The following is a 115,343-nucleotide window of genomic DNA, read 5'->3' as shown; positions in this document are numbered from 1 at the left end:
ATAGGTCACCACATTAGTATAGGATATTCCATCAAGAGACTGACTTATATCCGCTGTAGCATTAATACCTGCTGCACCATCATTTAGCGATAAGGTAATTGTCTCTCCTGAAGGAATAATTATCCCCATATCAAAATCAATATTTGCGCCACTAGCAACCTCAGCAAAAGTCCCAGGTGTATTCCCTATAGCATTATCTGGATTAGTGCCCCCAGTGTTAGTTTGGGATATGGCGTTACCCGCCCTTGGCCCATCACAATCCGGGTCTTGACTATCATTTAGTCCATTATTATTCGCGTCAGTATATCCATCTATTTGTCCATCTTCATCAACATCTGCTAACCCAAATTCCAAAACGTCCGATATTCCATCATTATCACTATCTCGATCCATCATATCGGGAATACCATCCAAATCATAATCAAACTCATCAATGACTCCATCTGAGTTAACATCCGTTAAATCAAAGGTATCGGTAGTGGCATCTCCATCCGCATCGGAATCGCTGACGTTAGGTATACCATCGCCGTCCATGTCTGTATCTTGAAAATTCAAAATACCGTCATTGTCTATATCTCCTCCAGGGTCAACACCAATTCCACCATCTTCACTGACATTGGCCAATCCGTCATTGTCCATATCCCCATCTGCACTATCAGCTACACCATCCCCATCTGAATCAGGATTGCTGTATAAATAATCAGGAATAGGACTTCCTCCATCAGCAAAGTCATCAGTTGGATCACCATTTACAACATCATCATCTTCATCAATCGTATTTTCGCCATCATTGTCATCGTCAGTGTCTTGAAAATCCCAGGTATCGTCCAAATCGATATCCGTCACTGCGGCGTTAGACCCAGTAATCTGCGTGATTCCGGTACCCACATAGTTGTCGAAAATATCTAGAATACCATCTTCGTCGATATCAGAGTCAAAACCGGTATCATCGAAGGCTGCATTGGCATTCGCATCCCAATCAGCGTACTGTCCACGTCCGGCATTGTTTCCTTCCACTCTATCACTTACTGTATCATCGTCAGAATCACCATCCAGATAATCAGCAGCTCCAGTACCATCAGTATTTGGAGGGGTTAATAATGTTCCACCATTATTTGGGTCATAAGCATCATCCAATCCATCATTATCGGTATCATTTCCTGTAGGCGAAATATAGGTGGCTTTAGTTTGACCTTCAATGTTATCAACGATTCCATCATCGTCAGCATCCAAATCTAAAAAGTCTGGAAGAGCATCAGGATATAATCCTCCGTCAGTATCTACAATAGTAAACGCCATACCTTCCTGGGCATCATTCCACCCATTAGTATTAGCATCCGTAAAACCATTTATTTGACCAGTTCCGGCATCGGCAATAAGTCCATTTTCAATCACGTCCAATAAGCCATCATTGTCAGAATCCATATCCGCAAAATTTCTTTGACCATCTCCGTCATTATCTTGTATAGAATAAGGATTGCTTTCGGTACTATCATTTAGGCCATCACCATCTGCATCTACCATAGCGTCTATGCGTCCATCAAAATCGGCATCAGTACCTCCTCCTTCAAGGATATCCGGGTACCCATCGTTGTCACTGTCTAGATCTTTGTTGTTTGGAATTCCGTCTCCATCTGTATCTGTATCATTTATTGGAGTTCCTCCATTATCTGGATCTACAGAATCGGGTAATCCGTCACCGTCGGTATCCGTATCAAATCCGTCCACCTTACCGTTGCCATCTGTGTCGGCCCCACCATTCTCCACTGCATCCGTAATACCATCATTATCAGAATCAACATCTAAATAGTCATCAATTCCATCTCCATCTGTATCAGGTATTACCAATGGACTTCCGCCATTGTCAGGATCAATAATATCTGCTAGCCCATCGCCATCTGTATCAACAAAATCATCAATTTTCCCATCTCCATCTGCATCAATACCGCCAGCTTCCAATAGATTGGTAATACCATCACCATCTGAATCCAAATCTGCAGCATCTCTAAATCCATCACCGTCTGTGTCTACCACAACGAGCGGAGTACCCCCATCGTCGGGGTCGATTAAATCTGCGACACCATCCCCGTCGGTATCCGTTGCATCATCTAACAATCCGTCGTTGTCTACGTCCGTACCACCTACTTCAAACAAGTCAGGAAACCCATCATTGTCAGAGTCTAAATCTCTAAAATCAGGAATACCATCCCCATCCGTATCAAACACATCATAAACACCATCACCATTGACGTCTGCCGTATCACTCAGACCAGCCGTAACGGTGCCATCGTCTACATCTCTAAAATTTGGTATCCCATCACCATCTTCATCGCCGCTAGGATCTATGGCTTCTCCATTATCTTCATCTACATCTGCTATTCCATCATTGTCTGAGTCACCATCCAGACTATCAGGCACACCATCTCCATCGAAATCCCCATAATATAGATAATCAGGAATATTAGCTCCTCCCTGACCGTCAGTTCGATCATCTGTAAAATCATCATTACCATTGCTATCTTCATCCTCTGTGAGGTCACCATCATTGTCGTCGTCGGTATCTCTAAAATCTAGATTATCAACACCATCTGTATTCTGTCGATCTGCATTAGAGCCTAGTCCATTGACTCCTGATCCAAGTACGATACTATCAAAGGCATCTACAAGTCCATCTCCATCCGTGTCAGCTCCGAATCCGGCATCATCGGTAATGCCATTAGTGTTAGCATCCCATTCTCCGAATCCATCATTATTCAAATCATCACCTTCAACAATGTCTAATACTCCATCCTGATCAGAATCATCATCCAAATAATCTGGGTTGTCCTGGAAATCTGTATTAACAGGAATAACTAAGTTACCTCCTGCATTTGGATCAAATCCATCATCAATTCCATCACCATCCGTATCCACATTAGTATAAGTAACTAATGAGCTTCCCGAAATACTTTCGTAGAAATCAGTCAAGCCATCCGCATCACTATCTACATCAAGCACATCGTTGATACCATCTGCATCTGAATCTGCATTATCTAGCGTTGAACTACCGCCCACTGCAGCTGGACTATTATCCACATAGTTCATCAAACCATCGTTATCTGGATCATTTAGATTGAATTGACCTGTTGATACGTTGAAGCCATTTGGTACCGCACCATTATTTGCTTCTATAGCATCCAAAATTCCATCGTTATCAGAATCACCATCTAAGAAATCAGGAATTCCATCTAAATCAGCATCATATGTATCATAAACTCCATCTGTATTTGAATCAATAGCATTAGCCAATGATCCGGAAATATCTGGATCACGATAGTTGGGTACACCGTCGTTGTCTGCATCTTGACTTGGATCTACAGCTTCTCCACCATCTTCATCCGTATCGAGCAAACCATCGTTATCGGAATCCACATCGTTAGCATCCGCCAATCCATCGCCATCATAGTCCCCTCGGAATAAATAATCAGGAACTGTAGTTCCTACTATTGCTGTACCTTGGCCTTGAGTAAAATCATCAGTCCAATCACCATTTCCATTCTCATCTTCTCCAGAGGTAAGGCTGCCATCATTGTCATCATCAGTATCTTGAAAATCGGCAAAGTCAGCACCATCTGTATTTTGCACAGGAGCAGCAGTTCCACTATTGTCTGTATCAAATACGTCCCAAAGTCCATCCCCATCAGTATCGCTGTTGAAGGTTGCTCCAAAAGGGTCAGTTGCTTCCAAAATATTATCATTATCTCCATCCCAGTCTCCAAAACCATTGAAGTTGGCATCATGACCTTCAATCATATCGATGACACCATCGCCATCGGCATCAGTATCTCTGTAATCCTCAGAACCATTACCATCTGTATCAACTGGGGTAATCAAAGTACCACCGTTATTTGGATCATAGACGTCATAAAGCCCGTTTCCATTCGTGTCAGCCACAACAGAAGCTATATACGCATTGCTGGCTTGACCTTCCACGTTATCAGGAATACCATCATTGTCGCTATCGATATCCAGATAATCGGGCAAAGTACCATCACCATCGCTATCAGGATAGCTTAAAGCCCCAACATCCTGCGTATCATTACGACCATTTCCATCCGCATCCACAAAACCAGCAATTTGACCGTTCGATCCAGCAGTTCCTCCCGCCTCAAAAACATCTACAATACCGTCGTTGTCGCTATCAATGTCTGCATAATCATCGACACCATCTCCATCACTATCGGGAATAGTCAAAGCGGCACCTCCAGGATTACTTAAAGGGTAAGAGACTGACATGTTTGTGATACAAGAAGATCCCCCTCCACAAACTCCAGAATCGACACCTCCACCCGGAGTTGTCCATGTAATGGCCACGATCCCATCATCATTGAAATTATTCCAATTGGCTTGAGAAATGGTAATGCTAAATGTGAGTAAATCACAATCTGCTGCCGTAGGATTATCAGAATCAGTCCTGTCATAGGTTCCAAGATCTACTGCTCCTTCTCCCGTTAGAGTAAAACTTTCTCCTGCTTGTGGCCCATAGTCCCCTTGAAGGCTAAAGCTTAGAGTGGCATCACCATTGGCATCCGTAGTTGTAACAGTAAAAAATATGTTGTGTGTTGGGTCATCAACTGTTTGACATTCATCAGCAAAACTGTCTGTTCTGAACATTGGATCAGAGTCATATGCATCATTCAACCCATTGTTATTGATATCTACAAAGCCATCGATAAAGCCATCATTATCAATATCGGCCAGGCCAGCTTCTATGATATCCGATATACCATCATTATCACTATCCAAATCAAGTGCGTTCGGAATACCATCTTGGTCAAAATCAAAGTTATCATTTACACCATCCCCATTTGCATCTACAAACCCAGCAAAATCAGTATCCAAATAATCAGGAATACCATCTGCATCTGCATCCGCCTTAATATCACCCTCTTCAACATCTGGAATACCATCATTATCACCATCATTATCCAGGTGATTGGCGACGCCATCACCATCGGTATCACAGTTATACTCAAAATCTAAAACCTGAGTGTTAATCTGATAATAGCCAAACGACCACGTGTTTAAGAGGTCATTATCTCCACTATTCCAGGTGTGTGTATTAACATTGGTCCCGCTCAGTTGTATTTCTGGGTCTGCACCAGTGAATACCTGCGAATCGTCCCAATAAATTAAATCAAAACTTGTCGCAGGTCGAACATCTGACATACCAAGACCAGTAGGGCTATCTTCCACATCCCACATCGGAATATGCAGTGGTCCAGAAGTAAATCTACCAGAAATAGTGATTTGGGTGCCAGACGCAACCGCGCTACCTGTTCCATCTAAGCCATTCCAAAGTATCGAATAGGCTCCTTCAACGGCAACCTCCTGTTCAACAATTACGTCTGTTGTGCCATCTTGGTAACCTGCTTCTCCATTCAGATCAATAAGAATGGCGACCTGACCTACCTGATTAGTTTCGAAATATATTGTTGCTTGACCTCCCCCTGTGTCACTACAACTAAAACGTGCATCAGCGATAACCACCGTTGGCAGCGTACTTGTAGGATACAGATCCAAGTCAGGATTGTTAAGGAATATATCATATTCCAATAGTGCAGTTTCGGTTGTCTGAGATTGTCTTAATTCTGTAAAATCTGTGGTCCCTAAAACAGCAGGGTCAGATCCAACTGAATTAGCATACAACGCAAAGGTGAATGGCTGTAATCCACTAAGGTCAATTTCTTTTATATAATTACCAGCGCTTACTCCACCAACCGTCGAGGGTACCCTGGCATACATCTGAAAATCAGTAGATAACAAATTAGCTCCTGCCGAACTGGTAAACCCCCACTTTTGACAAAACATTCTCCCTGATTTTTCTTCAGTACCATCATATACCGAAAAGTCCCAGAGATCATACCAACTCTCTTCATTGATGTCAGTGGCAGGATTGGTACTTCCCCCATCGTCTTGAATAAAGCCAATATAAAAATCTTGGTCTGAACCTGTATTATTGGTATAACTTTGAGCATCATAACCTGATGCTCCTACCACAGCTTCCGGGCCAGCTGCTGCCTCGGCATAAGTCTCTATTACACCTGTCTGCGGAGTATTTAGGGTAGCCTGATTTGGGCTTCCATCATCATTAGTTAAAGTCCAAGAGGCTGCAATAGTTCCATCATTCTCATAAAGCACCACCGTGAGGTCTTCTTGATTAGTACCAAAACTTGATATCCTTCTAAGACCCCAGTATAATGTTTCGCCATTATTAATTCGGATATACGTTCTTTCCGCAACAGGAGCATCTGCCTGAAGGAAATTTCCAACAAGGCCCGAACTATGTACTAAATACCCAATAAAAGTATTCGCACCTGTGGCGGTACCTGTATTGGATGGAGTGAGGTTCTTAGAACCTTCGGCAAGGGTATTCCATGACCAAACGGTCAGAAATAGAGCTACAATTACTTTTCTCATTATGCTAGGTTAAATAGCTAATTGGCATTTAAACTCAATAAGCAAATCAAAAAAGACGCACTCAAGCTCAAAAAACCAATAAAATACATTAAAAGCGCTGGATGAAAAGAGAAACTTTGAACTAGTTTCTCATGAAAATATTACAATAATAGGCAAAAAACCTAAGTATTTTCACCTAGAATAATGAGAATTCTTAAAAACAGAATATTAACGCTATTTTAAAATCTGCTCGGTATGGATCTTAGTTTTCACTTTACTAATCACCTCCTCAATTACACCCTTTTCATCAATCACAAATGTGGTACGAACTGTACCCATGTATTCTCTTCCGTATAGTTTCTTGAGTGCCCATGTACCATACAGGTTGTGAACTGCGTGATCCGGATCTGAAATCAAGTCGAATGGGAGTTCGAACTTGTCTTTAAATTTTACATGCGATTTTTCACTATCCTGACTTACTCCAAGCACCACATAGCCTTGTTTCTGCAACAATTCATAGTTGTCCCGAAGGTTACATGATTGAGCGGTGCATCCTGGCGTGTTATCTTTCGGATAGAAATAGAGTACTACCTTCCTACCTAAATAATCTGATAACTTTATACTAGATCCATTTTGAATTTTGGCTTCAAACTCAGGGGCTTTATCTCCTACTTGTACACTCATAATAATTTATTTTTGCATGTGAAAATCAGGCACAATTTACACACTTATTTGATTGAGGTACTAGCATGAATCTACCTACAGGAATTGGCTGTTTACAACGTACACAAATACCAAAGTCATTATCATCTATTTTGGATAATGCTACCTTCAGTTTGTCTAGCTTTTCTTCAGCTTTTCGCAACGAAGCTTCATTAATACTCTTGTTATTTATTGCATCCATTCGACTCACACGGCCAATGGCATTTTCAGGAGCTATGGGCTTAGTCAAGTCTTTGAGTACTAAAATGTTATCTTGAACTTTCTTGATCTCGCCTTGTATCAAACTTTGGACTTCTTTTTTATCAAATTTCATGGTCCGGTTTTGATCAATACCCCCTGGATATTATTGTACTTAATTCATCAATATCTATCAGGGTAATTTGATTCGATTTAATCTCGATCAGTCCCTCCTTCTTGAAATCTGATAAGGTTCTAATCACAGATTCAGGTGAGGTGCCTACAATATTGGAAAGATCCTCTCTGGAAAACTGAAACTTTTTGTTTTCAGAACCATAATTTTTCTGAACTGTTAACAAAGCTTCTGCTACGCGCTGTCTCACAGAGTTGTAGGCTATATGGAGCATCTTTTCTTCCTGATCCTTTAGGTTTCCAGATAAAATCTTTATAAATCTGGATGCGACTGATCGATCTTTATAGATCAACTGCAAAAAATCTTCTTTAGGAATGTAGTAAGACTCACTATCTTCCATAGCCATGGCGGAATCACTGTGATCTGATTGAGTAATGAGGTCATTGAAACCTATAAAGTCCCCTGCACCATATAGACCCGTGATCAACTCTTTACCATCTTTGTTGGTCTTATAAGTCTTGATTTTTCCTTTGTTAATGAATATAAGGTAGTTGGGGTAATCACCTTCATAGTAAAGGTTCGTTTTTTTCTTGTGATGTCTGATGCGTTTTTCTTTCGAAAGTTGTTTTAGACTTTCAATTTCTTTAGCATCACTAAAGAAACTATCCAGACCCGAAATATTAGCATCATATTCATTCTGAATCTGTTTACTTCTTTTTAAACGAGCTTCCACAGCTCCCAACAATTCAATATCATCAAAGGGTTTTGTGAGATAATCATCAGCCCCAAGATTCATCCCCTTTCTAAGGTCTGACTTTTCAACCTTTGCAGTAAGAAATATAAAAGGAATATGAGCTGTTGACGGGTTTTTTGAAATAATGTGCAGTACACCATATCCGTCTAGCACGGGCATCATAATGTCACAAATGATTAAATCTGGTTTAAATTCCTTCAATCTCTCCAAACCATCTTTTCCATCACAGGCAGTAGTCACCTCATAGCCAGACAGTTCTAAAATTTCGGCTGTATTCTCTCTAACCTCGACATTGTCCTCAATCAACAATATTTTATTCATTTTTAATGGCATTTAATTTTAATACAAATGTAGACCCCTGCCCTTCTGTACTTTCAAAGGCTATCGTTCCATCTATCAATTCGAGGTACTTTTTTACAATATTCAATCCCAAGCCAGTACCTTGAATATGTGAAGCATTATTGGCTCGAAAGAACTTATCAAAGAGATGTTTTTGATCTTCCGTAGGAATACCTATTCCTTGATCAACTACTTTGATCGTAAGCTCTTTTTTGTCTATCTCAACATCCAAAGTAACTTGTTTTCCTTCTGGGGAGTACTTAATGGCATTGGATAATAAATTAACTAATACTTGTTTTAATATTTGAGAATCCGTGCGAAAAATACCATCTGGTGTCTTACACTTCAGATCCAAGATCTGATCCTTTTTCATCAGTTCACGCATTTCATCTGCTATCTCATGAATAAAATCACAAATCAATAGCTCCCTAGCTGAAACTGTCAACTTTCCAGCATCCAATCGATCCATAGAAAGAAAATCATTCAAAATTCCTGTCAGCTCACCCACACTAGATTTGACACGATTGATGTGTTTAAGCTTTTTATCCCTGTTCTCATCGGTTATGTATTTTCCTATCAGAGATACGGAAGAAAGAATAGCACTAAGAGGTGTTCTAAACTCATGAGAAGCCATAGATACAAATCTTGTCTTTAATTCATTGAGCTCTTTCTCCTTTTCTAATGCTATCCGAGCTTCGTTTTCCGCCTTAACTCTTTCTTTAATCTGCATTTCCAGATCCATGTTAGACTTTTGTAATTCTTCGATTGCTGCATTTAGTTTTTTAGTTCTATCCAGCACTCTTTGCTCCAGTTCTGCGGCATAGATCAACAGCTGCTCTTCACTTCTCTTGAGCTCTATTTCTGCTTCTCTTCTTTTTGTAATGTCGATGACATGTGCAATGGTGACTTCTTCATTATCAACCTCCGCCACATTCAAACTTATTTCAACAGGAAATGTACTCCCATCCTTTTTTAGTGCCACCAGATCTCTTCCAGTTCCCATTTGTCTAGGTTCTGGTTTTTCGGCGTAGGTGGTACGGTGTTTCACATGATTCTTACGAATTTCTTTGGGCATTAATTCTTCGATACTCATACCTACAAGCTCATTTTCATCGTATCCAAACAACTCATGACTCTGTGGATTGGCTAAGGTTATTTTACCCTTATTCACCAGTAAAATTCCCTCCACACAGGAGTAAAAAATATTTCTAAAAGTATTGGTATGCTTATCTATCATCAATCGTCTTCCTTTCGTCTTCAAAAGTAAACTTTCGTCCCTTCCAAAAAACTGATTTAAATCATAAAATGTCTTGATCGTTGCCGCTTCATAAGGCTGATGCACAGACTAATTTTGAATTTAAAATGAAACTAACTCTATGATTTCAGTCCGTAATGTACTTGTGCCAATTGATTTTTCAAAAGCCTCGTGGGGAGTTGTAAAATATGCATTAGAGGCTGAAGAATATAAAAATGACCATCTGGTACTTCTTCATGCTTACAGGCTCATTGCGGATGACTTTCCTGACCAAAGAGATTCTCCAGTCGAATGGAAAAAGTCAATTGAAAATAAACTGCTTAAAACTTATAGTACATTTAGTGCTGATCTAGACTTTTCTAAAAACAAGAATCAGGTAGAATTTAAAATGGAAGTTGGCTTTACAGTCAACTGTATCCGGAGTCTGTGCCGACAAAACAAAATTGACCTCGTTTTATACGCCATAAACGGAAGTAAAAAAAACGAACAACTGGCTGACCTTATCAAGTTGGACTGCTCACCAATCAAATTGGTGTCTGAAAAATTAGATACGAACCAAAAATCCCTACTGTTTAATGAAGATATTTCCAAAGAAGATTTTTTTGACCGTTGGAATGATTGTCTTCTAAGGATTCGAGAAAATCCAAAACTATCTTTTACTGTTGCACCAGACTAAGGATTTCACTACCTTAATCTCCATCTATCTTACTAGAAACGCTTGAGCCAGAACATTACACAAAATAAGACCATCTGCTATCATTGTGGTGAAGACTGTCAGTCAGAACCTCTTTGGCACAATGACCATGCCTTTTGCTGCTTCGGCTGTCAAACCGTATTCGAACTTTTATCAGAAAATGACCTTTGTGAATACTACAGTTTTGAAAAAAATCCTGGCAATCAATTAAGCCATTTCATCAAGGATAAATATCTATTTCTAGACAACGAAGAAGTAGTGGATCATTTACTTGACTTCAAATCCGATCAACTGGCCAAAATCACTTTTAGCATCCCTTCTATTCATTGCAGTAGCTGTATTTGGTTATTAGAAAACATCAGTAGGTTTGATCATGGAATTATCGTTTCTAAAATTAATTTCTCTAAAAAGAAACTGACTATAGATTACAATCCTTCTAAGACTAACTTAAGAAGCATTGCCGACCTGCTCTATCAATTGAGTTATGAGCCTGAAATTTCCTTGGATGCTAAAAATTCAACCTCAACTCAAAAGAACACCACCCGAGACTTAAAAATTGGAATTGCAGGCTTCTGTTTCGGAAACATCATGTTGCTGGCCTTTCCAGACTATCTGGGGATTGAAATAGACTCGGAGTTTATTCAATACTTCACTTACATAAGCTTGGGGTTGTCCATTCCAGTACTTTTTTATTGCTCTAGCGAGTTTTTCATTTCGGCATTAGGTGGCTTACGCAAACGGTTACTTAATATTGATTTACCCATAGCCATTGGAATTATGGCACTTTATGGACGGAGTCTCTATGAAATTATTAGCGCCACTGGGTCCGGATACTTAGACTCCATGTCTGCTTTGGTATTCTTTCTTTTAATCGGCCGATGGGTACAAGGCAAAACTTATGAAGGGCTCACTTTTGACCGGAGTTTTAAGTCTTACTTTCCTCTTGCTATTCAGAAGGTTGATGGAGAAAACAAAACAAGCACGTTGGTCTCTCTACTAGAAGTGAATGATTTAATAGAGGTTCGAAACGAAGAAATTGTTCCTTGTGATGCCATCTTGATGAGTAAGGAAGCATTGGTAGATTACAGCTTTGTGTCTGGTGAATCAATCCCTAATACGATGCACGAAGGATCTAAAATTTATGCTGGAGGAAAAATCAAAGGTTCGGCTGTACAGATGACTGTAATCAAACCGGTATCACAGAGCTACCTGACGCAATTATGGAACCACTCTTCATTTGAAAACACTGATCCTGCTACACCTTCATTGATTGATCAAATCAGTAGATACTTCACTCCGATCGTTCTATTGATTGCACTTGTTTCCGGTATTTATTGGTCTGTGGTCGACAGCTCAAAAATCTTATTTGTAGTCTCTTCTGTATTGATAGTGGCATGTCCGTGCGCCTTGGCCTTGGCTACTCCCTTTACACTCAACGCTACTATGAATACTTTAGGCTTACACAAGATGTATTTGAAAGGCACACATGTCATAGAAAAGCTATGGCAAGTGAGAAAAATCGTTTTTGACAAAACTGGAACTATCACCACTGGCTCAAATCAAAAAGTGGAATGGATAGGTAGAGAATTAAACGAGGAAGAGAAAAGTAGTATAAGATCTCTGGCCTCACAATCCGTACATCCTTTGAGTTTACAATTGGCAAAGCACCTGAAAAATTATAATCGCGCAAACGATGTAACAGATTATAAGGAAGAAAAAGGAAAAGGAATATCAGCTCTCGTAAATGGGAAAGGAATAAAAATGGGATCGCCTTCATTTGTTGGTTTATCCGTAGACACTTCCGGAGGTGCAGTAATAGCAGTCAGTTTAGATCAAGAGGTCATTGGTCACTTCTTGATTCGAACTTCGTATCGCACGGGCTTATCTTCCATGATCGAACAGCTAAGTCAAACATTCGTCATGGCTGTACTATCAGGTGACAATGAAGCCGAACGAGATCGTTTATCCTCTTTATTTCCTCAAGGAACACAAATTAGCTTCAACCAAAGTCCAGAAAATAAGCTTCGTGCTATAGAATCCTTTGAAAGCGAACAAAAAACAATGATGATAGGCGATGGACTTAATGATGCCGGAGCTTTGAAACGTAGTTTTGTTGGCTTGTCTGTAGCAGAAAACGTAGCCAGTTTTACACCCGCCAGCGACATCATTGTACTAGGAGACCAGCTTACACAGTTGCCAAAATTCTTGTCTCTCGTTAATCAATCTCGAAAAATAATTTGGGGCGGATTTGTCCTCTCCTTTTTATATAATATTGTTGGTCTATCATTAGCCGTAGCCGGTTACATTACCCCTGTTATTGCAGCTATTCTAATGCCTATCAGTAGTATATCTGTAGTTGCTTTATCTACCTTGGGGGTTAAATTTGTAAGTCACAGATTAAAATTGAAGGCATGAAAATTCTGGTTATTCTTATCGTTGTCAGTTTAGTGATTGCCTTGGTTTTTCTAATCTTGTTTATCTGGTCGGTCAAATCAGATCAGTATGAAGATACCGACTCTCCCGCCATGAGAATTCTATACGATGACAAACCAAAATCATCGACTGCCTCCAAAAACAAATGACACAGATCATGTTTTGACGTGATGGAGTCCTTTAGAAGTTCGCAAGGACTCTAGTTGATTTGCCATCAAACAAAAATCAAACATGGCAACTTCACTGATCCGCAAATACAATATACCAGGCCCCAGATATACGAGTTATCCTACTGTACCATTCTGGAAAGAAGAACTCGACTTAGACGGCTGGAAAGCACAAATCAAAAATGCCTTTAACCTTACTAATAATGATAAAGGCATAAGTCTCTATATCCACTTACCCTTTTGTGAAAGTCTTTGCACCTATTGTGGTTGTACCACTAGAATCACCATCAATCATGCTGTTGAAAAACCCTATATTGATACTGTATTGAAAGAGTGGAAGTTATATCTGGACCTATTCGAGGATGTACCAGAAATTACAGAAATTCACTTGGGTGGCGGTACGCCAACATTCTTCAGCCCAGAAAATTTAGCTGGGTTAATTGATGGAATTCGGCAGACTTCGGTAATTCGTAAAGATGCAGAATTTGGGTTCGAAGCACATCCAAACAATACTACCGAAGAACATTTGAAAGTGTTGTATGACCAAGGCTTTCGACGAGTAAGCTTTGGCATTCAGGATTTCGACCCAAAAGTTCAGCGAATCATCAATCGAGTTCAAACCTTTGAACAAGTGAAAAAGGTCGTGGATCAAGCAAGAGCCATTGGTTATAAATCCATCAACTTCGATCTCATCTACGGTCTCCCGTTACAAACTCAAAACAGCATTCAGGACACCTTTGAGAAGGTTCAAAAACTGACACCCGATCGGATTGCATTTTATAGTTATGCGCACGTTCCTTGGGTGAAACCTGGCCAGAGGATGTTCACAGAAAAAGACTTGCCGAACAATGACGAAAAAAGAAAATTATACGAGTTGGGCAAACAGTTACTCCTAGACATTGGATATAAAGAACTAGGTATGGATCATTTTGCTTTGCCTGATGACTCCTTGAATTTAGCCGCTAACAATGGCACGATGCATCGAAATTTCATGGGCTATACGACCAACCACAGCTTGTTATCTATAGGACTTGGAGTATCTGCTATAGGTGACTCCTGGCTGGGGTATGGTCAAAATGAGAAAAAAGTTGAAGTATATAAAAAAGCTATCGAGAATAAAGAATTTCCAATCATAAAAACTCATATCCTAACCCAACAAGAAGCCTTTGTAAGAAGACATATCACCAATTTGATGTGTCAGTTTGAAACACACTGGGATCTCGCAGATGTGAACGCCGAACTCTTTGATGAAGTGAAGCCTAGGCTTAAAGAAATGATAGCAGATGACCTAGTAACTTTTGAACCAGGGTGCATTGAGATAACAAAAAAAGGAATGCCTTTCGTTAGAAATGCCTGTATGGCCTTGGACATTTATTTATGGAATGAATCTGAAAAATCGAAGAAGTTTAGCCTCACTATCTAAGTATGATCTAAATCATTTTTTGGGTTGAGTTTACTCAGATGAACCTCCTAAACAGTATCCTAACTTAGTACTGTCTTTAAATAACCAAACATTAGAGTCATGCAAACAATAGCAGTTCCATACGATTTCAGTCCATATGCAGAAGCAGCCCTGGACTTTGCTGTACAGCTTAGCCAAAAGACTAAGGCTAAGATTAAACTCATTCATGTGATTGAATATCCACTGGCCTCAACATTCAACGTAACCGGTGAAGTAGAGGCCGATGAGCAAATGGATAAAATCTTCACTCTTGAGTTAATTAAAAAAGCTAATGAAAAAATCAAGTCCGTGCTTCAATCTTATGAAGGTAAAGCCGAAGTTCATGAGATCATTTTAATGGGAAATGCATACAACGGAATCACTGCTCAGATTGAAGAACTGAATGCCGACCTGATTATTATGGGCACAAAAGGTGCCACCGGTTTGAAAGAGCTACTGGTAGGATCAAATACAGAGAAAATTGTAAGAAATGCTCATTGTCCAGTTCTCGCCATTCATAAAAAAGGTGACATCACAACGATACAAGATGTTGTATTCGCCACCGACCTGGATGAAACACACCACAAGGTGCTCAAAGCCTTCAATGATTTTAGAAATCTCTTAAATGCAAAACTTCATTTGGTATGGGTGGACACTCCATATAATTCTGTGAATGAAGATCTCGGAAAGGAAAGATTAGAGGCAATTGCTCAAAAGAATCAACTAAAAAACTATAAAGTACATATTGCCAAAGCCTTTAAACCAGAAGAGGGCATTCTTTCTTTCAGTTGGCAAATAAAGGCCAATTTGATTGGTATGAGTACGCATAGCCATAAAGGTCTAGTACACTTATTTGTCGGCAGTGTGGCAGAAGATGTTGTCAACCATGCCACTATCCCAGTTTGGACATGTAGCATTAAATAGTAAGCAATGAAGATTAATAAAATATTGGTCCCAATGGACTACTCCCCTTGTGCAGAAAATGCCTTTCGAACGGCCCTAGTTTTAGCAAAAAAAGCCGGGGCTTCCATTCAGGTGGTATCTGTAACTCATATGCCTCATTTGCATGCCGAAGCAGTGGGTGCAGCATCCATTATTCAACCACTCCTTCAGGAGTATCATGAACAACTTGATGGACAATTTGAAAAATTGACTTCGTCCAATGACATTCAGGACATCGAAGTGGTCAATTCCAAATACAACGCCCCACTTCATAATGCTATATATAGTTGTACCGTACAAAACGAATGTGATTTGATTGTGACTGGAACCAAGTCTCAACATGGCTGGCTGACTAAACTCATTGGAAGTAATAGCATGGACATGATTGATAGAGCCAAAATTCCTGTATTAGTTATTCCTGAATCCTGTGAGTCAGTAAATTTTAAAAAACTTGGAGTAGCAATAGATTATTCAGATTTTGACGACCCAGAAATTCTAGCGCCCTTAAGGGATTTTGCTACAGTTAATTTTTCTCAGCTCTGTTTTTTGAATGTGACATCCAAGCAACATAAGCTTTTTGTTTATGATGACATTAAATTGAGTATTTCTAATTATTTTAATGGTTTAAAACAATCGTATCACACTTTTACTGATAACAGAAAACTAGAAGAAATACTAATGGAAGCCATCAATGACTTACACTTAGATATGCTTTTTATGTTACCAAAAAATCACTCTGTGTTAGACCGAATGATTAATAAAAGTCATACCAAAGCCATGGCTTCTAAAACGGATAAACCAATGATGACCATACACGAAAAATGACACAACGATGAACACAACATTAATTGCAGTGATAGCAGCCGCATTCGCCATTTGGGCGCTTGTATCTGTGGCCAAAAGCAATCTCAAAAATGATCAAAAAGTTATTTGGTTCGCCATTGTCATTCTACTGCCTATTCTGGGACCAATAGTCTATTGGTTTAAGCATAAAAAGTGAATGAAAAAACAAGAAATAGAGCTCATCAATACGTTTTTTTGACAAATGAATTTATGAAAAAAATTATACATGATTTTAATCATGTTTTTGAATGATTTAAAAAATTCTCAGACCTAAAATAGTAACCTAATTTAGTCCTCAAATTATAAAATCAATTGCCTCATATGGAACTCGAAAAATTCAGTTACGACAATAAAATTGTCAAGTACTTTACCATTGCCTCCATTGTTTTTGGAGTGGTGGCTATGTTAGCAGGACTTACTGCTGCCATTCAGTTGTTTTATCCAGCTTTCAATTTTGACTTGCAATACACCACTTTCGGTAGAGTCAGGCCGTTGCATACCAATGCAGTGATCTTTGCCTTTGTTGGTAATGCCATGTTTGCAGGAGTCTACTATTCGATGCAGCGATTGCTGAAAACCCGAATGTTTAACGACATGCTCTCCTGGATTCATTTCTGGGGTTGGCAATTGATCATACTTGCCGCAGCTATTACTCTTCCTTTGGGATATACAACGAGTAAGGAGTATGCTGAACTTGAATGGCCTATTGATATTGCCATTACCCTGATCTGGGTGGTGTTCGGCATCAATATGATCGGTACTATTATCAAAAGACGTGAGCGCCATATGTATGTGGCTATTTGGTTTTATATCGCCACGTTTGTAACTGTTGCTGTGTTGCATATTGTCAATTCAATGGAAATCCCAGTGACTTTATTTAAGAGTTACTCTTGGTATGCTGGTGTACAGGATGCATTAGTACAGTGGTGGTATGGTCACAATGCCGTAGCATTTTTCCTTACTACGCCGTTTTTGGGGATCATGTATTACTACCTTCCTAAGGCAGCCAATAGACCGGTATACTCCTATCGACTTTCGATCATTCACTTTTGGTCTTTGATTTTTATTTATATCTGGGCAGGACCTCACCATTTACTATATACTTCATTACCTGATTGGGCGCAATCACTCGGCGTGGTTTTCTCTATCATGCTTATCGCACCATCCTGGGGCGGAATGTTAAATGGTCTTTTAACGCTTAGAGGTGCTTGGGATCGCGTTCGCGAAGATCCTGTTCTGAAATTTATGGTAGTGGCTGTAACTGCTTACGGAATGGCTACATTCGAAGGCCCAATGCTTTCTCTTAAAAATGTAAGTGCCATTGCTCACTACACCGATTGGATCGTGGCACACGTACATGTAGGTGGACTTGGGTGGAATGGTTTCATCATCTTCGGCATGTTCTATTGGTTGGTCCCAAAGATGTGGAAGACAGAACTTTACTCAAGAAATTTGGCTAACACCCATTTCTGGCTAGGCACATTGGGTATCATTTTTTATGCTCTACCGCTATACGTGGCTGGTATTACCCAAGCATCTATGTGGAAGCAGTTTGATGCTGAAGGATTTTTGGTCTACAAAAACTTCCTTGAAACTGTAGTTCAAATCTTACCCATGTATATGCTTCGTGCCGTTGGTGGCAGTTTGTACCTTATTGGTGTGCTTATCATGATTTACAACTTGATTAAAACCGCAGGTATCGGGTCATTTGTAAGTGATGAAGAAGCTGAGGCACCTGCTTTAGAAAAGAAAGAAATCACTGGGGGCCACTGGCACAGTGTATTGGAAAGAAAGCCAGTTATTTTCACCACACTTTCTTTAGTCGCCATCCTCATTGGTGGAATCATCGAACTGGTACCGACATTTTTGATTAAATCTAACGTCCCTACTATCGCTTCTGTAAAACCATACACACCACTTGAATTACACGGTCGTGACATTTATATCAGAGAAGGGTGCAACAACTGTCACTCTCAGATGATCCGACCTTTTAGATCCGAGACTGAACGTTATGGTGAATATTCAAAAGCTGGCGAATTTGTATATGATCACCCATTCTTATGGGGTTCAAAACGTACCGGTCCAGATTTGGCAAGAGAAGGAGTTGGAAAACTGAAGAAATCTGATTCATGGCATTTTTATCATATGCTGGATCCGGCACAAGTATCAGAAGGATCTATCATGCCTCCATATCCGTGGTTGTTCGAGCAAATGATCGACAAGGATTTGACAGCAGGGAAAATCACTGCACTGAGAACCGTAGGCGTTCCGTATCCAGAAGGCTATGAAGAAACTGCGAATAGCGATTTGGAAGCACAAGCTAAAACCATAACAGGTAATTTGGCGGCGGAAGATGTAGAGATTTCTGGTGATGCTGAAATCATTGCACTCATCGCTTATCTACAGCGATTGGGTAAGGATATAACTGTTAAAGAATAAAAGGAGGTCATTATGTTTAAATACTATTTCGAACAGGTAAATGGTGTGGCGATATGGCCAATTATTTCCTTATCTATCTTTTTCATCTTTTTTGTTGGATTGCTCTGGTGGGTATTCAAAGGAGTGAATAATTCATACATTGATGAAATGAAAAATCTTCCAATCAATAAAACCCCTAAATCTTAATCACATGAATCAATTTAAAACATACATAAAGGGAATGGGAGCTTTTTTGATGTTGCTCTTGACAGGCCCTGCTTCTTTTGCCCAAAGCGAAGTTGCATCTACTTTTGAGTCAATCGACGCTTCAAAAATCATGATTGTATTGGTTTTGGTAGTCATGCTTTTGGTATTACTAGTAGCTTTTTACTTGCTAGTCATTTTACAGGTAATGGTACGAGAAGATGCCATACGTAGAGCCAAAGAAAAAGGAGTAGAATACGTGGAAGAGCCTAGCGCATGGTCTAAGTTTTATGCCGGTTTAACTGATGCCGTTCCGATTGAAAAGGAAGCCACTATTGTGTTGGACCACGACTACGATGGCATTAAAGAATTGGATAATCATTTACCCCCTTGGTGGAAATACATGTTTTATGCTTCCATCGTATTTGCAGTCATTTATATGTTCATGTACCATATCAGTGGATCTTTGCCATTACAAACTCAAGAATATGAAATCGCGATGGCGGAAGCACAAGCTAATATGAGCGAAGCAGAAGCCGGAAGCACAATCGATGAATCAAACATTGCATTTTCTGATGACCCTGCGGTTTTGGCTAGTGGAAAAACAGTGTACGAGCGAAATTGTGTAGCTTGTCATAAAGCAGCTGGAGAAGGTGGCATTGGCCCGAACTTGACTGATGACTACTGGTTGCATGGTGGAAGTATACAAGACATTTACAATACCATAAAAAATGGGGTACCGGACAAAGGAATGATTGCATGGGGTGATGTGCTCTCTCCTAGCAAAATGAATGATGTTGCTTCTTATATTGAAACGTTAAAAGGTACAAACCCTCCTAATGCCAAGGCGCCTCAAGGTGAACTTTATAAAGCTGAAGTAATAGAAGAAAGCCCAGCAGAATAACAGAATGGAAAACCACTATGAGTTTGAAGAAGAATATCGGAACACGATATCCACGGTTGATGAATCGGGTAAGAGAGTATGGATCTATCCTAAAAAACCAAAGGGTAAATTCCATAACTACAGAATTCTAGTTACAGTAATTCTTTTGGGATTGTTGTTCGCCGGTCCTTTTATAGAAATCGGAGGACATCCCTTACTTCTTCTAAACATATTTGAACGAAAATTTGTAATCCTGGGGCAGGCATTCTGGCCCCAGGATTTCTTTTTACTGGCTTTACTTGCAGTCACATTTTTCGTTTTCATCATTTTATTTACTGTGGCATTCGGTCGCGTATGGTGTGGATGGGCTTGTCCGCAAACGCTCTTCATGGAAATGGTTTTCCGCAAGATTGAATACTGGATTGAGGGAGACGCCAATCAGCAAAGAAAGTTGAATGCTGCACCATGGAACGCTTCAAAAATTTGGAAGAAGTCCCTAAAACACTTTATCTACCTAGCGTTTTCCATTCTCATATCACACACGGTGATGGCTTATCTAATTGGGGTCGAACAAGTCAAAGAAATTGTATCTCAGCCTCCTACGGCTAACATGAGTGGTTTTATTGGACTGGCTGTATTCACTGGAATTTTCTACTGGGTATTTGCTTATTTCAGAGAACAAGCCTGTACGGTCGTTTGTCCCTACGGCAGGTTACAAAGTGTTTTGATCGTGAAAGAGACCATGGCAGTCATGTATGATTGGCTCAGAGGCGAACCCAGATCCAAGTTGAAAAAGGCTGAGTCAAAAACGGATGCTGGTGACTGCATTGACTGTAAGCTCTGTGTACACGTCTGCCCTACTGGTATAGACATTCGTAACGGCACTCAACTCGAATGTGTGAATTGTACCGCCTGCATGGATGTGTGTGATGAGGTCATGACTAAAATCAATAAACCTAAAGGGTTGATCAGATTGTCGTCTCATACTGCTATCGAAACTGGCCAGAAAAAACTATTCACGCCAAGAGTGGCAGGTTATTCTATTGTTTTGTTGGCCATGATGGTGTTTTTATCTTTCATGCTGGTTTCACGCTCTGATGTAGAAATCACAGTACTGAAAGTGCCAGGTACGCTCTATCAAAAAACAGATGATGGACAAATATCAAATCTCTACAATATTCAATTTGTAAATAAGACATTTGAAGAGATGGAATTGGAACTAAAAGTGTTGAATTTGAAAGGAGCACATATCGACCGAGTGGGTACGCAAAAAATTATAATTCCAGCCAATGACAAGTATGAAGGTGTATTTTTCATAAAAATGCCTACTACCAACATCACAAAGACAAAATCCAGTGTAGATATTGGCGTGTATAAAAATGGTGAAATGATTGACCAGATCGACACTAAGTTCTTAGGACCTGTAAAAATGAAACCATGAATTGGGGAAAGAGTATTGTATTGGCGTTTGTGCTATTTGCAGGAGTAATTATTACCATGGTCTACATCTCCATGCAACATGATGTGAATTTGGTGGCTGTTAATTATTACGAAGAGGAATTGGCCTATGAAGACCAAATGAATAGGATTAGAAATTTTGAAAGTCTCCCCTACAAACCAACGGTTACAAGGGATGGCAGTCAAATTGTATTAAGCTTTCCAAGCGAAGTAGCTGAACAAATGAAAAATGGTGAAATTCATTTTTTCAGACCCTCAGACCACAAGTTCGATAAGAAAATAGAAATCAAATTAGATACTGAATATCGCCAAACTTTTCCAGTTTCTCTATTTGGCACCGGCTTATGGAAAACCAAACTGAACTGGAAAACTAGCGACAAAGAATACTTCTTCGAACAAAAAATAGTCTTATAATGCATTGGACTGCCTTGTTTCTTGGATTTGTAGGTAGTCTCCATTGCGTGGTCATGTGTGGGCCGATTGCTTTGGCTCTCTCTGGTCAATCCTCATTATCCAAGTTCCTGATCAGTCGGATTTTGCACAACATCGGTCGAGTATTTACTTACGCATTTATTGGATTGCTATTTGGCCTTTTGGGTGAGCTGGTGTCTTTTGGAGGATATCAGCAAGCGTTCTCCATAGGTATGGGCTTATTTATGATCATGGTGGCCTTGGCCGTTTCTAGTTCGGTCAGAGGAAAAGTGTATCAACCCATGCAGGCTTTAGCTCAGGGTCTCAAAAAAAGACTGTCCAAGTGGCTTCGTACCACCAAACTATCTGGCACTTTTCTACTGGGTATATTGAATGGGTTTCTTCCTTGTGGCTTAGTCTATGCTGCAGTTGCTGGAGCATTAGCCACTGCTAGTTTTATGGAAGGCGCCAAATACATGATCATCTTCGGGTTAGGCACCTTCCCCGCCATGCTGTTGGTGGCTATATCAGGCAGAGCCCTTCAAAAGCTTTCTTTCATTAGCCTAAACAAACTATCCACGGTTTTCATTTTCACTTTGGGCTGTCTATTGATCATTAGGGGGCTAAACCTGGATATCCCCTACTTGAGCCCAGCCATTTCTTTTCTATACCCAACTGCAGACATTACGGTCTGCGAGTGATTTAATAACAAGAATATTTCATTCAGGTTCGCCTCGTTTATCGAAATCGAATTAAATTGAAGTATAATTTCAACAACCAACAAGACAGACTTCATGAAGCAATTTCTAAAAGTTCTCAAGATCAGCTTACTTACCTTTCTTATTTTGTTATTCTCACTAGTAGTGGCTGGATGGTTGCTGCAAGACCGAATTACAAAATATGCTTTGGATGAATTGAGTCAGACTTTTAATGCCCCTATGGCTACAAAAGATGTCAACTTTTCATTGATCAAAGATTTCCCGTTGGCCAGCATTCAGTTTGAAGGACTTTGGTTAGGTGCTTATCAATGGGGTGATAACAACGAAATACTCGCAGTGGACACGTTGGCTAAAGTCAATAACCTTTTTATAAGTGTGAATACGCGTGATTTATTGAATGAGATTTTCACCATTCGAAAAGTAGAATTGGAAGATGCATTTGTGAAGTATGAAATTGATTCACTAGGTGGCACCAACTTCGATTTTTTAATGAGTTCTGATACCCTTGCTGTTGAGGAAGAAGTCGAAGGAGAACCTTTGGATTTAACAGCTGAAGGCATAAGACTTAACAACTTCACCCTGATATACAAGGATGATCAACAAAAGATCAAAAGCAAGGTTTACATCCCAGAAATCAATGGTGCAGTACGCCTAAAAGACCCAAAGACCTTCGCACATTTTAGAGGTGACTTAGAAGTCACTGATTTTTTTGTTCAGGACACGCAACTAGACAGACTGGAAAAGGCTGATTTGTCAATTAACCTAACATTTAAATCCGACACTTTAGAAATTGAATCACTTGCCCTACAAACCAACGAACTCAATCTATCAACCAAAGGAAAACTGATCATTGGAGATCAGATGTATGCTGACTTAAATACAGAGATCAATGCACCAAGCCTGGCTCAACTAACCAAATATGCGCCTGGTGATCTTATAAAATCAAATGGCATCAATCAAATTTCAGGGAGCCTTACGGTTCAAGCCTATGTTCAAGGCATTATAGGAGAAGAAGAACTTCCTCACTACGAAGTGGCCATCAAATACAATCAGGGTAGCTTGAAATATGAAGATTATCCATTGATTTATAATATTGGAATTGATACAGAAATCACCAACGGATCGCAAAACAATAATGCCACAACAGCAATTAAGTTATCGGAATTTGTAGCCAGCATAAGTGGAAGCAGAATAAACTTAAGCGGCAACTTTAACAACCTCGATAAAGTCAGATACAACATCAATTCAAGCTTAGACTTGGATCTGGATGCCTCTAAGTACATAGTTCCCGATTCAATAGCTCGGGACATTGGAGGGAAAATAAAACTGCAACTCGCGACCAAAGGTATTGCTCCTGACTCCGTAACCAGTGACTTTGTACAATCTGTGCTAACCAATACATCTGCTAATATCAGCTTCAATCAGTTCAAACTGAAAATGGATGAATCTGTAGACTTGAGAGGAATGACTGGACAACTAAGCTATTCAGACCGCAGCATTAAGTTGATCGATTTAAGTGCCTATCTGGCAGACCATAAAATCAACCTCATAAAAAACAATATAGACATGAGATTTGAAGGTGATCCGTTGGCACCAGAAACTATGACTATTGACATTCCGAGATTTCACTTGGCTACTGCGGAAGGATCGATTGATGGCTCTGCTAAACTGGATCAGCTCAAATACCTAGAGTTTGCAATCAACAACAAATTAGACATGGATTTGGCTCAAATCAAACGTTTTACTTCAGACACCCTAGTCAATGACATGAGCGGTACGATACAGGCCTCTATTCAATCCAAAGGCAAGTTAAATATTGAGAAGATGGAGGATAGTGAAATTGAAGCCATCATGTACGACAACACCAATTTTGATTTAACATTCAAGCAGGTCAATCTCCACATGAAAGACACTTTGATGAATGTTAAAAATCTGAGTGGAAAAGTCACCAAAGCTGATCACAATATATCGGTAAACGATCTAAAAGGCGGGTATCAAGGCATTTCGTTTGATATTAATACTACAGTAGAGAATGCCTTCAACACTACCCTCAGAAACAAACCAGGAACGTTGAAAGTAGATGGCATCTATAAGCTTGGTGATATTGATTATAAGATGTTGGGTGCACTCATGTCTGAAGAAGAATCAACAACCACAGAAGAAACAGAATCTACACCTCCCCTATGGAACTATGAGGTCACCGGGCAAGCCTTCGTGAAAAGCTTTAAATATGATGAAACGACGATCAAAGACATTGAAGCCAGTTACGATATCAACGATGCCAACAAACTCATCAAAAGCAATGTCAAAGTAGGACAAACGCAGTATGGTAAAACCGCCACGGTAAATAATCTAACCACCAAGCTGGAAATGAATATGTCCAACAATGAGGTAAAAGGAAAGTTGGCCATTACAGACATGAAGTATGAAGACGCCATACTGAAAGACATTTCTGCACTTTACAACGTCAACGATACCGTTTATACTATCGATCAACTCAAATTCAAAGGGTTTGGAGGTGAGACCATTTCATCTATAAAAGTTCATATGAAACCTGAAGATGAAATGGAGGTTGAAATGAAAGGAAACATCGTAGAATTAGATGTTCGAAGATTGATGAAAGAAATGAAAAATCTATATCAAGATGAGATGACTTATGAACAAATTAATGGCATTGTATCTTCAGACAATTTCTTCTTAAAGTTTAAGATGATAGGCGACTCATTAATTTATCCTGAAATGATGATGACTTGTGACCTCAAGTTTCATGACGGAGGTATTTACCATTACCCTCCTGTTCAATTACTTGCCGAAGACCTTCCAAAAATAGATAATTTAGATACATTAAGCTTCAAGACAATTGATACTCACATGTTTATATTTAACGACGCCATTTACGTACCTAGAACCTATATTGTAAGTAGTTTATTTGATATAGATATGCTTGGAATGCAGAGCTTTGGTGAAGACTACAGGTATCATGTAGGGGTTAATTTGGGACAAGTTTTAGGAAAAAAGAAAGCGTCTAGTCTAGAGGATGATTCTGAATCTAAAAAAGTGAAAATGATTCGAGTTAAAGCAACAGGACATAAAGGTGATTACAAGAATGGTATTGACAATGTAAAGGATAGAGATAAAATGAAAACGATCGTATTTACAAAAGAAAGATCATTAAGATTGGCCTTCCACCCAAAATGGTTCAACTTTGAGACTGGTGCTGAAGAAATGTAAAAAAATAATCTAGATTCTTCGACATTTATTACACAATAAATATTCTTTTATATCATTATCTTTAAAATAGATTATATCAAAAAATACAAACATGAAAAAGCATTTATTTCTATACTTCCTACTATCTCTTTCAGTTGTCACTATTAGTTCATGTGGTGATGATGATGAAGAATCCTGTGATCCGGTTCCAGTTTGTACAAATGAGACAGCAACATCATGTTGTACTTGTGCGGACGATTCATGCTGCACATACACATATGACGGTGTAGAATATAAAACTGAGGATGAAGTTGCAGATGCATGCGGCGGTTCTGCAGCAGTAAGAGCTCAGACAATAGAAGCTCTGAAAGCTTCAAGAATTCGCGCCAAAGCTAGTTTTTAAGCGCTACCAAGTTCAGTTACCGAAAAGGGACTTAAACCAGGACTCGGACTTCCGGTTCTTTTTAAGTTCCTTTTCTAGTTTATCCCCTCTTGGGTTTACAGCTACTATCACGCCATCCCCATCAATTAGGTAGCTCATTGGCACACTGGATATTCCATAGGCAATAGCTGCTTCATTCTTCCAGCCTTTCAAATCACTGACGTGTGTATCCCAAATCAGACTATCCTTAGCTATTGCCTTTTCCCAGGCCTCTTTTTTCTTATCTAACGAGACGCCATATACGGTGAAACCTGTTCCATTTTCAAATTCTTCATCTTTATACTTCAGGTAATCTGCTAAAATTCGTGGATTCTCTTTTCGACAAGGTTTGCACCACGACGCCCAAAAATCAATAAATACCATTTGCCCTCTCAGTGAAGATAATTTCACGATTTCACCATTCATATTCGGTAAAGCAATGTCAGGCGCCACTTCCCCAACCTTAAAAGTAGGATCAGTAGAACCCATCAAAACCAGAGCAAGAGAAAGTATAAGTAGTTGTTTCATAGTCGTATGTTAGCCAAAAACTAAGCCAAAATGATTTCAACCGGCTCAATTCAGCATTAAATATAATTCTTCCAAAAGGAATATCACGTGAACAAATAAAACAAAATCAACTCGGGAGAAACTGCCTTATTCTAATTCTAGTTTTTCATAAGGCTGAAACAAACTCAAATTCAGCATTTCAACATTCTTTTGAAATTCTAGCCATTCATTTTCAAAAAACGTATTGGTTTGAGTGAGTACCCCATCCAATTGTGATTTCAATTGATTGGCAGCTAATTCTTGTGACGAGTTGTTCATACTATAGAGTTGAGAATAGAAACTTGTTGTCCATAGTTTACCTGAAATAATGTGTCCTCCATCGATAAAGCCTTGAAGGTCCTCTTTATCGTTGATCAATTCTTTGAGAGATTTAATTTTTTTCTTCAACTCTTTAGCTGTACTCGTGATATTATCGTTTGCTACACTCTGTCTTTTCATAGCAGCCAGCGTTAGTTCAATGCTCTTATTGGCTTCATTTAATTGATCAATGGCCATAGTAGCCAACATTTGATATTTAGTGATCTGATCTAGCGTTTGAGCATTCTTGGCCATTGTTTCTTCTGTAATGTCTATTCTTGGATCCTTTTTGATCAACACACTAGTCATCACAGAATCATTACCACATTTGAATTGCACCCCATACTTTCCGGGAAGAACCCAGCGTCCCGAAACATCCTGAATTTCCTTTTCTGGTTTAGCAGTAGTCGTAGAGCGAAATCCTCTTCTACACATGTCCCAATTGTAACGATTCATGCCCTGCTTACCTACGGTAAAAGTTTTTCTGATTTCATTATTAGAAGCATCAAATACTTTGATCCACACAGTATCCGATTTGATTGTAGTGTCTTGTTTAGATGTTTTCTTTAGCGAATAAGTCAAGAGTGCACCATTGGCCTTGTCGTCACCTTTATAAATAGCATCACCCTGAAACCTGGTACCCGCTGCCTCTTTTCGACTCCACAGGTAGGCATCCGCAGCTTCATATGCATAAATGTTTCTACTGAGCAAAGAAGTCCCTTCTTTAGCCAAGGCTCTTAACGGACGAATATCATCCAGCACCCAAATGGATCGTCCAAAGGTACCTATCACTAGATCTCCAAATTCTTCCTGAATATCCAAATCATAGGTAGAGACCGTAGGATACCCTTCTTTCCATTGATTCCATGATTGTCCAGCATTGAATGAAACATACAAACCAAACTCAGTACCTACGAACATGAGATTAGGTTCTACAGGGTCTTGAACATAACTTAAAACGTAGCCTGACACATCCTGATCATCAACCAACCTTTCCCAGGTTTTACCGAAATCTGTCGTACGGTATAACCACGGTGTCCAGTCATCCCTCCTGTAGTCATTGACGACCAATACGGCTTCCCCTGCGTTGTATTTAGATGCTTTCACTTGAGGCATCCAAGCGCCTGATTTTAAGCCTTTGATTCTACTATTCAGAATTGTCCATGTCTTTCCTCCATCTTTGGTCAATTGGATATTGCCATCATCAGTAGACACCCATAATACCTGATCATCAATTGGTGATGGAGAAATAGCCAAAATGGTAGTGAAGTTTTCCGCCCCAGAGGCATCCATAGTTAGTCCGCCACTTTCATTGCTTTTTTGTTTGGCCGGATCGTTGGTGGTAAGATCAGGAGAAATAATGGTCCAATTCTGTCCTTTATCAACACTCTTGTGTACGAACTGGCTACCGTAGTAAACTACGTCTGGATTCGTTGGGTCCTGCGCTATCGCGGCATTCCAATTAAACCTCAATTTTTTACCATCTGGATGAACAGGCTTAATATACTGTGACTCACCAGTTTCCAGATCTATATACAACACATTACCCCCTTGCCACATACCAAATGCATATCGAGGATTAGAGCGATCAGGCACCACATCAAATCCGTCACCAAAAGCTATTTCGTCCCAATAACTGTTTCTGATACCTCCATTTCTGAGTGAATTAGATGGCCCTATCCAGGAACCATTATCCTGCATGCCACCATAAATATTGTAAGGCACTTGATTATCGGTAGAAATGTGATAGAATTGACCTACAGGTAGATTCTCTACAAATCTAAACGTCTTCGCTCTATCTCTAGAAATCGCCAGTCCGCCGTCATTGCCTATAATAACCAAAGAAGGGTCTGTAGGATGAATCCAAATAGCATGGTAATCTCCATGCACACGCGTAGGATTCCAGCCCAATAGTGTTGAGAATGTCTTCCCTCCATCCTCGCTTAACCCTACCTCAGAATAAATATTATACAATCGATTTTCATTCAATGGATCTGCGGCTATTTCTGCATAGTAAAATGGTCGACCACCCACTTCTTTGTCTTGCACCTTCTTCCATTTTACTCCTCCATCTTCAGATTTGTATAGTGCGTTCTTTTTTGATTCTATTAAGGCATACACCACTTTAGGATTACTTCTTGAAATGGCCAATCCCATTCGACCTAATTCACCTTCAGGCAAACCATCTTCATTGGTCAACTTCTTCCAAGTCTCGCCTCCATCATAAGTAACATGCAGCGCAGAGCCCTCACCCCCAGATTTAAAAAACCACGGCCATCTTCTAAACTCCCACATGGCTGCAAATAACTTATTCGGATTATTTGGGTCCATGACCAATTCTCCAATTCCTGTTTTTAAATTGGTGTACAATATTTTTTTCCATGATTTACCTCCATCCATAGATTTGTATACTCCTCTGTCTGAACTTTCACCCCAGGCCGATCCTTGTGCACCCACATAAATGACATTTGAATTTCTAGGATCTATAATTACTCTATGAATATTTCTGGTACCTTCCAGTCCCATCAATTGCCATGTTGCACCTCCATCGAGTGTCCTATAGACTCCAGCGCCACTTGTTGCACTATTTCTCGGGTTACCTTCACCTGTACCAATCCAGATCACATCTGGGTTAGACTGATCAATAGCCAAAGCACCAACAGAGGCAACTGCTTCTTTTTCAAAAACTGGGATCCAAGTCACACCGCCGCCTTCGGACTTCCATACCCCACCAGAGGCTGTACCTATATAAATTATATCTGGATTGGCATGTACCGCATCAATAGCAGTAACTCTTCCGCTCATACCTGCAGGTCCTATATTACGTATTTTCATGCCTTTCATTAAAGACATGTCAATGTCTTGTGCGCACGAAAAATAGGAAAGTAAAGCTAAGCTCAGGGTTGTTAAGATATTTCGCATGGATTAATGTTTTTTTACATAACTAAAATAACCATTCTTTACTGAAGCTAGACTCTAATCTGATAAACGGATAATAAATGTGATAAACAGAAGGGCACAAAAAAACCACGTTTGCACGTGGTTATATAGTTGAGGTTATGTACTCATATCCAAGACATAACCAGTTGAAATCTTAACAATAATAAGAATTCTAGACTTGGTTAAAAAACCTAAGTCCTCTTTTTTCTAAACGTAATCGGAATGTACTCGTCAGTTGGTATGCCGATATGAGCCAAATCCCACTCCTGATCATAACTAGACACTAAGTTTTTAATACACTCTACCCGATCTTCTGTAGGAAAAGGACATTCCTCCCAATAGAAAATTTCAACTCGATAGCTGTATTGTTTTTTGATCCCATTGATCTTTACTTCAACACTGATGTCCTGATCTTCTTCTAGTCGCGGGATTTCGATTCCGATGATACTCATAATTTCAAGTTTTATTTGATATAGTTAATGTTTTGTTAACAAAAAATATACCTAATCAATTATCTGCCTGATATACTGATAGTTATACAAATAATTAAAGTCAGATCATGATCGGTTTTGATACAATCGTTGTACGAAAAATGAGCACATAAAATTTATACCATTAATTAGAAATAAATGTTTGAACATATTTAGAGGTATCACGTACACTTGATTCAAGAAAATATTAATTTGGCAAATTGAAAGAAAGGTTTTTAAATATGAATATGAGCAATTGGTGGATACTGATCGTTATCCTCACTCCTCTTGCCCTTGGTGGATGCTATCGTCCAGAATACCCCTCCAAGTTTATCTCTTCTGATTTAAAGGAATTTGAGTCTTATCAAAAGAAGTGTGCTTCCAGACCTTCTCCTCCCGCTAGAGCTATAACAAGTCTAGGAGATACTGATGTTTTTATAACCTATAGTCAACCTGCGGTAAAAGGTCGTACCATTTGGGGTGATTTAGTTCCTTTCGATCGAATTTGGAGAACCGGAGCCAATGAAGCCACAGTACTTTCAGCTACAGGCAACATATTAGTGAATGGAGACACATTACTTGCAGGAAACTATGCGCTATACACCATACCCACTAAAGACAAATGGACAGTCATATTAAATACTAAATATGAAGTTTGGGGAGCTTACGATTATGATCAGTCCCTTGATGTGCTACGCTTTGAAGTTGAACCTTCTACAAACAATGATTTAAGCGAAAGAATGACTTTCACAATCGATGATACTGGAGTGATCGAATTTGCTTGGGATCAATTGAAATTCGACTTTCTAGTGATGCCACTATAGTCAAACTAGTTGAGTTTCGTTTGCTCTCATCGTTCCGTCTTCTTCTACGGACTGCATGTTGACTAATCTTAGTTCATTCACTAAATCTTCCTGATAAGGCAATTTGACTTTTAGATAATTTTCAGTGAAGCCGAACATAAAGTCGTCCTTCACATCATTTTCCAATAGTACAGTAAACTCATTTCCAATTTGAGATTCATAGAATGCCTGCTTCTTCTTTTCTGAAAGAATACGGAGCATATTTGAACGTTCATTCCTTTCTTTTTTGGGCACTACCCCATCCATTTCTACTGCGTTTGTATTCGCTCGTTCTGAGTATGTGAATACATGTAAGTAAGAAACTGGCAATTCATTGATGAAATTGTAGGTATCCAAAAAATCTTCATGAGTCTCTCCTGGAAAGCCAGTAATTACGTCCACTCCAATACATGCATTGGGCATGGTCTCCTTTATTTTAGCTACACGCTCCACGTATAGCTCTCTCAAATATCTTCTATTCATCAACTTGAGAATCTTGTTGCTCCCAGATTGTAGTGGAATATGAAAATGCGGAGCAAATCGCTTACTCTCCGCAACAAATTCAATGATCTGATTATTCAACAAGTTAGGCTCTATAGAAGAAATTCTAAAACGCTCAATCCCTTCTACTTCATCCAACGCCTTCACTAACTCAAGAAAACGTTCTTTTCTTCTTCCACCTTGCACACCAAAGTCCCCGATATTAACTCCAGTTAACACCACTTCTTTTACCTCAGTTTGAGCAATTTCATGAGCTGATTTCAGGATATTCTCTATACTATCACTTCTACTTTTTCCCCTGGCGAGTGGAATAGTACAGAAAGCACAACCATAATTACAACCATCTTGAACCTTGAGGAAAGTCCTTGTACGGTCTGCTATTGAATAGGCGTTGTTGAATTCTGTCGCATTTGAAATTTCAGAAGCACAAATGATGGCTTCTTTCCGTTTTTCAAAATCTTTAAGATGTTCTAATAGCTTAAATTTTTCAGCTGCACCTAATACAGCATCCACACCTGGAATCTCAGAAATCTTTTTAGGTTTTAATTGTGCAAAACAACCTATAATGACCACAAATGATTCTGGGGATACCTTCTTTGCGTTTTTTACAATTTGACGGCATTTTTTATCTGCATTTTCAGTAACCGAACAGGTGTTGATTACAAAGATGTCAGGCTCATTTTCAAAAGCCACCTTCTCATAACCTTCCTCTTCGAAAAGTCTTGAAATGGTTGAGGTTTCAGAAAAATTGAGCTTGCAGCCCAAGGTATAAAATGCAACTTTTTTCATGCCGAATAAATAAAACGCAAAGCTACTAAAAAAAAGAAAGCCCCACTAGGGGGCTTTCTCCAAGGTAAATCTCTTTACCTTTTTCTCAATGAAGCGTCTTTATTAAAATATATATCTTACACCAAGCTGCAATTGCCATCTAGACTGTAGTCCAAAATCATCCGCAAATGTCTCTTTGGCGTTTGTATCGAATGAATAAACAGGCTCACCTGTTGCCTCAGTTCTAACATATCCAATAGGCGAGGTATTTAAAGGAACTTGTCTCACACCCCATTTATTGGAAATCAGATTGCCAATATTAAGAATATCTAAGCTTAACTGCAAAGTTTGTTCACCAATATAAAAATCTTGTAGTACTCTCATATCCCAAGTTGAGAACCAAGGGCTTAAAGCACTATACTTTTCAGCATATCTTCCTCGTCGAACATTTAAGTACTCATCCTGTGCAATATAAGACTTCAACCCTGCACGCTGGTCTGCCTCTGTAGCGAAAAATGTATCGAATTGCATCTGATCAATTTCACCATCTGTTGGCACGTAGATCAGGTCATTTAAGCCTGAGCCATCATTATTGATATCTCCTGCATAAGTGTATGAGAATCTTCCGCCCTGAGCATATTCTATAAAGAAAGAAACCGTAGTCGCTGTTTTATCTCCACCATAAGTAAACTTCTTGTTAATGGTACCTACAATTCTATGTCTATTTCCATAAAGCGACGGAGAAGCAACAGCTTCATTCACATTATTTATCGCTGGATTTCTATCATAAGTATCACTTGAAATTTCTCCTACGAGCGATGAGGCATCTTTTGAATCAAGGAAGTTATAAGCTAAAGAAGTATATAATCCATTAGTCCAGCTCTTCTTCAATTCCAATGAAAGGTTCACACTACGACCAACATCTGAGTTCGACAATACATACGCATTCGTCGCACCGCCAAATACAGTCGCTCTATCTCCAGCTCCATATACTTGTCTTCCCGGTTGTCCAGAAAGTGTTGAATTAGGCTGAATCAAGCCGTAGTTTCTAACCATAATCCCATTGACATCCTTAGAATAAACTAAGTCAGCAGAAAGTGTAAATCCTTCGCCGAGTTTCTTGTCCACACCCAAATTAGTTTTCCAAACCTGTGGAAATTTAAAATCAGTTCTTGATACGGTATAGAAAAAGAAATTAGGGTTAGCCACCTGATTACCGATCCATACGAATGGAAATCTACCCGTAAATAAGCCTGTTCCCCCTCTTACCTGAACAGTTCTATCTCCGTTCACATCCCAGTTGAATCCAAATCTTGGTGAAAACAATGGTTTTTGCTCTGGAAACTCTAGTGAATTAAACATGATAGGATCGCCATTTTCATCATAGTATTGAATGCTTGGATCATAGCAACAGTTTCTGTCTATGTTTTCCTGCATTTTTTCCTCAGTATCAAAATACAAAGGCACATCCATTCTTAAACCAAAAGTCAAAGCCAGATTATCAGTGGCTTGCCATTCATCTTGCGCATAGAATGAAAGTTGACCAACATTCGTTTCTGCCAATGCCCATCCACCAGTATCAGGTGTTGCCGCATTGTTCGAAGCAAAAAGAGCTTCTGCAGCAGCTTTCTGCCCTGCGATATATCCGCTAGCTATTGAATCCTGAAATTGTGCTACACTTGAGTATGCCGGTCCAAAAGTTCCTCCATAGGCACCTAAGTTGAACGAGTTATCAAACATGAACTTCTCAAAAGATCCTCCAACAGTAAAAGTATGAGCACCTTTAAAAATATTGACATTGTTTGTTATTTGAATCACATCCTGATCTAACCTATTGTGAATAGAGAAAGGTTCGTGACCTGCAACAATGTAATTGATCGTATTGTTTGCAATATTCAAATCTGGAAAAGGTTCACTTTTAGGATCTCTCGCATCTCTAAACATGGTCATTCCTACTTGCAATTTGTTTGATACTGTATTACTGAAAATAGAATTTAATTCCAGCATTCCGGACTGGATCTTATTTTCAATATTGTACCCTGAATTTTCAAATTGCATGGTCGTTCTATCCGGCCCTCTTCTAATAATTGCATTAGGGTGAGCTGGCAAATCTCTATTCGCATCGAGCATGTTGTATGTAGCTGTCAAACTGTGCTTATCATTGATATTCCAATCAATTTTCAACATGGCCTTTAAGTTTTCTGTTTTATGCGTATAACCTTGATAATCCCCAGGATCGTGACCTATACTTCTCAACGCACTTTGAACAGCAATCAAATCTGCTTCAGAAACTCTAGCTACATTACTTTCTCCAGAGTTACTTCCATTATCAGCAACAACATTTTGACCTAGGTCCTCTCTTCTCTCCATTTCCATATTGGCGAAGAAGAAAAGTTTGTTTTTAATGATCGGTCCACCTAGGGAAAAACCACCTTGAAATTGAGTCAAGTCAGGAACATCAATAGAAGTTCCATTCACTTTCTTTCCAGTCATGGCTTGATTTCTATAGAAGCCAAACGCCGTACCCTTCAAAGCGTTAGTACCACTCTTTGTTACTGCATCTACGGAAGCTCCTGTAAATCCAGCTTTGGTGACATCAAACGGTGCCACCGATACTTGTATCTGATCAATTGCATCTAATGAAATGGGTTGAGCACCTGCCTGTCCACCAGGAGTGGCTGCATCTAGTCCGAATGGGTTGTTAAAAATTGAGCCATCCAATGAAAAGTTGGTATCGTGATCACTTCGACCAGCAAATCCATTTCCATCATTAGACGGAGTTAATCTAAATATATCTTGTGTAGATCTAGAAATTGTGGGTAATAACACCAACTGATCATTGCTAATAGTAGTCTCAGCGCCAGTGCGCTCACTATTCATTACATCATCACGATTGGCGGTAATGACCACTTCTTGAATGGTGGTGGCGTCCTCTTGCAGCACAAAGTCTAGTCGCTGCTTTTGACCTAATGTCAAAAAGACACCTTCTACTTTTTGACTTTTGAAGCCTACAAAAGATACCTCTACTGAATATGGGCCGCCAATTTTAGCGTTAGGAATATCATATCCACCATCCAGTCTTGTTGATACACCATACTTAGTACCTGTAGGTACGTGTATAGCAATTACCGTAGATCCTACCAGATCCGCTCCATCGGTACCTTGCACCCTACCTGTAATCCACGAGGTGGTAGTCTGTGCAAAGGCACCAATACTAAAAAATAAGAAAGCAATCCCCATATACAGGGATTTTCGAGTATTGGTTTTTATCATAATTAAGAGTTTGAGTGAAACGCCAAAAATAAATAAATAATATTATGCGTGCATACATATTAAAAAAACTATATGTAGGTACAAACAATTTTCTTGCAACCTTTTTGATCCGCTCTAGTCCTTATATAGAACAATCAAAATTAAAAACTCATGAAAAAAGCAATAACCTGTTTAAGCATCCTATTAGCCAGCATCATAGCCGTACAGGCTCAAACAAGTGACACCAGGAAACTTGACACATTTGATGAAATAAAAGTAAGTGAATCCATATCGGTGAGAATGAAAAAAGGCTCTATCAATGAAGCCAAAATAGAAACTCGAGGGGTTGACACAGACCGAGTTGAAACCGAAGTCGAAGGCAACACACTTTACATTAGAATGAAAAGAGGTAACTACTTCTCTAAAAATGTAGAAATAGAACTCACCTACGCAAATGAATTAGAAGCGGTATCGGTCAGTTCCTCCGGCTCCATCATTGGGTCAGATGAAATCGCTACTGAAAAATTTGAAATAAAAGCTAGTAGCTCAGGAAGAGCTGACTTAATTCTTAATGTCAGAGAACTTGAGGTTAGAGTATCGAGTAGTGCTGACGTTATTCTCTCGGGCAAAGCAAAATTCCAAGAAATAGATATCAGTAGTTCAGGACGACTATCCGCCTATGACATGGACAGTGAAGAAGTGGACGTACAAGTAAGTAGCTCAGGAAAAGCAGAAGTAACCGTACATGGTTTGATTGAAGGAAGAGCCAGTAGTAGTGGAAAAGTTTACTACAGAGGGAATCCTGACAAAGTTTATGTAGATACGAGCAGTAGCGGTAAAGTAAGAAAAGACTAGAGTTGAGCTAAGACATAAAAAAGCCAGAATCTTGTTTAGATTCTGGCTTTTTTTATGGATATGTCTCGTCCTGAAATAAGTTGACACAAAAACGACTTATTTATGAAAGACGAGAAGCGCAGTTCTTTAGGAGGGAAAAAGCGCACCCAGCGCGACTACAACATGGGCTTTAAACTGGCGGTTGTATCTGAAGTGGAAAAAGGCGAAATGACCTACAAGCAAGCCCAAAAAACTTATGGTATACAAGGAAGGAGTACAGTTTTGGTTTGGTTACGCAGATATGGTAAATTAGACTGGAGTCACCCGAAGCAACACTTTATGGCCTCACCTAAATCAAAAGAGACACCAGCACAGAAGATCAAGCGATTAGAACGTGAATTATCTGATGAGCGATTGAAGAATGAGATTCTTAATATGATGATTGACATCTCAGACAAAGAACACGGAACTTCAATCAGAAAAAAGGGATTACCCAAACAATCTGGCGCATCCGAGAAGAAAAGCACGTGAGTCTCTCACGTAGCTGTCGACTGTTTGGGATTAGTAGACAGGCGGTTTATCAATCAATACAGAGATCTAAGCAAAGAGCAGAAGAACTCTCCAGGATCAAACCCCTTGTCCAAAAGGTAAGGATGCAAATGCCCCGACTGGGCACGCGGAAGCTGTACCATTCATTGAAAGGTGAATTTGACCGGCAAAACATAAAAGTGGGTAGAGATGCTTTGTTCAACTATTTAAGAGCCGAACACCTGCTCATCAAGCCAAAGAAGAATTATACAAAAACTACCAACAGTAAGCATTGGTTGAGAAAATACCCCAACCTATTGAAGGATCGGAAAGCTATTCGCCCTGAAGAAGTTTTTGTCAGTGATATTACTTACATCAAAAGTAGGGAGCGAACCCATTACCTCTCTTTGGTCACAGATGCATATAGTAGAAAGATTATGGGCTATCACCTCAGTGATGACATGAGTGCTGAACACGTGGTCAAAGCACTGAAAGTTGCTGTCAAAAACAGAAAAACAACCCAAACGCTTATTCATCATTCCGATAGAGGATTACAATATTGCTCCACTCTTTATCAGTCTGAGCTTAGTAATCATCAAATCACCCCATCTATGACCGATGGGTATGACTGCTATCAAAATGCACTAGCAGAAAGAGTTAATGGTATCCTAAAGGGGGAGTTCCTCATTCATAAATGCAATACTGGCCAAGAATTGAAAATACTGATCAAAGAGTCAATAGATACCTACAACAATCAAAGACCTCATCTAAGTCTCAACTATAAAACACCTAACTTTATACATGAAAAAACCTGTGAATATCAATCCACAGGTTTTACTTAAATCTTTTTAAAAACCGTCAACCTATTTTAGGACGGGTCAATAAACATTTCTTATGATAAAGAGACATGTTCTTCAATCCCTACAATACTTTCAGTTACATTAATAATGTGATCTCCGATTCGCTCACATCCAAATATTATATCTCTGTAAACAATACCAGTTTGCACATCGTAGTGATTCTCTTCTACACTCTTCCAATGTTGCTTACTTAGTTCTTTCTTTAATTTATTGATAGCAGTCTCTTTGGACATGGCCTCTTCCAATTCTACCTCTGAGTAATCTGCTTTTAAATTCGCATGCATTACAGCCAAGGCATCGTCGACAAGTCCAAATATTTTCTTAATGCTCTCTACTTGCCCTTCGGTAAAAGTCAAGCTGTGTTTGTTCTTTCTGTTGATTTCACGTGACATTCTCATGAAAATGTCAGCAGTTCTTTCAAGGTCACTCGTTACACTCATGATCGCACGAATTTCCTCAGAAGCAGCTGTACTCAATCGTCCTTCAGATACTTTTACCAAATAATCATCAATTTCCATCTCCAATTCATCAGTACGATCTTCATATTTCGAAATTTTCTCTGTTAATCTCTCAATACGCTTAGAATCTGATGACTCAATCAGTTCCTGAACAAATTTGCTCATTTTCACTACATGCTTACTGAATTTAGCCACTTCCTTTCTTGCCTCCATCAAAGACAATTCAGCAGTTCTCATCAATTGTGTGCCAATAAATTCCAAGTGAAACTCTTCGTCTTCCTCATCTTTAGATGATATCAACTTAGTAACAACACTTTCGATTTGCGGCACAAACCAAATCATGATTGCCGTATTAAGAATGTTGAAACTAATATGGAAATAAGTTAGTCCCCATTTAATAGCACCTGTTTCGTTCAACGGTGAGCCATTTCCAGTACTTACCATAATAGAATCGATACCATTGATATAGAAGTTAAATATCAAAAGCATCCAAACCACACCGAATACATTGAACATAAAATGAGCAAGTGCCGCTCGCTTCGCATGAACATTTCCTACAAGAGCTGCCAGGTTCGCCGTAATCGTAGTACCGATATTTTCTCCTAAAACTATACCAGCTGCCATATCGTAAGGAATCCAGCCATTATCACACATGATCAAAGTAATAGCCATGGCTGCACTTGAAGATTGTACAACAACAGTCAATATAGTCCCTATCAGAACAGCTATTACTACAGATAAAAATCCAAGATTATTCAAATCCGTAATCCAGGCTAGGATTTCAGGATTGTGTTTCAAATCTGGCACCGCACCTTTTAAAGCACTTAGACCCATAAACAAAAGCGCAAATCCAATTAGGAATTCACCCCAATACTTCAACTCTACCTTTTTGGCAAAAAGCATGGGAAAACCCACTGCTATAATAGGAAGTGTGTAGTGCGAAATACTAAATTTCGAGAAACCAAACACCAAAATAAGCACAGCCGTAATTGTAGTACCAATATTAGCACCCATAATGACACCAATAGCTTGTCTAAGCTTGAGTAGCCCTGCATTCACAAAGCTCACCACCATTACCGTAGTAGCCGAAGAAGATTGAATAATGGCAGTAGTCAAGAACCCTGTAAAAACACCGCTTACTCTATTAGAAGTGATAATACTCATCACAGATCTCAAGGAATCCCCCGCTACCTTCTGAATCGATTCACTCATGACTTTCATTCCATAAATGAAAAAACCGAGCGCACCTACAAGTTTTAAAATGTCGTAAATTCCGTATTCCACGAGATCGTTATTTTATTTTCTGAATAATTATTTTTCGCTGCAAAGCTATAAATATAAAGCAAGTTCAATTTTAAATAAATGTTAAGGATAAACCCAATATTAAACTGCTTACATTAGATATGTTAACAATTTAGTAATATATGGCAAGGCAATCTATTCTACTTTTGCAGCCGGAATTATGGAAGGTAATACAAAACAAAAACAACTTAGTGTACTCCAGTTCATTTTGAGCATATCTATTGCTCTTTTTGCATTTTTGTGGTCATTAGATTTAATGACAAGTACTTTTCATGCCATTGGTAATGAGACCGTAATAAAAATATTATCAATCACGTCCAATCCATTTATAAGCTTATTCATAGGATTATTTATTACGGCTGTTATTCAAAGCAGTAGCACAAGTACTTCGCTTATTGTTGCCGTAGTGGCCTCTGGAGGAATGACATTAGAGAATGCAGTACCTATGATTATGGGTGCTAACATTGGTACAACATTGACTAGTACCATTGTCTCGCTGAGTTATATTACAAACAATAAAGAATTCAAGAATGCCATAGCCACCGGTGTTATGCATGATTTTTTTAATATCATGACAGTAATGATTCTGTTTCCATTGGAATACTACTATCATTTGCTTTCAAAACTATCCACCTCTATTGCTTCAGTTTTCAATCTTTCAACAATACCGACAAAAACAGGACAAGTGACAAGCTCAGGTTTGTTTGATTTCATCAACAGTTTTTTGATAGATGCCATTAACTATGAGATCATCTTGGTATTGATTGCCGGCGCTAGTCTATTTGCCTCAATAAAGATTATATCCAAAATAATATCAAAGAGAATGATTGGCACTTCCGAGGAAAGGTTTCAGGAAGTATTCTTTAAACACAAATTGAACTCATTTGGGCTTGGCGCCATGTTAACCGCTGGTATTCAATCGAGTTCAATTACTACTTCAATCATTGTACCTCTCGGAGCAACTGGTAAGATTCATCTAAGCAAAGTATTCCCATACATTGTTGGAGCCAACATTGGAACAACTATTACGGCATTGATTGCAGCCTTCAATAAATCCGAGGCTGCGGTGAGTATCGCTTTGGTACACTTTCTTTTTAACCTTATTGGCACACTCATCTTTTTGTTCATACCCTATCTAAAACAATTACCCATCCAATACGCGAGAAAATTTGGGCTAATGACTATGCAGTATAAAGTCGTAGGATTCTTCTACATCTTATTTGTGTTTTTCATTCTCCCTTTAGCTTTAATTTTCCTAAATAGGCTATAAAGACCAATATTCGCTATTTTTCTTTTAGTTAACAATTACTTAACATTAAAGTAACTATAGAATAACTACTTGCAGAAAGTATCCCCATACCTTCGCGGCTTATATTCAGAAAATATGAGATTTATTTACATCACTTTAGCTTTGGCTACGTGCGCCGTATTGGCCCAAGCTCAATCATTCGACGGCAGTAAGATGGGAAAGGGAATTCGCTTTATGGCGAAAGATTCCTCTTTCAGTATGCAATGGAACAATAGGTTTCAAACGCAGTATATCGGTGCTCAAGATTTAGAAACCAATGAGTACGCCGATGCATTCACGATCAGACGTTTCCGCTTGAAGTTTAAAGGTCATTTATACGACCCAAGAATCAATTATAAAATTGAGTTAGCGATGTCTAACAGAGATCAAGGTGACTTCTTTGCTGAACACAACGGCGCAGCAAGTATTGTACTTGATGCGGTATTGAAATGGAAATTTCTTCCTGGGTGGCAACTATGGGTAGGTCAAACTAAGCTTCCTGGTAACAGAGAACGTGTAATTTCATCTGGTGCTCTGCAGCTTGTTGATCGAAGTAGGTTGAACAGCAGATTCAACATCGACCGTGATAAAGGGCTTTGGCTACATCATGAGCACAAAATGGGTAATGTAGTACTCCGTGAGGTTATCGCACTTACCAAAGGTGAAGGAAGAAACATCACCGAATCCTTAGAGGCTGGCTATGATTACACTTTCCGAGGAGAAATCTTACCTTTCGGGAAATTCACTGACAAGGGAGATTACTTTGGAGAAGACTTGGCAAGAGAGCAATCACCAAAACTTTCGATTGGAGCTACCTACGACCATAACTTTGGAACATCAAGACAAAGAGGTCAATTAGGATTGTTTATTCTTGATACCAATGGCGACAAAGTCCACAGTGACTTGGCTACCATTTTTGTAGATATGATGTTCAAGTACAACGGCTTTAGTGTCATGTCTGAATATGCTCATAAAAGAGTAGCCGATGGAGTAATTAGTGGAGTGACAAGTAGCGGCGATGACATCTACTTCTATACAGGACAAGCCTTCAACATACAATCCGGTTATTTATTCAAAAACAACTGGTCTATTGATGGTAGATTCACAGATGTGAGACCTGAACGAATTGAAATTGATGACGCTGAAAGAAGATATGAGTTGGGGTTTGGTAAGTATATCGTAGGACACACACTCAAACTGCAAGCCAGTGTAGCCTATAGAGATAGAGCTACTAAAAATGATAACATGATTTATTCTGCACAGCTAGAGATAGGATTCTAACTGCAGATTAATAATTCCATAAAAAACACCCCATAAAAACTTTTTTTTGTGGGGTGTTTTTATTTAGAGTCCTTGAGTTTTATAATTTCGTTTTGAAGATTTTTTACAATCCCGGAAAGCTCCTCCATGGACAGATCTCCTTTCCCATCAGCATCTGGGAAGTCGATACTTATAAATGCCTTTGATTCCCAAACTTCAATGATATCCTTAGCATCAACTTGATAAGGCGCATAGGACTTATTGTCGGAGACAAGAAACAGTTTTCCATTTTCCTCTACATAATTAAAGACTCTTTTGTAAACCACTCCCTCCTCTTTGCTCAATAGCACATACGTCTTTCCATTCTTAATATTAGAAATATTCTCAACGTACTCTCCGATAATCACCGTTCCAGGCTGTAAGGGTAACATGGAATCACCTGATATTTCAAAGGCTCGATAAGTAGCATTCTTAGGCAACATCGGTAATTGAAACTTGGGCATCGTTTCAATGTAGGTAGGGTCAGCATAGCCGTTCATATAGCCAGCAGAAGCTTTCTGTGGAATCAGTTCAATATTTTCATTGTCTTCTTTATCTACTGTAATAGCTAATATTTTAGCGCTTCCTTCCTCCTGCTGATGCAGTTCTTCATCAGACAACTCACTGACTACCTTGCTTATTAGAGTATCCACACTCACGTTGAATACCTCAGACATACGTAGCAGATTATTTAATCTCGGATCAGCTCGACCTTCTTCATATGCCCCTACCAGCGATCTTTTGATCCCAATAGCTTCTGCAAATGTCTCTTGTGTGTATCCGAATTTCTTTCGTAAGAATTTAATATTGTCGCTTACCTTAGCTACTTCCATGTTCAATTTTCAATTGATAACAAACTTAACAGAACCTTGCTTTATTCCAATAATCAAGCATCAAATAGCACCATACCTGTATCACTCACAGCTGGCTTCCCTATCGAGTACAAATTGATATGATGGAAATTTTCACGATTCTTTACCTGATCCAAACGCTTGATAATTTTTTCAACTACATGCTTCAAAGTCTCTCCTGAATCAGCCAAAACATAACCATACATCTTCTTGGTCTTTTGGACTGATGCATGAAATTTAACTTGACACTTCCCTGACTTCAACTTCTTAGACGTAAGTTTTAGTCTGTATTCTCCACCTACAGTATATGTTTCCATTACTAATTATTTTATCATTAAATTAATTAAACCCTTTGATTGATCAATTAATTAGCGCTAATGACAATAAAATTAGCATTATAATTCTAATCAGCAAAACTAATTGCTAATTATTTTAGCATAACAAATTGAATGTAGTTATTTCTTGCTGAATCGGCGTTTATTCTGACCGTTCCTTTTAGGCTTGGAGGCTCTAAACTTTGGATTATAGACCGGACCTTCACCAATATGTTCTGGGATTTTTATTTTTTGAACCTCTTTTCCAATCAATTCCTCAATGTTCGAAAAGTTGTACATATCCTCTTCGTTCACAAAAGTAAAAGCCACACCATTGGCATCTGCTCTACCTGTACGGCCAATTCTATGTACATAGTCAGCGGCATCTCCCGGCACGTTGTAATTGATTACCATGTCGATGCCTTTGATATCAATCCCTCTACTCATCACGTCGGTAGCCACAAGTACATTAATCTTCTTATTGATAAAGTCTTGTAATACATCTTCTCGCTTCTTTTGCTCTAGGCCGGAGTGTATGGGCGCCGCATTGATACCAAGGCTCTTAATCTCTCTGGCTATTTTATCCACTTCGCTCTTTCTGGATAAAAATACGATCACGCTATCCATTTTCTTAGCCGAGAAGATATGTTTGATCAATTCAGGTTTCTGGCCATCATAAATCATAAAAGCTCCCTGAAGGATATTCTCTGAAGGTTTGGATATAGCAATATTGATTTCCTCGGGTTCATTCAAAATCTCTTTTGCCAACTTTCTGATTTTCGGTGGCATAGTGGCTGAAAACATCAATCGCTGACAATCCTTTGGAATGAATTTCATGATTTTTTTCAAATCATCATAAAACCCCATATCAAGCATACGATCCGCTTCATCAAGAATGAAATGCTTGACCTTTGACAGATCCACATATTCTTGATTCAAGTGGGCAATCATTCTTCCTGGAGTAGCAATAATGATGTTGGCTCCTTTGAGTAGGGCCTTTTTCTGAACATCCCAACTCATACCATCTCCACCGCCATAAACAGCCAAAGAACTAGTTTCTACAAAATATCCTAAACCTTGAATCTGTTGGTCAATCTGGATGGCTAGCTCTCTGGTAGGAACTACCACTAGTGCATCGATACTTCCATGATCAGATTGATCATGAATTTGCTGCATGGTGGGTAACAAAAACGCTGCGGTTTTACCTGTACCCGTTTGAGCACAGGCAATGAGGTCTTTGTTTTCTAAAATAATGGGAATGGCTTTCTCCTGAATCGGAGTAGTATTTTCAAAACCCATGGCATCTACTCCATCCAATACGGGTGGGTGAATACCAACTTCTTTAAATTTCAAATTAATTATTCTTATTGATCGTACCCAAATCTACAAGTTATTCTTCAGTTTCTGAGGCTTCCCTTTGATTTCTACCTCACTATTGCGATTTGGATACTTATTATTATCATAATTTAGATCAATCATACGAAGAGATGGGTCAATCTCGACCGACTCGAGCTCATCAATATCCACATCTACTACAAATGAATAATATGGATTGACCCATTTCCATGGAGTCATCAATATTTCATTTTCTGACAACACTCTATTTCCTCTCATCATTCCTAGTGGAATATTGTAACTCTTCTTATTACCATCTTTCATAGTCAGCACTACATCAAGTGGCATAGGCATTAAACCAATTCGTTCCATCGATATTTCAATACCGTCATTTACCGTATTCACATTAGATATACTATAGTCGATAGTCTTTGTGGTCTTTACCCAATAATCGAAAAACCAACTTAACTCTAGACCACTTTCTTTTTCCAAAATAATCTCAAAGTCTACTGCGTTTGGATGTTTGAATTGCCATGTATCATAATAACGTAACATAGCTCTATCGAATACCTCTCTCCCCATAATGTATTCCAGATTTTGCAACGCCAACGCACCTTTACCATAGGCAGCCATACCATAGGCTCTATGACTTTCAAAATGATCTGCATGAGTTGTTAATGGTTCTTCTTTTCCTGAATCAACTATGCCCTTATAGTACCTATAATATCCAGACATAGGCTTGCGGGACACGTAGTCTTCATCAAACAGATAATTCATGGTCATCTCATCATAGTATTGATCAAAACCTTCGTCCATCCAATAGAGATAACTCTCATTGGTACCCAATACCAACTGATAGTAGCTATGAAGAAACTCATGCACTGCGGTTCCTACCACAGACTTTAATGATTTATGTCCTGTCATCAGCGTAAGCATGGGATACTCCATCCCACCATCACCACCTTGTACAACTTTATAAACAGGATATGGATACTTGCCACATTTTTCTTCAATAAACGGAATCGCCTTTTTCATATAATCACCCAACTGCTCCCATTGCTCCTTTAAAGTGTCGGCCTGATAGTAAACATGTAGATCTAGTCCTTCTCTAATGTTAACCACATCTACTTCATAATCAGGGTCAGCACCCCAAGCAAAGTCATGAACATTATTAGCCAGGTAACGATGAGACGTTTTACCCTTCTTTGATTTTTCTGTTCCTTGTAAAACCCCAGAAGCACCAACTACATAGTTGCTATCGATGGTAATGGTCACATCGTAGTCTCCCCAAGGGCTATAAAACTCTCTTGCGATATAATCATGCGGTTGCCAACCTGAATAATCGTACTCGGCAATTTTCGGGAACCATTGTCCCATAGAATATCTAACCCCTTCTCTATTGTCTCTACCATTTCTTCTAATTTGAATGGGCACCTGACTTTCAAACTCCAGATCAAAAACGACCACCTGACCGGGTAAAATTGGAGATGCAAGTCTTGCAGTCATAATTGTACCATCCACAGAGACATTCACTTTCTTACCATCTTGCTTGAAGCTTTTGATTTTATGATAACCTATCTCCTCTTCCTTCAATTTGAAAATACGGTCCTGAACACCTCTTCGGGTATCAGTATGCGTTCTGCTTCGCACATCCATCATACTTCCTGGCTGAAATGCATTGAAATAGAGATGATAGAAAACTTTGTCTAACGTATCTGGAGAATTATTGTAATACTTAAGTTTTTGGACACCTGTAAATTGATTAGTCTCTACATCCATATCAATTTCCATTTGGTATTCCACTCTTTGCTGCCACCTGTCTGGTTGTGCAATCACTGTATTTCCTAAAATCACTAAACTCAATACAAGTATTCTCCTTGCCATCATATTATAATTGTCATTAGATTAAGTAAGCAAATTAAATACAATGTCTAGAGAGTGATAGATAAATGTGATGGATTGAAATATGATGTGGCTGGCGGTAGATTGCATTCCAAATCCAGTAATTAAAGTTAGGATTACTTAAGCCAGGCAAGAAGCCAGTACTTCCCGTTTGACTTCATGAATACCATCAAATACGATAATCTCGGGGTTCAAACCAATAGCAGCTTTCATTTTATCAACCTCCGGTTGATAGTTTTTGTCAAGGGCATAGAACTCGTCATTCGAACCAATGACTACTTTTAATTTGGCCGATGAATCCACATGAACAAAATCAGCAGGCTTCAACTCTGGAGGAAACCCTCCTGCCCAAAGCACCAAAGTCTGAAAGTCAATTTTTGCATGTGCCGCCATACGACTAATCATGGATACTCCTTGAGAAAAACCCATGAGGTGAATACGATAATTAGACAGTGATTTACTTTCAAAAAGTTCTTCGATGACAGCGTCAAAATACGATCGTTGATTCTGCATATCAGTTTCTCTGTCTTCCTTAGTCATCCAACTGGCCCCTACATTTTTTTGATCTGGCAAATAGAATTTTGACAAGCCTTGTAAGGCTATAACAAAGTGCTTTTCAGCATCAAACACGTCAAAACGTCTAATAAAATATTTCGCCAACTGTCCATATCCAGGACAAGCAATCCAAACATCTGTAGTCTTATCCGTCAGCTCATTGAGCGTGTAATAAGGAGCAGTAAAATTAAAGCCAATGTGATGTTCCATCAATCGGCAGAATAACTAATACGATAAATAACACCTGCTCGATCATCTGAGACTAACATGGCACCATCTGGCATAATAAATACATCCACCGGTCTACCAAAAGCTTCCTGCTCTTCTTCATCCAACCAACCAAAAGCAAAAGGTTGATAATCGACGGCTTTTCCACCTTCCAACTTTACTCGCATCACGCGATAGCCAATCTTATTACTTCGATTCCACGAACCATGTTCAGCAATAAAGATGTCATTCTTATATTCTTTTGGAAACATATCTCCTGTATAGAACTTCAGTCCGAGTGGTGCTACATGTGGTCCTAATTTTTGAGCAGGAGGCGTGAATTCCGTACAGCTATATTCTCCCCCATGTGTAGGGTCAGAGATATCGCCTCCATGACAATAGGGATAACCAAAGTGCATTCCCATTTTCGGAGCGTGATTTAATTCACAAGGGGGCATATTGTCCCCCATCATATCTCGCCCATTGTCCGTAAACCACATGTCGCCTGTTTCCGGATGCCAGGTAAACCCTACGGTATTTCTAACTCCATGAGCGAATATTTCAAAACCTGAGCCATCTTTATTCATTCTAGTGATAGAGGCGTACACCTCCTTTTTGCTTTCACAAATATTACAAGGAGCTCCTACGGGTACATATAACTTTCCATCTGGTCCAAAAGCAATATACTTCCAACCATGATGCTTGTCACTTGGGAATTCATCCGAAACAAGAACTGGTTTCTTAACCTTGTTCAAGTCAGACTCTACATCAACAAACTTCCATATTTTATTGATCTCGGCTACATACAAATCGCCATCCTTAAACGCCACACCGTTTGGTGTATTCATGTTTTCTGCGATGATGTACTTTTTATCAACCACATGATTTCCATCAGTATCTTCTAGTGCATATACTTTATCGTCTTGCCTTGTACCAACATATAAGATACCACTTGGACTGAGTGTCATAGACCGAGCATTTGGCACGTTGTCAGCATAAAGACTTATAGAAAACCCTTCTGGTAGGTTAATTTTCTTTAGTGCCTCATTCAAATTTTCATCTTCCAATGTTTCCTCAACCTCCTCTTTTGAAGTTTCACTTTTTGGTGTTGATTCACATTGATAAAAAGACAAAGCACAGATGCTCAGTATGACAATGGGTTGAAAGTAGCGCATGTTTGTTTAACCAATTTCCTAGTTAAAATTACATGGGATGATATCCAATATCAAATCTTCTGAGAGTTTTAATTGCTTATGATCCTTTGCATATTTGCGGCATGATTTCAATCAACAATTTATCGTACTATTTAGGCAGCAGAGCCCTATTTGAAAATGCCTCTCTTCATATCAAACCAAAAGATAAAATTGGCTTGATTGGACTTAACGGTACGGGTAAATCCACTTTATTGAAATTAATCATTGGCCAATTGCAAAAAGACAGCGGTGAAATCAGTATGGCCAAGGACTGTACCATAGGATTCCTGAATCAGGATTTGCTGTCTTTCCAATCAGATGACTCTATCTTATCTGTGGCAATGGAAGCTTTCGCCGAAGTGATAGAAATTCAACATAGGATCGATAAGGTCTTGCACCAAATGGAAACCAATTATGAGGATAAGTTGGTTGAGCGGCTGTCTCGTCTACAGGAAGAGTTTGAAGCCAAAGATGGCTATGTGCTTCAAAGTAAAGCAGAAGAAGTACTGGAAGGAATTGGCTTCAAAACAGAAGACCTTCAGCGTCCGCTGAAAGAATTTTCTGGAGGTTGGAGAATGCGTGTGATCCTCGCTAAGCTGCTTCTAGAAAAACCATCCATCCTTATGCTGGATGAGCCTACCAACCACTTGGATTTACCTTCTATTCAATGGATTGAAAATTACCTCAAGTCTTACGAAGGAGCTGTTATTGTTGTGTCTCACGATAGACAGTTTTTGAATAATACGATCAACAAGATTGTAGAAGTAAGCGGTCAACAACTCACACCTTACCCTGGTAATTACGACAATTACTTGGAAGAAAAAGAGCTAAGAAACGAACTGCAGAAAAACGCCTTTGAAAACCAACAAGCTAAGATTCGTCAAACCGAACGATTTGTAGAACGCTTTCGTGCTAAAGCCACTAAGGCCCGTCAGGTACAATCCAGAGTAAAAGCACTGGAGCGTATGGACAAGGTAGAAGATGTAATCGAAGAAAATGCTGCGGTAAATTTCAAGTTCAATTTCAGCAAGCAATCCGGTCGTCATGTTTCCATACTTGAAAATATCTCTAAATCTTATCCAGGCATAGACATACTAAAAAATGCCAACGGAACCATTGAACGAGGAGATAAGATTGCTTTGATAGGTGCCAACGGAAAAGGAAAGTCCACCCTACTTCGAATCATAGATGGTGATGAAAAAATAGAAGGCAAAGCCAAAATGGGATTCAACGTGAATCCATCCTTCTATGCACAGCACCAACTAGAATCATTGAATGTTGACAACGAAATATTGGAAGAACTCAAGCAGTTTGGCTCTGGTAAATCCGAACAAGAACTTCGTGGAGTATTGGGTTGTTTCTTGTTTTCTGACGAAGATGTTTTCAAGAAAATCAAAGTATTATCCGGTGGTGAAAAATCTAGAGTAGCCCTGGCCAAGACACTGATTTCAGAAGCCAACTTTCTCCTTCTTGATGAACCGACCAACCACCTCGACATTCAGTCTGTGAATATTTTAATCCAGGCACTACAACAATATCAGGGATCGTTCATTCTAGTATCTCACGATAGATACTTTGTCACTCAGGTCGCCAATAAAATCTGGTGGATTGAAGGTCAAGAACTCAAGGAATACCCTGGAACTTATGAAGAGTACACTTGGTGGTGTGACAAAAACAACAAGCCCAAGGACACTTTCAAACCAACAGTGGTAAAAGAAGAAAAACCTAAAAAAGAAAAAAAACAGAAGGAAGTTGATGTGGATCAAAAGGAGCTTTCTCGTTTGAAAAAAGAGCTAAGCAAGGTAGAGTCTGAACTAGAAAAACTAGAAACAGAAAAGACCAAATTGGAAGCTCAATTGGCAGATCCAGCCAACTTCAACGACGCCGATAAATTGACCGAAATCAACAAGACCTATGAAGCCAATGGAGAATCCTTAAAAGCGAAAGATCAAGCTTGGGAAGAGTTGGTAGAGCAAATTGAAGAGTTGGAAGGGGAATAGCCATTTTATCTTTTGCTCAAAAATTAAAATTACTTGAGTGATACTCGAAATTCGATCATTAAATTGTCATTGACTACATTTAAAGTTTAATAAGCCTCAAAAAAACCATGAAAAACATAGCTAAACTTCTCGTAATACTTTTTGTTTCAATATCAATCTATAATTGTGGTGGCAAATCCAATACGGATGAGCGGAAAAAGATCGAACAGATGCTGGCTCAAGAAAAAGAGTCAAAAACGATACACGATATCGATCAATTGATTAAAGATTTACCCGCACCTTCTTTGGTTCCTTTCACCCTCAAATCCATTAACGCAGAGTTTAAAAGTGAGCTCATTAATGATTTAGGAAACCTAGAAAAATACAAAGGCAAAGCTGACAAGATGGCCATGAACATGGGCGTATATGCTTCGGATGTCAACTACTTGGCAGCCTATGGTCGTGAAGAGCAGTGTTTAGAATATTTGAAAGCTTCTCACGCAATGGCACAAGAGCTTGGAGATTCTACCATTTACGATGAGGCGCATTTACAAAATTTTCTAGGCCATATCAAAAATCAGAACCAAGAAGAGATCTCAAAAATCTTAAGTGAACTGTTTGTTACAACCAGTATCCAAATGGAAGAAGATCACCATTTGAATATGGCTGGTCTCGCACTTGCCGGCAGCTTCATTGAAGGCATGTACCAAGCAGTGGTAACCATTGACAAAGCTCCAGAAACAGAAGCAAATGAAAAAATCTTAAGGCCATTAGTCGAATTGGTATTGAATCAGGAATCTGCCTTGAGAGAAGTAATTTTAGTATTGAATGATTTACCGAGTGATGACGCCATCAGTACTATAGTTACAGAATTACAAATACTGGACGTTCTTTATAAAGGTGAGCTTAAAGAAATTGAAGAGAAGATGAAGGCTGACCCGAATTTTGTAGTGAAAAAACACATGTTGGTAGATATAGACGGAGAAATCAAGAGAATTCGTCAGTGGATTGTGGAATAGCATTTACATCAACTTTAATAAAAACACCCCCTCTCCGTCACTTCGACTAGAAGGAGAAGTCCCCTACGGGTAGCAGACTCACAAAGCTGAAGCTACGTTTCCAAAGCATCAGCTGTACCACAGGGGGTATCTCAGTCGTACCTCCTTCGATATGACGTGGTATTTTCTTAGTTTTAATGATGATCAAAGGAGGTGCAGTTTACATCATGACTAACAAACATCACACTGTATTTTATACAGGTGTGACGTCCGATCTGAATTCGAGAGTATTTGAACATCAGACCAAACTGTATCCTAATAGTTTTACTGCAAAGTATAATATCAACAAGCTCGTGTACTACGAAGGATTTCACTCAATAGAAGAAGCCATTGACCGAGAGAAGCAGGTCAAGAAATACCGAAGAGAAAAGAAAATTGCTTTGATTGAGTCCATTAATCCACAATGGATTGATCTATACGATAGCCTAGAATAAAAAATTAAAATCAACGTCACTTCGACCTAAGGCGGTTCGCCGAAGCGGAGAAGTCCCCTTCGGATAGCAGCCAGCCAGAAAAGACTGACAAAGCCAAAGCTACACTTTACAAAGCATCCGCTGTAACGCCAGGGATATCTCAGTCGTGCCTCCTTCGACATGACGTGGTATTTTCTTAGATTTAATGATGGTAAAAGGATATCCTGCATTCATCATGACTAATTAATTAAAACTTCACCGTCACTTCGACCAAAGGGAGAAGTCCCCTGCGGATCGTAGCTAGCCAGGTAACCAGAGCTACGTTTCCAAAGCATCCGTTGTACCGCTGGGGATATCTCAGTCGTGCCTCCTTCGATATGACGTGGTATTTTCATTAAATTGAAACATTTACGTAACTTATTATCATTATGAAAGAAGTAATTGGAAAGTACGCTTTTGAAGTGATCGTGATATTCATTGGTATCACTGCATCCTTTCTATTCGAAGAGTGGAGACAAAATCAAGAAAAAGAAGCAAAGGCCATTGAGATTATGAAATCAATGGTCATTGAGCTTGAGCGGAATGATAAATTTATGCAGGATATTGACACGAACTATATTCAACTAGATTCTGCCATTCAGCTTATCATACTTGGTAGCAACGTTCATGAAACAGATAACACTTTGGATATGCTATTTGCTGAAGTAACATTCGGTCTCATGGAAGATATCCCTAAATATCGCTTAATAAATATCTCTTCATTTATTCAAGGGTTTTCATCGTCTGATCAACTCCACTTGATCAATAGCAATAAGGAAATAATTACCCATCTGAGTTATTTGGAATCTTTGTTGACTGAACACGAAAACTACACCACTGAAATAAGTACTTACGCTTCGCTCAATCTTTGGCCAGCAATATATGACTATGGTTTAGCTAACTATCTAGTTTGTGAATCTGAAAGTGAGTTGAATGACTATCAACAAAGCGCTTCGAATTCTGTCACTAAATACATAAAAGAGCTTCAAGCTGATCGTGAATTAATAAAGCACCTCAAATGGTCACAACTCAAACTCAGAAGGCTCATAGAAATCAATCAATTCATTCATAAGCATATTCAAAATTCAATTGAGGAGCTTAATAAAGCAGTCGAAGCTGCATAACTTCTAGTCTCTGACTACTGAATACCCTCTTCTCACACCAACTCAAATATATTATTTTATAAAATATACAATTACGAATTAAATAAATACTCTATATTTACGACAATTACGAATAATATAGAGAATGAAAAAGACCAAATTGGGTGAATTTGAAGAACTGGTACTTCTTACGGTTGTATTCTTGAGTCAGTCAGCCTACGGTGTACAAATCAAATTAGAATTAGAAAACCGGCTAAAACAAACGCTCAGCGTTGGTTCTATACAAACTTCGCTCAAGCGAATGGAGGAAAAAGGATTTTTGACCTCTCAGTTTGGGGAGGCCACTCAAAAGCGTGGAGGCAAACGCAAACGTATTTATTCAGCTACTCCACTTGGACAAAAGGTTCTTCAGGAAATGAAAGAAGTTCGTTCAAAATTTTACGAAGTCATCCCATCCATCGTTTAGTTCCAACTTTATGAAAAACAAACATCACCCCTCCCCTCCTGGTTGGCCTTTACAAATACTCAAACTTCTAATCCATCCTAACTACATAGAAGAAATTGAAGGCGATCTTGAAGAACTCTATCAGTATAATTTAGAAAGACACTCTACCAGGAAGGCAAATCGGCTTTTCACCAAAGAAGTGATCAAGCTACTTAGACCATTGCTTCTTAAAAGCCTTGAAGGCACGTACAGGATGAATAACTATGGCATTATTAAAAACTACTTCAAAATCGCCATACGCAGTCTAAGAGCAAACAAATTTCAAAATGCGCTCAAAATCTTGGGAATCACCATAGCGCTATCCGCTTCGATTACCATCTATCAGTATATTAATTTTGAAAGTAGCTTTGACAAGTTTCACACCGATATAGAGCACTTATATCGAGTCGACGTCGATCGAATTCACAACGGTGTCTTACAAAGCCAAAAAGCAACATCCTATTCTGCATTTGGCCCAGATGCTCAAGAGGATATTTCAGGAATAGAGAAATTTACTCGAGTCAGAATTCGTACCTCCAGTGTGGTCGTTAGTAAAGACTCCACTAAATCAACTTACAGTATTCAAAAACCAGCATTTGTAGATCCTTCTTTTCTTAACATGTTTGACTTTGGATTGAAAGATTCATCCATTCTACAAGAACCCAATAGCATCATCTTAACTGAAAGCACAAGCTCTAAGTATTTCGGAGATCAAAACCCATTAGGACAGGTCATTACCGTAATACACGGAAGGTATGAGTTGCCTATGGAGGTCAAAGCAATTATTCCTGACGTTAAACTCAATTCACATATCCAATTTGAAGCGTTGATTCCGTACCAAGCGTTTTTCCCAGAAGGTGACTGGGTCAGTCATTCTTGGGACTGGTCTGGCGTGACTACCTATTTAAAATTAAGAGAGGGTGTTTCCCCGGATCAAATAGAATCTTCATTCCCCCAATTAGTACGTAAGTACAAGGGCGAGAAAATGGAAGAACGAAATATGGATTATCAATTTTCTCTTAGACCTGTAGAAGAAATTCATTTATATGGTCATTTGGATGGCGAGTTGGAAGCCAATGGCAATGACCAAGCGCTTTATTTTTTAGGCATTGCTGCCTTGCTCATTCTAGCCATTTCTTGGTTAAACAATGTAAACTTAACTACTGCTCACAATTCGACTAGATCGAAAGAAATGTCAGTCAGAAGAGTGCTTGGCGCCAGGAACACTCAAGTATTTACGCAGCTATTCATGGAATCATTATTAACTCATGGAATAGCTGTTTTTCTTGCCGTTGCTGTCATTTTTGCTTCAACAGACCAGATTGAAGGTTGGTTAGAAATTTCACTTAATATTTCAACCCTGTTCCAATGGCATTTTTGGATGATAGCCATGCTTTATGTAATTCTAGGCAGCCTCTTCGTATCATTTGATTACAAACTAATTTTCAATCAATTCCAACATAAACACTCCATTCAGCCTCTAAACACGAATTCAAGTATCTCAATTAGAAAAGCAGGCGTGGCATTTCAATTCGGCATTCTTCTCGTATTGATCATAATAACATGGGCCGTAGACGCCCAACTTACCTACATTCAAAATTATAATCTTGGGTTGGACAAGGAAAAGGTTATAGTCATTGAAAAACCAAGACTTTCCAGAAAAGAAGGTCGAAAATCAGCAAATGCTTTCCTGGGAAAATTAGAAAATCTGTCTTGGGTCAAATCACATACCAGCAGTTTTCAAATTCCGGGTAGTGAACTGGGTTGGACTGATGGGGTCAGACAAACCACACAACCAAAAGAACTAGGTCAGGACCTTTATGTTTCTGCCGTAAACGACAACTATATTAAGACACTAGGACTAAAACTAAAAGCGGGTTCCACTTTTGAAGACATTGCTTGCCAGGAACACAGCCATGTAATACTCAATGAAACAGCTACACGTTTACTCGGATTTGACAAGCCAGAAGATGCTTTACTAAGCGACTTAATCAACAGTACAGATCGCAAGCAAAGAGTAATTGGTGTCATAGAAGACTTTCATTACAGTTCATTGCGAGAAAATGTAGAACCGTTAATGCTTGCTCATCTGTCCAGATCATTAGATTATATATTTGTCAAGTTGGGAGAAGGTGATAGGTACAATCAAATTGACCAACTAGAAACAACTTGGAAAGAGTCTTATGCCAATACCACCTTTGACTTTTTCTTTTTGGATGATCAGATCAATCAACAGTACAAAGCAGATATTGAATTCAAGAAATTGTTTACTGCTTTTTCAAGTATTGCCAGTTCCTTAGCCCTGATGGGAATTTTGGGCCTTTCTTCATTTTATGCTGCTCGAAGAATTAAAGAAATCGGGATTCGAAAAGTCTTGGGTGCCAATCTAACTTCTATCATTTGGTTACTCTCAAGGCAATTCATGTTGCTTATTGTCATAGGTTCAGCTCTTGCTATACCTACCTCCTACTATCTCATTTCCATTTGGTTCCAAAGTTTCGCCTATCAAATTGAGATTGCCTGGGTGTGGTTTATGATCTCATTCCTACTGGTTATTTCCGTTTCATGGATCATATTAAGCTTACAAACATTAAAAGCTGCCAGTGTCAATCCTGTAGAGTGCCTGAAAGATGAGTAATGATAAATCAATTATCAGATTGGTGAAAACCTAAAATATCACGATGGGCCTCATTCGGCAATACGGATTTACTTCTTCTCCAGCGGCTTGTCCATTTTCATAACAATGCCTTTGAAAATCTCCCAGGCACGGTAGAAACGATAGTGGATTTTAAAATCTGAGTCTTCCACCAAATTCTTTTGCGCATAAAACAACATAAGGCTATTGAGTTTGGCATAGAGTTCCTCGCCTAACCTTGTTCGCTTGGTGTATCCAAATGGCACAAATCCCATCATGGCTATTTGCTTGCCTCCCATGGGCTCGACATAGTGCTCTTCTACCAAACCAAGCCCTTCCAGCCTATCCAAAATATCTTCAATCGATCCTCCAAAAAGTGAAGCATATTCAAAAATTGGATCTTCTAATTTTTTACGAGTGGTATAAAACAACATAGAATTGAGCATCTCAAGCATACCTTCCAGTGCTTCTGCTCTATTGCTCCAGCGTGTGCGATGATGGGTGGTCAGCGAGTCTAAAGACATCTCTAAAAATATCTTCATATCCTCTTCAGAGATCGAAGCGTTCTCAACAATATAAGCAAGAATCGGCACCCACATATAGGCCTGCTTCGACGTATAGAGCAATTCCTTACTTGGATCTTCTGTTTGCTCCGGTGGCAGGTATGGGGTAGTCATACAGAGCAAACCGTACTCATCTACCTTCAAAATGGCTTCGTTTCGCTCGTTTATTAGTTGTTCTAGACTCATTAAATTCAGTTAATTATATACCTGAGGCCGTCAATAATACGAAATATTCATAAGTTAACCAATCCTATTTTTTGAACTTCATCTGATGCAACATCAACCCTGATGCCGGTGCGATAAAGTAATCTGGTGTTTCGGATGGTTGGTCCAATGACAGTTGGATATCATTTAGGCTGATCTCATGCTTACCTAATCGAAACAAACGCCCCATAAACAGGCGAATCTGATTACGCATAAACCCCATACCTTTCACTCGATAAAGAAAGGTCTGTTCAGGAAAAAAATTGGCTCTCCAAATATCATTTTCAACAATCTCGCTACAAATGATTTCTCGTTCAAACTGCGTCCCTTCTTTAGGTTTGTAACAATATTCTTGAAAATTGTGGGTCCCCTGAAATAGCTTCGCTCCCTTCTTCATCAACTCAATATCCAAATCTTCTCTGATGCAAGTAATATATGGCGCCGCAAAGGGGTGATTTTTCGCACCGTAAGAAAATAGATACAAATACTCCTTTTCCTTGACATGCTGGATCACATTGAATTTTTGATCTACCGCCTCAATACTAATGGCTCGAATATCGGCTGGCAAATTCTCATTGAAATCTGCGAGTAATTGCTGCTCATCTTCTGGTTGTTCTAAAAACAATTCGAAGGCAGCCTGAGTAGCAGACACCATGGCATCGGTTCGACTGGCTCCTAAAATTTTGAAAGGCTTGTCAGCCAATATGTATTTCAGCGTACGCTCAATCATTTCCTGAATGGTCTTAACGCCGGGCTGGCGCTGCCACCCATGGTAGCGAAATCCTAAATACTGTACTTCTATCAGATAGAAATGATTGGCTTGCATAAAATTGAGACCCTCTTGTGAGGCTGCAAAACTAGCAACAATTCACTCAATCAAGGGCAACTATCTACGCTTCCCTAAAGAAGGCATTAAAGTTCCCTCACCCAAATATTTCTAAACCAAATCGGACTATTATGATCTTGTAAAATGATTGGGGCCTTTCCATGCGGTTCGTAGGATGGATATCCCTGCCAAACCGTGCTCCCCTTGATTTCCACATGATTTTGAATCAAAATACCATTGTGCAATAGCGTGAGATAACCAGGAACTAGAAGACTGTCCTGTTCGTTAAATTTTGGCGCCGTAAATAGAATATCATAAACCTGCCACTCTCCGGGCCTATTCATAGCATTTACCAAAGGGGCATATTGCTTATATACCGCTCCAGCCTGCCCATTGGAGTAAGTTCTATTTTCATAACTATCCAGGATTTGAACTTCATACCTACCTTGGAGAAATACACCACTGTTACTTCTATCCTGCCCGCTTAAATCTGAATTGGGTACTTTCCACTCAATATGAAGCTGTATATCCCCGAATGATTGCTTAGTTTCAATACTTCCCATGTTAGCTACAATCTCCATACATCCCTCGGTTAGCTTCCATTGGATATTTTGCTTTGATTTTGTCTCTTGCCAAGCACTAAAATTACTCCCGTCAAACAGAACGATCGCATCAGACGGGGGCAATCCGTTTTCACCAGGTGTGACCACTTTTGGCTCTGGCTCCCAAACCTCAGTTTCTTCTGGTTTTATCTGACCATATGCGCTTGTTCCAGTCACCAAACACACGAGCAATAAATATTTTTGTAGTTTCATTTAAGTCCCAAGATTTGATTTAATTTTTTCTGATCGATTGCACCTCCTGCAAAATCGTCAAAAGCTTTTTGTGTGACCTCAATGATATGATCGACGATAAAAGGTGCGCCTTCTCTGGCACCTTGCTCTGGCGATTTGATACAACACTCCCACTCCAGCACGGCCCAGCCGTCGTATCCGTATTGACTGAGTTTGCTGAATATCTGCTTAAAATCTACCTGACCGTCTCCTAAAGATCTAAATCTTCCAGGTCTATCTATCCAGTCTTGATATCCACCATAGACACCAGATTTTCCGTTGGGGCGGAATTCTGCATCCTTGACGTGAAACATACGGATAAACTCATGATAGAAATCTATGAATTGGATATAATCCATTTGTTGCAGCACAAAGTGGCTGGGATCATACAAGATCTTCGCACTAGAATGCTGATTGGTCACCTCAAGAAAGCGCTCGAATGTGACGCCATCATGCAAGTCTTCTCCAGGGTGCAGCTCGTAGCAAACGGCTACGCCCAAATCCTTGCAATGATCTAATATAGGCACCCACCGTATGGCAAGTTCCTTAAACCCAGCCTCTACCAAACCCGCTGGTCGCTGTGGCCAAGGGTACATCGTATGAAACAGCAACGACCCAGAGAACGAACCCATCACGTCCAAACCGAAGTGATGACTAGCCTTCGCTGCGGCCTGCATCTGGTTGATGGCCCATTCGGATCGGGCTGCAGGATCGTTGTGCAATGCATCCGGCGCAAAGGCATCGAACATGGTGTCGTAGGCCGGGTGAGAAGCCACCAACTGCCCCAAGAGATGGGTAGACAATTCTGATATTTCTAAGCCTGCTTCGCTCACAATACCTTTGATTTCGTCGCAATAAGTTTTGCTCTCCGCAGCTTTTTCTATGTCAATCACGCGCTGGTCCCAGGCCGGAATTTGCACAGCTTTGTAGCCCATCGTCGCCACCCATTCACAAATGTTTTTCAAATTGTTAAATGGTGCTTCATCACCAAGAAATTGCGCCAAGAATATGGCTGGTCCTTTGATCGTTTTCATCTTAGATTTTTATCCAGACGTTGCCGTCTCGGTTAGATTGCACTACTTTTTCTATGAACTGCATACCACGGACACCTTCTTGTACAGTTGGGTACTCACCATCCAGTGGTTGCTCTTCTCGGATGGCCTTGGCCATGCCTTTATAAATATTACCCATGGCATCAAAAATTCCTTCTGGATGCCCAGGAGCCATTTTGGTACTATCCATCGTCCAGGGAGCATTGTAGGGATTTCCGGGTTTCAATATTTGAATCGGCTGCCCTTCTTTGAGCAAAGTCAATTCCGTTGGATTTTCCTGACACCACTTCAAACCGCCTTCTTTTCCATAAATCTGTATGGTCAAATTGTTTTCTTCGCCTGTGGCGATTTGACTCGATCGAATCACTCCCTTGGCCTTGCCCATTCGAATCAGCACCGTACCATCCACGTCCAAACTATTGTCGTCATACAGATAATTCAAATCTGATAGCAAGTGATCCACCTGTAAGCCGGTGGTGTATTCTACCAGATTGAAAGCATGCAAGCCAATATCACCGATACAACATGAAATACCGGACTTCGCAGGATCCAGACGCCATACTTCTTTTCTTTTCTCACTTTCGTGAATGAATGGATTAATCCAGCCTTGATAATACTGCGCGTCCACCCGCTGGATGTCTCCTATTTCACCATTGGCTATCATGGTCTTCATCTGTCGCACCATAGGATATCCGGTATAGGTATGCGTCAAACAGAAATGTTTGCCCGTTTGCTCAACGAATTCATTCAGTTCTTTCGCCTCGGCTGCCGTCATAGTCATAGGCTTTTCGCAAATCACATGAAAGCCACCTTTTAACAATGCCTTCGCCATTGGATAATGTAAAAAATTTGGAGTGACGATCGACACTACTTCTATGCGCTCTGCCTCCGGTAATTTATTTTCTCCTTCGATGAGCGCAGCCACGTCTGTATACACCCTTTTTGTATCCAATTCCAATTCTTTGGCGAATGCCAATCCCTTGTCGTAATCCACATCAAAAGCACCGCCAACCAGCTCATACCTTTCGCCCATGTAGGCCGCAATACGATGTGCAATCCCTATAAATGCACCTTGCCCTCCACCGAGCATTCCCCATTTAATCTTTCCTTTGTTCATGAATTAGGAAGCTTTGTACTCTACTTTTTCGTTTTTGAAACTAATGGCAAAAATGACCAAGATCAGTGCCGCAAAACCCGCTGGGAAAAGCCAGATTGCTTGCCAATCGTGAAGACCATCAGCACTCACATAGCTGTCGGATATTTTACCCGCCACCCAAAATCCGATGAGCATCCCTACACCATACGTGGCCAACGTGATCAAACCCTGCGCCGCGCTTTTGTGACTTTCACCTGCTTTGGTATCCGTATAAATCTGCCCAGACACAAAAAAGAAATCATAACATATTCCGTGTAAAGCAATCCCGAGGATCAACATAAACGTGAGTTCATCCGCATTGCCATAGGCAAAAAACACATAACGTATTGCCCAAGCCAGCATACCAAACAGAATGGTTTTCTTAAAACCAAAACGCTTGAAGAAAATGGGTAACAAAAGCATGAACAATACCTCCGAAGCCTGGCCAATGGTCATCTTGCCAGTAGGGTTGTCTACGCCGATTTCAGCTAAAAACGGATTAGCATTCTGATAATAAAATGCGAGTGGAATACAGATCAGAACTGATGATAAAAAAAAGATTAAGAAATTTCGATCCTTCAGTAATTTGATGGCATCCAGGCCAAGGATATCTGATAAGGTAATTTTCTCTCCTGCTTTCGCTTTTGGAGGTGTCTTTGGCAAACTATAACTAAAGAGCCCTAAAATCCCTGACGCAAAAGCAGTCATCAAAAAAGTATTTCTCAAAAGGCCTCTCTGGATATTGGCACTCGAATCCCATCCAAAAACATAGCTAATTGCCAATCCCGCTACGATCCAACCAACAGTTCCCCAAACTCTGATATAAGAAAACTCTTTCGCGGGATCAGTCATTTGATTGAAGGATACCGAATTGACCAAAGCCAACGTGGGCATATACACAATCATGTAACCCAGAATATAAGGGTAAAACGTGCCAAAATCAGAAGCATGTGACATCTGAAACAATAGGATAGCGCCAGCGATATGCAGTACACCTAGTATCCGCTCGGCATTAAAAAAACGATCGGCGATCAGACCTATGACGAATGGTGCGATGATGGCACCCCACGACTGCGTAGAATACGCCATGCCCGTTTCTGCTCCGGTAGCATTCAGATTGTTCCCCAGAAAAGTACCCAGGGTGACGAACCATCCTCCCCAGATAAAAAACTCCAGAAACATCATCACAGACAGCTGGATTTGTGTTGATTTCTTCATTTAATACTATTAAGTAGTTTTTGTATAAATTTGATCAATCCTTTTATCCCACTTCCCCAAAGCAGGATTATTTAAAGCAAAATAGCTTTATTCAAATCATTACATGTTTAAAATATTTCAATGAATAATATTAAACAAAGCATCGTACCCTACAAGGAAGAGAATGGATCGGTCTACCACGCAGATACCTGTCTGCCACTCGTCGACGCAGTGCAGCGTGAAAAGGTAGAATTTAAAGCCCTCGCTCGGCACACCTACCCCGGTGATCGATTGACTGAGGATACTAAAGGCTTGAATACCATTGGCTATTGGAGTGCCAATGAAGTGCAAGACTGGGGATTGGATTGGCATAGAAATGAAGGGGTCGAATTTCATTTTCTCGAATCCGGTCACATGCCATACGCTGTAGAAAACACAGAAACAGAACTATTCCCCGGCGATTTCACCATTACACGCCCGTGGCAGCAGCACAAGGTGGGCAATCCTCATGTGGGTATCGGGAAATTCTACTGGGTGATCATCGATGTGGGGGTTCGTCGTCCGCACCAGCAGTGGAGCTGGCCGGACTGGATTGTACTCTCCGACGATGATCTCAATCGCCTCAACTTGCTACTTAGACAAAACGAGCAACCCGTGTGGAAGGCCACACCAGAGATCAAAGCCTGTTTCAAACAAATCAATCAAACCATTCATCAGGATGTAAATGGTTCATCCGCTTCGAAACTTAGAATTCATATCAATGAACTCTTAATTCATTTGCTCGATATGTTTGATAAAGGGAAGATGGTTTTGAATGAGTCACTCACCGACAGCATGCGCTCTGCCAAGCAATTCATTTCCGAGCTATCCAACAACCTCTCTCACCCTTGGACCATCGAAGAAATGGCTACCTCGTCTGGCTTGGGTGCTACCAGATTCACTCACCATTGCAAGCAACTGACTAACCTCACCCCTATGCAGCTCTTGACCAAGCAGCGCATCGACTGGTCCAAGAAGTTACTCTTAGACAACCCAGACCTTAGCGCTACGCAGATAGCCTACACCTGCGGTTTTGCCACCAGCCAATACTTCTCGACAGTTTTTAAAAAACAAGAGAAGTGCTCTCCACAGGAGTTTAGGGTGAGGAATAAAGTGATGACATAACTACAATAAACTTTTTCAAAGGCAAGTAAAACTGTCAGGCTGAGGCCCTCGAAGCCTTGCTGCTAGTAGCAGACCGACATTTCAACGTGGCCCAATGGACAGGGTTTGGAAAGAGCGCCTTTGAAAACCCTGAGTCTTCCCTACCCCGTCATTACACGATGCGACTATTAGGAGCATTCGGGTAATCTGTCAGCGATATGAGGTACTCTTTTCTGCCTTTGTTGGACTTGTCTCCAACAAACTGCAAGTGCTATTAACTAACTGCAGTAGTCTTCTTGGTCACAAGACCAACAAGGGCGGAAAATGAAACCCCACTCATTCAAAGCATTTGTAATCACCATTTGAACGGAATAAAAGGATTGATTAAAATTCCAGGATTCTTCTTGGGGTTATAAGTGTCGGGTAGACTTTCAATTCTATGTTCGACCTCATCTCTCAGTTTTTTATAAGGTTCATAAATATTAGACTCTACCATTATCTGTTTAATTGCAAACTTGTCAGTGGTCCATATAGGGGAAATTATTAGGGAGGGATCATTTCTATATGCTGCATCGTACCATGCTGCTAGCGAAAAGTTAGCATATTGTTGGGCTGAAAATGTCAAAATGGGATCACCTTCAACATGAATGTTTGAAGCTAGTTTCTGCATTTTTTCAGTAAACTCGTTCAAGCCCTTTACCTTCATTATACCAAAAAGAACCTTCTTATCTCTGATTGAATATACTGCAATAGAAGTACTGTCCTTATCTTTTTTATTACGCTGAGATAAAGTGCAGTTCATAAATTGCATCTGTAAATCGACTAACTTAACATAATCTTCTTCTGATAAAGTATCTAACATCTGCTTCTGTAGGTATTCAAGCATTTCCTTCTGAACCTGTTTACACGAGGCTTTTTCAAGAGAATAAATAAATAGGCTATCAGTTGTTTGACCAAAAACGCTATTTAGACTTGCCACAATAATGATGAGGATGACTGATTTTTTCATATGAGTATTTTTAAGAATAACATTTGTTAAACGCAATGCACTTTATCCACAATGCATCAAAATCTAAAAAATTGAATTATAAAAAATTCTCAGAAGGGCTGCCACTCAAGATAGGAATTTTTTGGATGAGATCAAAGGTGAACAAATAGAGACATCGTGAGTGCTGTTACTTGTTCTAACAGATTACCCGGACTCTCCTTGCGTCGAGCCGTGTGATGACGAAAGGGCTGCCAATGTACAATTTCATTCATTGAATGATTTTAAACAAGTCATTTATTCATATCCTATACTTTAGATAAAGTTTTATATGAAATAGAATCCTATCAATCCATGATTGATAGATTTTATACACTTAGTCATACTACTTTATCAACGATTAAATGAGAACACTACAATACTTTGTTTTCTGCTGCTTGAGTCTAGCTATCTTAAGCTGTGGATCGGGAAAAACAAATGAGCAATCTGCTGCAGAAAAACCCGTTGCCAACAAATTCAAAATCAAGCAACTGTTGGAGAAAAACACCTGCTTTGCTTGTCACAAGGAGAATGAGAAATTGGTAGGCCCTCCCTATGTAGAAATCGCCAAGCGCAACTACAGCAACGAACGCATCGTGGAGCTGATCTACAAGCCGGAACCAGAAAACTGGCCGGATTACCCTGCGCCAATGATAGCATTACCCCACCTCGATAAGGAAGAATTATTAGATATTGCTCAATGGATCAATTCCTTGAACTAATCTCAAACACGATACAGAAATGAAAACAAATACGACCAGAAGAAACTTCATCAAGCAATCAGGCCTTCTCACAGGTAGTCTTGCTATAGCCAGCTCACCATTATTAAGCGCATGCGCAAAAACTATGAAAGCCACAGATTTTAAAATCTCCTTAGCCCAGTGGTCCTTGCATAAGACTTTGTTTGCTGGCGAAATGGACAATTTGGACTTTGCTAAAGTGGCTAAAAATGATTTCGGTATCTCGGCCGTCGAATATGTTAGTCAGTTTTTCAAAGACAAAGCCAAGGACAAAGCCTACATCAACCAGATGAAACAAGTCGCTGAAGACAATGGAGTGAAGAGTCTCCTAATCATGATAGATGGCGAAGGAGAATTAGGAGATAATGATCTGACAAAAAGAAACCAAGCCGTAGAAAACCATTACAAATGGATCGAAGCGGCACAACAATTAGGCTGCCATAGCATCCGTGTAAATGCTGCAGGAGATGGCACCGCAGAGGAAGTGCAACAAAATGCAATAGAAGGCCTCCGTAGCCTGGCTACATTCGCCAAAGACTATGACATCAATGTGCTGGTAGAAAATCACGGTGGCTTTTCCTCCAATGGAAAATGGCTCAACAAAGTTATCTCTACTGTAGATATGAACAACTGCGGTACGCTGCCTGATTTTGGCAACTTCTGTATCACTCGCGATGAAAACTGGAACTGTCTGGAAGACTACGATCGCTATCAAGGCATGAAGGACATTATGCCTTTTGCCAAAGGTGTGAGTGCCAAATCTCATGATTTTGATGAGGAGGGCAATGAGATTCATTCGGACTTCGCCAAAATGCTGAAGATCGTAAAGAGCGCCGGATTCAAAGGATACATTGGTGTCGAATACGAAGGAAAAAAACTCAGCGAATATGATGGCATCAAAGCCACCAAGGCCTTGTTAGACAAAACGATAGCCTCCTTATAATTGCATTAAACTCTAAAAGCTATGAGCATGATCCAAAAAGATAGCACCGCGTTCAACATCAATTCCAACAAAGCCAATCACTTCGATGCCATTGTAGTAGGCTCTGGGATGAGTGGTGGCTGGGCAGCCAAAGAGTTTACCGAAAAGGGATTCAACACACTCGTACTAGAGCGAGGCAGGAATATCGAACACGGCGACTATCCCACTGCCACTATGGAACCCTGGACCGATCCCCACGGCATGGCCATGGATCCACAAGTGATAGCAGACAATCCCGTGGTTGGGAAATGTTATGCTTTTACCAAGGAGCATGAGCATCACTTTGTGAAAGACAAAGAACATCCCTATATTCAAATCAAACCGTTTGACTGGATCAGAGGCTATCAGGTGGGTGGCAAATCACTCATGTGGGCCCGACAAGTACAGCGCTGGAGCGACTTGGATTTTGAAGCCAACGCCAAAGACGGGCATGGCATTGACTGGCCTATTCGCTATGCGGACTTGGCACCGTGGTATAGCTACGTTGAGAAATTTATCGGCATTAGCGGTAATAGAGATGGACTAGATCAAATCCCTGATGGAGAGTTTCTTCCGCCCTTCGATATGAACTGCGTGGAGAAAGACATCAAAAAAACCATCGAAGGTGCTTTCCCTTCACGGAATGTAGTGATTGGCAGATCGGCCAACATCACCCAGCGACACAATGAACGAGGACCTTGTATGGCAAGAAATCGATGTGCACGGGGTTGTCCTTTTGGCGGCTATTACAGCGCCAACAGCTCTACCCTACCTGCGGCTAAGAAAACTGGATTCATGACGCTGAGACCGCATTCGGTAGTGCATTCTATCATTTACGATGATGCGAAACGCAAAGCCATTGGTGTACGAGTGATCGATGCCAATACCAAAGAAACGATCGAATACTTCAGCAAGGTGATATTCTTGAATGCAGGAACTGTAAACACAACAGCTATACTTCTTAATTCAAAATCAAACACCTTTCAAGAGGGTCTAGGCAATGAAAGTGATGTACTTGGTCGATACTTGATGGATCACGATTTTAGAGGACATGCACGTGGCAGAATCGAAGGCTATGAGGACAGCTATTATAAGGGACATCGTCCGACGGGGCTATACATGCCAAGATTTCGAAATTATAAAAACGACAAACAGCAAAGTTTCCTAAGGGGCTATGCTTATCAGTTGGGTGCCAGTCGTTGGACTGGCAATTGGAAACCAGGCGATCCAACAATCGGCTCTGACTTCAAGGACAAGCTCACTGAATTTGGTTCCTGGGGCATGGGCATGGGCCCTATGGGAGAGCAACTGCCCTATGCTGAAAATAGAATTACCTTGAACAAAGAACAAACAGACGACTGGGGTGTACCGCTTGTCGAAGTAGATGCTGAGTTTAAAGACAATGAAAACGTGATGCTCGAAGATGCGCTCAACAATGCTGCGGAAATGATGGAGGCCTTCGGTTGCAAAGACGTAAGCACAGGTATTGACCCAAAATGGAATGTTGGACTGGGTATCCATGAGATGGGTACGGCACGTATGGGGCATAGTCCCAAAGACTCTGTATTGAATAAATTCAATCAGATTCACAATGCAAAGAACGTATTCGTATCGGACGGCGCATGTATGACATCGTCGGCCTGTCAGAATCCGTCGCTGACCTATATGGCGATTACCGCAAGGGCATCCAACTATGCCATAGACGAATTGAAAAAAGGAAACCTATAAGCCATGAATAGACGTGATATATTAAAATCTGTAGGACTGATCGTGGGTGGTACGGTGATTGGCGCGGATGCGTTTTTACTGAATGGTTGTACGTTCTCCGAAGAGCAGGTAGGACTCTTGTCGAGCAAACAAATCAAGCTGCTCGAAGAAATAGCCGAAACCATATTGCCTCATTCAGAAAAATCACCGGGAGCAAAAGACGCCAAAGTGGGGCCTTTCATTGATAGAATCGTGAGTGATTTCTATACTACCCAAGAGCAGCAAGTATTCTTAGAAGCCCTAACTAAATTCAAGGAGTTGGATTTTGAATCTCTCAAGCAAAAAGAAAAAGAAGCCATTCTATTGAAGGAAGAAAAATACATAGAGAAAAACGACCAATACACATTTACCAATCAAGAAACTGGCGAGTCATTCGAAACTCGACAGCCTTACGTGATGATCAAGCAATTGTCTATCTGGGCTTACTTGTCATCTGAGGTTGTAGCCAAGAATAATTTCAACTATCTGCCCATACCGGGCAAGTATACAGGATGTGTGGATGTAGAAGCCGACACCAAACCTATTTATTGGAAGCAAGGCTCAAGAGGAGCGTTCAGAAAGATTTAAAAAGTACGGATTAGTGAAGCAAGGTGGATCGACTGTAAAGGTTGGTCTACCTTTTTTGTTGATGAACATCTGTACTCGATGATATCAAAGGATCATTCTGTGAAGCTGGGGGTAAATTTGAGGTTTGAATAAGTATTTTCTTTAATTGTCATCCCGCAGCTTTAGCGGAGTGATCTCCTCAAAATATTTCAAGCAGTTTTGTCCAAACTGACGAATGCTACTGACCGCTAAGGAGATTTCTCCCTACTTCATCGTACGAAATGACTTTCAGTTCGTAATAAAAATTAGATATCTCCTTCGTCGATATGACAATAAATAATGAATACCAGTTGACTCTACTCAATAATTTTGTGCTACTGGCTTAAAGATTTTTACATCCGCATAAAAAGTCCCGAAAGGAATCAAAGATGCGATCAAAGCCAATGCAGATGTTTTCATCCCCCACTTATGGATATAGATATTTTGCAAACAGAAAATTCCGTAAAGGATAAATAGCCAGCCATGAGCCATCCCCACGTAAAAATTAGGTTCACGAATATCGAGCATGTATTTAAGCGGCATGGTAATGGTAAATAACAGGTAGCTGATCCCCTCTAACACAGCCAACAATCTCAACCTACCAATCGGTGTTTTCAATTCCATGATTATTCTACTTTTCCTTTCTGACCTTCAAACTCTACCTGATCTCCGACCTTCATTTTTTTTCTTCGGCGAGTTTCTACCTCTCCATTCACGATCACTTCACCATTGTCTATTCTGATTTTGGCCTCCCCTCCTGTGGCTACCCAGCCAAAGGTCTTCAATAGATTGTTGAGCTCAATGTATTCTTCGTCTGGTCGTAGTTTGAATGATTCCATATTAAATATTTGAATGGCAAAAGTAGATCAATCATACGGACTAATAAGAGGTTGAAAGGACTTATCACTCAGAGTAATCAGATATTTTCTTATCTTAGAATCAGCGTGGACTATTCCATCGTTTCACAATCTTACAATTTGCCAAACACGAACCAAAAAGAGCTTCTTCAGAAATACACCATTCTCAATTTGGGCATTGGCATTTCGGTACCCCTAGCCATTATTTTCATCAGTCAGGTTTATCCCGGATTTTTCTATATCCATCTGGTCATCTGGGTTTCGTTTGTCCTTGCGGTATTTGTTATTATTTGGATGCTGCTCAATATGGCTAAGGCTTCGAGCAGTAAATACATCAGACTGCCTGGTTTGGTGCTATGGGGAGTAGCTAGTCCATTGACTAGTATTTTCCTATTTGGTGCGGTGTACTTTGGCACTATTAATCAAGTCACAGAACTATCATTTACAAAAGCCTTAGAATTTAGTTTCTCGGCCTTTATCCGAAAAACAAGCCCCATATCCTCCATATGTGATTGTCAGTTCTTTGAGATTTCTCAGAACTATCTAGGCTACTTATTATTTGCTTATGCGATTGCTGTGATAATCCAAGGGATCAATTTTCGGAGAAATAATGATTGACTTAGTCTAAGCTTACCGTTTTTGTTGACAGAGCAAAATTAACCAGCTCGCCTATTGTTTTAAGTTGAAGTTTTTCTTTAATGTTTTGTTTATGCTTCTCAACCGTAGAAGTGGCAATATGAAGCATGTCTCCAGTCTCTTTACTTGGCTTGCCCGAAGCCAGCACAAATAGAATCTCCTGTTCCCTTTTAGTCAGAGAATTCAGAAGTTCAACATTCTTCTTGTTAAACTCAACCTCCGTATGTTCTTTGCTTGAGTTGAGAATAGCCAAATTAATGGTCAATTTTAATTGATTGGAATTAAAAGGCTTGACCCGTCCTAAAATAGGTTGACGGTTTTTAAAAAGATTTAAGTAAAACCTGTGGATTGATATTCACAGGTTTTTTCATGTATAAAGTTAGGTGTTTTATAGTTGAGACTTAGATGAGGTCTTTGATTGTTGTAGGTATCTATTGACTCTTTGATCAGTATTTTCAATTCTTGGCCAGTATTGCATTTATGAATGAGGAACTCCCCCTTTAGGATACCATTAACTCTTTCTGCTAGTGCATTTTGATAGCAGTCATACCCATCGGTCATAGATGGGGTGATTTGATGATTACTAAGCTCAGACTGATAAAGAGTGGAGCAATATTGTAATCCTCTATCGGAATGATGAATAAGCGTTTGGGTTGTTTTTCTGTTTTTGACAGCAACTTTCAGTGCTTTGACCACGTGTTCAGCACTCATGTCATCACTGAGGTGATAGCCCATAATCTTTCTACTATATGCATCTGTGACCAAAGAGAGGTAATGGGTTCGCTCCCTACTTTTGATGTAAGTAATATCACTGACAAAAACTTCTTCAGGGCGAATAGCTTTCCGATCCTTCAATAGGTTGGGGTATTTTCTCAACCAATGCTTACTGTTGGTAGTTTTTGTATAATTCTTCTTTGGCTTGATGAGCAGGTGTTCGGCTCTTAAATAGTTGAACAAAGCATCTCTACCCACTTTTATGTTTTGCCGGTCAAATTCACCTTTCAATGAATGGTACAGCTTCCGCGTGCCCAGTCGGGGCATTTGCATCCTTACCTTTTGGACAAGGGGTTTGATCCTGGAGAGTTCTTCTGCTCTTTGCTTAGATCTCTGTATTGATTGATAAACCGCCTGTCTACTAATCCCAAACAGTCGACAGCTACGTGAGAGACTCACGTGCTTTTCTTCTCGGATGCGCCAGATTGTTTGGGTAATCCCTTTTTTCTGATTGAAGTTCCGTGTTCTTTGTCTGAGATGTCAATCATCATATTAAGAATCTCATTCTTCAATCGCTCATCAGATAATTCACGTTCTAATCGCTTGATCTTCTGTGCTGGTGTCTCTTTTGATTTAGGTGAGGCCATAAAGTGTTGCTTCGGGTGACTCCAGTCTAATTTACCATATCTGCGTAACCAAACCAAAACTGTACTCCTTCCTTGTATACCATAAGTTTTTTGGGCTTGCTTGTAGGTCATTTCGCCTTTTTCCACTTCAGATACAACCGCCAGTTTAAAGCCCATGTTGTAGTCGCGCTGGGTGCGCTTTTTCCCTCCTAAAGAACTGCGCTTCTCGTCTTTCATAAATAAGTCGTTTTTGTGTCAACTTATTTCAGGACGAGACAGCTTTAACAAATAAGCATAGGGAGATGAAGTTTCGGCCTTTTTGATTGTGTTTTCGTCTGCATAAGCTGATAAATAAACGACTGGCACCTTTCTTATTTCACAAAGTTCCTTCACCAATTCTATCCCATCGATACTTGCATTGAGGTTAATATCGGAGATGATCATGTCATAATCGCTAGAGCCAAATTTTTCTCTTGCCATATCAACATTCAGCGCTACATCTACATCCGCATAGTCTTTAGCCTCTAGAGTTACTTTTATATCCTTCGCAATTATTGCCTCGTCCTCTATCAATAAAATATTCAGTTTACTCATTTTCTATTGGTATTGTAATTACGTTTCGAATTCCTTCTTTATTCTCAATGGCTATGGTTCCCTTCAGTTGGTGTACCATGTCTTTCACCAAATCAAGTCCTAAGGATGTATTCTTAACCTCGTCTGGGTTATATCCTTTTCCGTTATCCGCTATCACTAGTTCAAGATGATTTTCTCTTGCTTCACAGCTAATTTGCAAAACGTTGTTTTCATTCCATTCTGAAAAAGCATACTTACTTGTATTGGTCAGCAACTCGTTGATAATCAACCCATAAATGGTAATATTAAAATTGACCACCTTGGCTGGTTTCAAATCATATTTCACTGTAAAGGTTTGTATCTCATCAGCTGATATTAAACGCATTACGTTCTCACATATTCCTCTGGTAAACACATCTACCTGAATATGTTCCTTTTCAGAGTCCATCATATTCTCTAAATAAGAAATGTTTGAAATACGATTTTTGGCTGAATTGAGACTCTCCACTGCTTGATCGTCCTTCAATTGAACGGCCTGCAAACTCAATAAACTTGAGATGATTTGTAAATTGTTTTTAACTCTGTGCTTCAATTCTCGCATTAAAAATTGAATACTGTCTTTTTGAGCGTTTGACAATTCAAGAGATTCACTCAATTCATTGGTTCTTTCCATCACCACCTTTTCGAGCATTGCCTTATTCCTTTTCAGACTATAATATTTATACAAGAAAAAAAGTGAGATGAACAAACCAATCAGCAATGCAGCTGTAATTCTAAACCACCAAGTCGCATACCACGGCGGCACAATAATTACATCTACCGCGCGCTCGTGTGTTCCCCAAGTACCATTGTCATTCGTAGCTCTAATTCTGAATTTGTACTGCCCAGGCGGTAAGTTGGTATAAGTGGTACTCTGGCTTTTGGTAGCCGGTCGCCAATTAGCATCAAACCCCTCCATAAAAAAGCTATAATTCACTTTTTTCGGATTTAAAAAATTGGTGGTTGCATACTGAAAGCTCAGTACTTTCTCCTCACTCTTAAAAGTGTATGCATCTGTATAGAGGCCATTCACATCTAATGGCTGGCTAAAAACCTCTACAGATTCCAAATGAACTTTGGGCTGATAGGGATTGGCATTTATATTTTGAGGATCAAAAACATTGATCCCTTCCACTCCACCAAAATAGAAATATTCATTGTCATCCTGATAGGCCGCCTTCCCATTAAATTCATCATTCTGCAAGCCATCCTTCTGAGAGTAAGACAAAAAGACCCCGGTCGTTGGGTTCAACTTTGAAATCCCTTGATTGGTGCTTACCCAAACATGATCCATTTGATCAATCAATACGCCGTAAACAAAGTCATTTGGAAAACCTTCTTGTGCATAATACCTTTTGGTGCGATGAGAGTCCGGTGATACTTTAGTCAGTCCTGTACTGGTGCCCAACCAGATATTACCTTTGGAATCTTCATTAATACCAAAAATTCTATTACTCGTAATTACCATAGAGTCCAACCCTTCAGAGTCAAATCGATAAACTCGTCCTTTTCCCATTTGCTCAATCATAAATGCACCCTGATCGGATCCCAACCACAAATTCTTCTTACTGTCTACAAAAGAAATCCTGGCTCTATTTATTTGTTCTCCATCAATTTGAAACTCTTCTGTTTCTTGCGTTTCCAAATCATAAATGAAAATTCCACTCGACCAGGTGGCATACAACAAGCGACTTTTTGAGAGTGGCTGAATCTCAATTACAGTCTTATCGTTTTCGCTATTGTTAATTGTCGCTCTTTCAAATTGATCAGAATTTTCATTGTATTTCAATAAGCCGGTTCCATCAAATCCTCCACACCAGATATCACCATTAGAATCCTTCTTTAAAGTGTAGATCAGAGATTCTGGAAATTCGGTATAATGCTTCACTTCGCCATGACGCAGATTATATTTCAGCACATTGAATGAGGTGCCCAGCCATAGGACTGAGTCTTTTCCCGGAAGCAACTGAAAGGTGCTGAGTTTAGTGTCTTTCGAATACTCAGGCACACTCAGACTGATTGTCTTAAATTTCTTTTGATACCTGTTGAAATGGTGGAGTCCCTCACCAGCTGTTCCAAACCAAAAATTTCCTTTATTATCTCCATAAATTGCCTCAATCTCCACAGGATAATAGACATGACCAGATTGATCTTTGAACACCTGCTGGGTATATGTGTCATTTTTAAGGCTATAAGTACTCAAACCATCCTTGGTACCCAACAGTATCTCATTGCCATTGTCAACATAAATGCAGTTGATCAGTTGATCACTTATTTGCTCCTTTTGGTCAAGACCTTGCACATTCAATGAAAAGAACCCTTCGTCCGTCCCAACAAACAATTGATCCTGATGAATGACAAGAGCATTATGCGAAAAGTCTCCTAATTTGGTTTGTTTCGTGATTTTTAGCTCCGATAGATCAAAGGTTAAAAGACCAGAACTCAAAGTAGCGATCATATAATTATTGTCACCCAGAGGTAGTACATCCTTCACATAGTTCTCCGATTTATTTCTTGGTAATTGGATTTGAGTTAGGTCCCTCGATTTTCTATCTAAAACATAAAACACATCCGATAATGAAAACAACAAATGGGTATCACCAAGTGAAAAAACTTGATAAGAAATGACATTGGACAATTCATCAAAGGGAGTAACAAATTGTTCCGTCCTTAGATCTAGAGCAAATATTCCTCTTGAATTGGATGCTACCCAAAGGGTATCATCTACTATCAAAAGACCCCGATTATGGTCATCCGGAATGCTTAGACTATCGAGAGGATTGCTTGTAAATACTTTAAGCTGTAAGCCGTTGAATCGGTGAAGACCATCTTCGGTGGAAAACCACAGATAGTCGAGATCATCCTGAACAATCTTCTGGACATTAAGTTGCTTAATACCTTCCTCTTGTCCAAGATAATTGATTTGAAGCGTGTCTATCTGCGTTGCAACCGATACATGCGGCGCATAATACAACAGAAGACTAAATACAACACAAATTAACCTCAACCTTTTCTCTTATCGTTCAACTTTGTTTAGGCTAACAGGTTGATTTTAGAAATTGTCTGTGCTAATTTAATAAGCCAACATGCGTATTGCAAACCTATCAACCAAACAGGTATCAATTCTTATTAATATCATATGATTACTTTCCGATACAAAACTTCGAAAAGATATTGGCCAGCAGATCATCGGTAGTGATCTCACCAGTGATCTCACCCAAGAAGTGTAAGGCATGACGGATATCTTGGGCAAGGAAGTCGTTGGTTATTTGGTTGTCAATACCTCTGAGTACATCGTGCAAAGAGTTTTGGGTATTGACCAAGCTTTGGTAATGGCGGGAGTTGGTTACTACTACATTTCCTGGCTGAAAATTATCCATCTGGCTCTTATTCCAAATTAACTCTTTGAGTTGATCAACGCCTGTTTTTGATTTGGCAGAAATGGAAACATAATGTTCATTACTTTTCAAAGAGGTCTCTTCCTCACCTATCTTATCCAATTTATTACCAACTAAAATGTATGGTTTGCCCTTTTCCATCAACATCTCTTCAGTCGATCGAATCGTATCCAGGGATTCCGTAGATAGGTCGAATAAGTACATGATCAACGATGCTTCCTGCATCTTTTGTTCAGCCCGCTCTACGCCGATTGCTTCTATTTGATCTTTGGTTTCGCGCAAGCCTGCCGTGTCAATGAACCTAAATTTAACGCCCCGTATATTCAGTTCATCTTCGATGATATCTCTAGTCGTACCAGCAATATCCGAAACAATGGCTTTCTCCTCTTCGAGCAATGCGTTGAGTAAAGTAGATTTTCCTGCATTGGGTTTGCCTACTATTACTACTGGTACGCCATTTTTTATCACGTTCCCCAATTGAAAACTGTCAATCAACTGAACCAGCACCACGTCTATTTTTTCTATCAGCGACTTCAGCTCTTCTCTGCTAGCAAATTCTACATCCTCTTCTGAGAAGTCTAATTCCAGCTCGATCATGGAGGCAAAATGAACCAGCTTTTCTCTTAGATTCTTGATCTCGTTAGAAATACCCCCACGCATCTGGTTTAATGCCGTAGCATGGGCGGCTTCGTTTTCTGAGGCAATCAGATCCGCTACTGCTTCGGCTTGCGCCAAATCAAAACGGCCATTGAGATACGCCCGCTGTGTAAACTCACCAGGCTCTGCCAATCTAGCGCCTGACTTCACGAGCAGTTGGATGATTCTATTGACGATGTACGGAGAGCCATGACACGAAATCTCAACACTGTTTTCCTTAGTAAAGGAATGAGGTGCCACAAACAAAGAGATCAGTACTTCGTCCACGATCGTGTTGCCATCCATCAAATTGCCAAAATGAACCGTATGGGAAGCCTGATTTTCTAGCTTCTTACCTGAGAATAAAGGTGAAACAACAGAAAGGCAATCATCGCCTGACAAGCGAATCACAGCGATGGCGCCTACCCCAGGGGCAGTCGCCAGTGCAACTATAGTATCATTCATTCTCATGGTGCAAAGATAGCCGCATCAATCAGACGGAAAACCTGAATCAAAAATAAAAAAGCCAATCACGATTCCAACCATTTTTCAGTGTGGCGTGTCATTCCATCAACAACATAAATTATTTAAGCAGTTATGAAAAATTATAAATTTCAAGTTCTATCTAACATCAATATTTTAGTAGTGGGAATGGTATTGTTGAGTAGTTGTTTTGAAGAATCTGAATATGAAAAGCAGCAAAAAGAAAGCGACTTGCAAATCAAAACCTATCTTCAAAATAACAACATCGAAGCCCAAAAAGCTGACAATGGCATTTATTATAAAATGCTCACAACCAATGAATCCGGCACATCACCAAAGCCAGGTGAAGTCATGATGGTGAAGTATGAAATGAAAACTTTGGACGGCTATATCGTGGAGCAATTCACAGCAGATTCTAGTTTGATCAGGTATGGCAACAGTGGTGTAATCCCGATAGGATTCAATTATGGTATTGATGTGATGCATACCGGAGAGAAAATCCGTGCATTCATTCCTTCCTATTTGGCTTACAATTCTTTCGCAGGAAAGGATGAGTTCGGACCGAATACCAATTTTATATTGGATATCGAACTTCTAGACATTTCTACGGAGGATAAAATCTATAAAACTCAAATTGATCAAATAGAAGCTTATATCACGCAGGAAGGTTTAGGCGATATCACTCCTACCACGTCAGGCTTGTACTTCAGTTCACTTGAGCCAGGTGACGGAGAAGAGGCAAAAACCTATCATATTGCCACTCTACATTATACCAGAAAGTATCTCGATGGCAGCATCATTCAGGAAACTGAAGAGAATGACCCGCTTGTGGTAAGCCTCGGCACCAATCAATTGGTAAAAGGTTTCAGAGAAGGCGTATTGAAAATGAGAGAGGGCGAAAAAGCGTTGCTAATCATGCCGTCCGAGTTAGCTTTTGGCGCAAGCGTAAAGGTAATCCCAGCCTCCGTAAGAGAAGAGCTATATCAGAGCGGACATATTTCTTCGCTCGTTGACGCCTACCAAATTGTACAATACGAAGTGGAACTTCTTGAGTTGAACTGATATTAAACAGGTGAATAAAAAAGCCCCGATAGATTAAGTTCTATCGGGGTTTGTTGTTTTAAGAGTTCGCTACACTAATCTATGGCAGCAGCCTTCCTAAATAGTTCTATAAACTCTTCTTTGGAGAAGCTTCCTAAGTCACCTTCTCCGTGCCTACGAGCACTTACTTTTCCGTCTTCTTGCTCCTTTTCTCCTACAATCAGCATGAATGGAATCTTTTTAGTCTCTGCATCTCTGATTTTCCTACCAATTTTTTCATCTCTGTGATCGATAAATCCACGGATGTCATTTTCTTCCATCAATGAGAACACCTCTTGTGCATAGTCAGCATACTTTTCAGATATAGGTAGTACCGCAATTTGATCTGGCGTCAGCCACAATGGATAGTTACCCCCGCAGTGTTCTGTTAAAACAGCAACAAATCTTTCTAATGATCCAAACGGAGCTCTGTGCAACATCACTGGACGGTGACGTGCATTGTCTGCGCCGATGTACTCTAGCTCGAATCGCTCGGGCAAGTTGTAATCCACCTGGATGGTACCTAGCTGCCAGCTTCTACGCAAAGCATCCTTCACCATAAAGTCGAGCTTCGGCCCGTAAAATGCAGCCTCGCCGTATTCTGTAACTGTATTGAGTCCTTTCTCCTCAGCAGCTTCTACGATAGCTCGTTCTGCTTTCTCCCAGTTTTCATCACTACCAATATACTTAGCCTTGTTCTCTGGATCTCTCAGTGAAATTTGGGCCGTGTAATCTTCAAAACCTAAGGCCTTAAAGGTATAAAGCACCAAATCAATGACCTTAGTAAATTCTTCTTTGACCTGATCGGGTGTACAGAATATATGCGCATCATCTTGAGTAAAACCTCTTACACGGGTCAACCCATGAAGTTCTCCACTTTGTTCGTATCTATAAACCGTTCCAAACTCAGCAAATCGAATAGGAAGATCCTTATACGAGTGCGGCTTAGATTTGTAGATTTCACAGTGGTGTGGACAGTTCATCGGTTTCAAGAAAAATTCCTCTCCTTCATGTGGAGTAGCAATCGGTTGAAACGAATCCTCACCATATTTTTCATAGTGACCCGAAGTCACATACAAATCCTTATTACCAATGTGAGGAGTAATCACTGGGCTATAGCCAGCTTTGATTTGAGCCTTACGCATGAATTGCTCCAGACGCTCTCTCAGCATCGTACCTTTGGGTAACCATAAAGGAAGACCTTGCCCCACTTTTTCAGAAAAAGTGAACAGTTCAAGTTCCTTACCTAATTTTCTATGGTCCCTTTTCTTCGCTTCTTCGAGCAATTCTAAATGCTCTTTCAATTCCTTTTGCTTTGGAAATGAAACCGCATATAGACGAGTCAACTGCTTATTCTTTTCATCTCCACGCCAGTAAGCTCCCGCTACATTCAGCACTTTTACCGCTTTTATGAAGCCGGTATTAGGGATATGAGGCCCCTTACACAAATCTGTGAAGTTTCCCTGTTCATAAAACGTGATACTACCATCCTCAAGGCCTTCGATCAGATCAAGTTTATATTCATCCCCTTTTTCCTCAAAGTAGGCAACTGCATCCGCTTTAGAAATGTCTTTCCGGATATACTTATTTTTCTCTCGAGCCAGTTCCAACATTTTGTTCTCCAAAATATTAAGGTTCTCTGAATCGAAAGTATGATCTCCAAAATCTATGTCATAGTAAAAGCCACTTTCAATGGCCGGGCCAATACCCAATTTAATTCCAGGATATAGCGCCTCCAGGGCTTCAGCCATCAAGTGAGCAGATGAGTGCCAAAACGTAGACTTCCCTCCTTCATCTTTCCAGGTAAGTAAGCTTACCGAAGCATCTTCATTTATCGGGCGATTGGAATCCCAAATTTCTCCATTTACTTCAGCAGCCAGTACGTTCCGTGCCAAACCTTCACTGATACTTAAGGCGACATCCATACCAGTCGCACCTTTATTCATTGGTTTTACACTACCATCTGGAAGGGTAATGTTAATATTAGCGTCACTCATCAATTAATTCGTTTCTTTTTTCTCGGTGGCAAAGTCAAAAGTGGGTATAGCTTCCCTTTGCTCCCTTAATTTGCGCAAATATGCGATTTTTCCGTTGACTTTCCTTACTCCTTCAGTGGCTTCTTTGTTCAAAGAATCAACCGCCAACATCTGATTGTAATACATCAAGGCACTAGCAAAATAGCCCTTGTGATCAAATGATATTGCCTTTGCTTCTAATGCAGCCATATTCAAGCTATCCTTTGCCAAAACTTCTTTCGAATAATGTATGACAGAATCATACAGATTTTGTTGCATAAAATAGGTCACTAATTGCTCTCCAGCCTCCGTCACTTCATTATTCAACATGGCCATTAGTAGTTGATTGGCCTCAAGTTGTCTACCTTCCTTTCTTAACAATCTCACTTTCAAGAAATTTAACGACTGCTCTTCATATGACTGCTCAATCAAATAGTCTGCAAACAAATGAGCCGACTCATTTTGATTGTCGGAAGCATAAATATGAGCCAGATCAAATGCAATATCATTTCTGGTTGAATCATGAAAAAAGGCTTGCTCCTTATATTTCAGTGCCGAGGCAGAATCCTCTAGTTTCAAGTATACATCCCCTTTTAGTAAATAGATATCTGGATCGTTGCTATTGACACGCACGGCCTTATTCAAATAGTCTAAAGCCAAACCATAATCCCCAATAGCCTGATGAACGTTCGCCTTTTTCTTAAAAAAATCAGCGCTATTTGCTCCTTTATCTTCTGCTTTGGAGGCATACAATAATGCCTTTTCTTTATTCTCTCTGGTCAAATAAAAGTCAGAAACCAACTCTAAAAAATCCGAATTGTTTTCAAAAGCAATTAGGCAAGCCTCTATTTCTTCCTCATTAACATCCCCCCAACCCATTTTTTCATGCAGTTTCAGGTATTGAATCAACTCGTTGATGTCGAAATCTATTAACTTTTTATCTTCAACCAGATCCGATTCCACCAAATATTTGTCTTGAGACATTAGTAAAGGAATAGGTGCATTTCCAATTCGCTGTTCACAACTTTGAGAGAACAAAGAGGCCAATAAAACAGAAAGAGACACCAGACGACACAAAGACATCATTCTACGGATTCTCCAATATTGGTAAAATTCAATAATCGCCATTAGTCATTCAGATTAACTATTTGATTTCAATTTTCAAACGAATTAAGAGACACACAAAAAAAATACTTTTTTAACCGATATGCTTCATTTCAAAAATTAAAAATCTACCCATAGGTAATACTCTTAGTTTGTATCATCAAAACTCCTAAAAAAGCGACAATTAAAAATCAAAATTTGGTTATCTCGGTAAAACTTGGTAAAATTCAAGATTAATTATTTACCAATTCAGAGGTTGGTCAGTTATGAGAAGGGAATTGAAAGGCATTTCATCATGCGCTTTGTACCAGAATGTTAAGACATTTTATTCTGCATCGAGCAAATAGCAGTCATTTTCTTTGAATAATCCAATTTATGTTTGTAAATTATTGATTTACTGATTGTTCAGGTATCTTTACTTTTGGATAGAAAAAATAGAAGCTCATTGGAGTTTATTTTACATCCTACCAGAAGACAAATTGAAATAATGGATTTATTAAAGCGGTATAAAAACATTTACGACACCAACATCATTTTGATGTACAAGGGGGAGGTCACCTTTGACCTGGTTACATCTATTATAGAAACACTTGACGGTAGGATTTCGGAGCTGGAAACTGATCGCTTAATAAAGAAGAAGTTTTATGGCGCTGCTACTGAGTGCATTCAGAACCTGTACCACCACATGGATGAGGTTGCAGATGAGACCAATCAGATCGACACTTATGATTCTAAATCTGGCCTACTGTTAGTAACAGCCAGAAAGAAGTTTTACAATATTATGACTGGAAACTTCATCCCTAACAGCAAAATCAATGTCATTCAATCTAAACTTGATAGTATCAACGCCTTAGATAAAGATGGCTTAAAGAAATTATATAAGGAGATCCTTTACAACGGAGAATTTTCTGACAAAGGAACTGCAGGTCTTGGATTTGTAGAAATTGCACGTAAAACTGGCCAAAAACTCACCTATGAGTTTCATCAGATAAATAATGAATACTCTTATTTTACTTTTCAAATAAGAGTACCTAGAGAAATTGAGAAAAAATTAGCTGAAGCATCTTAAGCTTCAATTAATATGAATATTATAGTTAACAACAGACATTCAATACATACATCAGGCTTGGGACTGGGAGTAAGTGGGGAGACAGATAGTAATATTTAAACTGAAATGAAAGAACTTTATCACGAAGAGCAAAAGATACTTTCGGAGTATGTAGGAAAAGTTAAAAAGAAGGACGTTAACCTTGAAGACGCGGTAGGAATTGCTATGCATTACAAAGACCTACTCGATCAAAGTAAAGTTATCACCAGAATAAGTGACCGACTACAGAAAAAACTTGACCACGCTAACCAAAAAATTAAGAGTCAAAATGTAGAAATTCATAAAAAGAATGGGGAATTAGAAGTTACCATCGACCAATTGGATAAAATGACCATGGGTAAAAAAGCAACAAGAATACTTTTTGGCGTTTTTGTTGTTTTATTCATTTCTGAGCAATTGTTCTTAGAGCCAATCATTGACAGTTGGGCCAATGGAAGCAACTATGTGGGAATAGGCGTCATGCTTATCATTGCCCTCGCCTTGAAATTTTTTGAATCCAAACTAGAAGACTACTTCACTAAGCAGCGAAAGAAAAAGATTCTGGGTTCAGGATCCTCAAATGCATCGCTGCAAAATAGCAGTGAAGGAAAAAACCAGTTCTCTTTTCTTAAGAGTAAAGGAGCTGCTTAATTAACTAAACAAAAGCGTACCTGCTATGAAAAAGGATAACCTGATACGATCGTATATACTGACTTTAATACTAGCCATACTCGGCTTGTTTATTGGTCAATTTATTGTACAAAACGCCATTCGGGTCAATCAGGATGATGCCGTAATGGTAAACCTGGCTCAAAGAATGGCCACATTGAGCGAGGAGATATCAAAAAACATTGCTCAAATCAATCTTGATAAGATCAAAAACAGTGAAACTAACTTCAATGTGGTAAAGAGAAGATTAAAACCCGCTGTTGAAGAATTCAATGAAATTCATAGGGCTCTAACAAAAGGAGATGCTAAATACGGATTAAATGGAACTGAAAACTCCGAAGAAGCAACACAGATGCTTTCTGAAATGGAGCTTTCATTTCGTGAAATTAGAGATGTTGGAAACGAAGTGCTTGGTGTTAGCTTTACAGATCCCGAAGATGATAAGGTTTTGATTCTTTCAAGAGCTATGGATAATATTGATGCCCAAAGAAGGTTTGCCGAAGATGCATCCAAATTGGCCGCCCTTTACCAAATAGAAGCAAAAACAAATAAGAGCGGCTTCTCCCAGTTTGAGTATGTAATCACTGCAGCTATTATTGCCATACTATTGATTCAGGCTTCCTTTATTTTCCGTCCTGCAGTAAATCTCGCTTACAAAAACTTCCTTACGGCAAATGAAGCCTTCGTGAAGCTGCAAAGATCGGAAGAAGAACTAAGAAGTAGTGCTGAGAAACAATTAGAGGTGAATGAGAAACTCATCCTCTCCCAGCGAGCTTTAGAGCAGAGAAACAAGAAATTAAAACTATCAGAGCAAGAAATATTAAAGAGCTCCAGAAAGCAAATTGAGGTCAATGAAAAGCTGATTCTCGTACAGGAAGAATTGAGAAAAGCTTACGATCGGGTGAAGTACTCTGAGGAGCGTATGAGAAACATTGCTGAAGAGCAGCTCGAAGCGACGGAACGATTGATGATTGCAGAGAACAAATTAAAATCTGCATTGACTGTGGAGCAAGACAGTAAAGCCGAGCTTACTCAAACACTTGAAAACCTGAAGAGTACGCAGTCTCAGTTAGTCCAATCTGAAAAGATGGCATCACTGGGTCAGCTGACGGCCGGTATCGCCCATGAGATCAACAACCCAATCAACTTTGTGTACAATGGTATTGACACATTAAAAGTATCTCTGGACGATTTGATCTCCATTGTTGAGAAATATGATGATCTCGAAAACAGTGAGGACTATAAGGCTACCCTAGCCGAAATCAAAGAGCTGAAAGAAGAGTATGCTTATGATGATCTCTTGAGTGATTTGAAAGAATTGGTATCGGATATTAAAAAAGGTGCCGTACGAACCATTGAGATTGTAAAAGGATTGAGAGTATTCTCGAGATTGGATGAAGAGGAAATGAAACCAGCCAATGTTAACGATGCATTGGATGCTACCTTGGTACTTCTTCGTAATAAAACTAAAAACAAAATCAACATTAAGAAGTTCTATGATGATTCCATTGAGGACATCAACTGTTTCCCTGGTCAGCTGAATCAGGTATTCATGAACATCCTCAATAATGGTATTCAAGCTATTCCAGATGATAGAAAAGATGGTGAAGTTCAGTTATATACTGAAAATCAGGATCAACACGTCATGATCAAAATCAAGGATAACGGAGCTGGAATGTCAGAGCAAGTGAAAAGAAGAATTTTTGAACCATTCTTTACTACCAAACCTGTTGGTATTGGAACTGGTCTCGGAATGTCTATTACATTTGGTATCGTAGAAAAGCACGGCGGAAACATCTACTGTAATAGTGAAGAAGGAAAAGGAACAGAGTTCTCTATCTTGATTCCAAAGCACATGGATAAATCCTCTGAAGAGGAAAAAGTTTCCGAATCTCAAAAAGCATAATTTTAGAAGTAAACTAACACATGGAAGAAGTTCAAACTCCAGTTGAAGATACAGCAGTCAAAAGCAAAAAGAAGTACACTATTCTTTATGTAGATGACGAAGAAAGCAACCTTCGAATCTTCAGAATGGCATTTAAAAGAGAGTATAATGTCTTGACTGCCCCTGGCGGACATGAAGCGATAGAAATGCTCAGAGAGCATGACATCCAATGTCTTATCACTGACCAGAAAATGCCTGAAATGACTGGTACAGAATTATTGGAAAAGGTACTTCCGGAATTTCCAGATGTTATCCGCATGATCCTTACTGGTTTCGCGGATATCGAGGCGATTGTCAAGGCCGTGAACAAATGCGGTATTTACAAATACATCACAAAGCCATGGGACAAAGGCGAAATGAAGCTTACCATTGATAAAGCTTTGGAAGCCTATGAATTGAAGAGTGATAAAATGAAGCTGATTCGCCAACTAGAGAAAGCTAATAGTGGACTTGAAGAAAAAGTTGAGCTACGTACAAAAGAGCTAGCAGAGGTGAACAAGCGCCTGATGGATAGTATTAAATATGCTATGACCATTCAAAACGCTATGCTAATGTCTCCAGAAACTATTAAAGAAGCTTTTACCGACTTCTTTATATTGTTCAAGCCACTAGATGTGGTTAGTGGTGACTTCTACTGGTTTGCTGAGTTTGAATCAGAAGAAGCTAATTATAAATTCATAGCTTCTGTGGATTGTACAGGACATGGCGTGGCTGGTGCATTGATGAGTATGATTGGCGAATCTCTACTCAACCAAATAGTTTACGAGCATGAAATCACAGATGCCGGTGAAATTTTAGACAATTTGAATATTGGCATCCAAGACATTCTCAATCAGTCTGAGAACAACAATCATCATGGGATGGATGCTAGTATCATGATTATTGATGAAGACAATTCTGATATATACTTTGCTGGTGCACAACAGAATCTACTTTACTCTGAGAATGGAAAAATAAAGACCGTCAAAGGAGATAGAATTTCATTGGGAGGGTATTTAGATCAAGAAAGAAACTATACTACGCATAAACTTTCCTATACTAAAGGAGAAACATCATTCTACATGTTCTCTGATGGCTTCCAGGATCAATTTGGTGGCCCAGGCAATAAGAAATTTACAGTAGCCAGACTGACCGAAAGTATTGAAGCAGGTCTGGATAAACCCATGGACAAGCAAAGAGATATGCTTGAAAAAGTTTTAACCGAATGGAAAGGTGAAGAAAAACAGACCGATGACATTATGGTTATGGGAATTAAGATTTAATTTAACAATATTTGCAGTATAAAAGCGGCTCCGTATGAAGATTAAGGTTTTGACATTGAAGAATTGGTGCAATAAGAGCATAACGCCTTTAGCATGGCAAAGAATCATTATTAAAATTCTCCCGGAAATGAGAGATAGAGGGTTCGAGCTCAATGCTTTGGAGGACCCCGCCCCCGACCTTACTTTCGGAGAAGAAGAGTTTCAGCTTTTTAGTAATTCTCTGGATACCGTTTACAAAATCACTTTCCCTAAAGAAGTGCTTGAAAAAATCTCCTAATGCGGGGCTGATTTATTCAGAAATAAGAAACACAGAAAGCTTCAAATTATGAGGCTTTTTTTATGCACCTTTAATTCTATTTTCATTTGAACCGATTATTTTCAATCCTATTATCTGCTTTTATTTTTATTGCAGGTCTCTCTTTTTCAAGCTGTAGCAGCAGCTCAAAAATCACAGTAGTAAAACCAAAGAAAAGAATCTTTGCCTACCATCCGAAAAGAGATAAACACAAGAAAAGAGTGAAGCGGGTGAAATATCGCTTATACTGAAAAAGGTCTGTATTTTACAAAATGTCTTTGCTGTCAATTTCAAGAAGCAAGCGATCTGAACTATTCAATCTAGCTATAATGGCCTCTGTCTTCGGTAGTTCATACTCAAAGTAATAACGCATGGTGTGTAACTTACCATTGTAAAACTCATCTCCCCTATTTTCATTCACCGCGATTTGACAGGGTATCGCTTGCAATAGCCATTGCCAGCCAATAGCAACTACGCCAAACAACTCCAGATAAAGTGTTGCATCCATTAAGAAAACTTCTTTTTTCTCCTTCATGGCGATTGTAGAAAGCTTCATAGTGATATTCTGAAGTCTAAACAAAGCATCATTCAATTTCTCCCCATACTTTGATAACTCCAGGACTTCCAGTTTCACTTTTTTGATCGTTTTGGAAACCTCTTCCGTAAACGCTCTGAAAGCAATACCACCACCCATGATGATTTTTCGCCCAAGCAAATCAATTCCATGAATACCTGTAGTACCTTCATGAATGGTATGAATTCTCATCTCTCTGAAGTATTGCTCTAAAGGAAAATCCTTACAATAGCCAGCACCTCCAAGTATCTGAATAGCGGCAGAGGTTGACAATATGCCCATTTCGCTTGGATAACTTTTAGCCACGGGTGTTAATAGGTCCAACGTCAGCCTGTAAATCTCTTTGATCTCTTCCTTCCCAGCCTTCGCCATGTCCGCATAATGTGCACATTGCAACAATAAAGAAAGTGAACCTTCAACAATTGCTTTCTGAAAAAACAGCATGCGGCGTACATCGCTATGCTCAATGATATTAATCTGAGGTGATGCAGGATCTTTCTCGTCTGGCTTTCGACCTTGAGGTCGTTCCTTTGCATAGTTCAAAGAGGCGTAATATGCTGCAGAACCAATAGAAGCTGCACTGAGCCCTACGCCAATTCTAGCCTCATTCATCATTTGAAACATATAAGAAAGGCCTTCATTTGCCTTTCCTATCAGGTATCCAAAACAGCGCTTCTTTTCTCCAAAACTTAAGTGAACAATCGGAGCCGCCTTGTAACCCATCTTATGATACAATCCTGTAGTAGTCACATCATTCATTACCACTTGATCATCCTCAGTAAATCTCTTTTGTGGGACCACAAATAATGACAACCCTTTAGTGCCCTCTGGAGCTCCTTTAATCCTTGCTAGCATTAAATGCACCACATTACCTACTGCATCATGATCTCCTGCAGAAATAAATATTTTTTGTCCTTGTATGCTATATACCGTGCCGTTATCGTCAAGAGGCTCAGCTGAAGTCCTCACATCAGAAAGTGAGCTGCCTGCATCAGGCTCTGTCATGGCCATAGTTCCTTGCCATGCTCCACTATACAACTTTGGAACATAAGTATTCTTGAGTTGCTCCGACCCATGTTCCTCAATAAGACGCGCAGCACCTGCCGTCAAGAAAGGATAAACACTAGCAGAGTAGTTAGCAGCGCCGAAGATAAACTGTGCACAAGATGACACTAAAATAGGCAACTGTTGCCCCCCTACTTCTTCATTGGCGTTCGCAGAAATCCATCCACCCTCTCCAAATTTCTTTAGCAATTTTCTAATCTGTGGATGCACCTTCACTTTTCCGCCCTCCAATTGAGGATCCTGGCGATCCATCTCTTGATTGAAAGGCCTCATTTCTTTATCAGCCAATTGACCGGCGGCATCCAAAATCATTTTCACCCCGTCCAAATCATGCTTTTTATAGTCATCAAGTTTTAGGAGTGACTCAAGGTCAAACACCTCTTTAAGTAGAAAGTCAAGGTTTCGTCGAGAGTAATATTCAGACATGATATTTAGTAGGTATTAATGTATGATACAATTGAGATTGAAGATAATTGAATGGTTGCTGATATTCAAATTAATATGGAAACTTCGTCTTCAAAAAAGGGAAATGTCCTGATATTGAACCGGTTAGTTACTAACTGAAATCTGATATTTCATGACTAAAAAAAATCGAATGAAAATATTTTAAAATATTCTGAATTAGTTGTTGCATAATAGATTTATTGCCTCTACTTTTGCATCGCATTTGAGGGAAATAAGTACCGAAAATGAGGTCAGGAGCGGTAGTTCAGCTGGTTAGAATGCCTGCCTGTCACGCAGGAGGTCGCGGGTTCGAATCCCGTCCGTTCCGCTGATAATCAAGCACTTACATTAATTTGTAAGTGCTTTTTTTATATCAAATTAGCACTGCGTACTGAATCAATTAGAATCTAACTAAGCACTTGGCCCTAAAGCAAAACAATTTGTACTTTTGTACCAGCAGAACCAGTTGACTCAACCAAACTAAGTGCTTCTCAAAACTTATAATTACTCAACTTTCACAAGTTGGAATAGTATTTGTAAAGCTCCTGATAGTTTGAACCAATAGTTATAATATAATTATGAAAATTACCTCAAAGACATCAGCACTTACCTTCATTTTTGTTTTGGTTTCTTATTGTATTTCAAATGCACAACCTGCTAAAAATGCAATCCTATTTCATTCAATAGATGATTGGGTCGAGGTTTTTGTAAATGGGGAATTAGTGTTCAAACAAGCCTCTGACCGAGGGCAATTAAAACAAGACATCAACTTTGATCTTAATCCATTCATCAACAATCTTGTAGACCCGATTGTAGAAATCAAATTGGTCAATGCTATGTGCAGTACTTGTGATACTTCGAACGGATGGACTATTGAATTCGAAGTTTTTCAAGATGGAGAGTCAGTTGACTATATCATAGAAGAAGGAGATAGTATGGGTGGCGATGTTGTTTGGTCCATCACTTATGAGTGGGGATATATTTAACAAACCCAAATATACTATCTCAGTTATGCAAACCTCTTTGCATCGAAAACAACCACGACATTGTTATCTTGAATATCTCTAAGTGGTCTATTTGGAATTTCAATAGCTAAGAATGTTAAATCGGGAAACTTCTCAATATAATCATCTTGAATTTTTTGTTCCCACTTGGCCAAATCAACCAATGTAACATCTTCTACGATGTAACATCCACCCTTCGCTAATTTACCAATCGAGTTTTCAAATAGACAAACATTTGCCTCAAAAGTGTGAAGACCGTCATCAATAATTATATCCGCTTCTTTATTCCCCTGGAGACTAATTTTGCTCCACATATCAGCAATAGCCTCTGCATCCAACTGGTCACAGAAATAGGTCTTAATTCTATCTTCCTCAAAAAGTGCACCTTCATCTATATCCGCACCAAATATTCTTGAGTTTTCAAAATAGCGTTGCCATCCTCTCAAAGAAGCTCCGGGCGTCCCATTCTTCCCCATATTAAAGGCAAAGGACGTATTGTTGGTGCCAATACCCATTTCAAACATAACCATTTGTTTCTGCCTCATATTTGACAGCAACGCATGATATACCGTAGTATAGTTATGCCTGGCAATTCCTTTATCACTATTTTCTTGTTTCATGATCTTACAAAGTGCAGTAGGATGATGAACATTCACGGATGCTATTCTGTTTTGCACAGTGTGAATTTCATTCGATCGAGAATAGCTCCTGACGTTAGGCTGACTGCTAAGCACCTTACCCAGTAAGATCTCGAAATAATACTTTATTGAAATTTTCATATAAATCGTAAATTAATCTTATTCAATAGATCAGTGAAATCAAAGAATACAATGTAACTCCAAAACCTATTACAACTACGGCCTTGAGAATTGCATGAAACAAATAATTATCCCTAGTAGTGTGGGCTGTAAGTTTATTCCAAAATCTTGATTTTTCATATTGCTTAATCTCTCTCTCGTTAAACGTCTCCTCTGGAAAAAAACCTAATTGACTGATTACTTTATAGAGTCCATAAAAATTTTTACCCGCTGCATGCAGTATTGCCGGATATGAACCCGTAACTGTATTTCGAATTTTACCATCAGCATCCAACATATAGTCATGGTCTTCCATACCTGACCTTCCTGCAATACAACTGAATATTTTTTGATCGTGATCGAGTTTAATGGTACCATGATTTTTAGAATAGTATTGATTCAACATATCCTGATCATTCTCACCATCCTTCTCAACGCGCAGCAACATATCTCTTACATATCCGACTCGTCCAATATAACCTCCAGCATTAAGGAATCTGTATGGCTTCTTTCCTTTTGGATAACTTAAGTAGAAGTCTAGTTTAGCCAATGGAGATGCATCACAATTGAAGTTCTGCTCCGTCCCCATCACGAATGGGTGATTCATGGCAAGAAACTCTCTTTCTATATACTTGAGATCTGATAGAAAAACACTATCATAACCATCCGTATATAAAACAATTTCATCATCATCCAAACCTTCAAAATACTCCAGCAACCATCTCGTCTTATCATTATGACTTTTGTATTTTCGTCCTTTCCCTAATTGAATAATATCAATTCCAAAATGCCTAGCAGAAACAAGAAGACGCTCTAGATGATGATTGTGATCAGTGGCAATGGTTACAACTTTCATGTAATATATAAGGCTCAGTAATTTTCTTAAAAACCCGGGCAAAACTAAGCCATCGAATAAGAATAATTAGTAATTTCGTTTTTAATATTTAATCCGAACAAATGTTGGGTTACTTCGTATTATCGCTGAAACAATCATGAGTAAAAAGCATTTTTTAGCCTTTGCAGTAAACTTCAAAAATGAAAATCCATATCTGAAAAACTGGTTGGATTATCATATCAAAGTTGGAGTCAATCATTTCTACCTCTACGATCAGGATGGAGGCGAGGAAGCCAAATCTATATTAAAGCCATACGAAGAAAAAGGTTATGTAACACGTCACCCTTGGACTCAATGGGATGGGACTAAGTATGATGGCGCTACAAAATGGTATCAGCGAAATAAAAACCATATGGGTTTTGCCCATGCTGCCAAAACTTATCGGACTGAATTTCAATGGTTGATGAAAATAGATGTAGATGAGTTCCTATTTCCTCTTAATGGAAAGGATAATTTAACCGATTGGTTAAAGACTTTAGATACAAAAAAGATCAAAGGAGTTAAGGTTCCTAGAATCAATTTTGGGTACAATGGCTATGATACAAAACCAGATCAATCAGTCCTAGAAGCTTATACCAAAAGAGAGAAGAACTATTCTGACCATAAAGATTTGGGCAATGGAGATTTTCTTTCGAGTAATCGTTTCGCTTATAGCGCACATTGGTGGCACTACAAATGGTACAAATTAGGTGAAATGCTAAAAGAGGAAGACAATATAGGCTGGCGAATCAACCATTATTACACTAAATCTCTCGAGGAGTACATGTCTCGGCAAAATGTTTCTGGAGGTCGACCGGTAGGAAGATCTGGATTCGATGAAAAGAATGCAGGATGCAATGAGATCGTGGACGAAAGCATGCTTGACCTACTAAGAAAAGTAGATTGGTAATCACATTCATTTGAAAATACTTTCTTCCTACAAACTGACTTAGCAATTATACTATAAGCTTACCGAATCCAACTTCCTCGGACTTTGCGCTGTTGTCAGTCTCGTGATCTAACTATACCTTTGCATCTTCTTATCAATAGACGAAGAGTACATCAATTTACACCCTGAAAAACGTGAAAATAATCATCATTGGAGCCGGCCCGGCTGGATTAAGCTGCGCTTACGCACTATCAAAAAAGGGTGTAGAAGTTGAAATATACGAAGCAAGTGAATTTGTAGGAGGAATGTCTCGAAGTTTTGACCTTTGGGGTCAAAGGGTAGATTTGGGGCCTCACAGGTTTTTTTCCAAGGAAAAAAGAATCAATCAATTTTTCACCGAGATATTAGACGGTGAATACACAGCTATTAATCGACTGACCCGTATTTATTATAAAAATAGATTCTTTCAGTATCCGCTAAAATTCACAAACGTCCTATTCAATCTCAATCCGTTTACAATTATTCGCATTCTTTGGGATTATATACTTCAACGTCTTAACCCCATTAAAAATCCAGTGACTTTTGAGGCGTGGGTGACTAATAGATTTGGTAAAAAGCTTTATGAAATATTCTTTAAAAGTTATTCTGAAAAGCTTTGGGGCATTCCATGCTCAAAAATTGATGCCGACTGGGCTGCGCAGCGAATTAAAACCTTGTCCTTGATTGGAGCAGTTATTTCAGCCATAAAAGGTAATGCCGGGAATAAGCATAAAACCTTAGTTGACGAATTCTCTTACCCCAAATATGGTACGGGTTTACTTTATGAAAAGTGTGCTGAACGAATTAAGAAAAATGGAGGTGCCATTCATTTGAATAAACCTGTAAAAAGAGTTTTAGTTAATGAATCCAACATAGCTAATGGCATCGAACTTTCCGATGGCGGACAGGCTCAAGCTGACTTTGTCATTTCAACTATGCCATTTACCACGCTCATTAAAGGACTGGATCGTACGCCACAAAATGTAAAAGATGCTGCGAGCCAACTCTATTTCAGAAACACCATACTTGTTTATTTAGAGATAGATGGCATTGACTTGTTCGAAGATAATTGGATTTACGTTCATTCTCCGGATGTCAAACATGGACGAATTACTAATTTTAGAAATTGGTGTCCCACGCTTTATGGAGATAAAAAAACCTCAATTATATGTTTAGAGTTTTGGGCATTTGAGCAGGATGATATCTGGTCCATCGCTGATGACGAACTTACTCAAATCGCTAAAGAGGAGATTAAAAAACTAGATTTAATTCCTACATCGATGGACGTTTTAAATTCAAAAGTTATAAAAATACCTAGATGCTACCCTGTATATGAAACTGGCTATCAGGAACCTCTTAAAATACTAGAAAACTATATAGATAGTATTGATAAATTAGTTCCTATCGGACGATATGGATCGTTCAAATACAACAATCAAGATCATTCAATTCTCATGGGTCTCCTGGCTGCAGACAACATTACTGATGGACAAAATGTAAATCTTTGGGAGATCAATACAGATACAGAATATCAGGAAGAAGGTGATGTAAAAGACATTCTCAATCAATAGTGTTAAACAATAAAGCCAATTATGAAATTATGATCACGAAGAAAAGTTTTTTATTTATTGGACTCATACTATTTTCTTTGGCCCATAACACATCGGCTCAAGTTTTTTATCCAAGTGACTATACTGAAAATTACTATAGAACACTTACTTTAAAAAATCCTAACCTATCTCCCAAACAAATAATAATTAGGCCGTCAATAATGGAACCCTACAGCAGTGACAGTTCATTGAACTGGAACATCTGGGGCGACTATTTTGATCTTGATTTTGGAGATGTTAAAAAGAATAATTTTTACATTTTAGACCCAAGGTTTTCCTACATTTTAAGCACAGCGTACCCAAGAGGGTATAACGATGGGCCAGTATGGAATGGAAGAGGTTCTAACATGTCTCTAACAGCTGGTGTAGGTGGAAACATTGGCATTCTTCATTTCACCTTTGCTCCAGTTGTTTGGTATGCTCAAAATAAAGATTTTCATATCCCCAATTTAGGACTTAACAAGAACCCCTATTCATATCCCGCCGAAGGACCTATTGACTGGGTTATGCGCTATGGAAACGAAGCCAACTACGAATTTGATTGGGGGCAATCTGAAGTTCGACTGATTTATAAAAATGCAACTTTAGGGTTTTCTACAGCCAATTTTTCTTGGGGTCCCTCAAGGTACAACCCAATCATTATGAGTAAAAATGCTGGGGGGTTCCCTCACATCGACCTAGGAACAGCAAGACCAGCCCAAACAAAAATTGGGGCGCTTGAATTTAAATGGTATTGGGGTGCATTGTCCAAATCAGATTACTTTGATGATATCGCAGAAAATAACAGGCACTATATTACCGGATTCACCCTGGGCTATCAACCCAGTTTTATAAAAGGATTCACATTCGGACTCAACAGAATTATGTATACCAGATGGGCTGAAGGAGATTTATCTGCTAAAGACTTTTTTAATGCGTTTTTTAGAAACACACACAAGGGTCTACAAAAAAATGATGAATATGATCAGATGTTTTCTTTTGTACTCGAATATGCATTTCCACAAGTAGGTTTGAATATGTATCTTGAATATGCGCGAAATGATTTTTTCGGTAGTATTATGGATGCTTTAGAACATCCTGATCGAACTAGAGCAAGAACCATTGGGTTAACAAAAACCTTTGACCTTGATAATGGAAAACTTTTGGAAATAAACTATGAAAACACCACTTTAAGCAGCAATCAACTGCAAATCACGTATCCAGGCATAAGTGCCACCTACTATGTACACAGTGTAGTAGACAATGGATACACTCATAACGGGCAAATTATAGGTGCTGGAATTGGACCGGGATCCAATTCAGATATTATTTGGGCAAATTTCTACAACCCGAAAGGTAAAATGGGGTTTACTTTTCAAAGAATGAGATTTAATGACGACTATTTGGTCAATGCATATGCTGGAGTAGAAGATGAACCAACCGACTATGAAATAACTGTAGGCATAGATTACGTTCGTATGTTTGATAATTTCAGTATCAACCCTCAGTTCTATTGGAATTACAGAAACAATTTTTTGTTTGAAGATAACGATGCGGATAATTTCTTTTTGAAGCTTTCTCTCTCCTACTTTGTCAATCGCTAAATCAATTATTGTTGACGCACATACAGCTCTGGATATACTGACGACTGATTATAGTTCTTCTCAATTATCTTATTTGAGGTATCAATAAAAGTGTCAGATATAATTTTGGGTTTATATTCCTCTATGGCACTATATATATTATAGGAATAAGGCTTTAATTTTTTATATGTTCCCAGCCCACCTCTACCCGGCTCAGTACTGTACCAGAAAAAATCTATATCTTTTCTAAACAAATTAAAATATATATCTCCATCATAGATGCAGTCCGAAGAATTGGTCTGTGATGTCACCCATTCAATCTTATCCAATTGTGGTTTATTTTGATATATCGTAATTGTCCAAATAAGGTAAATCAAAGGAACGATCACTATCAGGGAAACAATCGTCTTTAACTGCTTGAATTTAAGAAACTCAAACATCCCTATGGCTGCCATTACACAAAGAAAAGGAGCAAATGGCATGAAATATTGCCTATACGGAGATCTAACAAAAAATACAGTAAGAAATAAAAGAAGTCCTAAAAGAGAGGCATCCATTCTTTTCTTTTTCACACATACTACAGATCCTGCTATTCCAAAAAACCATATGAAATGATTATAATAAAACGAATCTATAATTGTTTTAAATGGCGAAAAACCTCCCTCAAAATGCATATTCAAATACCAGTTATAAAACCAATAAGTTTCGAATTGATCAGATAGAATTAAATAGATATAATAAGGACTAATTGTTAAACAAAAAACCAACCAATAGAGAACCAGTTGCTTCCAATTAAAATCATTTTTATAAACCCAAAACACCTGAACCAATCCAATGGTCGCCATTATGAAAACTGTTTTCTGCAAAAAAAGAAACGACAGGCCCAAGCAAATCGCACTAAAAGAAAGCTTCCTTAATTTTCCAGGCTCAATCTTCGATTGAAATAAAAGAAGTATGCTTACTATTCCTAGCAATACTTGTGGCACATCAGGACGAATTTCAATGGCTTTATTGCTAAACATGGTCATACATACTAACATCAATATGCTCAACCAAGAAATTTTTTTGTCATTTGAAATTTGCATTGTAAAATGATATAGTACATATATCATCAACAAATACAAGCCAAACATTATCATGCGAAGCACCAATAAGGTTTCTGTGTTTTCCCCTACCACCCATATCACAGGTGCAATGAAATAATAAAATAAAGGGTGATGATGTTGAAAAAAATCAATATAGATGACTTCCCCGTTGATTATTTTCCAAGACGTGTGAACTGCTTCAAACTCATCATGATCGAACTTTCTAAATAGAGCAAGGCAGATGACCACAAACAGCATCAATCCAAATAGATATTTGAAATATTGGATTATGCTCACCTTCTCAAATAAATTGGACATGCCAAATATTATTTACTCCACTTATCCTTAAAGTATCTCAATGCAATCGAGTTATTCCTATCCTCATCGTTTTCCTTCCCATGATTATTGATAGACGCCAGACTATTGGCTTTAAAAAAGTCTGTCTTCCAAAAAGGCGTGTAGCAAAATCTTCTGGATGGAAGCACATATTTTGGGGCCTTTGCATGCGCACTTACCCAAACATCATCTACATACTTCAAAGCAATTGGTTCCTCGGGGTAATTCTTCAATTCTTCAAGATCAAAAAAACGGGGACGTATCAAGAAACCTGAATAGCCTTGAACAATGTCGATAGGATAATAATCATTAACTCTAGTAGTAGGTACTGGAACCGGGGCCTGAAGTCTAACGTTTGCCCAGAAAGTGGAATCTCTGTCCACCAAATCTTCAGGAACTCTCCAACCACTAGATGTCAACATCCAGTCTGGGTTATCATCGGAAGCTTTATCGAAATCTCTTAGCATATTTCTGGGATACATATTATCGTCATCCACCACCAATATCTTTTGATCTGGAAAAAGTGTCTCGACTGCTGGAATAAATTTTGTGCTTGGCCCCCAATCCTTTTCAGTCCTTATTACTTCCAAACACTTCAGACCTTCAATTTCCTTTGGAATGTTATACCCCACCTGCTCTCGCATTGACAATTCAGGAACATAAAGATGGATTTTTTTAGGTGCTCTTTTTTGTGCTAGCAAGCTTTTAAGTGTAGGAACAATCTCAGATATCCTACTCGGAATGGTAGACAAAGAAACTATCACATCTGATTTATTCTTGTTTGTTTCGCAAAAGTCATCCCAATATTGAAGCGACTTACTAGTCGTAGAATAGTAATGCCAGATGTCCAATAAAAAATTTTTACCAGACAAATAATTGAAAGTATTCAACCATAGTAAAAAGAAAAATACCAGTCCTAAAACCAAGGCCATCACACTAAATGTAGTGAACCATAAAATGGAAAGAAAGACTATTCCAACTGCTGCTATATGTGTAATTTTCATGAAATAACCCTATTAATCAGGATATCTATTTTCTTGCGAAGATTGAAATAAAAAACGGATAACCAATCTAGATTGTATGGAAAGTTTGGATTTAGTTTATTCCTAACGCTCAAATATCGAATCGGGTATTTTGAGCTGATATTAACTTCATCTTTTGTTAAGTGTATGGATTTGATTTTCTGGAATTTATAAAGCAATATGGTCAGCAATGATTGATCATCTCGATGATTTTCCCGATTTGCTCCTTTAGGCTTTATGCACTCATAAATTAAAGCATATTTTTCCCATTCCAAGACCAACTCTCTAACATCTGGGTTATGATAACCAAACCCACACATGCAACCACAAATGTTTCTATTGAGATAAAATGATTCGGGTACATCCATATAATCCAATGTAGCCTGCACCGTCCATTCTTTCAAAGTCCCTGAGCCACCAATAGGCGCATAAACGCCATGCGTATCAATTTCTTCCCAAACATAGTCTAGAGACTTGCTTAAAATGGTAGCACTATCTAACCAAAGTAAGTTGCCCTTTTGCTCCTCAAATACTTCCCTAACAATAATGGGTTTGAATGAATAGGTCTTGTGTTCAAGCTTGACAAATTCAGGATATTTCGAAAAATCAAATTTTCGAACCGCGAGATTCGGCACTTTTCTCAATACACTGTCCAGGTGAGTTTTTTGTTCTTCTGTAAAACCTAAATCATAACAAATCAATTGGCTATTTTCATATTCCTTGTTAACCTTGAAGGAATAGACAAACTGACAAAAGGTTCGAAAGTAAAAAGCGTCTGCAGCTGTAAGTATGGTATTACCTGCAACCATACTAGACCAGCTGACCCTCCATGAGTTTTATCACTCGATCTCCTCGATCAAAATATTGCTCATCATGAGAAATTACTATGATTGTTTTTCCGGCTTTCTTCAAGTCTTGCAGAATGATCTCGTAAAATATCTTTTTGAAATGTGGGTCTTGATTTGCTGCCCATTCATCAAACAAATAAATGTCCGTATCCTTTAGAATAGCATTGATTAGACTTAATCTTTTTTTCTGACCTTCTGATAACCGTGTAGTAGAAAATTTATTATCCTCAATTTTTACTTTTTTGGTCATCTCCAAGGTATTCAACAGCCCCTCACTTCTTTTACGAACAGCGTCACCTTCAATATGAGTAATATTTTCAAACAGATAAGAGTCCACAAAAGTGGCTGAAAATTTACTCCTATAATCTTCCCTATTGGCATCATTGATTTTTTGACCAGAATAATAAATATCTCCTTCTTTTGGCGGGTATAATCCAAGTATCATCTTAGCCAGCGTTGTCTTTCCACTACCATTTCCCCCTAAAAGGAATATTAGTTCTCCTCTTTTAATGCTCAAATCAATCGGGCCGAGCTCAAAATGTTCATCCTCATCTGGATTATAGTATTCATGCTTTATGCCTTTCAGGTCAATAAGTACATCGCCGTCTTTGGTATCGATCAGCAACTCAGGTTCTACCGGGACGGCTGAAGATTCTAAATCAATACCCGTACTACTAATTTGCTCTAAGGCAACTTCTATTCTCTTCATATTGCTAAACCAACCAGACACTGTTGACAATGGAGCCATAATAAAAAGAACCAAAGTCAAAAATTCACCAAATACAGAAGGTTGAACAAAACCACTTGCATATATATAAACGACCAATCCAGCCATACCTAACAAAAGCACCATATCTCCAGACTTGGAAGCAATGGCCACAACAACGCTTTCCTTCACCATGTACCTGTTTTGCTCCTTACTCGTGTCTTCAATCACCTTATTAAGGTAAAAGTCTTTAAACTTCTTATTGATTGATAATTCCTTTATCCCATAAGTAAGGCCTTCAAATATTTTAAAAATATCATTCCACAGCACTCTTGATTTTTCCTGATAGCTTCTGATCAATGGTAGAGACAACCTTGTGAGCAAAAACACTGCAAAAAACAGGCAAAAAACAGCTAAACTTAATGTAGGGTGCTGAAATACAATATATCCTAATACTCCTAAAACTGTTGCCAAACCAGTAGTTACGCTAGGCAATCGATCTATACCATGATATATCGATTTAATGTCCTCTGTAAGAATTGGGAATATTTTGTCTTGATTAAATTCAATTTGCTGAAAATCAGCCTGTAATATCTTTGTAGATAAAGAAATACGAAGTTTGTGAATTATACCTTGGCTTAGTTTAGAAATAGCAAATGAAGATAAAATAGCCAGCACTCCATAACTCAACCACAACATGCCAAACTGAAATTTAAAATCACCGGCTTGAAAGTTCGAAGTGTTTATTGACTCTACAATCATTTTGATAAGAAAAGAGGAGCACAACCCAGTCAAAGCACTAGTTATTACAGCTACAATAAACAGTAGCTTGGACGACTGGATTAATAATTTGATTATTTTCATTTGATGTTTTTTATTGCCGCAAAAGATGCTTTACTTTTCAAAAGAGGACTTTTCTGGGTAGTAATTCTTTAAAAATTCTTGAACCAATTCTACTACTTTTTGATTGGGGTTGTCTTTCTGATCATCGTTTAGACAATAAAAATTGGGTTGTACCCTATTGATTCTTTCAAAAGCTCTTTGTTGCTTCGAAAAGTTGTTGGTGATCTTATGAAAGATTTGCCATTTTTTCAATTCAAATACATTTACTGGCCGGCATGTTTTACGCTGATATTTCAGCATATAATATTTGTAGAGCTTATAAGCCATAAAATCATCGTCTTGCCTAAAACGATGCAGCCGTTTTTCATGAGTCTTATCCGGCCAGAGCTTATACATATTATCCCAATACTCTTTTTTCACTAGAAGGGGGCAATGTTCTACCAATCCCAACCCAATAATATCATTCTTAGCTTCATAAATCCTCCAGCTTGGATTTTCCCCGAACAATGTGCCAAATACATTGATCTTTCCTTCTTTTGACATGAATGCCTCTAGCGGCGTTTCATTACCAAAAAGAAAATCATCGTTCATATAAAGAAAGTGCTCTGACAAGCCTGGTATCTTATCAAGATAACTTTCAATTACGCTGGAACTATAAGTCGGTAAATACTCCTGATCGAAAATATCTTCATGATGCACGATCTTAATTCGAGGATGATCAGGGTTTAACCACTCTGGTATCTGAGGCTTCTGAGTGAGTATATAAATATTGCCGGCCCAGGGTACAAATTTCTCAATTGAACGCAGACTATATTTAATCATATCGTACACATCTCTGAATCTTTCAGGATTCACATCATCCAAATTTTCAGCGAATTTCTGACACCTTTCTATATAAACAGGATCATCTCCGTTCACCCAGGTATAAACAATATCAATAGACTGATTCGAATTGCTCAAATTTTGTTTGATTTGCACGATTAAAATTGAGCGCAAAACTATGAATCTTTCATCCATCATACAAAAACTTCAACGCTTTATCAATGTATTCCTTACCACTCTCCCAGGTAATTACACAAACAGAAAGCTTGAAATCTTAGAAGAGCTTTTTAAAGTCACAAATGAATACATGCAAAAGACCGGCGCAGTCTATTGGATTGACTTTGGCACTCTTTTGGGCTATCACAGAGAAGAAGCCATCCTACCCCATGATATTGACGTAGACTTTGGCGCCCATGAAGAAGAATTTGAAAAAATTTGGAGTAAAAGAGATGACTTACCGAAAGGCTTTAAGCTGTACGACACTTCATTCCGACATCGAGGACCTAAACTCTATTTCAATTACAAAGGGTTCGATGCCGATATCTATTTCTATGAGGATAAAGATGGTACACTGACATCCTATGAAAACAGTCATTATATAGCTGAGCGGACGCCGTACAACAAAGAGCTGGCCTTACCTGTCAAACCTGCCAAATTCTTAGGACAAGACACATTCATTCCGGCAGAACCTGTGGCCTATCTAAAACACATTTACAACTACCTGGGTAGCAACGGACGTAGAGATCGGACTACCGGTTATTGGTACGAGAAGGAGGATTAATTGCTGAGTCTTGGTAGAATTTTAGTCAATGCTCGATTGAGGTGATCTTCGTCATCGATTTCGCACCAGACTAAATCTGATTGTTTTTCAATAAAAATATCTTCCTTAGGAGATAAAACATTGAAAGCATATTCATATTTCATCTTTTTAATGGTTGGAAGAGCGATCATTTTCTTATAAAAATTCAGACTCAACTTACAAATACCTACCAGCTCAGCGTAAGCGTTGATTTTGTCATTGCCATCTTGTGACAAGTATCGAAAGTCCCCATTTTCAAAACCGTGTAAATAAACCTCATCCCCTGAGTCGGTAAAGCCACTTCCCAAAATCACATTAGAATGATTGGATTTTAGTATGGTCTCCAAAGCTGAAATATCATACAGTAAGTCTGATTCTAACAGCAAAAACTCTCCATCCACATACGGTGCAGCACAAACCAACGTATACATACTTTCTGTCGTAGAGTATTCATCATTATAGAAAATTGTCAGATCATACTTGTCAGCAATGTCTTCGTACGCAGTACCCTTGTGACCTACACCAACCACGATTTTTTCTATGCCATTATCTTTTAATAATCGAATAGACCTTTCAATCAAAGTCTCTCCTCCAACTTCTAGAAAACCCTTAGGCATTTCCTTAGTCCGATCGCCCAACCTAGTCCCGCGTCCTGCTGCTAAAATGACCGCTGTTTTGATATTATTCTTACTCATGGTGTAGTTTTAAAATACTCAGTTTTCAAAGTGGCGAAGATAGATAAAAATTGCTTTGGGGGTAAATGCAATTTTATGAGTCATAGTAAATGATTGCAAAATATATCTTTTAGTTTTGCAACCCGACCCAAAATGTATTTCAAAATAATTAAGACTTTAAAATCAAGTTTAGCATGAAAAAAGTGTATGTCGGTATGGGTACTGATTTGGTACACCACGGCCACATCAACATCATTGAAAAAGCACGTGAATTAGGGGAAGTAACCATCGGGTTATTGTCAGACGAAGCGGTATCAAAATTCGCACGCGTACCTTTCCTTTCTTTCGATGAGAGAAAACAAATTTTGGAAAACATCAAGGGTGTACAAGAAGTCATTCCTCAGGAAGAACTTGATTACGAAAAAAACCTTAAGGCTCTAAAGCCTGATTATGTTGTTCATGGAGACGATTGGAAGACTGGTCCGCAAAGACACATTAGAGACAGAGTGATTAAAACTTTGGCTGAGTGGGGTGGAGAACTGGTTGAGCCAGAATATACTTCTGGAATTTCTTCAACAGGTTTGAGACAAGCATTAAAAGAAATTGGAAACACACCAGACATCAGAAGAAGAATGTTGAGAAGAATGCTCGACAACAATCATTTGGTGAAAGTGATGGAGACTCACAACGGTATTTCAGGTCTAATTGTGGAAGACACAAAAGTAGAGCTCGATGGCGAAGTACGTGAGTTTGATGCCATGTGGGTAAGTAGTTTGACTGACTCTACTGCTAAAGGCAAACCTGATACAGAATATGTAGACAGAACTTCAAGGTTCTCTACGATCAATGATATCTTGGATGTAACAACCAAACCAATGATCCTTGATGGTGATACTGGTGGTGTAGCGGAGCACTTTGCTATGTTGGTAAGAAACATCGAAAGATTGGGACTTTCTGCTGTAGTGATTGAAGACAAAGTAGGCTTGAAAAGAAACTCACTTTTCGGTACTGAAGTAGAGCAAACTTTGGATACCATCGAAGGATTCTGTGAGAAAATACAAGCTGGTAAAAAAGCACAGGTAACAGACGAGTTCATGATCTTCTCTAGACTAGAAAGCTTAATCGCTGATAAAGGTATGGAAGATGCTTTAACAAGAGCCAAAGCGTATATAGAAGCGGGTACTGACGGTATCATGATTCACTCTCGCCACAAAGACGGTAAAGAAATCATGGAATTCATGAAAGAGTACCAAAAATTTGACGTGAAGGTGCCAGTCATCTCTGTACCATCTTCATACAACCAATTCACTGAAGACGAATTGAAAGCTGCTGGTTTCAGCATTGTGATTTATGCCAACCACTTATTGAGAAGTGCCTTCCCTGCCATGAAGAAAACTGCTGAGTCTATTTTGACACACCAGCGTTCAAAAGAAGCAGATGAGTACTGCATGTCTATCAAGGAAATCTTAACCATTTTACCAAATTAATTCATGCTTAAGACCGCAGAATTTTTTGATTTCGTCACATCGAAAGGCGTAGATTTCTCTACAGGAGTTCCTGACTCTTTGTTGAAAGATTTCTGTGCTTATGTTGCTGACAATAGTAATGACATCATCGCTGCTAATGAAGGAGCTTGTATTGGTATAGCCGCTGGCTATCACCTGGCCACAGGAAAGATTCCTTTGGTTTATATGCAAAACTCTGGTTTTGGGAACACAATCAATCCCTTGACTTCTTTGACAGATCCTGATGTTTACTCTATTCCTATGCTTTTGATGGTAGGCTGGAGAGGACGCCCAGGAGTGAAAGATGAGCCTCAGCATGTCAAAATGGGCAGAATCAATGAGGCCATGATCCAATCATTGGAGATTCCTTATTGCATTTTGTCAAAAGATATGGCCGAAGCACAAAAGCAAATTGATACTGCCTTTGAATTTATGCAAAAAGAAAAGGCTCCTTATATTTTATTGATAGAAAAGGAAACTTTTGAGCCGTACAAGCTGCAGAGCGCAAAGCCTGACACCTACCCTATGTCAAGGGAACGTGCCATTGAGGTTTTGTTAGAAGAGCTTAATGATGACGATGTAATGGTATCAACCACAGGTAAAACTTCAAGAGAAGTTTTCGAAGTGAGAGAAGCTAGAAACGAGCCACATTATAGAGACTTTCTTTGTGTAGGCAATATGGGGCACACTTCTCAGATTGCCTTGGGTTTAGCGCTCGGCAAACCTGACAGACGAGTAGTTTGTTTAGATGGTGATGGCTCATTTTTGATGCATATGGGATCCGCTGCTATTGTGGGAGATCAGGCGCCAGATAATCTAAAATACATTTTGGTTAACAATGGCGCACATGAGTCTGTAGGTGGTCAACCTACTGTAGGTTTTACTACAGATTTCAAAAAGATTGCTGAAGCTTGTAATTACAAATCGACATTCACGGCCTCTTCGGAAGAAGAATTGAAAGAGATCATGCCAAAGTTCTTAGCTAGTTCTGGTCCATCTATGTTGGAAATCAACGTAAAGAAAGGTTCTAGAAAAGATCTTGGCAGACCGACTATCAAGCCGGTCGACAATAAAGTAGATTTTATGAAAAATTTGGGTAACTAATTAATCCCAAATCAGATGAAAATATATAAAGTCGTTCTGATCTAATCGGAATGACTTTATTTTTGCCCTAATAATTCCATAACCATGACAAGAAAAATACTCCTCAACCCCGGCCCTGCCACTACCACTCAAAATGTAAAAGACGCATTAGTAGTAGATGACATTTGTCCAAGAGAAACCGAGTTTGGCAACTTAATGCATGACATCTGTGACGGGTTATTAGCCATTGGAAAAGGAGAAAAAGACTACAATGTAGCCCTTTTTGGAGCTAGCGGCACTGGTGCCATGGAAGCTACACTTACTTCAGCAATCGGTAAAGAGGACAAAGTATTGATTCTAACGAATGGAGCATACGGAATTCGTATGACACAAATTTGTGATAATTATGGAATCAACTATAACTCCCTTTTTGAATATGGAGACTTCACAGAGCCTACGAAGGTAAAAGAAGCATTAGCTACAAATAAGTACACGCATCTAGCATTTATTCATCATGAAACCTCTACAGGCATGATGGATCCTGTTGAAGAATTGGTTTCAATTTGTAAGGAATTGAACGTGGTTTCCATTGTTGATGCGATGAGTACGTTTGGTGCCTATCCATACAAACTTTCTGAACTGGGTGTAGATTATATCTTTAGTTCGTCTAACAAGTGTATTCATGGCATGGCTGGCCTGTCATTTGTATTGTTTCACAACAATCAAAAGGAAGCATTAAAAGCCAATGGTAGAAGCTACTACTTCGATGTCTATAAACAATGGGAAAACCTTCAGAAAAAGAACCAACTAAGGTTCACCCCTCCTGTTCAAATTTGCTATTCATTCATGGCAGCAATAAAGGAGACTTTGGCCGAAGGTGTAGAAAAAAGATGGGAAAGATATAAAGCCAACTGGCAGATTCTTTACGATGGTCTTTTGGATCTCGGTTTTAAACCTCTACTTCCTCTAGATCAGGAATCAAAAATTTTGCTAGCCTTAAAGTTAGATGGAAAAGCGGGTTTTGACTTCGATCACTTTCATGATTATCTTTATGAAAGAGGTATTACGATATACCCTGGAGTGATGCCTGAAAAAGCTACCTTTAGGGTGGCTATCATCGGTGATTTATATCCAGATGATATGCATAAAGTCATGGAAGAAATGACTGCCTATTTTAATCAATAAAAAAACTGAACCTTACGTATCTCTTCTGTATTGATTGCGTAAAATAGTCGACTATAAAATTCAATCGAGCTGCATTTTGAACACTACATTACCTAGTCAGTGATGTGCACTTATTTCTCTTAATGACACAAACTTATACCAAAGCACTAACCCTGTTTTGGAAAGAAAACTCGTATGTTCATATTCCCGGACTCTTTAAGGATCGTATCAACGAATTATCTACTTGGATAGATGAAATATCCAATTGGGGGCCTGGTATTGACAAATGGATGTCCTATTATGAAATGGATAACCCGAGTCAGCTTTCACGTGTAGAAAACTTCATTCCTTATCATGATGGCATGAAGGAAATATTCACTGGAAAAACGATCACCTCTTTGATCTCAGAGTTGATGCAAGAGCCTGCAGTTTTATACAAAGAAAGAATTAATTACAAATCTCCAGGTGGTGGCCCACATGCGGCTCATCAAGATGGCGTGGCCTATGAGCAAGGAGAGAATTCCTCATTCGACCCAAAGATTGCTCCTTACCTATCCATATTAGTTAGTGTAGATGAAGCAACCGAGGAAAATGGTTGTTTACAGGTAGTTCCCAATTGGCCACTTGATTCATTAGAAATTATTCCAATGGAAGCTCCATATGCTGACCGACCAGAATATAAGAAAATCAAACAAAGCATTGAGGATTCACTCACTTGGAAAAAGCTACCAGCTCAACCCGGAGATGCTTTGATTTTTACTGAAAGGTTGCCTCATCGATCCGAGCCCAATCACTCTGATAAAACCAGAAGAATTATATATGGAGTTTACAATCCATTATCTGATGGTGGTGATAAGAGAGAGAAGTATTATACGGATAAAAAACAAAACCCAAATGATGCGCGTTATATGGTAGGCAATCCACACGCTCCTAGCCTTTAGAATTAAGAAAAATTTGATATAAAAAAAGCTTCAATATTTGAAGCTTTTTTTATATGTATCCATTGGAGAAATTATCTAATAAATAATAACTCTCTATATTTTACAAGTGGCCAATCTTCGTCATCTACGAACAACTCCAATTTGTCTACTGCATATCTAATCTTATCGAAATATGCTGCTTTTACTTCATCACAGTAGGCGATGGCACGATCTCTACTATCTTCAATGTTATTGGCTTTCTTACGTGCTTCGATCATCGCCAAGGTATTAGATTTTACACTTGAAGCGTATTCAGATATTTGCTTGATAGTCTCCACTACCTCTGTGTTATCTACGCCAAGATCCTTCAAACCCTGCGCATTTTTTATCAACTTATTTTGATAAGCAATAGCAGTAGGCAAAATGTGATTCAAGGCCAAATCACCCATCACCCTAGATTCAATTTGCAGTTTCATGATGTAATTCTCCAACATTATTTCATGACGTGCTTCTATTTCAACATCACTCATGATCTTGTTGTTTATAAAAACCGCCTTAGCTGCATCGCTCACATAAAAATCAAGCGCTCTTGCTGTATCCTTCACATTAGACAAACCTCTCTTTTCAGCTTCATCAGCCCATTCCTGAGAATAACCGTCTCCTTCGAATCTGATAGCTTTAGATTCCAAAATGTATTCTCTCAATTCGCCTATAATGGCTAATTTTTTATCTACTCCTTCTTTGTCGATACGACTTGTCACTTTGGTATAAAACTGATTTAGTCGCTCTGCAACAATCGTGTTCAACACAGTCATTGGATTGGCAACATTGGCATCAGATCCTACCGCTCTAAATTCGAATTTATTTCCAGTAAAGGCGAAAGGTGAAGTTCTGTTTCTATCAGTATTATCAAGTATGATTTCAGGGATTTTGTCAATTCCCAATTTCATGTAAACATTATCTCCTTTGTCAACTTTTACATCTCTATTCTTTTCTAGCTCATCAAGCACGCTTGTCAGCTGTTGCCCAATAAATGCTGAAATGATTGCAGGAGGAGCTTCATTTGCTCCTAGTCTATGATCATTACCTGCAGAGGCAATACTCGCTCTCAACAAATCAGCATGCTCATGAACTGCCTTTAGCGTACAAACTAAATACACCAAAAACTGTAGATTCTCTCTTGCACTACTACTTGGTTGGAAAAGGTTGACTCCAGTATCCGTGATCAAAGACCAGTTATTATGCTTCCCACTACCATTTAATCCAGCAAAAGGCTTCTCATGGAAAAGAATCTTCAAATCGTGCTTCAAAGCCACCTTATCCATCACATCCTTCAATAATTGATTGTGATCAGTTCCTTTATTAACCTCCTCGTACATCGGCGCACATTCAAACTGAGCTGGTGCCACCTCATTGTGTCGAGTCATTACTGGAATACCCAATCGCTGACATTCATATTCGAATTCTTTCATGAACTCAAATACTCTTGGAGTAATCGTACCGAAATAGTGATCGTCTAATTGCTGGCCTCTTGCAGGGTTGTGTCCAAATACTGTTCTGCCAGCCATAACCAAATCTGGTCGCGCGGCATACAATGCTTTATCCACTACAAAATACTCCTGCTCCCAACCTAATGAGGCGGTTACCTGAGTCACATTACGATCAAACAACTTACATACTCTTGTAGCGGCTCTATCTACAGCATCCATTGATTTCAACAATGGAGCTTTATAATCAAGCGCTTCACCCGTATAGGCCACAAATATGGTAGGAATACAAAGCGTAGTATCAATAATGAAAATCGGTGAGCTTGGATCCCAAGCTGTATATCCTCTCGCTTCGAATGTACTTCTAATTCCACCATTTGGGAAAGAAGAAGCATCTGGCTCTTGTTGTACTAAAGCACTTCCTTTGAATTGCTCCAACCCTTTTGATGGATCAAAAAATGAATCGTGCTTTTCAGCGGTAGCACCAGTGAGTGGTTGAAACCAGTGTGTATAGTGCGTCACACCCTTGCTCATCGCCCAAGTTTTCACTGCTGCAGCTACAGCTTCTGCTGTTTCCGCGTCAATTTTCTTACCTCTCTTGATGGCTTTATCTACTTTCTTAAAAACATCTGATGAAAGAGATGCTCTCATCTGCTCAGTACCAAAAGCAAGTTCTCCGAAGAAGTCAGAGATTTTTCCTTCTGGCAAATTGAATTCAATCTTAGATCTGGATTGTACTAAATCCAGCGCTTTGAATCTTAAATGTGCCATATTATGTATCTAGTTTATATTTCAAATTGAATGAACAAAAATAAATATTCCCTTCCTTTTTTAATCTATCACAGCTCATTATTCGTATTTTTTTATCTGAACAGGTGATTTTAACACCTAAATCGTTACATTTTTCATTTTTTAAGGTAAAAATTACGTATTTATCAATTTAGACCTCCCTCTCATTTTAAAAAAAGTTTTTCATTTGATTAAATTAGCCGAAAAGCAATCACTTGAATTTCTATTATCACCCCAATCCAGAAGAAAACAATACGCTCAGCCAAGAAGAGTCTGCTCATCTGGTCAAAGTTTTTCGAGCTAAATCAGGAGATGAAATTGCAATTATGGATGGTTTAGGCAAAAGCTATCTGGCAAAAATCATGGACCCAAACCCAAGAAAGTGCACTTTTGAGATCATTGAAACTAAAACTGCAGATCCTAAAAACTACGGTGTTCATATTGCTATTGCTCCTACGAAAAACATAGATCGATTGGAATGGTTTGTTGAGAAGTCTTGTGAAATGGGAGTGAATGAGATTTCACTTATTCAAACTCAAAGAAGCGAAAGAAAGAAAGTGAAATTAGACCGGCTCGAAAAAAAGGCAATAAGCGCCATGAAACAATCTAAAAACTTTTGGAAATGCAAAATCAACGAATTGATCAAAGTTGACCAATTCATTGAAAGCCATAAAAACATTGAAAACAAGTTTGTTGCTTATGTAGAGACTGGATCGGAAGACTTACTACAAAAAAAAATAAAGCCCAACTCGAACGCTTTGATTTTAATAGGACCTGAAGGCGATTTTACTCCAGCAGAAGTTGATCACTTGAAATCATCCAATTTTGAATTAGTTTCACTTGGAGATCATGTCTTGCGCACAGAGACCGCAGGCATTGCAGCTGTGCATACGGTTAACCTTGTGAATCAAGGTCTTTAGAATATTTTGATGGCAGCGTTCGCTACTTCATTTTTCAGCTGACGTACCCGCATATCGAAATCAATATCTTCATAGTCAATATCATCATAGGACACCGAAGATAAAAATTCCACCAACTTGGCCGGATGAGTAGTCGACTGCCCTTTTTCATTGACGTATCTTAGCTTCGTCCAAAGCATGGTCTTTAACTCAGTTTCTTCGTCATTTGTCATGAAGTATTCCACTACCATGGTATTGTGGTTATGCCAAATGATTCTTGAAAATATTTTCACCCATTCCCCCATGCCAGCCGGTCGGATATAAGCTATTTGATGATTGTACACCACCCATATCGCATCAAACGCCTTATATATCTCAGACATTTGCATGCCATAGAGTTTAGGAACTTTATCTTCTCTCGCATTAAAGAAGTAGTCAAAGTATTTGGCGTTGTTCAAGTGTTTTAGCGGATCACAGTCTTGAAATCGAATAACGGATCTTGATTTAGTAGTTTTTTGATATTTCTTTGAAGGGTCAAACTCAAACATGCTCTAAATATCTTTCGGTAATGATTTGTTTATGATGGGCTACATGCCCTGCAATGATATAAATAATTGCTCTAACAGAAACATCAGTTCCATTGGCATTACCCATTCGTTCGGTGGCTTGTATGGTGAAATTGGAAATCATTTGGATGTGACCTTCTCTAAGCGTCTCAAATTCTTTCAGCAAGTCTTCCATTGAATTTTTAGAATCGTCAGCCATCTCCACATACAAATGATCATCAAACCCAGGTAATTTTGCTTTTTCGCCTCTAGCGATTGACATGGCTCGATAGCCAAACATCCGTTCAGCATCAATCATGTGCCTCAATACTTGTTTGATTGTCCACTTCCCTTCCGCATAAGCATAATTATGCCTATCGCCAGGAATGACTTTAAAAAATTTAAGGAATTCGTCTTTCTGTTTGATGATCATTTCCAGCACATCATGATCTCCTACCTGGCCAACATAGCCTGCAAAGAATTTATGATACTCGCTAGTATTAGGTTTTGATATTCGCTTCATTCGCTTTGCAATGTAAATCCGTTTAAAAACGTAAAAATCTTAGTAACGCTATATGGCTTTAGCTCACCATCTTTGTACGAAGCCTCTGTTAGTAATTGTTTCAAGACATCTATTTGATCCTCGTTTACTAATATAGTTTCTTGACCGTTCTTTAGTACAAATAATGGTGTCTTTACTTTCTTCTTCTCTAATACAACAAATTCATTGTTGATGTACCAACTACCTTTTTCCTTGATTGAACTTGCCTGAAACCCAGTGTTCTTTCTCTTGAACTTGAAATTCTCAGAAAAAACAATCTGACTCTGCCCCATAAGATCAGAGGTTGACCATTGTGTATCATATAGCTCAGCCTCTGAAATAAATGATTTGTTTTCTGACAAGAAAGTCTCAAGATAGTCTGCCACCTTTTGCTCCATAGTCTGTGCTTGCATAGCTTGACTACCTAGCAATATTCCAAGAGAAAACACTAAATACTTCATAGCTTATTCTTGAAACCAACCAGCATATTTTACATAGTTATCGGCAGTACGTTCTATCATACCCAACCCTTTTTCACCTATGTCTTTCACTTTTCTGGCAGGGTTGCCAACATAAACAGAGTTAGGCTCAATAATGGTATTTTCCAAAACAATGGCGCCAGCTCCAATAATAGAGCCACTTTGTACTACTACATGATCCATGACGATGGCACCCATCCCTATCAACACATTATCCTCTAATGTACATCCATGAACTATGGCATTGTGACCGATGGAAACTCTATTACCAATAACCGTTGCGGCTTTTTGGTAGGTACAATGAATAATAGCACCGTCTTGAATATTGGTATAGTTACCAATGGTAATGGAGTTCACATCTCCTCGAACCACTGCATTGTACCATACGGTGCAGTGATGCCCCATGGTCACATCACCAATTATAGCAGCTGTCTCGGCAAACCAACAATCACTTCCATATTTTGGCTCTACGCCATTCAGTTTTCTGATCAAACTCATTTCTAGATTTGTTTCTAACAAATCTATCCGTTTGAGTTTTGCCATGCAAGTATCGCTGAGTCACTCACTACAATTCCATCAGCCAATTTCTGATCTGAAATTGGTTCGTCATATTTATTGTTAATAGGCAATACACCAGCCCAAACATCCAAATTATAATCTTCTGCTTCATCTACAGGGTCGCCAGTTCTAATTTTGGCGGATGCGGCATCGATCTTAAATTTCAAAACAGAAGTAATATCCAACTCTTTCTGACTAGGTTCACGACATTCGTTCCATCTGCCTTTCAGTATGTTTTCAGTAATTACGAACAAACCATGGTTTTTATCTTCGTTGGACTCTACTTCCTCGGCAGTACCAAACAGCACTACAGATCTATAGTTCGCAGAATGATGAAATGCAGAACGAGCCAATACTAAACCGTCCAAATGAGTAACAGCCATGCATACTGGAATACCTTCTTTAATCGCCTTCATTGTTCTACTCTTCACCGAGCCATGAACATAAATGGTTTCTCCATCTCGACCGTAAGCCGTTGGAATAATGAAGGGTTCGTCATTCATCACAAAACTTATATGACAAATGCATCCTGCATCCAGGATATTAAAAACCTGTTCTTTATCGTAAGTCGCTCTTTTCGCTCCGCGAACTACTTTGTTTTTAGCTGTCTTTTCAAATTGTTCCATTTCATTAAATTTTAATCACATTTCAAAAATATGATACAAGTGGATTATCATTGTAGTCCATTTTTAACAAAACAAAGGGTCCAGTTATGCTTCCGTGGAAATCCATTATCACAATCAATCGAAAAGAAAATAGACCGGTTTATCTCCAAGTATCAGATGCTGTGATTAGTGAAATTATGAAGGGCAGGATTCAAAAAGGACTAAGAATGCCTGGAAGCAGGACTTTAGCCAATGAACTCAATATAAACCGTAAAACTGTACTACAAGCCTATGATGAACTCATGGCACAAGGTTGGATGGAGATTATTCCCACCAAAGGCACATTTATCAAGCAGTCTCTTCCTGAAATAAAACAACAACCTCTTGGGCAGTTAATTGAAAAAAAGGCAATAGAAGTGTCAAACTCATCGAAATATGACATGCCTCGCGGAGAACACGTGATAGATGATGGCACGCCAGACTATCGATTAGCCCCCATTGATCTATTGCTAAAAACTGCTCGTTCAGTATCCAAAGGTGTAGTAGGCAAATCTGTACTTTTAGGCAATCATTTTTTCGGTGAAATCACATTAAGAAAGAATCTCTCCAACTACCTCTCCTCTACCAGAGCCATCAATGGTTCGCCCGAAAACATTCTAATTACTAGAGGCAGTCAAATGGCTATCTATCTTGCTTTTACCACTTTGTTGTCCAAAGGAGACCAAGTGATAGTTGGAGAATTAAACTATCATTCTGCAGATCGTGCCATTAAATCGGCTGGTGGTCAACTAATAAAAGTTCCCGTAACTACCGAGGGCCTGGATTTAAGTGCAGTAGAAAAAGAAGTTAAAAGAGGTAAAATTAGAGCGATGTATATCACTCCACATCACCAATATCCTACCACGGTAACCATGCCAGTAGAAAACCGGATGCGATTGCTTGAGCTTGCCGAAAAATATGATTTCTATATTATTGAAGATGATTACGATTATGACTACCATTATAATCGATCCCCCATTTTGCCATTAGCAAGCATAGATCAAAGTGGAAGAGTCATTTATATTGGTTCATTTAGCAAAATTCTAGTTCCTTCGATTCGTATTGGATACATGTTTGCCAATGAAACAATAACCAAAAAATGTGGAGAACTAAGAATGATCATTGACAAACTGGGCGATCCGATTATGGAAAGGGCTTTGGCTGAAATGCTAGCCAATAATGAAATAGATCGATTCTTAAAAAAAGCTGTTAACACCTATAAAGAAAGGCGAGATCTATTTTGTCAAAAACTAAAAGAAGGGCTTAAAAACGAAATTACTTTCAACAAACCTATCGGAGGAATGGCCGTTTGGGTCACATTCAAAAATGTAAAAATCAAAGAGTTAATCGAAACAGCCGCAAAGCACCAATTAACCTTAAAAATTGATGTATATGAACACACCGAAAGAGCTTGCAGGTTTGGCTTCGCATCTATGACACTCGAAGAAATTGAATCAAACACTGCATTAATGGTAAAGACTATTAAAACAATTCTGGGACGATAAAGCGTCCAACTCGAATAATTTGTTTGGTTATTCTCATCAAACACTGATAGTTTAAATATCTTGTGATATATTTAGAATTGCAACTGCCCTTTCTAATCAGCTAACTATGGATCCTATCATGATGAAAAGGTTATTGAATGCGCGTAGAGCAAAGAAAATGGAGTAAGAATCTTGGTTGGGAAATATTGTCCGACCATAAATTAGGAACCAAATCTCAATTGGTTTTCGTCTTTGGATCTACCGAGTTGGTTCAAGACCAGAAGCTATTTGACGAGGTTCGAGATATCTATCCAAATGCAGAAATCGTAGTGAGCTCAGGGTCAGGAGAAATAATGAACGGCCTGGTTTCGCAGCACACCCTGAATGTAACAGCGATTGAATTTGAAAATACTACAATTAAAACCCTTGAGATAAACCTCGATGACGTAAAGGATAGCTTTGATGTCGGCGCCCATATTTCTGCTCATATTGACAAAGATGGTCTTTCCAACCTCATGATTTTTTCAAATGGCAATCAAATCAACGGATCTCACTTGCTCACCGGACTTCAGTTTAACTTATCTGAAGCGGTACCTATTACTGGAGGACTGGCAGGAGCCTATGACCCCTTCTCTTCTACTTATACCGGACTTAATAATATTGGCACAGAGGGTAAAGTTATTGGTATTGGTTTTTATGGAGATAAATTAAAAATTGGTCATGCATCGAAGGCCGGGTGGACACCTTTTGGTCCAGAAAGATTTATCACAAAGTCTACCAACAACATTCTATTTGAGTTAAACGATGAGCCTATTCTCGATTTTTATAAAAAATATTTGGAAGGTCTTTTCGAAGATATGGTCGAGGCCATCAGAATCTATCCGCTTGGAATCAAAACTGAAAATGGAGAAGAGCGCTTACTACGAGCTTTTCTTGACTATAACCAAGAAAACGGAGGGGCCCTTTTTGCCGGTGATATGCCTGAGGGGGCCAAAGTGAGGATGATGCGTTCTAATGTCAATTCCTTAATCGACGCCGCTAGTGAGGCTGCTACTGCCAGTATGCAACCATTTGAAATCACAAACCCAGACTTGGCTATTTGCGTGAGTTGTGTAGGTCGTCAATTTGTACTCCAGGATTGGACAGGAGAAGAAGTAGAGGGAATGACTGCTGCATTCGGGGACAACATTCCAACTGCAGGTTTTTATTCTTATGGTGAGATTGCCCCACAAGGGCCGAATAAGAAAAGTGCGCTTCATAATCATACTATGACCATTACCACTTTTAAAGAACTCGTATGAAGTCAGAGTATAATAAAATATTGAACCGGCAGATTAAGAAATTTTCGAATGGAAAGGGTATTCCCGAAGACCTGGCTCCACTATTCGGAAGTATCAGTGAATTCTACGATAATTTTGAAAGAGATCAAAAGCTTGTTGAAAGGGTAATGGATTTGAGTTCGGATG

The 115,343-nt window shown here is 39.1% G+C and carries 100 protein-coding genes and 1 tRNA gene (2 of these 101 running past the window's edge); 52 read left to right on the top strand and 49 right to left on the bottom strand.

The window, feature by feature from the left end:
- From R8N23_RS11495 to R8N23_RS11475, 5 genes are all read right to left on the bottom strand, one after another.
- A protein-coding gene (locus R8N23_RS11495; protein ID WP_318171743.1) for a T9SS type A sorting domain-containing protein crosses the window boundary here: on the bottom strand, positions 1-6,459 show its 5' portion. Its footprint begins 4,176 nt before the window's first position; the window shows 6,459 of its 10,635 coding nt (coding positions 1-6,459); the start codon lies at positions 6,457-6,459; its stop codon lies beyond the left edge, outside the window.
- A 213-nt stretch (positions 6,460-6,672) separates the two neighbouring features.
- Entirely contained in the window at positions 6,673-7,122 is a 450-nt protein-coding gene (gene bcp / locus R8N23_RS11490) for a thioredoxin-dependent thiol peroxidase (RefSeq protein ID WP_318171742.1), read from the bottom strand.
- A gap of 25 nt (positions 7,123-7,147) precedes the next feature.
- Positions 7,148-7,474 (bottom strand): TraR/DksA family transcriptional regulator, encoded by a 327-nt coding sequence (locus R8N23_RS11485; protein WP_318171741.1) that lies wholly within the window; start codon positions 7,472-7,474, stop codon positions 7,148-7,150.
- Between the two features lie 13 nt (positions 7,475-7,487).
- Positions 7,488-8,546 carry a response regulator gene (locus R8N23_RS11480; RefSeq protein WP_318171740.1) on the bottom strand — a complete coding sequence of 353 codons (1,059 nt, stop codon included), beginning with the start codon at positions 8,544-8,546 and terminating at the stop codon, positions 7,488-7,490.
- On the bottom strand, positions 8,539-9,906 hold the full coding sequence (locus R8N23_RS11475) for a PAS domain-containing sensor histidine kinase (protein WP_318171739.1): 1,368 nt from the start codon (positions 9,904-9,906) through the stop codon (positions 8,539-8,541). Before R8N23_RS11475 ends, R8N23_RS11480 begins: the two co-directional genes overlap by 8 nt.
- Positions 9,907-9,940: 34 nt before the next feature.
- Here R8N23_RS11475 and R8N23_RS11470 point away from each other — a divergent pair, with 34 nt between their 5' ends.
- From R8N23_RS11470 to R8N23_RS11400, 15 genes are all read left to right on the top strand, one after another.
- A complete protein-coding gene (locus R8N23_RS11470; RefSeq protein WP_318171738.1) occupies positions 9,941-10,495 on the top strand; it encodes a universal stress protein in 555 nt (184 codons plus the stop codon).
- A 42-nt stretch (positions 10,496-10,537) separates the two neighbouring features.
- Positions 10,538-12,928: a heavy metal translocating P-type ATPase gene (locus tag R8N23_RS11465; RefSeq protein ID WP_318171737.1), complete on the top strand. Its 2,391-nt coding sequence runs from the start codon at positions 10,538-10,540 to the stop codon at positions 12,926-12,928.
- Complete coding sequence (gene ccoS / locus R8N23_RS11460; RefSeq protein ID WP_318171736.1) at positions 12,925-13,095, top strand: cbb3-type cytochrome oxidase assembly protein CcoS; 171 nt, start codon at positions 12,925-12,927, stop codon at positions 13,093-13,095. Before R8N23_RS11465 ends, ccoS begins: the two co-directional genes overlap by 4 nt.
- An 82-nt stretch (positions 13,096-13,177) precedes the next feature.
- Complete coding sequence (hemN, locus tag R8N23_RS11455; protein WP_318171735.1) at positions 13,178-14,536, top strand: oxygen-independent coproporphyrinogen III oxidase; 1,359 nt, start codon at positions 13,178-13,180, stop codon at positions 14,534-14,536.
- A 99-nt stretch (positions 14,537-14,635) separates the two neighbouring features.
- Complete coding sequence (locus tag R8N23_RS11450) at positions 14,636-15,478, top strand: universal stress protein (RefSeq protein WP_318171734.1); 843 nt, start codon at positions 14,636-14,638, stop codon at positions 15,476-15,478.
- 6 nt (positions 15,479-15,484) lie between these two features.
- The gene (locus tag R8N23_RS11445) at positions 15,485-16,321 is read left to right on the top strand and encodes a universal stress protein (RefSeq protein WP_318171733.1); all 837 of its coding nucleotides are present in this window, start codon (positions 15,485-15,487) and stop codon (positions 16,319-16,321) included.
- 7 nt (positions 16,322-16,328) lie between these two features.
- Positions 16,329-16,496, top strand: a complete 168-nt coding sequence (locus tag R8N23_RS11440) for a PLD nuclease N-terminal domain-containing protein (protein WP_318171732.1) — start codon at positions 16,329-16,331, stop codon at positions 16,494-16,496.
- A gap of 164 nt (positions 16,497-16,660) precedes the next feature.
- A complete protein-coding gene (gene ccoN, locus R8N23_RS11435; protein ID WP_318171731.1) occupies positions 16,661-18,778 on the top strand; it encodes a cytochrome-c oxidase, cbb3-type subunit I in 2,118 nt (705 codons plus the stop codon).
- 12 nt (positions 18,779-18,790) lie between these two features.
- Positions 18,791-18,964, top strand: coding sequence for a cytochrome C oxidase Cbb3 (locus R8N23_RS11430; RefSeq protein WP_318171730.1), 174 nt, complete (start codon positions 18,791-18,793; stop codon positions 18,962-18,964).
- A gap of 4 nt (positions 18,965-18,968) precedes the next feature.
- Complete coding sequence (locus R8N23_RS11425; protein ID WP_318171729.1) at positions 18,969-19,865, top strand: cbb3-type cytochrome c oxidase N-terminal domain-containing protein; 897 nt, start codon at positions 18,969-18,971, stop codon at positions 19,863-19,865.
- 4 nt (positions 19,866-19,869) lie between these two features.
- On the top strand, positions 19,870-21,285 hold the full coding sequence (gene ccoG, locus R8N23_RS11420; protein ID WP_318171728.1) for a cytochrome c oxidase accessory protein CcoG: 1,416 nt from the start codon (positions 19,870-19,872) through the stop codon (positions 21,283-21,285).
- Complete coding sequence (locus tag R8N23_RS11415; RefSeq protein ID WP_318171727.1) at positions 21,282-21,716, top strand: FixH family protein; 435 nt, start codon at positions 21,282-21,284, stop codon at positions 21,714-21,716. Before ccoG ends, R8N23_RS11415 begins: the two co-directional genes overlap by 4 nt.
- Positions 21,716-22,414: a sulfite exporter TauE/SafE family protein gene (locus tag R8N23_RS11410; RefSeq protein ID WP_318171726.1), complete on the top strand. Its 699-nt coding sequence runs from the start codon at positions 21,716-21,718 to the stop codon at positions 22,412-22,414. The genes R8N23_RS11415 and R8N23_RS11410 overlap by 1 nt, the downstream gene beginning before the upstream one ends.
- Before the next feature lie 93 nt (positions 22,415-22,507).
- A complete protein-coding gene (locus tag R8N23_RS11405) occupies positions 22,508-25,663 on the top strand; it encodes a hypothetical protein (protein WP_318171725.1) in 3,156 nt (1,051 codons plus the stop codon).
- 91 nt (positions 25,664-25,754) lie between these two features.
- Entirely contained in the window at positions 25,755-26,045 is a 291-nt protein-coding gene (locus tag R8N23_RS11400) for a hypothetical protein (RefSeq protein WP_318171724.1), read from the top strand.
- A 12-nt stretch (positions 26,046-26,057) separates the two neighbouring features.
- Here R8N23_RS11400 and R8N23_RS11395 read toward each other — a convergent pair whose 3' ends face one another.
- The 3 genes from R8N23_RS11395 to R8N23_RS11385 all read right to left on the bottom strand — a co-directional run bounded on the left by R8N23_RS11395 (position 26,058) and on the right by R8N23_RS11385 (position 30,319).
- Positions 26,058-26,591 carry a TlpA disulfide reductase family protein gene (locus R8N23_RS11395; protein ID WP_318171723.1) on the bottom strand — a complete coding sequence of 178 codons (534 nt, stop codon included), beginning with the start codon at positions 26,589-26,591 and terminating at the stop codon, positions 26,058-26,060.
- Between the two features lie 126 nt (positions 26,592-26,717).
- A complete protein-coding gene (locus R8N23_RS11390; protein ID WP_318171722.1) occupies positions 26,718-29,762 on the bottom strand; it encodes a VPS10 domain-containing protein in 3,045 nt (1,014 codons plus the stop codon).
- Positions 29,763-30,058: 296 nt separating this feature from the next.
- Positions 30,059-30,319 (bottom strand): hypothetical protein, encoded by a 261-nt coding sequence (locus R8N23_RS11385; protein WP_318171721.1) that lies wholly within the window; start codon positions 30,317-30,319, stop codon positions 30,059-30,061.
- Positions 30,320-30,585: 266 nt separating this feature from the next.
- Here R8N23_RS11385 and R8N23_RS11380 point away from each other — a divergent pair, with 266 nt between their 5' ends.
- Positions 30,586-31,161: a DUF2911 domain-containing protein gene (locus R8N23_RS11380; protein WP_318171720.1), complete on the top strand. Its 576-nt coding sequence runs from the start codon at positions 30,586-30,588 to the stop codon at positions 31,159-31,161.
- Here R8N23_RS11380 and mtaB read toward each other — a convergent pair whose 3' ends face one another.
- On the bottom strand, positions 31,162-32,469 hold the full coding sequence (gene mtaB, locus R8N23_RS11375) for a tRNA (N(6)-L-threonylcarbamoyladenosine(37)-C(2))-methylthiotransferase MtaB (protein WP_318171719.1): 1,308 nt from the start codon (positions 32,467-32,469) through the stop codon (positions 31,162-31,164).
- Positions 32,470-32,571: 102 nt separating this feature from the next.
- Positions 32,572-35,721: a carboxypeptidase regulatory-like domain-containing protein gene (locus tag R8N23_RS11370; RefSeq protein WP_318171718.1), complete on the bottom strand. Its 3,150-nt coding sequence runs from the start codon at positions 35,719-35,721 to the stop codon at positions 32,572-32,574.
- 150 nt (positions 35,722-35,871) lie between these two features.
- On the opposite strand from R8N23_RS11370, the gene R8N23_RS11365 reads away from it, so the two are divergent.
- Both R8N23_RS11365 and R8N23_RS11360 read left to right on the top strand, forming a co-directional pair.
- Positions 35,872-36,555: a head GIN domain-containing protein gene (locus R8N23_RS11365; RefSeq protein ID WP_318171717.1), complete on the top strand. Its 684-nt coding sequence runs from the start codon at positions 35,872-35,874 to the stop codon at positions 36,553-36,555.
- Between the two features lie 102 nt (positions 36,556-36,657).
- Positions 36,658-37,904 (top strand): IS3 family transposase gene (locus R8N23_RS11360; RefSeq protein ID WP_318171684.1). Its coding sequence is split into 2 segments (ribosomal slippage): positions 36,658-37,021 and positions 37,021-37,904, totalling 1,248 coding nucleotides; the frame shifts between segments, so codons are not numbered across the junction.
- A 50-nt stretch (positions 37,905-37,954) separates the two neighbouring features.
- Here R8N23_RS11360 and R8N23_RS11355 read toward each other — a convergent pair.
- Entirely contained in the window at positions 37,955-39,664 is a 1,710-nt protein-coding gene (locus R8N23_RS11355) for a Na/Pi cotransporter family protein (protein ID WP_318171716.1), read from the bottom strand.
- Positions 39,665-39,842: 178 nt separating this feature from the next.
- Here R8N23_RS11355 and R8N23_RS11350 point away from each other — a divergent pair, with 178 nt between their 5' ends.
- The gene (locus tag R8N23_RS11350) at positions 39,843-40,952 is read left to right on the top strand and encodes a Na/Pi symporter (RefSeq protein WP_318171715.1); all 1,110 of its coding nucleotides are present in this window, start codon (positions 39,843-39,845) and stop codon (positions 40,950-40,952) included.
- 114 nt (positions 40,953-41,066) lie between these two features.
- Positions 41,067-42,251 carry a porin gene (locus tag R8N23_RS11345; RefSeq protein ID WP_318171714.1) on the top strand — a complete coding sequence of 395 codons (1,185 nt, stop codon included), beginning with the start codon at positions 41,067-41,069 and terminating at the stop codon, positions 42,249-42,251.
- Positions 42,252-42,310: 59 nt separating this feature from the next.
- Here R8N23_RS11345 and R8N23_RS11340 read toward each other — a convergent pair whose 3' ends face one another.
- The 6 genes from R8N23_RS11340 to R8N23_RS11315 all read right to left on the bottom strand — a co-directional run bounded on the left by R8N23_RS11340 (position 42,311) and on the right by R8N23_RS11315 (position 48,608).
- The gene (locus tag R8N23_RS11340; protein WP_318171713.1) at positions 42,311-43,102 is read right to left on the bottom strand and encodes an XRE family transcriptional regulator; all 792 of its coding nucleotides are present in this window, start codon (positions 43,100-43,102) and stop codon (positions 42,311-42,313) included.
- Between the two features lie 53 nt (positions 43,103-43,155).
- Complete coding sequence (locus R8N23_RS11335) at positions 43,156-43,437, bottom strand: hypothetical protein (protein WP_318171712.1); 282 nt, start codon at positions 43,435-43,437, stop codon at positions 43,156-43,158.
- Positions 43,438-43,575: 138 nt separating this feature from the next.
- Positions 43,576-44,787 (bottom strand): DEAD/DEAH box helicase, encoded by a 1,212-nt coding sequence (locus tag R8N23_RS11330; RefSeq protein ID WP_318171711.1) that lies wholly within the window; start codon positions 44,785-44,787, stop codon positions 43,576-43,578.
- A 30-nt stretch (positions 44,788-44,817) separates the two neighbouring features.
- Positions 44,818-46,653 (bottom strand): M1 family metallopeptidase, encoded by a 1,836-nt coding sequence (locus tag R8N23_RS11325; protein WP_318171710.1) that lies wholly within the window; start codon positions 46,651-46,653, stop codon positions 44,818-44,820.
- Positions 46,654-46,791: 138 nt separating this feature from the next.
- Positions 46,792-47,436 (bottom strand): alpha/beta hydrolase, encoded by a 645-nt coding sequence (locus R8N23_RS11320; RefSeq protein WP_318171709.1) that lies wholly within the window; start codon positions 47,434-47,436, stop codon positions 46,792-46,794.
- The gene (locus tag R8N23_RS11315) at positions 47,436-48,608 is read right to left on the bottom strand and encodes a sorbosone dehydrogenase family protein (RefSeq protein ID WP_318171708.1); all 1,173 of its coding nucleotides are present in this window, start codon (positions 48,606-48,608) and stop codon (positions 47,436-47,438) included. The genes R8N23_RS11320 and R8N23_RS11315 overlap by 1 nt, the downstream gene beginning before the upstream one ends.
- Before the next feature lie 101 nt (positions 48,609-48,709).
- On the opposite strand from R8N23_RS11315, the gene R8N23_RS11310 reads away from it, so the two are divergent.
- From R8N23_RS11310 to R8N23_RS11300, 3 genes are all read left to right on the top strand, one after another.
- Positions 48,710-50,626: an ABC-F family ATP-binding cassette domain-containing protein gene (locus tag R8N23_RS11310; RefSeq protein WP_318171707.1), complete on the top strand. Its 1,917-nt coding sequence runs from the start codon at positions 48,710-48,712 to the stop codon at positions 50,624-50,626.
- 107 nt (positions 50,627-50,733) lie between these two features.
- Positions 50,734-51,624: a hypothetical protein gene (locus R8N23_RS11305; RefSeq protein ID WP_318171706.1), complete on the top strand. Its 891-nt coding sequence runs from the start codon at positions 50,734-50,736 to the stop codon at positions 51,622-51,624.
- Between the two features lie 176 nt (positions 51,625-51,800).
- On the top strand, positions 51,801-52,097 hold the full coding sequence (locus R8N23_RS11300; RefSeq protein ID WP_318171705.1) for a GIY-YIG nuclease family protein: 297 nt from the start codon (positions 51,801-51,803) through the stop codon (positions 52,095-52,097).
- A 218-nt stretch (positions 52,098-52,315) separates the two neighbouring features.
- Here the strand turns inward: R8N23_RS11300 and R8N23_RS11295 are convergent, their stop codons facing one another.
- Entirely contained in the window at positions 52,316-52,471 is a 156-nt protein-coding gene (locus R8N23_RS11295) for a hypothetical protein (RefSeq protein ID WP_318171704.1), read from the bottom strand.
- A gap of 33 nt (positions 52,472-52,504) precedes the next feature.
- On the opposite strand from R8N23_RS11295, the gene R8N23_RS11290 reads away from it, so the two are divergent.
- From R8N23_RS11290 to R8N23_RS11280, 3 genes are all read left to right on the top strand, one after another.
- On the top strand, positions 52,505-53,239 hold the full coding sequence (locus R8N23_RS11290; RefSeq protein ID WP_318171703.1) for a hypothetical protein: 735 nt from the start codon (positions 52,505-52,507) through the stop codon (positions 53,237-53,239).
- A 124-nt stretch (positions 53,240-53,363) separates the two neighbouring features.
- Positions 53,364-53,684: a PadR family transcriptional regulator gene (locus R8N23_RS11285; RefSeq protein WP_318171702.1), complete on the top strand. Its 321-nt coding sequence runs from the start codon at positions 53,364-53,366 to the stop codon at positions 53,682-53,684.
- Between the two features lie 10 nt (positions 53,685-53,694).
- The gene (locus tag R8N23_RS11280) at positions 53,695-56,340 is read left to right on the top strand and encodes an ABC transporter permease (protein WP_318171701.1); all 2,646 of its coding nucleotides are present in this window, start codon (positions 53,695-53,697) and stop codon (positions 56,338-56,340) included.
- Positions 56,341-56,408: 68 nt separating this feature from the next.
- Here R8N23_RS11280 and R8N23_RS11275 read toward each other — a convergent pair whose 3' ends face one another.
- The 6 genes from R8N23_RS11275 to R8N23_RS11250 form a co-directional block, all read right to left on the bottom strand.
- Positions 56,409-57,086: a hypothetical protein gene (locus R8N23_RS11275; RefSeq protein ID WP_318171700.1), complete on the bottom strand. Its 678-nt coding sequence runs from the start codon at positions 57,084-57,086 to the stop codon at positions 56,409-56,411.
- A gap of 64 nt (positions 57,087-57,150) precedes the next feature.
- Entirely contained in the window at positions 57,151-57,930 is a 780-nt protein-coding gene (truA, locus tag R8N23_RS11270) for a tRNA pseudouridine(38-40) synthase TruA (protein ID WP_318171699.1), read from the bottom strand.
- A gap of 86 nt (positions 57,931-58,016) precedes the next feature.
- Positions 58,017-58,745, bottom strand: coding sequence for a DUF1080 domain-containing protein (locus R8N23_RS11265; RefSeq protein WP_318171698.1), 729 nt, complete (start codon positions 58,743-58,745; stop codon positions 58,017-58,019).
- Positions 58,742-59,797, bottom strand: coding sequence for a sugar phosphate isomerase/epimerase (locus tag R8N23_RS11260; RefSeq protein WP_318171697.1), 1,056 nt, complete (start codon positions 59,795-59,797; stop codon positions 58,742-58,744). Before R8N23_RS11260 ends, R8N23_RS11265 begins: the two co-directional genes overlap by 4 nt.
- Position 59,798: 1 nt before the next feature.
- Entirely contained in the window at positions 59,799-60,932 is a 1,134-nt protein-coding gene (locus tag R8N23_RS11255; RefSeq protein ID WP_318171696.1) for a Gfo/Idh/MocA family oxidoreductase, read from the bottom strand.
- A gap of 3 nt (positions 60,933-60,935) precedes the next feature.
- A complete protein-coding gene (locus R8N23_RS11250) occupies positions 60,936-62,168 on the bottom strand; it encodes a nucleoside permease (RefSeq protein WP_318171695.1) in 1,233 nt (410 codons plus the stop codon).
- Between the two features lie 120 nt (positions 62,169-62,288).
- On the opposite strand from R8N23_RS11250, the gene R8N23_RS11245 reads away from it, so the two are divergent.
- A complete protein-coding gene (locus R8N23_RS11245; protein WP_318171694.1) occupies positions 62,289-63,311 on the top strand; it encodes an AraC family transcriptional regulator in 1,023 nt (340 codons plus the stop codon).
- 334 nt (positions 63,312-63,645) lie between these two features.
- Here R8N23_RS11245 and R8N23_RS11240 read toward each other — a convergent pair whose 3' ends face one another.
- A complete protein-coding gene (locus R8N23_RS11240; RefSeq protein ID WP_318171693.1) occupies positions 63,646-64,299 on the bottom strand; it encodes a hypothetical protein in 654 nt (217 codons plus the stop codon).
- 380 nt (positions 64,300-64,679) lie between these two features.
- Here R8N23_RS11240 and R8N23_RS11235 point away from each other — a divergent pair, with 380 nt between their 5' ends.
- The 4 genes from R8N23_RS11235 to R8N23_RS11220 are packed head-to-tail and all read left to right on the top strand — an operon-like array spanning position 64,680 to position 68,349.
- Complete coding sequence (locus tag R8N23_RS11235; RefSeq protein WP_318171692.1) at positions 64,680-65,036, top strand: cytochrome c; 357 nt, start codon at positions 64,680-64,682, stop codon at positions 65,034-65,036.
- Positions 65,037-65,055: 19 nt separating this feature from the next.
- A complete protein-coding gene (locus tag R8N23_RS11230; RefSeq protein WP_318171691.1) occupies positions 65,056-65,997 on the top strand; it encodes a sugar phosphate isomerase/epimerase family protein in 942 nt (313 codons plus the stop codon).
- Between the two features lie 27 nt (positions 65,998-66,024).
- Entirely contained in the window at positions 66,025-67,743 is a 1,719-nt protein-coding gene (locus tag R8N23_RS11225; RefSeq protein WP_318171690.1) for a GMC family oxidoreductase, read from the top strand.
- A 3-nt stretch (positions 67,744-67,746) separates the two neighbouring features.
- Entirely contained in the window at positions 67,747-68,349 is a 603-nt protein-coding gene (locus R8N23_RS11220) for a gluconate 2-dehydrogenase subunit 3 family protein (protein WP_318171689.1), read from the top strand.
- Between the two features lie 339 nt (positions 68,350-68,688).
- Here R8N23_RS11220 and R8N23_RS11215 read toward each other — a convergent pair whose 3' ends face one another.
- Complete coding sequence (locus tag R8N23_RS11215; RefSeq protein WP_318171688.1) at positions 68,689-68,991, bottom strand: DUF3817 domain-containing protein; 303 nt, start codon at positions 68,989-68,991, stop codon at positions 68,689-68,691.
- A 2-nt stretch (positions 68,992-68,993) separates the two neighbouring features.
- Positions 68,994-69,206 (bottom strand): RNA-binding S4 domain-containing protein, encoded by a 213-nt coding sequence (locus R8N23_RS11210; protein WP_318171687.1) that lies wholly within the window; start codon positions 69,204-69,206, stop codon positions 68,994-68,996.
- Between the two features lie 51 nt (positions 69,207-69,257).
- Between R8N23_RS11210 and R8N23_RS11205 the strand changes: the two genes are divergently transcribed.
- On the top strand, positions 69,258-69,842 hold the full coding sequence (locus R8N23_RS11205) for a hypothetical protein (protein ID WP_318171686.1): 585 nt from the start codon (positions 69,258-69,260) through the stop codon (positions 69,840-69,842).
- A 1-nt stretch (position 69,843) separates the two neighbouring features.
- Here R8N23_RS11205 and R8N23_RS11200 read toward each other — a convergent pair whose 3' ends face one another.
- From R8N23_RS11200 to mnmE, 5 genes are all read right to left on the bottom strand, one after another.
- Positions 69,844-70,125: a helix-turn-helix transcriptional regulator gene (locus R8N23_RS11200; protein WP_318171685.1), complete on the bottom strand. Its 282-nt coding sequence runs from the start codon at positions 70,123-70,125 to the stop codon at positions 69,844-69,846.
- A 65-nt stretch (positions 70,126-70,190) separates the two neighbouring features.
- Positions 70,191-71,437 (bottom strand): IS3 family transposase gene (locus R8N23_RS11195; RefSeq protein ID WP_318171684.1). Its coding sequence is split into 2 segments (ribosomal slippage): positions 70,191-71,074 and positions 71,074-71,437, totalling 1,248 coding nucleotides; the frame shifts between segments, so codons are not numbered across the junction.
- Positions 71,438-71,455: 18 nt separating this feature from the next.
- Complete coding sequence (locus R8N23_RS11190; RefSeq protein ID WP_318171683.1) at positions 71,456-71,794, bottom strand: response regulator; 339 nt, start codon at positions 71,792-71,794, stop codon at positions 71,456-71,458.
- Positions 71,787-74,819 carry a two-component regulator propeller domain-containing protein gene (locus R8N23_RS11185; protein ID WP_318171682.1) on the bottom strand — a complete coding sequence of 1,011 codons (3,033 nt, stop codon included), beginning with the start codon at positions 74,817-74,819 and terminating at the stop codon, positions 71,787-71,789. The genes R8N23_RS11190 and R8N23_RS11185 overlap by 8 nt, the downstream gene beginning before the upstream one ends.
- A 136-nt stretch (positions 74,820-74,955) precedes the next feature.
- Complete coding sequence (mnmE, locus tag R8N23_RS11180; RefSeq protein WP_318171681.1) at positions 74,956-76,311, bottom strand: tRNA uridine-5-carboxymethylaminomethyl(34) synthesis GTPase MnmE; 1,356 nt, start codon at positions 76,309-76,311, stop codon at positions 74,956-74,958.
- A 132-nt stretch (positions 76,312-76,443) separates the two neighbouring features.
- Here mnmE and R8N23_RS11175 point away from each other — a divergent pair, with 132 nt between their 5' ends.
- Entirely contained in the window at positions 76,444-77,391 is a 948-nt protein-coding gene (locus tag R8N23_RS11175; protein WP_318171680.1) for an FKBP-type peptidyl-prolyl cis-trans isomerase, read from the top strand.
- 74 nt (positions 77,392-77,465) lie between these two features.
- Here R8N23_RS11175 and thrS read toward each other — a convergent pair whose 3' ends face one another.
- Positions 77,466-79,406: a threonine--tRNA ligase gene (thrS, locus tag R8N23_RS11170; RefSeq protein ID WP_318171679.1), complete on the bottom strand. Its 1,941-nt coding sequence runs from the start codon at positions 79,404-79,406 to the stop codon at positions 77,466-77,468.
- Between the two features lie 3 nt (positions 79,407-79,409).
- On the bottom strand, positions 79,410-80,552 hold the full coding sequence (locus tag R8N23_RS11165; RefSeq protein WP_318171678.1) for a tetratricopeptide repeat protein: 1,143 nt from the start codon (positions 80,550-80,552) through the stop codon (positions 79,410-79,412).
- A 463-nt stretch (positions 80,553-81,015) separates the two neighbouring features.
- On the opposite strand from R8N23_RS11165, the gene R8N23_RS11160 reads away from it, so the two are divergent.
- From R8N23_RS11160 to R8N23_RS11140, 5 genes are all read left to right on the top strand, one after another.
- Entirely contained in the window at positions 81,016-81,597 is a 582-nt protein-coding gene (locus tag R8N23_RS11160; protein WP_318171677.1) for a SiaB family protein kinase, read from the top strand.
- Positions 81,598-81,702: 105 nt separating this feature from the next.
- Positions 81,703-82,266, top strand: coding sequence for a hypothetical protein (locus R8N23_RS11155; protein WP_318171676.1), 564 nt, complete (start codon positions 81,703-81,705; stop codon positions 82,264-82,266).
- 25 nt (positions 82,267-82,291) lie between these two features.
- Positions 82,292-84,190, top strand: coding sequence for a sensor histidine kinase (locus R8N23_RS11150; RefSeq protein ID WP_318171675.1), 1,899 nt, complete (start codon positions 82,292-82,294; stop codon positions 84,188-84,190).
- A gap of 20 nt (positions 84,191-84,210) precedes the next feature.
- Entirely contained in the window at positions 84,211-85,491 is a 1,281-nt protein-coding gene (locus R8N23_RS11145) for a response regulator (RefSeq protein ID WP_318171674.1), read from the top strand.
- 127 nt (positions 85,492-85,618) lie between these two features.
- The gene (locus tag R8N23_RS11140) at positions 85,619-85,768 is read left to right on the top strand and encodes a hypothetical protein (RefSeq protein ID WP_318171673.1); all 150 of its coding nucleotides are present in this window, start codon (positions 85,619-85,621) and stop codon (positions 85,766-85,768) included.
- A 283-nt stretch (positions 85,769-86,051) separates the two neighbouring features.
- Here R8N23_RS11140 and R8N23_RS11135 read toward each other — a convergent pair whose 3' ends face one another.
- Positions 86,052-87,851, bottom strand: coding sequence for an acyl-CoA dehydrogenase (locus tag R8N23_RS11135; RefSeq protein ID WP_318171672.1), 1,800 nt, complete (start codon positions 87,849-87,851; stop codon positions 86,052-86,054).
- 272 nt (positions 87,852-88,123) lie between these two features.
- On the opposite strand from R8N23_RS11135, the gene R8N23_RS11130 reads away from it, so the two are divergent.
- Both R8N23_RS11130 and R8N23_RS11125 read left to right on the top strand, forming a co-directional pair.
- Positions 88,124-88,197 (top strand) — tRNA-Asp (locus tag R8N23_RS11130).
- A 250-nt stretch (positions 88,198-88,447) separates the two neighbouring features.
- Positions 88,448-88,855: a hypothetical protein gene (locus R8N23_RS11125; RefSeq protein WP_318171671.1), complete on the top strand. Its 408-nt coding sequence runs from the start codon at positions 88,448-88,450 to the stop codon at positions 88,853-88,855.
- A 23-nt stretch (positions 88,856-88,878) separates the two neighbouring features.
- On the opposite strand, the gene R8N23_RS11120 is transcribed toward R8N23_RS11125, so the two are convergent.
- Both R8N23_RS11120 and R8N23_RS11115 read right to left on the bottom strand, forming a co-directional pair.
- On the bottom strand, positions 88,879-89,652 hold the full coding sequence (locus tag R8N23_RS11120) for a hypothetical protein (protein ID WP_318171670.1): 774 nt from the start codon (positions 89,650-89,652) through the stop codon (positions 88,879-88,881).
- A gap of 22 nt (positions 89,653-89,674) precedes the next feature.
- Positions 89,675-90,526 (bottom strand): hypothetical protein, encoded by an 852-nt coding sequence (locus R8N23_RS11115; RefSeq protein WP_318171669.1) that lies wholly within the window; start codon positions 90,524-90,526, stop codon positions 89,675-89,677.
- Between the two features lie 136 nt (positions 90,527-90,662).
- On the opposite strand from R8N23_RS11115, the gene R8N23_RS11110 reads away from it, so the two are divergent.
- The 3 genes from R8N23_RS11110 to R8N23_RS11100 all read left to right on the top strand — a co-directional run bounded on the left by R8N23_RS11110 (position 90,663) and on the right by R8N23_RS11100 (position 94,665).
- On the top strand, positions 90,663-91,454 hold the full coding sequence (locus R8N23_RS11110; RefSeq protein ID WP_318171668.1) for a glycosyltransferase family 92 protein: 792 nt from the start codon (positions 90,663-90,665) through the stop codon (positions 91,452-91,454).
- A gap of 173 nt (positions 91,455-91,627) precedes the next feature.
- Entirely contained in the window at positions 91,628-93,043 is a 1,416-nt protein-coding gene (locus R8N23_RS11105) for an FAD-dependent oxidoreductase (RefSeq protein ID WP_318171667.1), read from the top strand.
- A gap of 200 nt (positions 93,044-93,243) precedes the next feature.
- A complete protein-coding gene (locus R8N23_RS11100) occupies positions 93,244-94,665 on the top strand; it encodes a capsule assembly Wzi family protein (protein ID WP_318171666.1) in 1,422 nt (473 codons plus the stop codon).
- Positions 94,666-94,670: 5 nt separating this feature from the next.
- Here the strand turns inward: R8N23_RS11100 and R8N23_RS11095 are convergent, their stop codons facing one another.
- The 5 genes from R8N23_RS11095 to R8N23_RS11075 are packed head-to-tail and all read right to left on the bottom strand — an operon-like array spanning position 94,671 to position 100,444.
- Entirely contained in the window at positions 94,671-96,047 is a 1,377-nt protein-coding gene (locus R8N23_RS11095; protein WP_318171665.1) for an ArnT family glycosyltransferase, read from the bottom strand.
- Between the two features lie 8 nt (positions 96,048-96,055).
- On the bottom strand, positions 96,056-97,069 hold the full coding sequence (locus tag R8N23_RS11090) for a hypothetical protein (RefSeq protein ID WP_318171664.1): 1,014 nt from the start codon (positions 97,067-97,069) through the stop codon (positions 96,056-96,058).
- Positions 97,066-97,896, bottom strand: coding sequence for a DUF1647 domain-containing protein (locus R8N23_RS11085; protein WP_318171663.1), 831 nt, complete (start codon positions 97,894-97,896; stop codon positions 97,066-97,068). The genes R8N23_RS11090 and R8N23_RS11085 overlap by 4 nt, the downstream gene beginning before the upstream one ends.
- Position 97,897: 1 nt before the next feature.
- Positions 97,898-99,505, bottom strand: coding sequence for a cyclic peptide export ABC transporter (locus tag R8N23_RS11080; RefSeq protein ID WP_318171662.1), 1,608 nt, complete (start codon positions 99,503-99,505; stop codon positions 97,898-97,900).
- 30 nt (positions 99,506-99,535) lie between these two features.
- Positions 99,536-100,444, bottom strand: coding sequence for a Stealth CR1 domain-containing protein (locus R8N23_RS11075; RefSeq protein ID WP_318171661.1), 909 nt, complete (start codon positions 100,442-100,444; stop codon positions 99,536-99,538).
- Between the two features lie 40 nt (positions 100,445-100,484).
- Here R8N23_RS11075 and R8N23_RS11070 point away from each other — a divergent pair, with 40 nt between their 5' ends.
- Positions 100,485-101,087 carry a hypothetical protein gene (locus R8N23_RS11070; RefSeq protein ID WP_318171660.1) on the top strand — a complete coding sequence of 201 codons (603 nt, stop codon included), beginning with the start codon at positions 100,485-100,487 and terminating at the stop codon, positions 101,085-101,087.
- Here R8N23_RS11070 and R8N23_RS11065 read toward each other — a convergent pair.
- A complete protein-coding gene (locus R8N23_RS11065) occupies positions 101,084-101,800 on the bottom strand; it encodes a phosphocholine cytidylyltransferase family protein (RefSeq protein ID WP_318171659.1) in 717 nt (238 codons plus the stop codon). The genes R8N23_RS11070 and R8N23_RS11065 overlap by 4 nt on opposite strands.
- Positions 101,801-101,973: 173 nt before the next feature.
- On the opposite strand from R8N23_RS11065, the gene aepX reads away from it, so the two are divergent.
- From aepX to R8N23_RS11045, 4 genes are all read left to right on the top strand, one after another.
- Positions 101,974-103,266, top strand: coding sequence for a phosphoenolpyruvate mutase (gene aepX / locus R8N23_RS11060; protein WP_318171658.1), 1,293 nt, complete (start codon positions 101,974-101,976; stop codon positions 103,264-103,266).
- 3 nt (positions 103,267-103,269) lie between these two features.
- Positions 103,270-104,388, top strand: coding sequence for a phosphonopyruvate decarboxylase (gene aepY / locus R8N23_RS11055; protein WP_318171657.1), 1,119 nt, complete (start codon positions 103,270-103,272; stop codon positions 104,386-104,388).
- Between the two features lie 84 nt (positions 104,389-104,472).
- The gene (locus R8N23_RS11050) at positions 104,473-105,552 is read left to right on the top strand and encodes a 2-aminoethylphosphonate aminotransferase (RefSeq protein WP_318171656.1); all 1,080 of its coding nucleotides are present in this window, start codon (positions 104,473-104,475) and stop codon (positions 105,550-105,552) included.
- A gap of 122 nt (positions 105,553-105,674) precedes the next feature.
- Entirely contained in the window at positions 105,675-106,472 is a 798-nt protein-coding gene (locus tag R8N23_RS11045) for a phytanoyl-CoA dioxygenase family protein (protein ID WP_318171655.1), read from the top strand.
- A 71-nt stretch (positions 106,473-106,543) separates the two neighbouring features.
- Here R8N23_RS11045 and R8N23_RS11040 read toward each other — a convergent pair whose 3' ends face one another.
- Positions 106,544-108,709 (bottom strand): glutamine synthetase III, encoded by a 2,166-nt coding sequence (locus R8N23_RS11040; protein ID WP_318171654.1) that lies wholly within the window; start codon positions 108,707-108,709, stop codon positions 106,544-106,546.
- A 233-nt stretch (positions 108,710-108,942) separates the two neighbouring features.
- Here R8N23_RS11040 and R8N23_RS11035 point away from each other — a divergent pair, with 233 nt between their 5' ends.
- Positions 108,943-109,647 carry an RsmE family RNA methyltransferase gene (locus tag R8N23_RS11035; RefSeq protein WP_318171653.1) on the top strand — a complete coding sequence of 235 codons (705 nt, stop codon included), beginning with the start codon at positions 108,943-108,945 and terminating at the stop codon, positions 109,645-109,647.
- On the opposite strand, the gene R8N23_RS11030 is transcribed toward R8N23_RS11035, so the two are convergent.
- Genes R8N23_RS11030 through R8N23_RS11010 form a run of 5 tightly spaced genes read right to left on the bottom strand, consistent with a single transcriptional unit; the run spans position 109,644 to position 112,375 of the window.
- Positions 109,644-110,174: an acyl-CoA thioesterase gene (locus tag R8N23_RS11030; protein ID WP_318171652.1), complete on the bottom strand. Its 531-nt coding sequence runs from the start codon at positions 110,172-110,174 to the stop codon at positions 109,644-109,646. The two genes, R8N23_RS11035 and R8N23_RS11030, sit on opposite strands and share 4 nt — an antisense overlap.
- Entirely contained in the window at positions 110,167-110,694 is a 528-nt protein-coding gene (locus R8N23_RS11025) for a DinB family protein (RefSeq protein WP_318171651.1), read from the bottom strand. Before R8N23_RS11025 ends, R8N23_RS11030 begins: the two co-directional genes overlap by 8 nt.
- Entirely contained in the window at positions 110,691-111,173 is a 483-nt protein-coding gene (locus R8N23_RS11020; protein WP_318171650.1) for a hypothetical protein, read from the bottom strand. Before R8N23_RS11020 ends, R8N23_RS11025 begins: the two co-directional genes overlap by 4 nt.
- 3 nt (positions 111,174-111,176) lie before the next feature.
- Positions 111,177-111,689 (bottom strand): gamma carbonic anhydrase family protein, encoded by a 513-nt coding sequence (locus tag R8N23_RS11015; protein ID WP_318173572.1) that lies wholly within the window; start codon positions 111,687-111,689, stop codon positions 111,177-111,179.
- A gap of 23 nt (positions 111,690-111,712) precedes the next feature.
- Positions 111,713-112,375: a pyridoxamine 5'-phosphate oxidase family protein gene (locus R8N23_RS11010; RefSeq protein WP_318171649.1), complete on the bottom strand. Its 663-nt coding sequence runs from the start codon at positions 112,373-112,375 to the stop codon at positions 111,713-111,715.
- Between the two features lie 86 nt (positions 112,376-112,461).
- On the opposite strand from R8N23_RS11010, the gene R8N23_RS11005 reads away from it, so the two are divergent.
- The 3 genes from R8N23_RS11005 to R8N23_RS10995 all read left to right on the top strand — a co-directional run.
- Complete coding sequence (locus R8N23_RS11005; protein ID WP_318171648.1) at positions 112,462-113,898, top strand: PLP-dependent aminotransferase family protein; 1,437 nt, start codon at positions 112,462-112,464, stop codon at positions 113,896-113,898.
- Positions 113,899-114,035: 137 nt separating this feature from the next.
- Positions 114,036-115,178 (top strand): FIST signal transduction protein, encoded by a 1,143-nt coding sequence (locus R8N23_RS11000; protein WP_318171647.1) that lies wholly within the window; start codon positions 114,036-114,038, stop codon positions 115,176-115,178.
- Positions 115,175-115,343: the 5' end (the start) of a HAMP domain-containing sensor histidine kinase gene (locus R8N23_RS10995; protein ID WP_318171646.1), read on the top strand. The gene runs 713 nt beyond the window's last position; 169 of the gene's 882 nt are visible here — the first part of the coding sequence; its start codon is at positions 115,175-115,177; its stop codon lies off the right edge, out of view. The genes R8N23_RS11000 and R8N23_RS10995 overlap by 4 nt, the downstream gene beginning before the upstream one ends.

Source organism: Reichenbachiella sp. (assembly GCF_033344935.1).
Classification (GTDB): domain Bacteria; phylum Bacteroidota; class Bacteroidia; order Cytophagales; family Cyclobacteriaceae; genus Reichenbachiella.
The sequence above is the reverse complement of the archived record's forward strand: the minus strand, read 5'-3'. Positions and strand labels throughout refer to the sequence as shown.

Coding starts and splice junctions, on each gene's coding strand:
- bcp (WP_318171742.1), bottom strand. CDS start 7,122: ATGAGTGTACAAGTAGGAGATAAAGCCCCTGAGTTTGAAGCCAAAATT.
- R8N23_RS11485 (WP_318171741.1), bottom strand. CDS start 7,474: ATGAAATTTGATAAAAAAGAAGTCCAAAGTTTGATACAAGGCGAGATC.
- R8N23_RS11480 (WP_318171740.1), bottom strand. CDS start 8,546: ATGAATAAAATATTGTTGATTGAGGACAATGTCGAGGTTAGAGAGAAT.
- R8N23_RS11470 (WP_318171738.1), top strand. CDS start 9,941: ATGATTTCAGTCCGTAATGTACTTGTGCCAATTGATTTTTCAAAAGCC.
- ccoS (WP_318171736.1), top strand. CDS start 12,925: ATGAAAATTCTGGTTATTCTTATCGTTGTCAGTTTAGTGATTGCCTTG.
- hemN (WP_318171735.1), top strand. CDS start 13,178: ATGGCAACTTCACTGATCCGCAAATACAATATACCAGGCCCCAGATAT.
- R8N23_RS11450 (WP_318171734.1), top strand. CDS start 14,636: ATGCAAACAATAGCAGTTCCATACGATTTCAGTCCATATGCAGAAGCA.
- R8N23_RS11445 (WP_318171733.1), top strand. CDS start 15,485: ATGAAGATTAATAAAATATTGGTCCCAATGGACTACTCCCCTTGTGCA.
- R8N23_RS11440 (WP_318171732.1), top strand. CDS start 16,329: ATGAACACAACATTAATTGCAGTGATAGCAGCCGCATTCGCCATTTGG.
- ccoN (WP_318171731.1), top strand. CDS start 16,661: ATGGAACTCGAAAAATTCAGTTACGACAATAAAATTGTCAAGTACTTT.
- R8N23_RS11430 (WP_318171730.1), top strand. CDS start 18,791: ATGTTTAAATACTATTTCGAACAGGTAAATGGTGTGGCGATATGGCCA.
- R8N23_RS11425 (WP_318171729.1), top strand. CDS start 18,969: ATGAATCAATTTAAAACATACATAAAGGGAATGGGAGCTTTTTTGATG.
- ccoG (WP_318171728.1), top strand. CDS start 19,870: ATGGAAAACCACTATGAGTTTGAAGAAGAATATCGGAACACGATATCC.
- R8N23_RS11415 (WP_318171727.1), top strand. CDS start 21,282: ATGAATTGGGGAAAGAGTATTGTATTGGCGTTTGTGCTATTTGCAGGA.
- R8N23_RS11410 (WP_318171726.1), top strand. CDS start 21,716: ATGCATTGGACTGCCTTGTTTCTTGGATTTGTAGGTAGTCTCCATTGC.
- R8N23_RS11405 (WP_318171725.1), top strand. CDS start 22,508: ATGAAGCAATTTCTAAAAGTTCTCAAGATCAGCTTACTTACCTTTCTT.
- R8N23_RS11400 (WP_318171724.1), top strand. CDS start 25,755: ATGAAAAAGCATTTATTTCTATACTTCCTACTATCTCTTTCAGTTGTC.
- R8N23_RS11395 (WP_318171723.1), bottom strand. CDS start 26,591: ATGAAACAACTACTTATACTTTCTCTTGCTCTGGTTTTGATGGGTTCT.
- R8N23_RS11390 (WP_318171722.1), bottom strand. CDS start 29,762: ATGAAAATACGTAATATAGGACCTGCAGGTATGAGCGGAAGAGTTACT.
- R8N23_RS11385 (WP_318171721.1), bottom strand. CDS start 30,319: ATGAGTATCATCGGAATCGAAATCCCGCGACTAGAAGAAGATCAGGAC.
- R8N23_RS11380 (WP_318171720.1), top strand. CDS start 30,586: ATGAGCAATTGGTGGATACTGATCGTTATCCTCACTCCTCTTGCCCTT.
- mtaB (WP_318171719.1), bottom strand. CDS start 32,469: ATGAAAAAAGTTGCATTTTATACCTTGGGCTGCAAGCTCAATTTTTCT.
- R8N23_RS11370 (WP_318171718.1), bottom strand. CDS start 35,721: ATGATAAAAACCAATACTCGAAAATCCCTGTATATGGGGATTGCTTTC.
- R8N23_RS11365 (WP_318171717.1), top strand. CDS start 35,872: ATGAAAAAAGCAATAACCTGTTTAAGCATCCTATTAGCCAGCATCATA.
- R8N23_RS11350 (WP_318171715.1), top strand. CDS start 39,843: ATGGAAGGTAATACAAAACAAAAACAACTTAGTGTACTCCAGTTCATT.
- R8N23_RS11345 (WP_318171714.1), top strand. CDS start 41,067: ATGAGATTTATTTACATCACTTTAGCTTTGGCTACGTGCGCCGTATTG.
- R8N23_RS11340 (WP_318171713.1), bottom strand. CDS start 43,102: ATGGAAGTAGCTAAGGTAAGCGACAATATTAAATTCTTACGAAAGAAA.
- R8N23_RS11335 (WP_318171712.1), bottom strand. CDS start 43,437: ATGGAAACATATACTGTAGGTGGAGAATACAGACTAAAACTTACGTCT.
- R8N23_RS11325 (WP_318171710.1), bottom strand. CDS start 46,653: ATGGCAAGGAGAATACTTGTATTGAGTTTAGTGATTTTAGGAAATACA.
- R8N23_RS11320 (WP_318171709.1), bottom strand. CDS start 47,436: ATGGAACATCACATTGGCTTTAATTTTACTGCTCCTTATTACACGCTC.
- R8N23_RS11315 (WP_318171708.1), bottom strand. CDS start 48,608: ATGCGCTACTTTCAACCCATTGTCATACTGAGCATCTGTGCTTTGTCT.
- R8N23_RS11310 (WP_318171707.1), top strand. CDS start 48,710: ATGATTTCAATCAACAATTTATCGTACTATTTAGGCAGCAGAGCCCTA.
- R8N23_RS11305 (WP_318171706.1), top strand. CDS start 50,734: ATGAAAAACATAGCTAAACTTCTCGTAATACTTTTTGTTTCAATATCA.
- R8N23_RS11300 (WP_318171705.1), top strand. CDS start 51,801: ATGATGATCAAAGGAGGTGCAGTTTACATCATGACTAACAAACATCAC.
- R8N23_RS11295 (WP_318171704.1), bottom strand. CDS start 52,471: ATGAAAATACCACGTCATATCGAAGGAGGCACGACTGAGATATCCCCA.
- R8N23_RS11290 (WP_318171703.1), top strand. CDS start 52,505: ATGAAAGAAGTAATTGGAAAGTACGCTTTTGAAGTGATCGTGATATTC.
- R8N23_RS11285 (WP_318171702.1), top strand. CDS start 53,364: ATGAAAAAGACCAAATTGGGTGAATTTGAAGAACTGGTACTTCTTACG.
- R8N23_RS11280 (WP_318171701.1), top strand. CDS start 53,695: ATGAAAAACAAACATCACCCCTCCCCTCCTGGTTGGCCTTTACAAATA.
- R8N23_RS11275 (WP_318171700.1), bottom strand. CDS start 57,086: ATGAGTCTAGAACAACTAATAAACGAGCGAAACGAAGCCATTTTGAAG.
- truA (WP_318171699.1), bottom strand. CDS start 57,930: ATGCAAGCCAATCATTTCTATCTGATAGAAGTACAGTATTTAGGATTT.
- R8N23_RS11265 (WP_318171698.1), bottom strand. CDS start 58,745: ATGAAACTACAAAAATATTTATTGCTCGTGTGTTTGGTGACTGGAACA.
- R8N23_RS11260 (WP_318171697.1), bottom strand. CDS start 59,797: ATGAAAACGATCAAAGGACCAGCCATATTCTTGGCGCAATTTCTTGGT.
- R8N23_RS11255 (WP_318171696.1), bottom strand. CDS start 60,932: ATGAACAAAGGAAAGATTAAATGGGGAATGCTCGGTGGAGGGCAAGGT.
- R8N23_RS11250 (WP_318171695.1), bottom strand. CDS start 62,168: ATGAAGAAATCAACACAAATCCAGCTGTCTGTGATGATGTTTCTGGAG.
- R8N23_RS11245 (WP_318171694.1), top strand. CDS start 62,289: ATGAATAATATTAAACAAAGCATCGTACCCTACAAGGAAGAGAATGGA.
- R8N23_RS11240 (WP_318171693.1), bottom strand. CDS start 64,299: ATGAAAAAATCAGTCATCCTCATCATTATTGTGGCAAGTCTAAATAGC.
- R8N23_RS11235 (WP_318171692.1), top strand. CDS start 64,680: ATGAGAACACTACAATACTTTGTTTTCTGCTGCTTGAGTCTAGCTATC.
- R8N23_RS11230 (WP_318171691.1), top strand. CDS start 65,056: ATGAAAACAAATACGACCAGAAGAAACTTCATCAAGCAATCAGGCCTT.
- R8N23_RS11225 (WP_318171690.1), top strand. CDS start 66,025: ATGATCCAAAAAGATAGCACCGCGTTCAACATCAATTCCAACAAAGCC.
- R8N23_RS11220 (WP_318171689.1), top strand. CDS start 67,747: ATGAATAGACGTGATATATTAAAATCTGTAGGACTGATCGTGGGTGGT.
- R8N23_RS11215 (WP_318171688.1), bottom strand. CDS start 68,991: ATGGAATTGAAAACACCGATTGGTAGGTTGAGATTGTTGGCTGTGTTA.
- R8N23_RS11210 (WP_318171687.1), bottom strand. CDS start 69,206: ATGGAATCATTCAAACTACGACCAGACGAAGAATACATTGAGCTCAAC.
- R8N23_RS11190 (WP_318171683.1), bottom strand. CDS start 71,794: ATGAGTAAACTGAATATTTTATTGATAGAGGACGAGGCAATAATTGCG.
- mnmE (WP_318171681.1), bottom strand. CDS start 76,311: ATGAATGATACTATAGTTGCACTGGCGACTGCCCCTGGGGTAGGCGCC.
- R8N23_RS11175 (WP_318171680.1), top strand. CDS start 76,444: ATGAAAAATTATAAATTTCAAGTTCTATCTAACATCAATATTTTAGTA.
- thrS (WP_318171679.1), bottom strand. CDS start 79,406: ATGAGTGACGCTAATATTAACATTACCCTTCCAGATGGTAGTGTAAAA.
- R8N23_RS11165 (WP_318171678.1), bottom strand. CDS start 80,552: ATGGCGATTATTGAATTTTACCAATATTGGAGAATCCGTAGAATGATG.
- R8N23_RS11160 (WP_318171677.1), top strand. CDS start 81,016: ATGGATTTATTAAAGCGGTATAAAAACATTTACGACACCAACATCATT.
- R8N23_RS11155 (WP_318171676.1), top strand. CDS start 81,703: ATGAAAGAACTTTATCACGAAGAGCAAAAGATACTTTCGGAGTATGTA.
- R8N23_RS11150 (WP_318171675.1), top strand. CDS start 82,292: ATGAAAAAGGATAACCTGATACGATCGTATATACTGACTTTAATACTA.
- R8N23_RS11145 (WP_318171674.1), top strand. CDS start 84,211: ATGGAAGAAGTTCAAACTCCAGTTGAAGATACAGCAGTCAAAAGCAAA.
- R8N23_RS11140 (WP_318171673.1), top strand. CDS start 85,619: ATGAGAGATAGAGGGTTCGAGCTCAATGCTTTGGAGGACCCCGCCCCC.
- R8N23_RS11135 (WP_318171672.1), bottom strand. CDS start 87,851: ATGTCTGAATATTACTCTCGACGAAACCTTGACTTTCTACTTAAAGAG.
- R8N23_RS11125 (WP_318171671.1), top strand. CDS start 88,448: ATGAAAATTACCTCAAAGACATCAGCACTTACCTTCATTTTTGTTTTG.
- R8N23_RS11120 (WP_318171670.1), bottom strand. CDS start 89,652: ATGAAAATTTCAATAAAGTATTATTTCGAGATCTTACTGGGTAAGGTG.
- R8N23_RS11115 (WP_318171669.1), bottom strand. CDS start 90,526: ATGAAAGTTGTAACCATTGCCACTGATCACAATCATCATCTAGAGCGT.
- R8N23_RS11110 (WP_318171668.1), top strand. CDS start 90,663: ATGAGTAAAAAGCATTTTTTAGCCTTTGCAGTAAACTTCAAAAATGAA.
- R8N23_RS11100 (WP_318171666.1), top strand. CDS start 93,244: ATGGAACCCTACAGCAGTGACAGTTCATTGAACTGGAACATCTGGGGC.
- R8N23_RS11095 (WP_318171665.1), bottom strand. CDS start 96,047: ATGTCCAATTTATTTGAGAAGGTGAGCATAATCCAATATTTCAAATAT.
- R8N23_RS11090 (WP_318171664.1), bottom strand. CDS start 97,069: ATGAAAATTACACATATAGCAGCAGTTGGAATAGTCTTTCTTTCCATT.
- R8N23_RS11085 (WP_318171663.1), bottom strand. CDS start 97,896: ATGGTTGCAGGTAATACCATACTTACAGCTGCAGACGCTTTTTACTTT.
- R8N23_RS11080 (WP_318171662.1), bottom strand. CDS start 99,505: ATGAAAATAATCAAATTATTAATCCAGTCGTCCAAGCTACTGTTTATT.
- R8N23_RS11070 (WP_318171660.1), top strand. CDS start 100,485: ATGAATCTTTCATCCATCATACAAAAACTTCAACGCTTTATCAATGTA.
- R8N23_RS11065 (WP_318171659.1), bottom strand. CDS start 101,800: ATGAGTAAGAATAATATCAAAACAGCGGTCATTTTAGCAGCAGGACGC.
- aepX (WP_318171658.1), top strand. CDS start 101,974: ATGAAAAAAGTGTATGTCGGTATGGGTACTGATTTGGTACACCACGGC.
- aepY (WP_318171657.1), top strand. CDS start 103,270: ATGCTTAAGACCGCAGAATTTTTTGATTTCGTCACATCGAAAGGCGTA.
- R8N23_RS11050 (WP_318171656.1), top strand. CDS start 104,473: ATGACAAGAAAAATACTCCTCAACCCCGGCCCTGCCACTACCACTCAA.
- R8N23_RS11045 (WP_318171655.1), top strand. CDS start 105,675: ATGACACAAACTTATACCAAAGCACTAACCCTGTTTTGGAAAGAAAAC.
- R8N23_RS11040 (WP_318171654.1), bottom strand. CDS start 108,709: ATGGCACATTTAAGATTCAAAGCGCTGGATTTAGTACAATCCAGATCT.
- R8N23_RS11030 (WP_318171652.1), bottom strand. CDS start 110,174: ATGTTTGAGTTTGACCCTTCAAAGAAATATCAAAAAACTACTAAATCA.
- R8N23_RS11025 (WP_318171651.1), bottom strand. CDS start 110,694: ATGAAGCGAATATCAAAACCTAATACTAGCGAGTATCATAAATTCTTT.
- R8N23_RS11020 (WP_318171650.1), bottom strand. CDS start 111,173: ATGAAGTATTTAGTGTTTTCTCTTGGAATATTGCTAGGTAGTCAAGCT.
- R8N23_RS11015 (WP_318173572.1), bottom strand. CDS start 111,689: ATGAGTTTGATCAGAAAACTGAATGGCGTAGAGCCAAAATATGGAAGT.
- R8N23_RS11010 (WP_318171649.1), bottom strand. CDS start 112,375: ATGGAACAATTTGAAAAGACAGCTAAAAACAAAGTAGTTCGCGGAGCG.
- R8N23_RS11005 (WP_318171648.1), top strand. CDS start 112,462: ATGCTTCCGTGGAAATCCATTATCACAATCAATCGAAAAGAAAATAGA.
- R8N23_RS11000 (WP_318171647.1), top strand. CDS start 114,036: ATGCGCGTAGAGCAAAGAAAATGGAGTAAGAATCTTGGTTGGGAAATA.